93 protein-coding genes, 1 tRNA gene and 2 pseudogenes (1 of these 96 running past the window's edge) are annotated in these 115,343 nt (G+C 52.0%); 49 read left to right on the top strand and 47 right to left on the bottom strand.

Annotated elements, in window-relative coordinates:
* Positions 1 to 481, top strand: partial view of an S-formylglutathione hydrolase gene (fghA, locus tag IMQ48_RS20335; RefSeq protein ID WP_196210427.1) — the 3' portion only. 356 nt of this gene lie to the left of the window's left edge; the window shows 481 of its 837 coding nt (coding positions 357–837); its start codon lies off the left edge, out of view; its stop codon occupies positions 479 to 481.
* On the opposite strand, the gene IMQ48_RS20330 is transcribed toward fghA, so the two are convergent.
* The gene (locus tag IMQ48_RS20330) at positions 482 to 871 is read right to left on the bottom strand and encodes a helix-turn-helix transcriptional regulator (RefSeq protein ID WP_196210426.1); all 390 of its coding nucleotides are present in this window, start codon (positions 869 to 871) and stop codon (positions 482 to 484) included.
* Complete coding sequence (locus IMQ48_RS20325) at positions 849 to 2,231, bottom strand: L-serine ammonia-lyase (RefSeq protein WP_196210425.1); 1,383 nt, start codon at positions 2,229 to 2,231, stop codon at positions 849 to 851. The genes IMQ48_RS20330 and IMQ48_RS20325 overlap by 23 nt, the downstream gene beginning before the upstream one ends.
* A gap of 217 nt (positions 2,232 to 2,448) precedes the next feature.
* On the opposite strand from IMQ48_RS20325, the gene serB reads away from it, so the two are divergent.
* From serB to IMQ48_RS20310, 3 genes are all read left to right on the top strand, one after another.
* Positions 2,449 to 3,336, top strand: a complete 888-nt coding sequence (gene serB, locus IMQ48_RS20320; RefSeq protein ID WP_196210424.1) for a phosphoserine phosphatase SerB — start codon at positions 2,449 to 2,451, stop codon at positions 3,334 to 3,336.
* A gap of 31 nt (positions 3,337 to 3,367) precedes the next feature.
* Positions 3,368 to 4,690 carry an MFS transporter gene (locus IMQ48_RS20315; protein WP_196210423.1) on the top strand — a complete coding sequence of 441 codons (1,323 nt, stop codon included), beginning with the start codon at positions 3,368 to 3,370 and terminating at the stop codon, positions 4,688 to 4,690.
* Between the two features lie 413 nt (positions 4,691 to 5,103).
* Positions 5,104 to 7,089: a ligand-gated channel protein gene (locus IMQ48_RS20310; protein ID WP_196210422.1), complete on the top strand. Its 1,986-nt coding sequence runs from the start codon at positions 5,104 to 5,106 to the stop codon at positions 7,087 to 7,089.
* Between the two features lie 67 nt (positions 7,090 to 7,156).
* Here IMQ48_RS20310 and lysP read toward each other — a convergent pair whose 3' ends face one another.
* Together lysP and yieE are read right to left on the bottom strand one after the other, a co-directional pair.
* Entirely contained in the window at positions 7,157 to 8,632 is a 1,476-nt protein-coding gene (gene lysP / locus IMQ48_RS20305) for a lysine-specific permease (RefSeq protein ID WP_196210421.1), read from the bottom strand.
* 163 nt (positions 8,633 to 8,795) lie between these two features.
* Positions 8,796 to 9,662: a DNA-binding transcriptional regulator YeiE gene (yieE, locus tag IMQ48_RS20300; protein ID WP_196210420.1), complete on the bottom strand. Its 867-nt coding sequence runs from the start codon at positions 9,660 to 9,662 to the stop codon at positions 8,796 to 8,798.
* 131 nt (positions 9,663 to 9,793) lie between these two features.
* Here yieE and IMQ48_RS20295 point away from each other — a divergent pair, with 131 nt between their 5' ends.
* On the top strand, positions 9,794 to 10,843 hold the full coding sequence (locus IMQ48_RS20295) for a YeiH family protein (RefSeq protein WP_196210419.1): 1,050 nt from the start codon (positions 9,794 to 9,796) through the stop codon (positions 10,841 to 10,843).
* Between the two features lie 142 nt (positions 10,844 to 10,985).
* Complete coding sequence (nfo, locus tag IMQ48_RS20290) at positions 10,986 to 11,843, top strand: deoxyribonuclease IV (protein WP_196210418.1); 858 nt, start codon at positions 10,986 to 10,988, stop codon at positions 11,841 to 11,843.
* Positions 11,844 to 11,875: 32 nt separating this feature from the next.
* Here the strand turns inward: nfo and hypT are convergent, their stop codons facing one another.
* A complete protein-coding gene (hypT, locus tag IMQ48_RS20285; RefSeq protein ID WP_196210417.1) occupies positions 11,876 to 12,787 on the bottom strand; it encodes a hypochlorite stress DNA-binding transcriptional regulator HypT in 912 nt (303 codons plus the stop codon).
* Between the two features lie 352 nt (positions 12,788 to 13,139).
* Between hypT and IMQ48_RS20280 the strand changes: the two genes are divergently transcribed.
* On the top strand, positions 13,140 to 13,859 hold the full coding sequence (locus IMQ48_RS20280) for an amino acid racemase (RefSeq protein WP_196210416.1): 720 nt from the start codon (positions 13,140 to 13,142) through the stop codon (positions 13,857 to 13,859).
* A gap of 77 nt (positions 13,860 to 13,936) precedes the next feature.
* Positions 13,937 to 15,235: an anaerobic C4-dicarboxylate transporter gene (locus tag IMQ48_RS20275; RefSeq protein ID WP_196210415.1), complete on the top strand. Its 1,299-nt coding sequence runs from the start codon at positions 13,937 to 13,939 to the stop codon at positions 15,233 to 15,235.
* Positions 15,236 to 15,309: 74 nt separating this feature from the next.
* On the opposite strand, the gene fruA is transcribed toward IMQ48_RS20275, so the two are convergent.
* From fruA to fruB, 3 genes are read right to left on the bottom strand one after another with little or no spacing between them, the layout of a single operon-like run.
* Positions 15,310 to 16,998: a PTS fructose transporter subunit IIBC gene (fruA, locus tag IMQ48_RS20270; RefSeq protein ID WP_196210414.1), complete on the bottom strand. Its 1,689-nt coding sequence runs from the start codon at positions 16,996 to 16,998 to the stop codon at positions 15,310 to 15,312.
* 16 nt (positions 16,999 to 17,014) lie between these two features.
* Positions 17,015 to 17,953 carry a 1-phosphofructokinase gene (gene fruK, locus IMQ48_RS20265; protein WP_196210413.1) on the bottom strand — a complete coding sequence of 313 codons (939 nt, stop codon included), beginning with the start codon at positions 17,951 to 17,953 and terminating at the stop codon, positions 17,015 to 17,017.
* Positions 17,953 to 19,083: a fused PTS fructose transporter subunit IIA/HPr protein gene (gene fruB / locus IMQ48_RS20260; RefSeq protein WP_196210412.1), complete on the bottom strand. Its 1,131-nt coding sequence runs from the start codon at positions 19,081 to 19,083 to the stop codon at positions 17,953 to 17,955. Before fruB ends, fruK begins: the two co-directional genes overlap by 1 nt.
* A gap of 368 nt (positions 19,084 to 19,451) precedes the next feature.
* Here fruB and setB point away from each other — a divergent pair, with 368 nt between their 5' ends.
* Entirely contained in the window at positions 19,452 to 20,633 is a 1,182-nt protein-coding gene (gene setB / locus IMQ48_RS20255; protein ID WP_117343457.1) for a sugar efflux transporter SetB, read from the top strand.
* Here the strand turns inward: setB and IMQ48_RS20250 are convergent.
* On the bottom strand, positions 20,630 to 20,884 hold the full coding sequence (locus IMQ48_RS20250; RefSeq protein ID WP_196210411.1) for a YkgJ family cysteine cluster protein: 255 nt from the start codon (positions 20,882 to 20,884) through the stop codon (positions 20,630 to 20,632). The genes setB and IMQ48_RS20250 overlap by 4 nt on opposite strands.
* Before the next feature lie 157 nt (positions 20,885 to 21,041).
* Here IMQ48_RS20250 and yeiP point away from each other — a divergent pair, with 157 nt between their 5' ends.
* On the top strand, positions 21,042 to 21,614 hold the full coding sequence (gene yeiP / locus IMQ48_RS20245) for an elongation factor P-like protein YeiP (protein ID WP_096756467.1): 573 nt from the start codon (positions 21,042 to 21,044) through the stop codon (positions 21,612 to 21,614).
* A 55-nt stretch (positions 21,615 to 21,669) separates the two neighbouring features.
* Here yeiP and torD read toward each other — a convergent pair whose 3' ends face one another.
* Genes torD through torC form a run of 3 tightly spaced genes read right to left on the bottom strand, consistent with a single transcriptional unit; the run spans position 21,670 to position 25,933 of the window.
* Positions 21,670 to 22,302, bottom strand: a complete 633-nt coding sequence (gene torD / locus IMQ48_RS20240; RefSeq protein WP_196210410.1) for a molecular chaperone TorD — start codon at positions 22,300 to 22,302, stop codon at positions 21,670 to 21,672.
* A complete protein-coding gene (torA, locus tag IMQ48_RS20235) occupies positions 22,292 to 24,790 on the bottom strand; it encodes a trimethylamine-N-oxide reductase TorA (protein ID WP_196210409.1) in 2,499 nt (832 codons plus the stop codon). Before torA ends, torD begins: the two co-directional genes overlap by 11 nt.
* Before the next feature lie 15 nt (positions 24,791 to 24,805).
* A complete protein-coding gene (gene torC / locus IMQ48_RS20230; protein WP_196210408.1) occupies positions 24,806 to 25,933 on the bottom strand; it encodes a pentaheme c-type cytochrome TorC in 1,128 nt (375 codons plus the stop codon).
* A gap of 166 nt (positions 25,934 to 26,099) precedes the next feature.
* Between torC and IMQ48_RS20225 the strand changes: the two genes are divergently transcribed.
* Entirely contained in the window at positions 26,100 to 27,572 is a 1,473-nt protein-coding gene (locus IMQ48_RS20225; RefSeq protein WP_196210407.1) for a PLP-dependent aminotransferase family protein, read from the top strand.
* Between the two features lie 46 nt (positions 27,573 to 27,618).
* Here IMQ48_RS20225 and uxuA read toward each other — a convergent pair whose 3' ends face one another.
* Positions 27,619 to 28,809, bottom strand: coding sequence for a mannonate dehydratase (uxuA, locus tag IMQ48_RS20220; RefSeq protein WP_196210406.1), 1,191 nt, complete (start codon positions 28,807 to 28,809; stop codon positions 27,619 to 27,621).
* Positions 28,810 to 29,011: 202 nt separating this feature from the next.
* On the opposite strand from uxuA, the gene IMQ48_RS20215 reads away from it, so the two are divergent.
* The 9 genes from IMQ48_RS20215 to yejF all read left to right on the top strand — a co-directional run bounded on the left by IMQ48_RS20215 (position 29,012) and on the right by yejF (position 40,687).
* Positions 29,012 to 30,478, top strand: coding sequence for a mannitol dehydrogenase family protein (locus IMQ48_RS20215; RefSeq protein WP_196210405.1), 1,467 nt, complete (start codon positions 29,012 to 29,014; stop codon positions 30,476 to 30,478).
* Between the two features lie 119 nt (positions 30,479 to 30,597).
* On the top strand, positions 30,598 to 31,584 hold the full coding sequence (locus tag IMQ48_RS20210) for a GTP-binding protein (protein WP_196210404.1): 987 nt from the start codon (positions 30,598 to 30,600) through the stop codon (positions 31,582 to 31,584).
* 33 nt (positions 31,585 to 31,617) lie between these two features.
* On the top strand, positions 31,618 to 32,331 hold the full coding sequence (locus IMQ48_RS20205) for a phosphatase PAP2 family protein (RefSeq protein ID WP_196210403.1): 714 nt from the start codon (positions 31,618 to 31,620) through the stop codon (positions 32,329 to 32,331).
* A 413-nt stretch (positions 32,332 to 32,744) separates the two neighbouring features.
* Positions 32,745 to 33,314: a bifunctional murein DD-endopeptidase/murein LD-carboxypeptidase gene (gene mepS / locus IMQ48_RS20200; RefSeq protein ID WP_096756458.1), complete on the top strand. Its 570-nt coding sequence runs from the start codon at positions 32,745 to 32,747 to the stop codon at positions 33,312 to 33,314.
* A gap of 182 nt (positions 33,315 to 33,496) precedes the next feature.
* Positions 33,497 to 35,059: a cyclic di-GMP phosphodiesterase gene (locus IMQ48_RS20195; protein ID WP_196210402.1), complete on the top strand. Its 1,563-nt coding sequence runs from the start codon at positions 33,497 to 33,499 to the stop codon at positions 35,057 to 35,059.
* Positions 35,060 to 35,161: 102 nt separating this feature from the next.
* Entirely contained in the window at positions 35,162 to 36,976 is a 1,815-nt protein-coding gene (locus IMQ48_RS20190; RefSeq protein ID WP_196210401.1) for an extracellular solute-binding protein, read from the top strand.
* A complete protein-coding gene (locus IMQ48_RS20185) occupies positions 36,977 to 38,071 on the top strand; it encodes a microcin C ABC transporter permease YejB (protein ID WP_196210400.1) in 1,095 nt (364 codons plus the stop codon).
* The gene (locus tag IMQ48_RS20180) at positions 38,071 to 39,096 is read left to right on the top strand and encodes an ABC transporter permease (protein ID WP_196210399.1); all 1,026 of its coding nucleotides are present in this window, start codon (positions 38,071 to 38,073) and stop codon (positions 39,094 to 39,096) included. Before IMQ48_RS20185 ends, IMQ48_RS20180 begins: the two co-directional genes overlap by 1 nt.
* Position 39,097: 1 nt before the next feature.
* Complete coding sequence (yejF, locus tag IMQ48_RS20175; protein WP_196210398.1) at positions 39,098 to 40,687, top strand: microcin C ABC transporter ATP-binding protein YejF; 1,590 nt, start codon at positions 39,098 to 39,100, stop codon at positions 40,685 to 40,687.
* Between the two features lie 3 nt (positions 40,688 to 40,690).
* Here yejF and IMQ48_RS20170 read toward each other — a convergent pair whose 3' ends face one another.
* The 3 genes from IMQ48_RS20170 to rsuA all read right to left on the bottom strand — a co-directional run bounded on the left by IMQ48_RS20170 (position 40,691) and on the right by rsuA (position 43,282).
* On the bottom strand, positions 40,691 to 41,035 hold the full coding sequence (locus tag IMQ48_RS20170) for a YejG family protein (RefSeq protein ID WP_029139605.1): 345 nt from the start codon (positions 41,033 to 41,035) through the stop codon (positions 40,691 to 40,693).
* Positions 41,036 to 41,368: 333 nt separating this feature from the next.
* Positions 41,369 to 42,559 (bottom strand): Bcr/CflA family multidrug efflux MFS transporter, encoded by a 1,191-nt coding sequence (locus tag IMQ48_RS20165; protein WP_196210397.1) that lies wholly within the window; start codon positions 42,557 to 42,559, stop codon positions 41,369 to 41,371.
* A 15-nt stretch (positions 42,560 to 42,574) separates the two neighbouring features.
* Positions 42,575 to 43,282, bottom strand: a complete 708-nt coding sequence (gene rsuA, locus IMQ48_RS20160) for a 16S rRNA pseudouridine(516) synthase RsuA (protein WP_135321260.1) — start codon at positions 43,280 to 43,282, stop codon at positions 42,575 to 42,577.
* Positions 43,283 to 43,434: 152 nt separating this feature from the next.
* On the opposite strand from rsuA, the gene IMQ48_RS20155 reads away from it, so the two are divergent.
* Positions 43,435 to 45,195 carry a DEAD/DEAH box helicase gene (locus IMQ48_RS20155; RefSeq protein WP_196210396.1) on the top strand — a complete coding sequence of 587 codons (1,761 nt, stop codon included), beginning with the start codon at positions 43,435 to 43,437 and terminating at the stop codon, positions 45,193 to 45,195.
* Between the two features lie 124 nt (positions 45,196 to 45,319).
* Entirely contained in the window at positions 45,320 to 45,604 is a 285-nt protein-coding gene (gene rplY / locus IMQ48_RS20150) for a 50S ribosomal protein L25 (RefSeq protein WP_045445132.1), read from the top strand.
* Between the two features lie 123 nt (positions 45,605 to 45,727).
* On the opposite strand, the gene yejK is transcribed toward rplY, so the two are convergent.
* Positions 45,728 to 46,735 (bottom strand): nucleoid-associated protein YejK, encoded by a 1,008-nt coding sequence (gene yejK / locus IMQ48_RS20145; protein WP_005129293.1) that lies wholly within the window; start codon positions 46,733 to 46,735, stop codon positions 45,728 to 45,730.
* 134 nt (positions 46,736 to 46,869) lie between these two features.
* On the opposite strand from yejK, the gene IMQ48_RS20140 reads away from it, so the two are divergent.
* The 3 genes from IMQ48_RS20140 to IMQ48_RS20130 all read left to right on the top strand — a co-directional run bounded on the left by IMQ48_RS20140 (position 46,870) and on the right by IMQ48_RS20130 (position 49,039).
* Entirely contained in the window at positions 46,870 to 47,097 is a 228-nt protein-coding gene (locus tag IMQ48_RS20140) for a YejL family protein (protein WP_096756447.1), read from the top strand.
* A gap of 31 nt (positions 47,098 to 47,128) precedes the next feature.
* Positions 47,129 to 48,889 (top strand): LPS biosynthesis-modulating metalloenzyme YejM, encoded by a 1,761-nt coding sequence (gene yejM / locus IMQ48_RS20135; protein WP_196210395.1) that lies wholly within the window; start codon positions 47,129 to 47,131, stop codon positions 48,887 to 48,889.
* Positions 48,890 to 48,962: 73 nt separating this feature from the next.
* Positions 48,963 to 49,039: transfer RNA gene (locus IMQ48_RS20130), tRNA-Pro, on the top strand.
* A gap of 136 nt (positions 49,040 to 49,175) precedes the next feature.
* Here IMQ48_RS20130 and IMQ48_RS20125 read toward each other — a convergent pair.
* The gene (locus tag IMQ48_RS20125) at positions 49,176 to 50,519 is read right to left on the bottom strand and encodes an APC family permease (RefSeq protein ID WP_196210394.1); all 1,344 of its coding nucleotides are present in this window, start codon (positions 50,517 to 50,519) and stop codon (positions 49,176 to 49,178) included.
* Entirely contained in the window at positions 50,516 to 51,418 is a 903-nt protein-coding gene (locus tag IMQ48_RS20120) for an acetamidase/formamidase family protein (RefSeq protein WP_196210393.1), read from the bottom strand. The genes IMQ48_RS20125 and IMQ48_RS20120 overlap by 4 nt, the downstream gene beginning before the upstream one ends.
* A gap of 366 nt (positions 51,419 to 51,784) precedes the next feature.
* On the opposite strand from IMQ48_RS20120, the gene IMQ48_RS20115 reads away from it, so the two are divergent.
* The 4 genes from IMQ48_RS20115 to narP all read left to right on the top strand — a co-directional run bounded on the left by IMQ48_RS20115 (position 51,785) and on the right by narP (position 56,862).
* On the top strand, positions 51,785 to 52,690 hold the full coding sequence (locus tag IMQ48_RS20115) for an acetamidase/formamidase family protein (RefSeq protein ID WP_230326492.1): 906 nt from the start codon (positions 51,785 to 51,787) through the stop codon (positions 52,688 to 52,690).
* Between the two features lie 377 nt (positions 52,691 to 53,067).
* The gene (locus IMQ48_RS20110) at positions 53,068 to 53,358 is read left to right on the top strand and encodes a Bor family protein (protein WP_196210392.1); all 291 of its coding nucleotides are present in this window, start codon (positions 53,068 to 53,070) and stop codon (positions 53,356 to 53,358) included.
* A gap of 321 nt (positions 53,359 to 53,679) precedes the next feature.
* On the top strand, positions 53,680 to 55,944 hold the full coding sequence (locus IMQ48_RS20105; protein ID WP_196210391.1) for a nitric-oxide reductase large subunit: 2,265 nt from the start codon (positions 53,680 to 53,682) through the stop codon (positions 55,942 to 55,944).
* Positions 55,945 to 56,214: 270 nt separating this feature from the next.
* A complete protein-coding gene (gene narP, locus IMQ48_RS20100) occupies positions 56,215 to 56,862 on the top strand; it encodes a nitrate/nitrite response regulator protein NarP (RefSeq protein ID WP_196210390.1) in 648 nt (215 codons plus the stop codon).
* 101 nt (positions 56,863 to 56,963) lie between these two features.
* Here the strand turns inward: narP and IMQ48_RS20095 are convergent, their stop codons facing one another.
* The 15 genes from IMQ48_RS20095 to napF form a co-directional block, all read right to left on the bottom strand.
* Positions 56,964 to 58,013, bottom strand: coding sequence for a cytochrome c-type biogenesis protein CcmH (locus IMQ48_RS20095; protein ID WP_196210389.1), 1,050 nt, complete (start codon positions 58,011 to 58,013; stop codon positions 56,964 to 56,966).
* Positions 58,010 to 58,567: a thiol:disulfide interchange protein DsbE gene (gene dsbE / locus IMQ48_RS20090; protein ID WP_096756440.1), complete on the bottom strand. Its 558-nt coding sequence runs from the start codon at positions 58,565 to 58,567 to the stop codon at positions 58,010 to 58,012. The genes IMQ48_RS20095 and dsbE overlap by 4 nt, the downstream gene beginning before the upstream one ends.
* Positions 58,564 to 60,519 (bottom strand): heme lyase CcmF/NrfE family subunit, encoded by a 1,956-nt coding sequence (locus IMQ48_RS20085; protein ID WP_196210388.1) that lies wholly within the window; start codon positions 60,517 to 60,519, stop codon positions 58,564 to 58,566. The genes dsbE and IMQ48_RS20085 overlap by 4 nt, the downstream gene beginning before the upstream one ends.
* Complete coding sequence (gene ccmE / locus IMQ48_RS20080; protein WP_135321249.1) at positions 60,516 to 60,995, bottom strand: cytochrome c maturation protein CcmE; 480 nt, start codon at positions 60,993 to 60,995, stop codon at positions 60,516 to 60,518. Before ccmE ends, IMQ48_RS20085 begins: the two co-directional genes overlap by 4 nt.
* On the bottom strand, positions 60,992 to 61,204 hold the full coding sequence (gene ccmD / locus IMQ48_RS20075) for a heme exporter protein CcmD (protein WP_096756437.1): 213 nt from the start codon (positions 61,202 to 61,204) through the stop codon (positions 60,992 to 60,994). The genes ccmE and ccmD overlap by 4 nt, the downstream gene beginning before the upstream one ends.
* Positions 61,201 to 61,938, bottom strand: a complete 738-nt coding sequence (locus tag IMQ48_RS20070; RefSeq protein ID WP_196210387.1) for a heme ABC transporter permease — start codon at positions 61,936 to 61,938, stop codon at positions 61,201 to 61,203. Before IMQ48_RS20070 ends, ccmD begins: the two co-directional genes overlap by 4 nt.
* A 76-nt stretch (positions 61,939 to 62,014) precedes the next feature.
* On the bottom strand, positions 62,015 to 62,674 hold the full coding sequence (gene ccmB, locus IMQ48_RS20065; protein ID WP_196210386.1) for a heme exporter protein CcmB: 660 nt from the start codon (positions 62,672 to 62,674) through the stop codon (positions 62,015 to 62,017).
* Positions 62,671 to 63,297, bottom strand: a complete 627-nt coding sequence (ccmA, locus tag IMQ48_RS20060; RefSeq protein WP_370551871.1) for a cytochrome c biogenesis heme-transporting ATPase CcmA — start codon at positions 63,295 to 63,297, stop codon at positions 62,671 to 62,673. Before ccmA ends, ccmB begins: the two co-directional genes overlap by 4 nt.
* Positions 63,298 to 63,310: 13 nt before the next feature.
* Positions 63,311 to 63,913 (bottom strand): cytochrome c-type protein NapC, encoded by a 603-nt coding sequence (gene napC, locus IMQ48_RS20055; RefSeq protein ID WP_096756434.1) that lies wholly within the window; start codon positions 63,911 to 63,913, stop codon positions 63,311 to 63,313.
* A 9-nt stretch (positions 63,914 to 63,922) separates the two neighbouring features.
* Positions 63,923 to 64,372, bottom strand: coding sequence for a nitrate reductase cytochrome c-type subunit (gene napB, locus IMQ48_RS20050; protein WP_196210384.1), 450 nt, complete (start codon positions 64,370 to 64,372; stop codon positions 63,923 to 63,925).
* Positions 64,369 to 65,232: a quinol dehydrogenase ferredoxin subunit NapH gene (gene napH / locus IMQ48_RS20045; RefSeq protein WP_196210383.1), complete on the bottom strand. Its 864-nt coding sequence runs from the start codon at positions 65,230 to 65,232 to the stop codon at positions 64,369 to 64,371. Before napH ends, napB begins: the two co-directional genes overlap by 4 nt.
* Entirely contained in the window at positions 65,219 to 65,914 is a 696-nt protein-coding gene (gene napG, locus IMQ48_RS20040) for a ferredoxin-type protein NapG (RefSeq protein WP_196210382.1), read from the bottom strand. Before napG ends, napH begins: the two co-directional genes overlap by 14 nt.
* 6 nt (positions 65,915 to 65,920) lie before the next feature.
* Complete coding sequence (gene napA, locus IMQ48_RS20035; RefSeq protein WP_196210381.1) at positions 65,921 to 68,407, bottom strand: nitrate reductase catalytic subunit NapA; 2,487 nt, start codon at positions 68,405 to 68,407, stop codon at positions 65,921 to 65,923.
* On the bottom strand, positions 68,404 to 68,667 hold the full coding sequence (gene napD / locus IMQ48_RS20030; protein WP_096756429.1) for a chaperone NapD: 264 nt from the start codon (positions 68,665 to 68,667) through the stop codon (positions 68,404 to 68,406). The genes napA and napD overlap by 4 nt, the downstream gene beginning before the upstream one ends.
* Positions 68,657 to 69,148: a ferredoxin-type protein NapF gene (gene napF, locus IMQ48_RS20025; RefSeq protein ID WP_196210380.1), complete on the bottom strand. Its 492-nt coding sequence runs from the start codon at positions 69,146 to 69,148 to the stop codon at positions 68,657 to 68,659. The genes napD and napF overlap by 11 nt, the downstream gene beginning before the upstream one ends.
* A gap of 415 nt (positions 69,149 to 69,563) precedes the next feature.
* Between napF and eco the strand changes: the two genes are divergently transcribed.
* Positions 69,564 to 70,061, top strand: coding sequence for a serine protease inhibitor ecotin (eco, locus tag IMQ48_RS20020; protein WP_096759370.1), 498 nt, complete (start codon positions 69,564 to 69,566; stop codon positions 70,059 to 70,061).
* A 102-nt stretch (positions 70,062 to 70,163) separates the two neighbouring features.
* Here eco and mqo read toward each other — a convergent pair whose 3' ends face one another.
* On the bottom strand, positions 70,164 to 71,825 hold the full coding sequence (mqo, locus tag IMQ48_RS20015) for a malate dehydrogenase (quinone) (protein WP_196210379.1): 1,662 nt from the start codon (positions 71,823 to 71,825) through the stop codon (positions 70,164 to 70,166).
* A gap of 278 nt (positions 71,826 to 72,103) precedes the next feature.
* Here mqo and IMQ48_RS20010 point away from each other — a divergent pair, with 278 nt between their 5' ends.
* Positions 72,104 to 73,351 (top strand): SulP family inorganic anion transporter, encoded by a 1,248-nt coding sequence (locus IMQ48_RS20010; protein ID WP_196210378.1) that lies wholly within the window; start codon positions 72,104 to 72,106, stop codon positions 73,349 to 73,351.
* Here IMQ48_RS20010 and mgtE read toward each other — a convergent pair.
* The 6 genes from mgtE to IMQ48_RS19980 form a co-directional block, all read right to left on the bottom strand.
* Complete coding sequence (gene mgtE / locus IMQ48_RS20005) at positions 73,314 to 74,750, bottom strand: magnesium transporter (protein WP_196210377.1); 1,437 nt, start codon at positions 74,748 to 74,750, stop codon at positions 73,314 to 73,316. The genes IMQ48_RS20010 and mgtE overlap by 38 nt on opposite strands.
* A 151-nt stretch (positions 74,751 to 74,901) precedes the next feature.
* Entirely contained in the window at positions 74,902 to 76,545 is a 1,644-nt protein-coding gene (locus tag IMQ48_RS20000; RefSeq protein ID WP_196210376.1) for a multidrug ABC transporter permease/ATP-binding protein, read from the bottom strand.
* 75 nt (positions 76,546 to 76,620) lie between these two features.
* A complete protein-coding gene (gene alkB, locus IMQ48_RS19995) occupies positions 76,621 to 77,271 on the bottom strand; it encodes a DNA oxidative demethylase AlkB (protein ID WP_196210375.1) in 651 nt (216 codons plus the stop codon).
* Positions 77,271 to 78,335: a bifunctional DNA-binding transcriptional regulator/O6-methylguanine-DNA methyltransferase Ada gene (gene ada / locus IMQ48_RS19990; protein WP_196210374.1), complete on the bottom strand. Its 1,065-nt coding sequence runs from the start codon at positions 78,333 to 78,335 to the stop codon at positions 77,271 to 77,273. Before ada ends, alkB begins: the two co-directional genes overlap by 1 nt.
* A 79-nt stretch (positions 78,336 to 78,414) precedes the next feature.
* Positions 78,415 to 79,470, bottom strand: a complete 1,056-nt coding sequence (gene apbE, locus IMQ48_RS19985) for an FAD:protein FMN transferase ApbE (RefSeq protein ID WP_196210373.1) — start codon at positions 79,468 to 79,470, stop codon at positions 78,415 to 78,417.
* 115 nt (positions 79,471 to 79,585) lie between these two features.
* Positions 79,586 to 80,683 (bottom strand): porin OmpC, encoded by a 1,098-nt coding sequence (locus IMQ48_RS19980; RefSeq protein WP_196210372.1) that lies wholly within the window; start codon positions 80,681 to 80,683, stop codon positions 79,586 to 79,588.
* A 741-nt stretch (positions 80,684 to 81,424) separates the two neighbouring features.
* Between IMQ48_RS19980 and rcsD the strand changes: the two genes are divergently transcribed.
* Together rcsD and rcsB are read left to right on the top strand one after the other, a co-directional pair.
* Positions 81,425 to 84,094, top strand: coding sequence for a phosphotransferase RcsD (rcsD, locus tag IMQ48_RS19975; RefSeq protein WP_196210371.1), 2,670 nt, complete (start codon positions 81,425 to 81,427; stop codon positions 84,092 to 84,094).
* Positions 84,095 to 84,110: 16 nt separating this feature from the next.
* Complete coding sequence (gene rcsB / locus IMQ48_RS19970; protein ID WP_045445418.1) at positions 84,111 to 84,761, top strand: response regulator transcription factor RcsB; 651 nt, start codon at positions 84,111 to 84,113, stop codon at positions 84,759 to 84,761.
* Positions 84,762 to 84,874: 113 nt separating this feature from the next.
* On the opposite strand, the gene rcsC is transcribed toward rcsB, so the two are convergent.
* Positions 84,875 to 87,721, bottom strand: coding sequence for a two-component system sensor histidine kinase RcsC (gene rcsC, locus IMQ48_RS19965; RefSeq protein WP_196210370.1), 2,847 nt, complete (start codon positions 87,719 to 87,721; stop codon positions 84,875 to 84,877).
* Between the two features lie 167 nt (positions 87,722 to 87,888).
* Here rcsC and atoS point away from each other — a divergent pair, with 167 nt between their 5' ends.
* The 6 genes from atoS to IMQ48_RS19935 all read left to right on the top strand — a co-directional run bounded on the left by atoS (position 87,889) and on the right by IMQ48_RS19935 (position 95,154).
* Positions 87,889 to 89,727 (top strand): two-component system sensor histidine kinase AtoS, encoded by a 1,839-nt coding sequence (gene atoS, locus IMQ48_RS19960; RefSeq protein ID WP_196210369.1) that lies wholly within the window; start codon positions 87,889 to 87,891, stop codon positions 89,725 to 89,727.
* Entirely contained in the window at positions 89,724 to 91,109 is a 1,386-nt protein-coding gene (gene atoC, locus IMQ48_RS19955; protein WP_196210368.1) for an acetoacetate metabolism transcriptional regulator AtoC, read from the top strand. The genes atoS and atoC overlap by 4 nt, the downstream gene beginning before the upstream one ends.
* Before the next feature lie 198 nt (positions 91,110 to 91,307).
* Positions 91,308 to 91,967, top strand: a complete 660-nt coding sequence (gene atoD, locus IMQ48_RS19950) for an acetate CoA-transferase subunit alpha (RefSeq protein WP_196210367.1) — start codon at positions 91,308 to 91,310, stop codon at positions 91,965 to 91,967.
* A 2-nt stretch (positions 91,968 to 91,969) separates the two neighbouring features.
* Positions 91,970 to 92,620 carry a 3-oxoacid CoA-transferase subunit B gene (locus IMQ48_RS19945; protein WP_196210366.1) on the top strand — a complete coding sequence of 217 codons (651 nt, stop codon included), beginning with the start codon at positions 91,970 to 91,972 and terminating at the stop codon, positions 92,618 to 92,620.
* A complete protein-coding gene (locus tag IMQ48_RS19940; RefSeq protein ID WP_196210365.1) occupies positions 92,617 to 93,939 on the top strand; it encodes a TIGR00366 family protein in 1,323 nt (440 codons plus the stop codon). Before IMQ48_RS19945 ends, IMQ48_RS19940 begins: the two co-directional genes overlap by 4 nt.
* Before the next feature lie 30 nt (positions 93,940 to 93,969).
* Complete coding sequence (locus IMQ48_RS19935; protein WP_196210364.1) at positions 93,970 to 95,154, top strand: acetyl-CoA C-acetyltransferase; 1,185 nt, start codon at positions 93,970 to 93,972, stop codon at positions 95,152 to 95,154.
* Positions 95,155 to 95,197: 43 nt separating this feature from the next.
* Here IMQ48_RS19935 and gyrA read toward each other — a convergent pair whose 3' ends face one another.
* Positions 95,198 to 97,834 carry a DNA topoisomerase (ATP-hydrolyzing) subunit A gene (gyrA, locus tag IMQ48_RS19930; RefSeq protein ID WP_196210363.1) on the bottom strand — a complete coding sequence of 879 codons (2,637 nt, stop codon included), beginning with the start codon at positions 97,832 to 97,834 and terminating at the stop codon, positions 95,198 to 95,200.
* 158 nt (positions 97,835 to 97,992) lie between these two features.
* Here gyrA and ubiG point away from each other — a divergent pair, with 158 nt between their 5' ends.
* From ubiG to yfaE, 4 genes are all read left to right on the top strand, one after another.
* Positions 97,993 to 98,721 (top strand): bifunctional 2-polyprenyl-6-hydroxyphenol methylase/3-demethylubiquinol 3-O-methyltransferase UbiG, encoded by a 729-nt coding sequence (gene ubiG, locus IMQ48_RS19925; protein WP_196210362.1) that lies wholly within the window; start codon positions 97,993 to 97,995, stop codon positions 98,719 to 98,721.
* A 369-nt stretch (positions 98,722 to 99,090) separates the two neighbouring features.
* Complete coding sequence (nrdA, locus tag IMQ48_RS19920; RefSeq protein WP_196210361.1) at positions 99,091 to 101,376, top strand: class 1a ribonucleoside-diphosphate reductase subunit alpha; 2,286 nt, start codon at positions 99,091 to 99,093, stop codon at positions 101,374 to 101,376.
* A 112-nt stretch (positions 101,377 to 101,488) separates the two neighbouring features.
* Positions 101,489 to 102,619 (top strand): class Ia ribonucleoside-diphosphate reductase subunit beta, encoded by a 1,131-nt coding sequence (gene nrdB / locus IMQ48_RS19915; RefSeq protein WP_135911700.1) that lies wholly within the window; start codon positions 101,489 to 101,491, stop codon positions 102,617 to 102,619.
* Positions 102,619 to 102,873: a ferredoxin-like diferric-tyrosyl radical cofactor maintenance protein YfaE gene (yfaE, locus tag IMQ48_RS19910; RefSeq protein ID WP_135321220.1), complete on the top strand. Its 255-nt coding sequence runs from the start codon at positions 102,619 to 102,621 to the stop codon at positions 102,871 to 102,873. The genes nrdB and yfaE overlap by 1 nt, the downstream gene beginning before the upstream one ends.
* 3 nt (positions 102,874 to 102,876) lie before the next feature.
* Here the strand turns inward: yfaE and IMQ48_RS19905 are convergent, their stop codons facing one another.
* Complete coding sequence (locus tag IMQ48_RS19905) at positions 102,877 to 104,067, bottom strand: MFS transporter (protein ID WP_196210360.1); 1,191 nt, start codon at positions 104,065 to 104,067, stop codon at positions 102,877 to 102,879.
* A 217-nt stretch (positions 104,068 to 104,284) separates the two neighbouring features.
* Here IMQ48_RS19905 and IMQ48_RS19900 point away from each other — a divergent pair, with 217 nt between their 5' ends.
* Entirely contained in the window at positions 104,285 to 105,163 is an 879-nt protein-coding gene (locus IMQ48_RS19900; protein ID WP_196210359.1) for a LysR family transcriptional regulator, read from the top strand.
* Positions 105,164 to 105,224: 61 nt separating this feature from the next.
* Here IMQ48_RS19900 and glpQ read toward each other — a convergent pair whose 3' ends face one another.
* Both glpQ and glpT read right to left on the bottom strand, forming a co-directional pair.
* Complete coding sequence (glpQ, locus tag IMQ48_RS19895; RefSeq protein WP_196210358.1) at positions 105,225 to 106,292, bottom strand: glycerophosphodiester phosphodiesterase; 1,068 nt, start codon at positions 106,290 to 106,292, stop codon at positions 105,225 to 105,227.
* A gap of 3 nt (positions 106,293 to 106,295) precedes the next feature.
* Positions 106,296 to 107,654 carry a glycerol-3-phosphate transporter gene (glpT, locus tag IMQ48_RS19890; RefSeq protein ID WP_181217928.1) on the bottom strand — a complete coding sequence of 453 codons (1,359 nt, stop codon included), beginning with the start codon at positions 107,652 to 107,654 and terminating at the stop codon, positions 106,296 to 106,298.
* Positions 107,655 to 107,926: 272 nt separating this feature from the next.
* On the opposite strand from glpT, the gene glpA reads away from it, so the two are divergent.
* From glpA to glpC, 3 genes are read left to right on the top strand one after another with little or no spacing between them, the layout of a single operon-like run.
* Positions 107,927 to 109,555: an anaerobic glycerol-3-phosphate dehydrogenase subunit A gene (glpA, locus tag IMQ48_RS19885; RefSeq protein WP_196210357.1), complete on the top strand. Its 1,629-nt coding sequence runs from the start codon at positions 107,927 to 107,929 to the stop codon at positions 109,553 to 109,555.
* Entirely contained in the window at positions 109,545 to 110,804 is a 1,260-nt protein-coding gene (glpB, locus tag IMQ48_RS19880) for a glycerol-3-phosphate dehydrogenase subunit GlpB (protein ID WP_196210356.1), read from the top strand. Before glpA ends, glpB begins: the two co-directional genes overlap by 11 nt.
* On the top strand, positions 110,801 to 111,991 hold the full coding sequence (gene glpC / locus IMQ48_RS19875) for an anaerobic glycerol-3-phosphate dehydrogenase subunit GlpC (RefSeq protein ID WP_096756399.1): 1,191 nt from the start codon (positions 110,801 to 110,803) through the stop codon (positions 111,989 to 111,991). Before glpB ends, glpC begins: the two co-directional genes overlap by 4 nt.
* Positions 111,992 to 112,274: 283 nt before the next feature.
* On the opposite strand, the gene IMQ48_RS19870 is transcribed toward glpC, so the two are convergent.
* Positions 112,275 to 112,481 carry an AlpA family transcriptional regulator gene (locus IMQ48_RS19870; protein WP_196210355.1) on the bottom strand — a complete coding sequence of 69 codons (207 nt, stop codon included), beginning with the start codon at positions 112,479 to 112,481 and terminating at the stop codon, positions 112,275 to 112,277.
* 168 nt (positions 112,482 to 112,649) lie between these two features.
* Here IMQ48_RS19870 and murP point away from each other — a divergent pair.
* Both murP and pbp4b read left to right on the top strand, forming a co-directional pair.
* A pseudogene (murP, locus tag IMQ48_RS19865) lies at positions 112,650 to 113,732 on the top strand (PTS N-acetylmuramic acid transporter subunit IIBC); the annotation flags it as partial.
* Between the two features lie 10 nt (positions 113,733 to 113,742).
* A pseudogene (gene pbp4b, locus IMQ48_RS19860) lies at positions 113,743 to 115,040 on the top strand (penicillin binding protein PBP4B).
* The last annotated feature ends 303 nt before the right edge of the window (positions 115,041 to 115,343 follow it).

Here is a 115,343-nt window from a genome sequence, read left to right as displayed (position 1 = left end):
TTATTTGCGGGATGAGCTGCCGCAGCTTATTCAAGCGCAGTTTAACGTCAGCGAGCGCTGCGCTATCAGTGGGCACTCCATGGGCGGTCACGGCGCACTGATTATGGCGCTGAAAAATCCCGGCAGATACACCAGCATTTCCGCCTTTGCACCGATCGTTAACCCCTGTCGCGTGCCGTGGGGCGTGAAGGCGTTTAGCGCCTATCTGGGCGAGGATAAATCGACCTGGGCCGAATGGGATAGCTGCGAGTTAATGTTAGCCAGTAAACCGGAAGAGGCAATTCCAACGCTTATCGATCAAGGAGATAGCGATCAGTTCCTTGCCGATCAGCTCCAGCCCGCCGTACTGGCAGAGACTGCCCGACAGACCGCGTGGCCGATGACGCTACGTATCCAGCCAGGCTTTGATCACAGCTATTACTTTATTGCGTCATTCATTGAAGATCATCTGCGCTTCCACGCTCAATATTTGCTGAAATAATCACCAATACACTGTATTTTCCATCGCCGCGCTGTAGCCCATCTCTTCGGACTGCGGCGCGGACGCTTTACGATTTAAATCCGCAGCCTGTTGCCGTACCTGTAATCGGCCCGCGCTCTCACCCCCTTCATGGCCCTCGTGAAAATTCCGCATTTCGGATTCAAATAAAATGGCATCCAGATGGTGCAGTTTGTTCAGCGCACGCAGCAGTGAGATAAGCGTGTCAAGATTCAGTCCCCCACCTTTCTCAATGCGTTTAATGGTAGCGATCCCTATCTGCGCACTGTCGGCAAGCTGCTGCTGCGTCTGCGCCAGAGAAATCCGCGTTTCCTTAATACGGGAACATAATGACAGCATGATTTCATCGTTATTCATGGTGTGATATTTCATGCATCCCTCCCCTTTTTCTCGGCTGAATTTTTCCCAGGCAACCATGATATGTTTCGCGATATTTAGCACTCATGTCTTTACCCGTTTCATACATGGCAGCAATCACCTCATCCAGAGAAACGCACGGCTCACTGACGCGGCTCATCGCCATCGTCGCTGCGTTAATCGCTTTTACTGATGAAATCGCATTACGTTCGACACAAGGAATTTGTACCTGCCCACCAACGGGATCACAGGTGAGCCCCAGATGATGTTCCATAGCGATTTCTGCTGCGCTCAATACCTGGGCCACGGAGGCTCCCATCAGCTCAGCCAGTCCCGCCGCAGCCATAGAGCACGCCACACCAATTTCTCCCTGACATCCGACCTCTGATCCCAAAATTGACGCATTCTGTTTGAACAACAGCGCGACGGCCCCCGCAGTGAGAAAAAAACGGGTAACCGATGCGCTATCCAGTTCACAGACAAACTTATCGTACCAACTGAGTACCGCCGGGATAATGCCGCTCGCGCCATTGGTCGGCGCGGTAACAACCATCCCTCCCGCCGCATTTTCTTCGCTGACGGCAATAGCAAATGCATTCACCCAATTCAGGTTAGTAAGAAAATCGTTCGCGGAAGGTTTCATCGCCAGTAATTTATGCAACGCGCAGGCCCTGCGTGGAACCTGATACGGCCCCGGCAATAAACCTTCAGTATGCAAACCACGATGGACGGCCTGCTTCATAACAGCCCATATCTGCGTAAGATATTCCTGCAATGCAGCCTGAGAATGTACGCGTAGCTCATTTTTCATCATCAACGCAGCAATAGATAACCCGTTGCGTTGACATCGTTCCAGCAACTGCGCTGCATTATGAAAGGCAAAAGGAAACGCCGCATCGTCTTCAGGAGCTACAGGGGCGGTCTCACCGAGTTTATGAACCTGTCCTGCGCCGGTTGAAAACCATGTTTCCTCATACAGCGTAAAATAATCATCTCTGGCGCGAAATGTCATCGCATAGGGATGCCCGGTATGCGGCTGCGAGTTAGACCGAACAGTGACAGTCACCGTAACAGAGGGGGACAGAACCAGAGTGCCATCCTTTTCCGCACGCTTAATAGCGTCCATCTGCAAGCGTAAATCTACATTATCGGGCTGATTACCCAGCAACCCCAGATAAAGCGCAATATCAACGTTATGGCACTTGCGACTTAATGATAATGCGCCATATAACTCAACCTCAATTTTTCGTGTCAGCGGCAAGGTTTCTTGCTGCTTTAGCTGTGAAATGAAATTAAATGCTGCACGCATAGGTCCGACCGTTCTTGAACTGGAGGGACCTATGACAATTTTGAAAATATCGACACAACTTTCCATTTTTATATCCATCCCTGTTAGTAATCATAGAATATACATCTGACAACATCAGACCGTGATTCACATATCAAAAACGATACTTTTTAGATACATTGATTATTCAGTACAAAAAACAATACTTTTTTATCGTTCCTTTAACATTCACATCTGTGATAAAGCAGGATTCAATTGCCATCAACCTCAATTACAATAATCCACAGTTAACAGGAGTGACATTATGGCAATTATTTATTTCATCACCCAAAAAGAACCTGAAAAACTTCAGGCGTGGCTACACAATTCTTTTATCAGTGCAAAGTCGAATCAGTATCATTGCTCGCTTGAGTTGTTATACATAAAATCAATCAATAAAACATATTTAAAACTTTCAATTCCTGATGAAATATTCACCCATGATATATATACAAAACTGAGAACGACATCATTCACCCAGCAGTTTGATTTTTTCATCAAACCCCAAATCATCCCGACGAACGGAATTATCGCCTTTGATATGGATTCAACGTTTATTGAAGAAGAGGGTGTCGATGAAATAGCCAGAACATTGGGTATCTCAGAACGTATTACGGAACTGACTCAGCAAGCGATGGAAGGAAAACTGGATTTCAATAGCAGTTTTACGCGGCGTATCGGAATGCTAAAGGGAACACATACAGATGTGCTTAATGCGGTATGCGATCAAATGACCGCCTCTCCAGGTATTACAACCATTTTGCCAATCCTGAAACAGAAAGGTTTTAAAACAGCAATTATTTCAGGTGGTCTGGATATATTCACCCACCGCTTACAGAAAAAATATCAGTTAGACTATGTCTTTTCCAACACTGTTGAGATAAAGGATAGTGTCCTGACAGATAATATTACCATTCCGATTATGAATGCAGAAAATAAAAAAGTAACTCTACATAAACTTGCCGAAACACTGCAGACACCACAGCACAATATTATCGCCTGTGGTGATGGAGCCAACGATATCCCCATGCTCATGCATGCAGGCACAGGTATTGCGTGGAAAGCAAAACCAGCGGTCAGAGATTTAATTCCAAACCAGATTAACTTTCACGGATTCGAGTCGATTTTATTTTATATCGAAAATGAATTATAACCCCACGGGCACTGTCTGAAAGGAAACTTACATGAGCTTGAAATCGTTTATTTTCAGCCAGGCTGATAAGCCGGTTGTAAAAGAAAAAAAAGAGATTGACCATACCTACAAAAAATTCCGTATAGAGATTATCACCTCCGTTTTTATTTCTTATGCCGTCTTTTATTTAACGCGTAAGAATTTTTCTGCCGCTATGCCAGCAATGCTGTCAGACACCTCCCTGACAGCGGAAGATTTTGCCATCATGTCTTCCCTTTTTTATATCCTGTATGGTTCAATGAAGTTTGTTGGCGGTATGCTGGTTGATAAAATAAATCCTAAGGCCATGACAGGCCCTGTGCTCATTGGCGTTGGTATCGTCAATATTCTTTTTGGGTTTTCTGACAGTGTTGCCGCGTTTTATGTGTTGTACAGCCTTAATGCCATTCTCCAGGGCACCAGTTTTCCGCCGATGGCGAAGATCATGGCCTCCTGGTTTTCCAAAAATGAACGCGGACGTTGGTGGGCTGTCGTGGAAGCAGCACACAATATCGGCGGCAGTCTTGCTCCACTGTTAACCAGCTTTGCAATTGTCTGGAGCGGTAGTTGGAAAATGGGTTTCTATGTTCCGGGAGTCATTTCCCTGATCATGGGGGTTATCGCACTCTTTACCATTAAGGACCGCCCTGGCACGCTAGGTTTACCCAACGTCGGCGAGTGGCGCAAGGACCCGACTGAACTTGCACAGGTTAAAGCCAGCCCGGTTAACCTCACGTTTTGGCAGATATTCGTTAAATATATTCTGATCAATCCGCTGGTGTGGGTTATTATCGTGGGCGATATGTCCGTCTATATTGCCCGCACCATCCTCAATGACTGGCCGCAAATTTACTACTCGCAGGTGCATGGCTGGAGTCTTATTAAAGCAAACTCTATTATCTCCTGGTTTGAAGCCGGCGGGCTTGCCGGTGGACTCCTGGCTGGTTATTTATCCGACTTTATGTTCAAAAGCAATCGTTGGATGACGGGCTTAATTTTTGCCTTAATGCTGTGCGTGTGTATCACCTTAATCCCGCTGGTTCAGGATACCTCATATACCATTACGGCTATACTCTTCACGATTATGGGATTTGCCCTGTACGGGCCACATATGCTTTTTGCCGTCGGCTGTCTGGACGTCACTCACAAAGATGCGGCAGGTTCGATAACCGGCTTCCGGGGATTATTTAGCTATGTTGGTGCCGCAATGGCAGGCGTACCAGTGATATTAGTGAAGAACAGCTGGGAATGGTCTGGTGTCTATCTCTATGCCGTAATCGCGATTTTATTAACCACCCTCTCGCTGGCTTTACTCGCTAAATTCCATCGGCTTTAAGTCATTACATAGCAGCGGCACGGATACCGCCGCTGTTACGCATTTACCGTTCAAAAGCGATAATCCACGACTATATAGTCAACCTTGAGGGCGTAAGCCCTCTTTGTTTCTCCATCATTCCTTCACTTTTTCTCCATTTTTATTTCTCCGCTATCTCATTGATCAGAAAAGTTTTTCCCTGAACAAAATATCAAACACAAATGATTTCTATTATCATTTGTGTTTACAAATATTCATACTTTTGTACAATCCCCTCGCTTCTTTACTAAAAGAGTCCTTAAAAGACAAATACATACAAATGTCATGGCCTTTCACATGACGCGCAGTTCAGTACCCTAACTAGTTCTAGTTACAGCTAATACGCCTGCAACTAGAAGTATGACGGGTAAATTCATTTAAATGGAATGATACAAATGACTATACCTCACGTTAAGGCCGTTGCTGCCGCAGTATGCGTCGCCAGCCTCCCATCACTCGTCTATGCCGCTGGCCAGGATACCGTGGTGGTCACCGCCACCGGATTCGAGCAAAAGATTCAGGATGCCCCTGCCTCTATTTCTGTGATCACCAAACAGCAAATTGAGGATAAAGCTTACCGTGACGTTACCGATGCACTCAAAGATGTGCCTGGCGTCGTCGTCACAGGTGGCGGTAGCAGCAGTGATATCAGCATCCGCGGCATGGCTTCACAGTACACGCTCTTCCTGGTCAACGGTAAGCGGATCAGCACACGAGGCACACGCCCTAATAGCGATAACTCGGGCATTGAACAAGGCTGGTTACCGCCGCTGGAGTCCATTGAACGTATCGAAGTGATCCGTGGCCCCATGTCATCGCTGTACGGCTCCGATGCGATGGGCGGGGTGATTAACGTGATCACCAAGAAAGTATCGAATACCAAAGGCTGGAGTGGCTCCCTACATGGTGACGCTACCTTCCAGGAAGACCGTGACTCAGGCGATATTTATCAGACTAACGCCTATGCGTCCGGGCCGCTGATTGACGGATTACTTGGCGCAAAAGTCACCGGGTTATTCTCTCACCGTGCCGAAGATGAAATCGTCAATGGTTATAACGAACAGCGCATGCGTAACGGGGGATTAACCCTGAACTTTACGCCGGATGATAAAAACGATATTGACTTCGATTACGCGCGAGAGCTGCAGGATCGCGACAGTACGCCGGGTAAATCCATGGCCGAGGAAAACTGCCGTAACGGAAGCTGTAAACCCAACAGCAAAAGCGAAAACAAGTATGTGCACACGACCTATTCATTAACCCATAGCGGTTACTACGACGACTTCAACACCACCAGCTATGTTCAGCAGGAAGAGACCGATAACCCGGGTCGTCAGATGAAGTCCTATAACACTATTTTTAACAATCAGAACCAGATTTTCCTCGGGGCGCATACCCTGACGGCTGGCGGACAGTACCGTTATGAAAAACTACGTGATAATGGTAATCAGCTGGAAGCGGCTGACGGTCTGAACAAGCTGACCCGCTGGAGCTGGGCGCTGTTTGCTGAAGATGAATGGGCCGTAACCGATACCTTCACGCTGACCGGCGGCCTGCGTATGGATAAAGATGAAAACTACGGTGATAACTGGACTCCACGCGGCTACGGCGTATGGCATCTCAGCGATCAATGGACTCTGAAAGGCGGCGTGTCTGCAGGCTACCGCGCGCCGGATCTGCGCCAGTCTTCGGCAAGCTGGGGACAGGTGACCGGCGGTGGTCGCCTGAGAGGCATCATTGTGGGCAACCCGGATCTGAAACCGGAAAAGAGCCTGAGCGAAGAAATCGGTCTGCTGTGGGATAACGGCAACGACCTCAACGCGGGTGTGACGCTGTTCAACACCGACTTCAAAGATAAGATCACTGAAGTTCGCCGCTGTAACAGCAGTGCCGATCCGGCCTGCACCATCGGTGGCACCAGCTATGACTTCGTCAGCGATCGCGTTAACGTCGATGAAGCCAATATGCGCGGCGTAGAATCCACCTTCGGCTGGAAAATCACCTCCGATCTCAACTGGACGGCAAACTACACCTACACCGAATCTGAACAGAAAAGCGGTCAGTTCTCCGGTCAGCCGTTAAACAAAATGCCGAAGCATATGTTTAACACCACGCTGGACTGGCAGGCCACGCAGGATCTCGGCTTCTGGAGCCGCCTGAACCTGCGCGGGAAAACCTCTGAGTACCTGAGCCGGACCTCGATGGCTCAAGGGACACCGTCCTATACTCAGGTCGATGTTGGCGTGCGTTACTACGTGAGCAAGGATGTGCTCGCCACCGCTGGCGTGTACAACGTTCTGGATAAGCAAATCGATTACGAGACCTATGACACCATACTCGATGGTCGTCGTTACACGGTTGGCCTGACCTATAACTTCTAAGTTTGGCGCAATAAAAAACCCCGGCATTTACCCTGCCGGGGTTTTTTGTTATTTCCTGCCAAAATGCTTAAGACGATTTCTTCACGCGATCCGGGAATTGCATTTCGCTGTAACGCACGAAACGCGTCCCTCTGGTCAGCTTATAGCCGAACCAGATAATCAGGAACAGCGGTATACCAATATAGGTCGCCATCACGCCGCCCCAGTCAATGGTGTCTTTCAGGAACGCTTCGTAGTTTTGCCCCAGGGTGATGATCAGACACAGCACAAAGGCAAAGATCGGTCCCAGCGGGAAGAAGCCTGAGCGATACGGCAGATCGTTTATATCACGCCCCTGCATCATATAACCGCGACGGAAACGATAGTGGCTGATGGCAATCCCCAGCCAGGCGATAAAGCCCGTCATCCCGGAGGTGTTCAGCAACCACAGGTACACGGTCTGGTTGCCAAACATAGAGGTCAGGAAGCACAGACCCGCGACCACCGTGGTTGCATACAGCGCGTTACGCGGAACGCCGCCACGAGACAATTTAGCGAAAATACGCGGCGCTTTGCCATCGCATGCCAAGGTGTAGAGCATACGCGTTGAGGCATACATACCGGAGTTACCCGCCGACAGCACCGCCGTCAGGATCACGGCGTTCATTACCGCAGCCGCAGAAAGCAGGCCCGCGTGCTGGAAGACCAGCGTAAACGGACTGACGCTGATGTCTTTCACATCGTTGCGCAGCAGGCTTGGATCGGTATACGGAATAATCAGGCTGATAATCAGGATCGCGAACACATAGAACAGCAGGATTCGCCAGAACACCTGACGCACCGCGCGCGGAATGTTCTTCTCGGGATCTTCAGATTCACCCGCCGCAATACCGATAAGCTCAGTCCCCTGGAAGGAGAAGCCGACGATCATCGCCACACCAATCATGGCCGCAAAGCCCCCGGCAAAAGGTGCATCTCCCGTGGTCCAGTTGCTCCAGCCCACTGGCTGAGCGCCTTTGAAGATGCCGAAAATCATCAACACGCCAACTGCGATGAAGATAATGACGGTGGTGACTTTGATCAGCGAGAACCAGTACTCTGCTTCACCAAAACCGCGAACAGAGATGTAGTTCAGCAGGAAGATGACGCACAGGAACAGAGCACTCCAGATCCAGCCTGGCGTATCCGGGAACCACCAGCTCATCACCAACTGCGCAGCGACCAGGTCAACGGCAATGGTGACCGCCCAGTTGTACCAGTAGTTCCAGCCCAGCGCGAAGCCAAAGCCTTCTTCTACATAGTTCTGACCGTAGGTGGAGAACGAACCGGAAACCGGCATATACGCAGCCAGTTCACCGAGACTGGTCATCAGGAAGTAAACCATCAGGCCAATCAGAATATAGGAAAACAGCGCGCCGCCTGGACCCGCCGCAGAAATGGTTGCACCAGATGCAACGAAAAGACCCGTACCGATGGAGCCACCAATGGCAATCATCGTCAGGTGGCGCGCCTTCAGTTCACGACGTAGCGTGGGCGCTTCTGTGGTTTTAGTTTCGGAAACCATGGGAAAATGCTATCCATCCAAAAAATGAGGCGCGATTGTAGCAGACGAAACGGCATTCTTCCGGTACAAATGCGCTGTTATAAGAGACCTTCATGACCGGCCGCGGATTATAAGTAAAGCAGAAAATAGCCGGCATGTTGCCTGACAAAACATCGCTACCTTACTACTGGTCGCTGTAGCGCAAAAAGCGCAGCAGCGCATTGGAGAGGTGTTTTTGACGGTGATGGACGCGCCATAGGGTGCGAACTAAACGCGGTAACGGTACAGGCACTTCGCTCAGCGTTCCAGCCTGTAGCTGCTCCTCTATCACCCGACGTGACAGACAGCTAATCCCTAAGCCATGGCGTACAGCATGTTTAATGGCCTCGGAGTTGCCCAACTCCATGGCCATCTGAAATCGCGGCAAATGAGACAACAGCAGATAATCCACCAGCTCACGCGTACCGGACCCGCGCTCGCGCAGGATCCACGGTGATGCCGCCAGTTGCTCCAGCGTAACGGGGCCTTTTACTAACGGCGAAGTCGGTGCGGCAAACACGACCAGCTCATCCTCCAGCCAAGGCTCAGAGATGATTTCCGTACTGTGGCACGGCCCTTCTATCAGCCCAATGTCGACCCGGAAATCCAGTACGGCATTAATCACGTCCAGGCTATTACCCACACTCAGTTCCAGCGGCAGATCGGGAAAATCCTGCCGATAGCGGGCAATTAAGGCAGGTAAAATGTAATTGCCAATGGTGCTACTGGCATAGACGCGAATCGCCCCATTGTCTTCACGAAAAAGCTGTTCAATTTCAGCCGTTTGCTCAAGCAGCGCCAACGCACGAGGATACAGCAAACGCCCGTGCTCATTGACCACCAAACGTTTGCCCACACGGTCGAACAGTTGCACGCCAAGCTGCCCTTCCAAATCGGTCAGCGCCGCACTCACCGCTGATTGCGACAATGACAACATGACAGAAGCCTGGGTCGTCGAGCCACTTTTCAGTACTTCAGCAAACACTTCAAGTTGTCGCAGGGTGATATGCATGGTCGTTTTCCTCCGGATGGCCCGTGTTTACCACTTATTCAGATTAATTATAAATATATAATCAATTTTATTTTTAAACCACTTCACCTTACTATTTTCTCCAAGAAATCATTCCATTTACAGGAGGGGTTATGACTGAACTCGCCCTACAGAATCATCGACGTACAGTGTGGCATTTTATTCCGGGGCTTGCCCTGAGTGCAGTAATTACCGGAGCCGCGTTATGGGGTGGTTCCATCCCCGCCGTCGCGGGTGCCGGGTTCAGCGCCCTGACCTTAGCCATTTTACTGGGGATGGTTCTCGGCAACACTGTCTATCCGCATATCTGGAAAAGCTGTGACGGCGGCGTACTTTTTGCCAAACAACATTTGTTGCGCCTGGGGATCATCCTCTACGGCTTTCGCCTCACCTTCGCGCAAATTGCTGATGTTGGCGTCAGTGGGATTGTGATCGATGCGTTGACGCTGACCAGCACCTTTATGCTTGCCTGCTTCCTCGGCCAGAAAGTGTTTGGCCTGGACAAACACACCAGTTGGCTGATTGGCGCCGGGAGCAGCATTTGTGGTGCTGCGGCGGTTCTGGCGACCGAGCCGGTAGTGAAAGCAGAGGCCAGTAAAGTGACGGTCGCTGTCGCCACCGTGGTTATCTTCGGTACCATTGCCATCTTCCTGTACCCGGCGATGTATCCGTGGCTTTCGCACTGGTTTAGCCCTGAAACTTACGGGATTTACATTGGGTCAACCATGCATGAAGTTGCGCAGGTTGTCGCTGCCGGACATGCCATTAACCCGGATGCAGAAAATGCAGCCGTTATTGCTAAGATGCTGCGCGTTATGATGCTGGCTCCGTTCCTCATCCTGCTGGCGGCACGAGTGAAACAACTTTCTCCGGCTAACGGTGGCGAAAAGAGCAAAATCACCATTCCGTGGTTTGCCATCCTGTTCATTGTGGTGGCGATTTTTAACTCGTTCCACCTGCTGCCGCAGTCTGTGGTGAACATGCTGGTCACCCTGGATACCGTGCTGCTGGCAATGGCGATGGCCGCACTTGGGCTGACCACTCACGTCAGCGCCCTGAAAAAGGCCGGTGCCAAACCCTTACTGATGGCGCTGGTGCTGTTTGCCTGGCTGATTGTCGGTGGTGGTGCAATCAACGTTTTGATTCACAGCGTGATGGCATAATCAAACACGACTAACCCCTGTTGACCCGCTATACTCTCCCCTTTTGAGTGTGGCGGGTTTTCCCGTCATATTTCAAGTTGCAGGCGCTGCTCAAAACGTATTGCGTTTTGTCCTGCAACTCGAACTATTTGGGGAATCAATTATGAAATATATTGGAGCGCACGTAAGCGCCGCTGGCGGTCTGGCTAACGCCGCTATTCGCGCTGCAGAAATCGAAGCGACCGCATTCGCCTTGTTCACCAAAAATCAACGTCAGTGGCGCGCCGCACCGCTAACTACCGAAATCATTGATGATTTCAAGTCAGCCTGCGAGAAGTATCACTTTACCTCTGCGCAAATTCTTCCTCACGACAGCTATCTGATTAACCTCGGCCACCCAGTCAGCGACGCGCTGGAAAAATCACGCGATGCCTTTATTGATGAAATGCAGCGTTGCGAGCTGCTGGGGTTATCCCTGCTTAACTTTCATCCGGGCAGCCATTTAATGCAGATCCCGGAAGACGAATGCCTGTCGCGCATTGCCGAGTCCATCAACATTGCCCTCGCGCAGACCCAGGGCGTAACCGCCGTTATTGAAAACACCGCCGGTCAGGGCAGCAATCTTGGCTTTAAGTTTGAGCATCTGGCCGCCATTATCGATGGTGTAGAAGATAAATCCCGCGTGGGCGTCTGCATTGATACCTGTCACGCCTTCGCCGCCGGATACGATCTGCGAAGCGCCGCCGAGTGTGAAAAGACCTTTGCCGAATTTGAACGTATTGTCGGCTTTAACTATTTACGAGGGATGCACCTGAACGATGCCAAAAGCACGTTTGGTAGCCGCGTTGACCGCCATCACAGCTTAGGTGAAGGCAATATCGGTCACGACGCCTTCCGCTGGATTATGCAGGATGACCGTTTTGACGGCATTCCGCTGGTGCTGGAAACCATCAATCCGGATATCTGGGCGGAAGAAATAGCCTGGCTGAAAGCGCAGCAAACAGAAAAAGCGGTGGCATAATCACGCCTGCGCGCCGGAGATACCGGCGCGCGTCAAGCGAGTGAAATCAGGTCTTCTGGCATACGATTATATAAAATCCGCCAAAAATGCTCAGCAGTTTTATTCAGTCGGGTATCCATTCGGTAAATATAGGCTTGAATTGGCACCATCAACGCCGGCGTAGCCAAACAAACCAGGCGCTTAGCGCGCAGTTCATTAACGATTGACCATGCGGGCAACCACGCAATACCGTGCCCATCAAGCGCCATATTTTTCAGTAATTCACTCATCGAAGACATAAATAACGTACGTGCCGCAATACCACCGACGTCCGCCAGATGCCGATTTACCAGTCGTCCCATATAAGAGGCACTGGTGTAGTTAAGCAACGGCACTTGTGGCTGGTAGATATCGAATAAAGGATTCCCCTGCGCATCTGCAGCACAAACAGGATATAGCTCAGACTCAAACACTTTCAGACCACAGAAAGGCGACTGCATCAAGTCTTCGTCACGAAATGAGATAATAAAATCACTTTTCCCTTCTCGCAGCGTATTAACCGCCTGCACAACATCAATCGCTTCAACATGATAAACAAATTCTTCGCCGTAGGCTGCCATCGCATGCACTAATCTGGGTAACATGGTGAGTGACAGAGAATGTGCTGCGGCTATTTTTATATTAGGAACACCAAGCAGGTTATGACCGCTTAATTCATCCAGATTGCATTCAAGCTGTTGTAGCAGGCTTCGGGTTTGTGAATGGAACAGTTTCCCTTCTTCCGTCAACTGTAGCGGCGACGTTGTACGATCGAATAACATAACGCCCACAGCTGACTCTAGCGCCTTGATCCGCCGACTAAATGCAGGTTGGGATATATTGCGCTCCTCGGCGGCCTGGGAAAAATGTCGGCAGGCTTCCAGCGTCAGGAAATCATATAACCATTTTGTCTCAATATTTTTCATTTCTGTCACGCCGATGGTTAAAAACGTTGATTACCATAAAACATCATGCCTGAAATTTTATGCTAATAGCATTGACTCTTAGCAATTAACGATTCATTTTTTGCATGATACCTTCGTTTTTGACATTAACGTTTTGATCTTTTCTTCACGGCGTTGCTGTTCATTTCTCACCAGATACGACACATGCCGCTGTTAGCTGATTTTCCGTGTATACAAAAACAACCGCACCTATGCACGTTTTGCATCAGCACAAACATTATTGCATTTCTCTTCAGTGTTATCAGCTGTTAAAAAGTAACGCAAGAAATAACACTCTCGCAGATATTAATAACAGTCAATCGAGGTAAAAGTCGTGAAAGGTTTAATTGGCGTACTTGGCGGTATGGGGCCTGCTGCAACCGTTGATCTCTTTAATAAGTTTGTCACATTTACAACCGCACAGCGCGATCAGGAACATATCCCATTAATTATTTCATCTATTCCTGATATTCCTGATCGAACTGACGCGTTAATGCATCATGGTAATTCCCCGCTCCCGGCAATGCGCGATTATATGCATAAACTTGAAGATGCAGGCGCCGAGTGTATTGTGATCCCCTGTAATACCGCCCACTTTTGGTTTAATGAATTAAAAGAGTGCTGTCACACAGAGCTGCTCAGCATCGTTGAAACCACAATAAATGAGGTCAAGAACTGCAAAAAAAACCGTATCGGACTACTGGCAACTAATGCCACGCTCTACATGGGTCTTTATCAAAAAGGTATTGAGTCGCTTGGCTTATCCTGTATTAGCCCTGATCCCGAGGGGCAGGAAAAAGTCATGCAAAGTATTTATTGCTTAAAAGCAGGTGACATTAAACGTGCTCAAACACTGATGAATGAACAGGCTGAAAACCTCTTCTCACGTGGCGCCGAAGTCATTGTTCTGGGTTGCACCGAAGTCCCCGTCATTCTTGCTGATGCAGTCAAACAGTTTCCTGAAAAATATATTGATTCAACGGGTTCATTAGTTCGCGCTGGAATTAAATGGTATGAAAAAAGAGTAGGCAAAGATCATCTCCTGGCACAATAAAAATCAAGTTCTAATTTAATAGTCACATTAAATAAACACTCACCTTTAATGACAATAATTGTCTGGCGGAGGCCACCATGATTTGGCTGGAAATTATCGTAGTATTGGGCGCAATATTCTTTGGTATCCGTCTCGGCGGAATTGGCATCGGCTTATGCGGTGGTCTGGGATTGGCCATTCTAACACTGGGGTTTGGTCTCCCCATCGGCTCCCCACCCGTGGACGTCATTCTTATTATTATGACGGTTGTCGTGGCCGCATCTGCACTACAAGCTGCAGGGGGTATGGATTATCTGGTACGCATTGCCGGGAATTTTATGCGGCGTAACCCTAAGTATATCAATATCATCGCGCCGATAATCACCTGGTCGATGACCATTATGGCGGGAACTGGATTTATTGTTTTTTCTACCCTACCGGTCATTGCTGAAGTCGCCAAAGAGTCCGGTATCCGCCCCTCTCGCACACTCGCAGGTTCCGTTGTGGCATCCCAGGTAGCAATATCCGGTTCACCAATCAGTGCAGCTATGGCCGCTATGCTTACTATCATGGAAGGAAACGGTGTTAGCTTTGTTCAGGTCATGGCGGTATGTCTGCCAGCCTCATTCGTTGCCGCCATGGTTGCCGCATTTATCGCTTCACGCCAGGGGTGTGAGCTTCAGGATGATGAAGTGTATCTGGAACGTCTGCAAAAAGGTCTGGTCCGTAAATATGAGGGACAGAACAATACGACGCCCGGTGCCGTGCTCTCAGTCGCTCTGTTTATGCTGGCAACAGTGGTGATAGTGCTTCTTGCCGCCTGTCCCCAACTCCGCCCCGGATTCGATATCGGTAGCCCAATGAATACGCGGGATATCATAATTATCTGCATGCTATCTGCCGCCTGTCTGATGGTGGTGTTTTGCAAAACTTCCACAGATTCAATTGTGCTGACATCCACTTTTCGTGCGGGTATGAGTTCGCTGGCGGTGATCCTCGGGATTGTGACGTTAGGCACAACCTTCATTGATGCGCACCTGGCGGAAATTAAAGATATCGCGGGTGATATTTTGCGGGCCTATCCTATGCTGCTGGCTCTGGTGCTGTTCGGTACCTGCGCACTCCTCTATTCACAGGGGGCAACCACGCCGCTGATTATCCCACTTGCCGTAGCCCTCGGCATGCCGACATGGGCAATTCTGGCCTCCTATGTGGCAGTAACCGGTGTATTTGTCCTGCCGACTTATCCCACTTCGCTGGCGGCAATGGAGTTCGATACCACGGGGACAACGCGCGTCGGCAAGTATGTCTTAAATCATCCATTTATGTTGCCCGGATTAGGCGGCATCATTGCTGGCGTTGCCTTTGGCTTTATCATTGCACCAATGATTGCCTGAGAAGCTTAATAAGCAATGGAAATGTGCAGATCAAAAAAGGGCAGAGAAATCTCTGCCCTTTTTACCGCGTTTAATTATGCCACTTTAGCAACCACATCCTCTTCTGGACGTTTCAGGAAGGCATAAGACAGACCCGCTACCAGCGTACCGGCAATAATAGCCAGCAGATATCCCACCACCGGTGTAATCGCGCCGGGGATCAGCAGTACGAACAAACCGCCATGTGGTGCCATCAGCTTAGCGCCCACCGCCATTGAGATTGCGCCGGTCAGCGCACCACCGACGATGCAGCATGGCAACACACGCATCGGATCGCGGGCAGCGAATGGGATAGCCCCTTCAGTGATGAAGCACAGGCCCAGCACCAGCGCAGCTTTACCGCCTTCCTGCTGTGCTTTGTCGAACTTACGACGCGCTACAAGCGTAGCCAGACCCAGCGCCAGCGGAGGCACCATACCCGCCGCCATGATAGCAGCCATCGGCGCATAGGTTTGCGTACTGAGCAGCCCCACACCGAAAGCATATGCCGCTTTGTTAACCGGCCCACCCATATCGGTACACATCATGCCGCCAAGAATCGCCCCCAGCAGTACCGCATTCGCGGTTCCCATGGTTTGCAACCAGTGGGTCAGACCTTCCAGAATGCCGGCCACCGGTTTACCAATCAGGTAGATCATCGCCAGGCCAACCACCAGGCTTGAGAGCAGCGGAATGATCAGGATCGGTTTCAGCGCTTCCATACTTTGTGGGAGCTTCAGCCTGGTGCTGATGAGTTTCGCCACATAACCGGCAAGGAAACCGGCGATAATCCCACCAATAAAGCCAGAACCGGTACTCACCGCCAGCATACCGCCGATAAGCCCCGGTGTCAGACCTGGACGGTCAGCGATGGAAAATGCAATGTAACCGGCCAGTACCGGCACCATCAGCGCAAAAGCTGAACCGCCGCCAATTTGCATCAACGCCGCAGCCAGTGTGCCCGGCTCTTCAAACGCCTTAATACCAAAGGCAAAAGACAGTGCAATACACAGACCACCGGCAACTACCATCGGCAGCATGTAAGATACGCCGGTCAGCAGGTGACGGTACGCGCCCACACTCTCTTTCTTACCTTCGGTTGCTCCGGACTGACCTTTTCCTGCAGGCTGGTACGGCGTCGCTTCGTCTACGGCTTTATCCAGTTCCTGCCTGGTTTTCTTCAGCGCCAGACCGGTGGAGGTGCGGTACATCGGTTTTCCAGCAAATTTCGCCAGATCAACTTCGATGTCAGCAGCTACAATCACCAGATCGGCCTGCGCGACCTCTTCCGGGGTAATGGCATTGCCCGCGCCTACTGAACCGCGGGTTTCAACCTTCACCCACCAGCCGCGTTTTTTAGCTTCAGTTTCAATGGCTTCAGCCGCCATAAACGTATGCGCCACGCCGGTCGGACAGGCCGTCACTGCCACCACGCGTTTTGGACCACTGCTTGCCACAGGCGCTGCCGCAACCGGTGCGCTGTAGGGTTTTGCATGACCTTTCGCTTCGCTAAGGAATAGCTCAGGATGGGCCACCGCACGGGAGATGTCCCCCAGCCAGACTTTTTTTCCATTCAGCGCACTGTCGTTAGGGAGGGTTTCACCCAGGACAATCGCCATCTCTGCATCATTCGGATTATCGATAATATCCAGATGCGCTTTTTGCGCCGCCGCTCCAAGCAGGGTTTTCGCCATGTAAGCACGAGCCTGGCCGAGATTAGCGTCAATAATCAGCAGCGTTTTCATTATGCCTCTCCTGCTGTCAGTTAAACGGTTTTAAGTCGACGCGCGCCATCATTGCGGCCAACTGAGGACGATCGGTAATACCCACATTGCTTTGGCTTACCGCCAGAGCGGCAACAGCAGTTGCCAGACGCAGTGTATGTTCGCTGGACTCGCGCATCAGCAGGCCATAAATCAGACCGCCAACCATCGAATCCCCTGCGCCTACGGTGCTGACCACCTCAACTGACGGTGGTTTTGCAATCCATTCGCCAGAAGCGTTTACCCACAGCGCGCCTTCCGCGCCGAGTGAAATCACCACATGAGCAATGCCTTGCTCACGCAGCGCATGTGCCGCTTCAATCACATCTTTCATTTCTGGCAGCTTACGGCCCGCCCAGATTTCCAGTTCACGACGGTTTGGTTTCACCAGCCACGGAGCTGCTTTCAGCCCTGCCACCAGGGCTTCACGACTACTATCAAAGATAATGCATGGACACTGACTGCGCAGGCGCGTCATCCAGTCGGTGAAGGCTTCCGGGCTCACGCCGGCCGGCAGGCTGCCGCTGACGCATACCATGTCGAACTGACCCAGCCAGCTCAGGGAATCATTCACAAAGCGTTCCCAGTCGGCTGGGGTGACATCAAAACCGGAGAAATTGAAGTCGGTGACTTCGCCGTCTTTTTCCGTTAGCTTGACGTTAATACGGGTACGCCCCTGCACCACCTGAAAACGGTTGGCGATACCCAGCTCGCTGAACAACTGCTGAAAACCATCCTGGTTGTCTTTACCCAGAAAACCACCTACCGTGACGTCGATACCCAGGTCCTTCAGCACCTTGGCAACGTTGATGCCTTTGCCCGCGGCATGCAGGCCGGTCGTTTTCACCAGGTTCACTTCACCGCGTTCTATTTCCGGGCAAAAGCCGACCAAATCGTAGGCCGGGTTCAGGGTGATGGTTGCCACACGTCTGCTCATTATGCTCCCTCCCCAAGACCGGCTGCGATAGCATCACCAATCGCTTTCAGCGCTTGTTCAGCATCTTCACCCTGTGCGGTAAAGCGCAGGTGGTGTCCTTTCTTCACGCCCAGCGCTACAACTTTCATCAGACTGCGTCCATTTGCCGGTTTCCCGGTTCCATCAAGATTTGTCACGGTAATTTCACTGTTAAATTGTTTAATGGTATTCACCAGCATGGTGCCCGGACGGGCGTGTAAACCATGCTCATTGCGCACGACAAACTCTGCGCTCAGTACATCATCAGTTAATGCTTCATCACTGGTCAGCAGCGCCAGTACGGTAGCAGCATCAGCTTTCAGCAAGCGGTCAGCTTTATTCTCGAGCAGCAAATCACTAAGGCGCTTGAGCACCGCCACGGGCTGATCGTCATTCATCGCGACGGTGACTAATAACGCTACCGATTCCCCCTGAACCTCAAACGCATTTGCCGCACGGCTGAGGGCAATAGCGCTACGCAGATTGCCTTGTGCACAATCATTCAGCCAAATCCCCTGGCCGAGATTCAGCGGTTGCTCATTGATAGCTCGGGCAACAAAGTTGGCATCAACCGCGCCAGCTTCTTTCAAACGCGCGGCGTTCAGCGCCTGCAGCGTGACCAGCGAACCGGCGACCACGTCCAGCGACAGCGTGTCGTTGTCGAGCTTCAGCTGTTCGCTCTGCTTTTCACCCATCAGCAACGCGCGCAGTTCTTCTGCGGTCGTGGCTGATTTCAGCTGTTCAGCCACCGAATCATCGCTGAGTACGTGTGTCAGCTGACGCAGCAACCCCAGGTGTTCGTCGGAGCTAGCGGCAATACCAATAGCCACATACGCAACCTGGTCTTCACCCCAGGTAATACCTTGTGGAAACTGGAACACCTGCACCCCGGTTTTCAACACCTGGTCACGGGTGTCCGTGGTACCGTGAGGAATGGCAATACCGTTGCCGAGGAAGGTTGACGTTTGCTGCTCGCGCGCCAGCATGCCGTTGACGTAGCCTTCCGCAACGTTGCCTGCCTGCACTAACGCAGCCGCAACCAGGCGAATGGCCTCTTCTTTGTTTCCGGCCTGTTCGCCCGGGTGAATATCCTGAACAGATAACTGGAACATGGTTCTCCTCTCCTGCTGAATTGAAACGATTCAGCTAACATGAGAAAAAAGGCGCCACCCGACTCCATCAGTTAAGGCAAGATGACGCTGAAACGTTTCAAGAAGTTTTGCTCTTTCTGCTTCAGCACGCAAGCAAAGTTATCAACTTGCTTGCTGAATTTAGATGTGCCGCACATTTTTTCTGCTATGCGTCCAAAAATGCTGACGGCAAAACGACGTTAGCTTCACAGCTTCAGCATCATCAGCAGACGATTTTCGTGGACTGAAATACTATTTTGATTTTTCATGCCGATTTTGATTTCACGCTCTGTTTATTTTCTGACGGGCGGCGTAAACTCCGCGTCTCTTCACATCACTGATATTGAAACATGCATAACACCCCGGTAGCCGCCTCCCCTAAGTCGTTTGATTTAACGTCTTCGGCGTTCCTGCTTGTCGCTTTTCTTACGGGTATTGCCGGCGCATTGCAGACCCCTACGCTCAGCCTTTTTCTGACTGATGAAGTTCATGCCCGTCCGGGAATGGTCGGTTTCTTTTTTACCGGCAGCGCCGTCATCGGCATTCTGGTAAGCCAGTTTTTAGCTGGCCGTTCCGATAAGAAAGGCGATCGCAAAAATCTGATCGTTTTTTGCTGCGTTCTGGGGATGCTGGCCTGTGTGCTGTTTGCCTGGAACCGTAACTATTTTATTTTGCTGTTTGTCGGCGTCTTCCTCAGTAGCTTTGGATCAACCGCTAACCCGCAAATGTTTGCCCTCGCCCGCGAGCATGCTGACCGCACGGGCCGCGAAGCTGTTATGTTCAGCTCCATTTTACGTGCTCAGGTTTCGCTGGCGTGGGTTATTGGTCCGCCGTTAGCTTACGCGCTGGCCATGGGTTTCAGCTTTACGGTGATGTACCTGAGCGCCGCCGTCGCGTTTATCGTCTGCGGCGTCATGGTTTGGTTGTTCTTACCGTCAATGAACAAAAATGCATCTCTCGCCACGGGTGCGGTGGAGGCCCCGCGTCGTAACCGGCGCGATACGCTGCTGCTGTTTGCTATCTGTACATTAATGTGGGGCACCAACAGCCTGTATATCATTAATATGCCATTGTTTATCATCAACGAACTGCATCTGCCGGAAAAACTCGCAGGCATTATGATGGGCACCGCAGCCGGGTTGGAAATACCGACGATGCTCATCGCCGGATACTTTGCTAAACGTCTGGGCAAACGTCTGTTGATGCGGATCGCCGTGGTCGCCGGATTCTTCTTTTATGCCGGGATGCTGCTGGCACATTCACCGGTTATTCTGCTCAGCTTACAGCTGCTGAACGCCATTTACATCGGTATTCTCGGCGGTATTGGCATGCTCTATTTCCAGGACTTGATGCCAGGACAGGCGGGTTCTGCAACCACCCTTTACACCAACACCATCCGTGTGGGCTGGATTATTGCCGGATCGCTTGCCGGTATCGCCGCTGAAATCTGGAACTACCATGCGGTGTTCTGGTTTGCGCTGGTGATGATTATCGCCACGGTCTTTTGCCTGGCGCGGATCAAAGACGTTTAAGGTGCAGTGAGCGCTTCAAGCTCAATCAGATACATCATGCCCTGGCGCGTTGTCTGGCCACACATTTCTGCGCTGGGCTGTAAGCCTGCACACACTTTTGGACGCAGTGCGGAACCAAAAATTTTACAGCGCAGGGATTCATCAAGCTGCACACATGGTGTATTGGCGGGCTTGCCCTCAGGCATGCCGGGGATAGGACTGGAAATAGAAGGTGCAGTGCAACATGCACCACAATCCGGACGGCATTCCATACAGTATTCTCTTTAAGGTAAACCCGCGGATTGTGTAGGTAGCGAACAGTACCACCTTTTTTGCACCCGCAAAAGCATGAATTCCGCTTGCCTGAATGACCCGGCGCGAGTAGTTTGACGCGATATTTTAGACACTCCTCACTACAGGATTTTTTCGATGCCAAGAGCGAACGAAATTAAAAAAGGTATGGTACTTAACTACAACGGCAAGCTGCTGATTGTAAAAGATATTGATATTCAATCACCGAGCGCACGTGGTGCAGCCACGCTGTACAAAATGCGTTTTTCTGATGTCCGTACAGGCCTCAAGGTCGAAGAGCGCTTCAAAGGCGACGATATCGTGGATACCGTCACCCTGAGCCGTCGTGGCGTTGATTTCTCCTACGTTGATGGCAACGAATACGTCTTTATGGATAAAGAAGACTATACCCCGTATACCTTCACCAAAGACCAGATCGAAGAAGAGCTGCTGTTCATTCCGGAAGGCGGAATGCCGGACATGCAGGTGCTGACCTGGGATGGCCAACTGCTGGCGCTTGAACTGCCGCAGACCGTAGACCTTGAGATCGTTGAAACCTCACCTGGCATTAAAGGTGCGTCAGCCAGTGCACGTAACAAGCCAGCCACTCTGACCACCGGCCTGGTGATCCTGGTTCCTGAGTATCTGAGTGCCGGTGAAAAAATCCGCATTCATATCGAAGAACGCCGTTATATGGGGCGTGCAGACTAACGTTTCTGCTGAGAGACAGACTAAAAGGGACAGCATGTGCTGTCCCTTTGTTATTTCAGCGCTGACTGCTGAGGTAGAAATCATCCATCAATAATGATTCCAGGTACTGCTCATCCTCACGCATAAAACTCACTATCACGTTGACTGCCTGAGGGTAAAATCCCCCTTCGTCACGATGTAAACAGCTCTCCCGTAATAGCGGTGCCCAACACATAATGTGATGATGCAAAAAGTAATATTGCGCAGCGACCTTCTCCTCTTTATCCACCATCCTCGCCATTAATGCCAACTGAACCGCGATATGATCGGAGGGTTCATTTTCCCGCGCAGCCAGCCCCTGCTCAACCAACAGCACATTCATTTGCCGCCGTTCTTCAGGTGCCGTCGTATGCGGATAATGCCCAGCATAGGGAGAAACCCCGCCCGGAGGTGCCAGCAAAAACAGCGAAGCAAAATCAGCCGCCAGCTCCAGTTGTCGGTATTCACGCCGCAGCACCCTCGCCAGACTACGCTCTAATTTTTTGACATCAGCAGCCAGCCCAGGGATCCCCGCCAGTGAGGTAATCCAATCCCGGCTCTCCCCGTTCTCAAGAAGGGCTAATTGCTTCTCGTCCAACTCACGAAACAGCAGTTGCGAAAACCACTGATACACCGCTGCTCGCTGCTGATGAATGTGATTATGCGGCACTGACCCCCTCCTCTTTGACTGTCTCAGGTCCACCGAATGCCGTCACCTGCGGGGCCTTTTGCTGGTAGCGTTCAACGTCTACCAGCACGGTATGTGCGGAAGGGCCTTGCGCCAGCTGCGATGTACCAATATCCGCACTCAGGACATTCGGATCGCCATAGGTACATAGCGTCCCGGCTTTCCCGCCTTCCTGCGGGGAATACCAAGCCCCTTCATGAATTCGGATCACGCCCGCAGGGAAATCGGCGCTAATTACCACGCCTGCCAGCACCTGACCACGGGCGTTGAACACGCGGGCGATATCTCCGGCCTTTAAACCGCGTGCGGTTGCATCTTGCTCGCTGATATAAAGCGGTTCTCTGCCAGCCACCGCGTAGGTATTACGAAACGCATCGCTTGAGCACAGTTGTGAGTGCAGACGTTTATCCGGGTGACAGGATTGCAGATGCAGTGGATATTTATCTGTCTTGCCCTGATGACTGCGTTCAAACGGCTCCATCCACACCGGGTGTCCTGGACAATCTTCATACTGAAAACCGGCGATGGTTTTACTGTAGATTTCAATGAGCCCCGACGGAGTCCCTAACGGGTTAAGATCGGGCTGGTCGCGAAACTCGCCGTGGCGCACCCACGGCTGCCCCGCCGGATATTCAATATATCCGTCCCCTTTCCAGAAGGTATCAAAGTCCGGTAAGGTGACGTCGAGCGACGCGCCCATCTTCACGCCTTCGTCATAAAGCGCTTGTATCCACTGCATTTCATCACGGTTTTCACGATATACCGCTTCTTTATCAAAACGTTTACACAGACCGGCAAACACGTCGAAGTCGTGACGTGCTTCATATTGCGGTTTGACTACCTGATGCAGCGCCATCAGCCCTTTATTCGAATGGGTACCAAACTGCTCAATATCGTTACGCTCAAAACGCGTAGTGACGGGCAGCACAATATCGGCAAAACGACAGGATGCGGTCCATTGGTGATCCAACACCACCACCGTCTCCAGCTTCTTCCATGCCTCAATCATGCGGTTGCGATCCTGCTGAGCGTGGAACGGGTTGGCCGCGCTGTAGATTGCCATTTTGATATCAGGCCAGGTTAGCGTTTCACCATTGAAGGCAATTTTCTTACCCGGTTCAAGCAAGCAGTCGACGATGCGTGAGGTGGGAATATGCGCCGATACACCGCGAAAATCTGCTTTATACTTCGCCTCAGGTGGATTGTTAATGCTCCCGAGCCCCGATAACACAGGACCGGCCGACGTCACCGTACCGCCGCCATTGTAGTGCCAGCCAAATCCTACGCCGCCGCCCGGTAAACCAATTTGCCCAACCATGCTGGCCAGCACCACCAGCATCCAGGGGTACTGCTCACCATGGTGCATACGCTGTACGCACCAGCCGCCCATAAACTGCGTGCGGCCTTTCACCAGCAGGCGGGCGAAGTCACGGATCTGTTCTGCGCTCAGGCCACATATTTGGGCTGCCCACTCGGCATTTTTCGGCTGCTTGTCTGTCTCCCCTGTCAGGTACGGCAAAAACTGCTCGAAGCCGACGGTGTAGTCGTTAATAAACGCCGTGTCGTACAGTTTTTCTTCATACAGAGTATGTGCTAGCGCCAACAGCAAGGCGACATCGGTTTGTGGTCGTAGCGGCAGTTGTTCAGCACCAAGAAAGTTCTGCGATTTACTGCGCACCGGATCAACGCTAATGACGCGCATTTTGCCCTGTGCGACTGCCTCTTTAATCTGCTGCCAGTAGCCAAACGCTTCATGATCGGGCACCAGAAATTCGATCTGCAAATTCTTAATCGGATCGCAGCCCCACAGTACAATGGTATTGGTATTCTCAATCACTAGCGGGAGCGAGGTTTGCTGCTCATAGACTTCCAGCGAGCCAATCACATGCGGCAAGATAACCTGTGCAGCGGCAGCCGAGTAGTCGCCTACAGTGGTGACATAGCTCCCGTGCAGGCCGAGTCCCCTGTCCATTGCGCCGCCCGCTTTATGGTATTTGCCCACCATTTGCCAGTCGGCCAGCCCGGTAAATACGCCGGAAGAGCCGTAGGTTTTTTGCACCCGCTCCAGTTCTTCATAAAACAGATCCAACGCCTGATCCCAACTGACCCGTACAAAACGGTTATCTCCTCGCTGGCTGCGGTCTGATTTTTCACGTTTACGTAGCCAGTCCAGTCGAACCATCGGGTAGCGGACCCGCGAAGGGTTATAGACCACTTCGCGCACCGCATTGAGCATATCACACGGGTATTTGTCGTGTTTAAAGGGGCGGGTTTCGGTCCACTCGCCGTTAACCACTTTGGCTTCAAAGGCGCCAAAATGCGACCCGGACTGGATCCACTGCTCAGGGTTTTCTCCTGCCGCCCATACTTTTGATATCAGCGGATTGGGTGCCAGCACACTGGCAGCACCTACCGCCATCATACCGGTCAGGAAACGGCGGCGAGACGGATTAAAGTCATGAATATCCATACATTATCCTCTTTATTATTTGGAGTCAGATACATCGCTGGCGTGCGTCTGGAGATATTTCAACAACGTGCGTTCTTCCACAGGATTAAGTCGGTAATAGGCCGACATCGCTTTTAGTCCAGCAATCCAGCCATTGGCGGTATAACGGGTAGTAGGCGGTGTGCTGTGGCAGGCACTACAAGTGGATTGCAGCATCTGATCCGAGTATTCCCACACCGGTGCAATACTCGTGATAAACCCCTGACTGGAAGACCATGCGGTCAGGCTCACCTGCTGCCACTCCTGGTGAGAATCGGGATCAACCTGGGTTTGCAGGATTTTTACATTTGCCATTAAGGAGTCATCGAGAACGGCAGAGAAAACGCGTTTACCCATAAATTGAGTGATCACCCGCCCACGGCCTTTGCTTTCACGCCAGCCCGTCACTTCCAGCTGGACATTGCTGCCCTCTTTTTTCAGCACCCTGACCTCGGTTGCCGGAAACAGCAGCGCTTTACCGACGGGGCTCCCAGCCGTCGCCGTCAGAGCTTTCTCGTTTAACGAAAACAGCGTGGTCGCCTCAGATGGCGTCTCTCCCTGATGTTGTAGTTGCTTAAACCGGTCGCGATAGCCGCTGCTCATATCAGGCTTGTGATGGGCAATACCTTTGTGGCAGTCAATACAGTTACTGTCCTTCGCCGCCGCCGCGGTCATTTGTGCCGCCGCATTCGTAGATTGCTTACCGTGATCCATCGCCTCATAGCTGTGGCAGGATTTACAGGCTGCTGAATTATTGGCGCTCATTCGCGCCCACTCCCGTTGGGCAAGTTCTGCCCGCTTTGCAGTAAACTTTTCGGGAGTATCGATCGACGGTGAAATGAACGTATGGTAGAGGTCGTTTAAGGCTTCCGTTTTGCGGATAAGCGTCGGGACGATACCCGGTGGAATATGGCAATCCTTGCACTCGGCGCGCACACCGGAGGCATTGCGAAAATGTATGCTGGTCTTATATTCCTCCCCCGCTGTACGCATCGAATGGCACGACAAACAAAACTCGGTGCTGCTGGTGTAATGCACACCTTGCCACGTTCCCCAAATGGCAAAAGCCATTGCAACGGCGCCACCGAATGCGCACCACAGTGCGCTCTTTCTTATCCACGACATACTTGCCTCCATTATTTTAATAGCGACACGCTAAGGGATATTAAAAAAGGAGAATAGAGACAGCAGCAGCAGAGTATAGGAACAGCGTTCACTCTATGAGGCGAGTCAAAATAGTTAAAAACAGAAGCTCGTAATATGTCGCTATCGTTTTAATAAGGAATTTCTCATGCTGAAACTGTTTCTCAACAGAGAAAGCCGTACCCCACTGCAATTGCAGATCTTTCAATTTTATTTCCAGGCTATTCAGCAGGGTGATTTGCTGTGTGGGGACAAACTTCCCTCTATTCGCGAGCAGTCGCAGGTGTTGAATGTGGCTAAAATCACGGTCGTGATGGCATATGAAAAGCTGATGGCGGCAGGGTTTATCAAGAGCCGACAGGGTATCGGCTATGAAGTCATATTCACCACGCCGGTACGCATGCCCCCGGCACACTTACCCGAAGCGCTGGGTTCTCCTCCGGTAAAACCTGAGCCTGCCGGTGTTTCCACCGATGTCTATGGCGAGATGGGACGAGATTTTTATTGTCGGATGGGCGTCCCCGATCCCAACGCCTTCCCCTGGTCAAGTTGGCGAAAGTGGAATAACGCCCCCAGCGTATTTAAAGAACAATTATTTACCCGATATCATTCACCAAATGGATTATTTTCATTGCGTGAGCAAATGGTCAGATACCTTAATTTATCCCGTGGGATTAATACCCGAGCTGAGAACATCATCATTACCAACGGAATTCAGGAAGGGTTATCGCTGCTCAGCCAGATATTTATTATTCATCATGCGGCATGTCAGGAAAAAAAATGTCATGTTGTGACCGAAGCCCCTTGTTATTCTGGCGCGTGGCATCTTTTTAATTATTATGGTGCCGACATTACCCCAATCGCTGTGGATAACCAGGGCCTGTGTACGGATAAATTACCCGAATATGCAACTCAGCTTTGTTACGTGACACCCGCACATCAATATCCAATGGGAAGTGTGCTTTCACTGGATCGGCGTCTGTCATTGCTGACGTGGGCGCAGCGTGTCGGGGCTTACATTATCGAAGATGATTATGATGCCGTTTTTACTTATGGCGAGAATCCCCTTCCCGCGCTGAAAGCCATGGATTATCACGACCGGGTTATCTATATGGGGACATTCTCAAAAACACTGGGGCCGGGGGCGCGTCTTGGCTATCTCATTTGCCCGGATGAACTGCTCCCGGCAGTGCAGAATATGAAAGCGTTAAACAACAACGGCAGTCAGTGGTTATTGCAGCAGTTTCTCGCTGAATTAATGCAGAATCAGATCTTTTATACCCACCTCGGCAAACTGGCCTGCAGTTACGCGGCGCGTCTCGTACTTTTGCGGGACGGCCTTTCCGCGTTGTTCCCCGACGGCAAAATCGACGGTGCAACGGCAGGCCTGCACCTGTCTTTACGCATTGATCGCGCGCCTGATGTCATCGCCACGCTGCAACAGCGCTGTCTACAGGCTGGTGTTCGCTTTGATACGCTACAGGATATTGAGAACGGTTCAGAAGAAATCTGGCGTAAGGAGAACAGCGACGCGGTGATGTTTTTCGGTTTTGGCGGGTTACAGTTACCGCAGATCAATAGAGTGCTGAGAGTGCTGGAGCAGGCGTTAATTCAGCCCTGATGGCTGAACAGGGATCGAGCCGCTCGCCCAATCCCTGTTTACGCCATTACAGCAAATCGCGGAACTGCGTTTGTTTCAGCGCCAGCTCAACACCACGAACTTCAGCCAGCCCTTTCAAACGACCAATTGCGGAGTAACCCGGGTTGGTTTTCTTGTGCAGATCGTCAAGCATCTGATGCCCATGATCCGGACGCATCGGGATAGGACGCAGATCGCCCGCCCTCTTACGACGCTGTTCTTCACGCAGGATCGCCGCCACCACCGAGACCATGTCCACATCGCCCTGCAGGTGGGCGCCTTCATGGAAGGTTTTCGGGTTATCTTCACGGCACGTTGAACGTAAATGCGTAAAATGAATACGATCGCCAAAGGTTTCAATCATTTTCACCAGATCGTTATCCGCACGCACGCCGTATGAACCGGTACACATAGTGAAGCCGTTATAAATGCTGTCTACCGTTTCTTTCAGCCACTGCATATCTTCAATAGTGGAAACGATACGCGGCAAGCCGAGGATCGGGCGCGGTGGATCGTCAGGATGCACAGCCAGACGTACGCCGACTTCTTCAGCTACCGGCACAATCGCGTGCAGGAATACGGCCATATTGTTACGCAGATCATCTTTACTGATACCGTCATATTCCGCCAGGCGCGCACGAAACTTGTCCAGCGTATAACCTTCTTCTGCACCCGGCAGACCGGCGATAATATTACGGGTCAGCTTCTCTACGTCGGCTTCGCTCATAGCATTGAAATAGTCCAGCGCCTGACGCTGTTCTTCTGCAGTGTAATCCGCCTTCGCGCCGGGGCGCTGCAGGATGTGCAGCTCGAAGGCCGCAAAGGCAATTTGATCAAAACGCAGCGCCTTAGAGCCGTCCGGGAGCTGATATTCGAGGTCAGTGCGCGTCCAGTCGAGGATCGGCATGAAGTTATAGCACACGGTATCAATACCGCAGGTCGCCAGATTGCGCAGACTTTGCTGATAATTGGCGATCCACGTTTGATACTGTCCGGACTGGGTTTTGATGTCTTCGTGAACAGGAATACTTTCCACCACCGACCAGGTCAGCCCCTTTTCAGCCAGAATAGCCTGGCGTTTTTGAATCTCATCAACAGGCCACACTTCACCGTTGGGAATGTGGTGCAAGGCGGTCACAACACCGGTTGCGCCAGCCTGACGCACATCATCAAGCGATACCGGATCGTTCGGTCCGTACCAACGCCAGGTTTGTTCCATTGCTTCACCTCACAAGTTGTTATACCAAATTAGATTGCCTTCATGGCGACTACCATACAGGCATCCGCTGGACGATCAACAAAACGCCGATGATTGATTGATCAAGCTCACATTCCCCGGATAAATGAGGCACACCAATTTAACTTGTTGTCATATAACTTTATACTGCCATTGTTAATTAATGGTTAATCAGGTGTATTTAATGAAGACTATTGCCTCGGCTTCACTCCCAAAAAACGTACAGATACCGCAGTACGATCGCCAAAAGTTAAAATCTCGAATCGTGCATTTTGGTTTCGGTGCTTTTCACCGCGCGCATCAAGCATTATTAACCGATCGGGTGCTCAATATGCAGGGAGGAGACTGGGGGATTTGTGAGATCAGTCTGTTCAGCGGCGATCGGCTAATGCGCCAGCTTCGCGAGCAGGATCACCTGTATACCGTGTTAGAAAAAGGCGCTGACGGTAATCAACCGGTTGTGGTCGGTGCCGTTAATGAGTGCCTGAACGCCACGCTGGATTCGCTGGCAGCCATTATTGAAAAATTCTGTGAACCGCAAGTGGCGATTGTGTCGTTAACCATCACGGAAAAAGGCTACTGCATTGATCCGTCCACAGGGTCACTTGATCTCACCAATCCGCGCATCGTTCATGATTTGCAATCACCAGATGAACCACACTCAGCACCGGGCATTATTGTCGAAGCCCTGCATCGCCGACGTGAACGCGGGTTGCCGCCGTTTACCGTACTCTCGTGTGATAACATTCCTGACAACGGTCATGTGGTGAAAAACGCGATTCTGGGCATGGCACAAAAACGTTCGCCCGAGCTGGCGGAGTGGATACAAGAGCAGGTCAGTTTTCCGGGCACCATGGTCGACAGAATTGTCCCTGCCGCGACTGAAGAGTCACTGGAAGAAATAGCTCAAGAGCTGGGCGTAAGCGACCCTTGTAGCATCAGCTGCGAGCCGTTTATCCAGTGGGTAATTGAAGACAATTTTGTCGCCGGTCGCCCACAGTGGGAAACCGCGGGTGTCCAGATGGTCGATGACGTGCTGCCGTGGGAACAGATGAAACTGCGAATGCTGAACGGCAGTCACTCGTTTCTGGCCTACCTTGGCTATCTGGCCGGGTTTCAACACATCAGCGATTGCATGCAGGACAGCGCCTTTCGTGAGGCGGCTTACCGCCTGATGATGGCGGAGCAAGCCCCCACGCTGTGTATCACTGACGTCGATGTAAACCAGTATGCCGAAAGCCTGTTGGAACGTTTTGCCAATCCCGCGCTGAAGCATAAGACCTGGCAGATCGCGATGGACGGCAGCCAAAAATTACCTCAGCGCATGCTGGAAGGGATCCGCGTGCATTTATCGCAGCAAACGGCCTGGCCTCTGCTGGCGCTCGGCATTGCGGGATGGATGCGCTACGTGAGCGGCGTCGATGACGCAGGCGCAGCCATTGATGTACGCGATCCGATGAGTGATAAGATCCGCGCGCTTGTCGCGCACAGTACGCAATCAGAGCGCGTTACCGCACTGCTTTCCCTGCGCGAGATTTTTGCCCCCGACCTGGTGCAGAATCCGCAATTCGTCGAGGCCATCGAGCAGGCCTGGCAGAATATTGCGCAATTCGGCGCGCATCAGGCCGTCATACAGATGTTAAAAAATTAACAATTTCTGCCATTAAACAGGACGAAGCGTACCTTCGTCCTCTCTGCCCTTCTCTTTTTGTCCTTTTTTCGCCAGGATTGATAAACGCTATAAAGGCATTTTATGATTCTGGAGCAAACGTGACCAAAACCAACCTCATCACCGGTTTTCTCGGCAGTGGCAAAACCACCTCTATTCTTCATTTGCTCGCCAACAAAGACCCTGCAGAAAAGTGGGCCGTGCTGGTCAATGAGTTCGGTGAAGTGGGTATTGACGGCGCCCTACTGGCAGACAGCGGCGCATTGCTAAAGGAGATCCCTGGTGGCTGTATGTGTTGTGTTAACGGTTTGCCAATGCAGGTGGGCCTTAACACGCTACTACGCCAGGGCAAACCGGATCGGTTACTGATCGAACCTACCGGTCTCGGACATCCCAAACAGATTCTGGATTTGCTCACCGCGCCGGTGTACGAACCGTGGATCGATCTGCGCGCCACGCTCTGTATTCTTGACCCTCGTCTACTGCTGGATGAAAAAAGCGTAGCCAATGAGAATTTCCGCGATCAGCTGGCCGCCGCCGACGTTATCGTCGCCAATAAAGTCGATCGTGCCACAACAGAAAGTGAACATGCCCTGCAGACCTGGTGGCAACACTACGGCGGTAACCGCCAGTTGGTTCATGCCGATCACGGACACATTGACGGGCAGTTACTGGATTTACCGCGGATAAATGTGGCAGCGCTGCCCGCAAGTGCGGAACACGCCCATCAGCATGCTGACAAAAAAGGGCTGGCGGCACTAAGTCTACCGACGCAGCAGCGTTGGCGTCGCAGCCTGAACAGCGGTCAGGGGCATCAGGCCTGCGGCTGGATTTTCGATGCGGACACCGTGTTCGATACCATCGGCCTGCTGGAATGGTCGCGTCTCGCGCCGGTTGGTCGCGTAAAAGGCATCATGCGGATTAAAGAGGGATTAGTGCGTATCAATCGTCAGGGCGATGACTGGCACATAGAAACCCAAAATGTCGCGCCACCGGACAGCCGTATTGAACTTATCTCAGACACCGAGACTGACTGGAACGCGTTACAGGGTGCATTGTTGAAGCTTCGTTTAGACGCTAACGCGTAAGGTTGCCTGCGATTTTGGCAATGGTGAACGACAATGAAAACCCGATACCCTTTTATTCTCCTGCTTAATATCGCAGGTCTGGCGCTGTTTCTGTCATGGTATATTCCAGCCGGACATGGTTTCTGGTATTCAATTGATTTTGGCGTTTTCCATTTCTTCAACCAGAAACTGGTGGAGAGCCCGCTGTTCCTGTGGGTCGTGGCGATAACTAACAACCGGGCGTTCGACGGTTGTTCGCTGCTGGCGATGGGTGCCCTGATGCTGAGCTTTTGGCGCAAAGAAACCCCACAAGGTCGCCGTCGTATCATTGCGATTGGCCTGGTTATGCTGCTCACGGCAGTGGTATTAAATCAGCTAGGCCAGGCGCTTATTCCAGTTAAACGCGCCAGCCCGACGTTGATGCTGGATAATATTCATCGTGTCAGCGAGCTGCTGCATATTCCGACCAAAGATGCGTCAAAAGACAGCTTCCCGGGCGATCACGGCATGATGTTGCTTATTTTTTCCGCATTTATGCTGCGTTATTTCGGAAAAGTCGCAGGATTAATCGGCCTTATTATCGCTGTGGTTTTTGCCTTCCCGCGCGTAATGATTGGCGCTCACTGGCTTACCGATATCGTGGTGGGTTCAATGACCGTGGTATTGATTGGCCTGCCCTGGTGGCTAATGACGCCATTAAGCGACCGACTGGTCACTCTGTTTACGAATTATCTCCCTGGTAAAAACAAACATTTTTTAAACAAATAACGCAGAGTAATTAACATCATCAGGAATACTTCTGGTTCCCTGATGATGTTTGTCGGTGAGCTATCATTAAAACTGTCATTCCCCTGTCATCTTATTCATGTTTAAAATGAATGAATTGCATGTTTTTCAGCCTTTTTGTTCTTAATTTAGCCAATGCCGTTTATTCACTTTCTGTATCAATTTTTCTTATAAGAAATCACATAAAATCACTCGCAATGACTGTAGCGATCGGGTAACCTCGAACTCGTTTTGCCTCGCGGGATAATTATTCTCTTTACGAATAAATTTGTGCGTTCTGCCACAGATTTGACCATAAAGAATTGTCTCATCGTGCGTGGGTAATTAGTCTCGTCACGTTTGGCATTTTTTATAACGATATTTATCGTTAAGGACTTCAAGGGAAAACAAACAACATGGTCAAATCTCAACCGATTTTGAGATATATCTTGCGGGGCATACCCGCGATAGCAGTTGCGGTTCTGCTTTCTGCATGTAGCACAACGAACACCGCCAAGAATATGCATTCTGAGACGCATGCTGTGGGCAATGGAGATAACTCTTCACTGCAAGCCTCTCAGGATGAATTTGAAAGTATGGTACGTAATATCGATGTTAAATCTCGAATTATGGATCAATACGCTGACTGGAAAGGCGTGCGTTACCGCCTTGGCGGCAGCACCAAGAAAGGAATTGATTGTTCAAGCTTTGTACAGCGTACATTTCGTGAACAGTTTGGTTTAGAGCTTCCTCGCTCAACCTACGAACAACAGGAAACGGGTAAATCCGTTTCGCGCACCAATCTGCGCACCGGCGATCTGGTTCTGTTCCGTGCGGGCTCTACGGGCCGTCACGTCGGTATTTATATCGGTAACAACCAGTTTGTACATGCCTCGACCAGCAGCGGCGTTGTCATTTCCAGCATGAACGAGCCTTACTGGAAAAAGCGTTACAACGAAGCCCGTCGGGTCCTGAGCCGCAGTTAATTCGTTTGGCAGCTATCCCTTGGCTATCCTGATGAGACTTATCAAAAGCACTGCTTAGGCGGTGCTTTTTGCTTTGTGCCTGTATGACAGAAAAATCTCACTATACGAGTCAATCCAGGCTATAGTCTTACAAATTAAGCGGTTTAATAATAAGCGGTTACTTCAGGTAAACATAAAAAACCATGTTCAAACGTGCCTCTTCTTCTGGTCGGAAAATCCTGATCACCTGTATTTTGACGGGGCTCATTGTCGCTGTACTCGTCAGTACCCTGCAATTTTTCGTCTCCTGGCACAAACAAGAAGTGAAGTACGACACGTTACTTTCCGATATCCAGAGTTACATCAAAAGTTACTTCTCAGAACTTAAAACCACGACAGATGAACTTCAACCTCTGGTCACAGACAGTTGCCAGCAGGTTGCCACAAAACTGACGTCCAGCGCGGCCTTTAGCCTGAATGTGCGGGCTTTTTTACTGGTAAGAGACAACATCGCATTCTGCTCTTCCGCAACCGGCCCCATGAACACCCCTATTCAGGTACTGATACCGTCAATTAATATCCACCGCGATATTGATGTAGCCCTACTTCCTGGTACGCCTATGGTGCCTGATAAGCCGGCGATAATGATTTGGTATCGTCATCCAGGACTTGCTAACAGCGGTATATTTACCTCACTGAATATCAATCTGGCGCCTTATCTACTCTATACCGCCCGGCAGGATGATTTTGACGGTATTGCTATCATCTTTGGCAAAACGGCCATTTCGACATTCTCAGCTCACCTGATGCCCGTATCTGACCTTCCGGATGCCTCCTCTGCACGACAGGCAACGATAGAAGGTCTGCCGGTAACCATTCGACTGTACGCAGAAGACTGGACTTATACTGATATCGGGTATGCCATCATGCTGGGATGTATGGCCGGAATTATTGCTGCCCTACTGCTCTGGTACTACATCTACAACATCCGTTTGCGACCCGGGAAAGATATTCAGACCGCCATCAAGCGCAATCAGTTTTATGTGGTCTACCAACCGGTCGTGGAGACGCAAACGCTAGAGGTAAAAGGTGTAGAGGTCTTATTACGCTGGCGTCATCCGACAACGGGCGAGATCCCGCCAGATGCCTTTATTCACTATGCTGAATCACAGCAAATGATTGTGCCACTGACGCAGCATCTCTTTAAGCTGGTGGCCCGTGATGCCCCTACCCTGCTGAAGGTACTACCCGAAAGCGCAAAGTTGGGGATCAACATCGCCCCCTCGCATCTGCATGGTGAGAGCTTCAAAGCAGATATTCAGGATCTGAGCACCGCGTTACCCGCAAACTATTTTCAGGTAGTGCTGGAAATCACCGAACGAGATATGCTCGATCAGCGTGAGGCAACCAAATTATTTGAATGGCTACATTCTGCCGGATTCGAAATTGCCATTGATGATTTTGGTACTGGCCATAGCGCACTTATCTATCTGGAGCGCTTTACCGTCGATTACCTGAAAATCGATCGCGGGTTTATCAATGCCATTGGTACAGAGACGCTAACGTCACCGGTACTGGATGCCGTGTTGACACTCTCCAGACGCCTTAATATGCTGACAGTTGCTGAAGGGGTCGAAACGCTGGAGCAGGCCCGATGGCTACGCGATCGCGGGGTGCATTTTTTCCAGGGATACTGGATCAGTCGCCCGTTAAAGCTTGCTGATTTTGTACGCTGGATGGCGAAGCCAGATATGCCAAAGTGGTGATCGCACTGTACGATGCGTCTATCCGTTATACTCGCAGGCCCCCTTTGAGGACTCGGACATGATGTCCGTCGGCTAGTGACAAGAAAAGGAAACCACTTGTATATGATCGCTCGCGTAATGCTGCTGTTTTTCGCCGTTATCGGTTTTAGCGCTCAGGCTCAGTCCATCAAAGAAAGCTATGCATTTTCCGTTCTGGGCGAACCCAAGTACGCATTCAATTTTACGCACTTCGATTATGTGAATCCCGCAGCCCCGAAAGGGGGGCAGATCACGCTCTCATCCATCGGCACCTTCGACAATTTCAACCGCTATTCAATGCGTGGCAACCCCGGAGCACGCACCGAATCGCTTTACGATGCGCTGTTTACCACCTCCGACGATGAACCAGGCAGCTACTACCCGCTCATCGCCGACAGAGCACGCTACGCTGACGATTATTCATGGGTCGAAATCGCCATTAACCCGCGGGCACGTTTTCACGATGGGTCGCCGATCACCGCCCGCGACGTTGCCTTTACCTTCCACAAATTTATGACCGAAGGCGTGCCGCAGTTCCGTCTGGTATACAAAGGGACCACCGTTAAAGCGATCGCCCCGCTAACCGTACGTATTGAGTTAGCCAAACCGGGCAAAGAAGACATGCTTAGCCTGTTTTCATTACCGGTGATGCCAGAGAAATACTGGAAGGATCACAAACTCAGCGATCCGCTATCCTCTCCTCCACTCGCCAGCGGACCATACCGCATCACCCAGTGGAAGATGGGACAATATATCGTCTACTCGCGGGTCAAAGATTACTGGGCCGCTAACCTGCCGGTTAATCGTGGACGCTGGAACTTTGATACCATCCGCTACGACTATTACCTTGATGACAACGTGGCCTTTGAAGCATTTAAGGCCGGAGCATTTGACCTGCGTCTTGAGAACGATGCCAAAAACTGGGCAACGCGCTATACCGGCAAGAACTTCGCAAAACATTACATCGTCAAAGCCGAACAAAAAAATGAATCGGCGCAGGATACTCGCTGGCTCGCGTTTAACATCCAGCGTCCGGTATTCACTGATCGGCGTGTACGTGAGGCGATCACGTTGGCCTTTGATTTTGAATGGATGAATAAGGCGTTGTTTTATAATGCCTGGAGCCGGACGAGCAGCTATTTCCAGAATACCGAGTATGCCGCCAAAAATTACCCCGACGCGGATGAACTGGTGTTACTCGCACCGATGAAAAAAGAGTTGCCTCCCGAGGTCTTCAGCCAAATCTATCAACCGCCGAAGTCAAATGGCGACGGTTACGATCGTGAAAACCTGCTGAAGGCCAGTGCGCTACTGGACAAGGCGGGATGGATATTGAAGGGGCAGCAGCGGGTCAACAGCATCAGTGGCAAACCGCTGACCTTTGAACTGTTACTTCCGGCGGGCAGTAACAGCCAGTGGGTATTGCCCTTCCAGCACAATTTGCAGCGACTGGGTATTACGATGAACATCCGCCAGGTCGATAACTCGCAAATCACTAACCGCCTGCGCAGTCGTGATTATGACATGATGCCAAGGCTGTATCGCGCGATGCCATGGCCAAGCTCGGATCTGCAAATTCTATGGGCTTCAGAGTACATTGATTCCAGCTATAACGCCCCCGGTGTGCAAAACCCGGTCATTGATAAACTGATTAGCCAGATCGTTACGGCACAAGGCAATAAAGCAAAACTTATCCCGCTGGGACGGGCGCTGGACAGGGTATTGACCTGGAATTATTACATGTTGCCGATGTGGTTTATGGCCGAAGATCGGCTGGCATGGTGGGATAAATTTTCGCAGCCTGCCGTTCGCCCGATTTATACCATCGGCGTAGACAACTGGTGGTATGACGTCAACAAAGCGGCCAAACTTCCCGCTGCCAAACGACAGGGAGAATAAATGGGCGCATATCTGATTCGACGACTGCTGCTGGTGATCCCGACGCTGTGGGCCATCATTACCATCAACTTTTTTATCGTACAGATTGCCCCAGGCGGCCCGGTCGAGCAGGCCGTCGCCGCCATTGAGTTCGGACAAAGCGGCGCGCTGCCGGGTGCAGGCAGTGAAGGCGTTCGAGCCAGCCATGCACAGACCGGCGTCGGGAATATCAGCGACAGTAATTATCGCGGTGGCCGCGGCCTGGATCCAGAAGTGATTGCTGAAATCACCCGCCGTTACGGATTCGATAAGCCGATTCACGAACGCTATTTCAAGATGCTCTGGGACTATATCCGCTTCGACTTTGGCGACAGCCTGTTTCGCAGTGCCTCGGTCCTCACGTTAATCAAAGACAGCCTGCCCGTCTCCGTCACGCTGGGATTATGGAGCACGCTCATCATCTATCTGGTGTCGATCCCACTCGGCATCCGTAAAGCGGTGTACAACGGCAGCCGCTTTGACGTGTGGAGCAGCGCATTTATTATCATCGGCTATGCCATCCCCGCCTTCCTGTTTGCCATTTTATTAATCGTCTTCTTTGCCGGAGGCAGTTATTACGACCTGTTCCCACTACGCGGTCTGGTTTCCGCCAATTTTGACGCCCTGCCCTGGTATCAGAAAATCACCGATTATCTATGGCATATTACCCTGCCAGTGCTGGCAACGGTGGTTGGCGGGTTTGCCGCGCTGACGATGCTAACCAAAAACTCCTTTCTGGATGAAGTTCGCAAACAATATGTCGTTACTGCGCGAGCCAAAGGCGTTAGCGAGAAAAATATTCTGCGCAAACACGTCTTTCGCAACGCCATGCTGCTGGTGATAGCCGGTTTCCCGGCCACCTTCATCAGTATGTTTTTCACCGGCTCACTGCTGATTGAAGTGATGTTCTCACTGAACGGGCTGGGATTGCTGGGCTATGAATCAACCGTGTCACGCGACTATCCGGTGATGTTTGGCACGCTTTATATCTTCACGCTGATCGGTCTGCTGCTCAATATCCTCAGTGATATTAGCTATACGCTGGTCGATCCGCGTATTGATTTCGAGGGACGCTAATGTCGCGCTTAAGCCCCGTCAATCAGGCCCGCTGGGCGCGTTTTCGCCATAATCGCCGAGGTTACTGGTCGCTGTGGATTTTTCTGCTGCTGTTCGGCTTAAGCCTGTGTTCTGAGCTGATTGCCAATGATAAACCGCTGCTGGTGCGCTATGACGGCAGTTGGTACTTTCCACTGGTCAAAAACTACAGTGAAAGCGACTTCGGCGGCCCGTTAGCCACCAAAGCAGATTATCAGGATCCATGGCTGCAACAGCGTCTGGAGAGCCAGGGGTGGATCCTGTGGGCGCCAGTGCGCTTTGGTGCGACCAGCATTAACTTTGCGACCAACACGCCCTTCCCTTCCCCGCCGTCCGCACAAAACTGGCTGGGCACCGATGCCAATGGTGGCGACGTGCTGGCGCGCATCCTCTACGGGACCCGCATTTCCATCCTGTTTGGTTTGATGTTAACCCTATGCTCAAGCGTCATGGGTGTGCTGGCCGGTGCGCTGCAGGGCTATTACGGCGGAAAGGTGGACCTGTGGGGGCAACGTTTCATTGAAGTCTGGTCCGGGATGCCGACGCTATTTTTAATAATCCTGCTCTCCAGCGTCGTCCAACCCAACTTCTGGTGGCTATTGGCAATTACGGTCGTGTTTGGCTGGATGAGCCTGGTTGGCGTAGTGCGAGCGGAGTTTTTACGCACGCGAAACTTTGATTATATCCGTGCCGCACAGGCACTCGGTGTGAGCGACCGTAGCATTATCCTGCGCCACATGCTGCCAAATGCGATGGTCGCCACCCTGACCTTCTTGCCGTTTATTTTATGTAGTTCAATTACCACGCTTACCTCACTGGATTTTCTGGGGTTCGGCTTACCTCTCGGCTCCCCGTCTCTGGGAGAACTGCTATTGCAGGGTAAAAACAACTTACAGGCACCATGGCTTGGGATCACCGCCTTCGTGTCGGTAGCCCTGTTGTTATCACTGCTGATCTTTATTGGTGAAGCGGTACGAGACGCGTTTGACCCCAACAAGGCGGTATAAAATGACGCAACCTCTGTTAGCCATTGACAATTTATCGGTCGGTTTTCGTCAGCAGGGAACCGTGCGCACTGTAGTAAATTCGATTTCTTTGCACGTCGACGCCGGGCAAACACTGGCGCTGGTGGGCGAGTCCGGCTCAGGTAAAAGTGTCACCGCACTCTCGATTTTACGTTTGCTCCCCACGCCTCCTGCGGTCTATCTTGCCGGTGATATCCGCTTTCACGGTGAATCATTACTCCACGCCAGCGAGCAAACGCTACGCGGCGTGCGGGGCAACAAAATAGCCATGATTTTCCAGGAACCGATGGTGTCGCTAAACCCGCTGCACAACCTGGAAAAACAGCTCTATGAGGTACTGTCGCTGCACCGGGGGATGCGTCGGGAAGCCGCGCGGGCGGAGATCCTGACCTGTCTGGATCGCGTCGGGATCCGTCATGCAGCCAAACGCCTGGCGGATTACCCACACCAACTTTCCGGCGGTGAGCGTCAGCGCGTGATGATCGCCATGGCACTGCTCACTCGACCTGAACTGCTGATTGCCGACGAACCCACCACTGCACTGGACGTTTCCGTGCAGGCGCAGATCCTGCAGCTGCTGCGTGAACTTCAGCGCGAGCTGAATATGGGCCTGTTGTTCATCACCCATAATCTCAGTATCGTGAAAAAGTTAGCTGACACCGTTGCGGTGATGCAAAACGGTCAGTGCGTTGAGCAAAATCTCGCCGGGCTATTGCTTTCAGCCCCCGCCCATCCCTACACGCAGAAATTACTCAACAGTGAGCCTACCGGCGATCCGGTGCCTTTGCCCACCGGACAAACGCCCTTGCTGGAAGTGGAACAGCTTCATGTCGCTTTTCCTATCCGTAAAGGGCTGCTTAAGCGCGTGGTGGACCATAACGTGGTGGTCAACAACGTCAGCTTTACGTTAAAACCGGGAGAAACGCTGGGGCTGGTCGGCGAATCAGGATCGGGAAAAAGTACCACCGGTCTGGCACTGCTGAGGCTCATCGCCTCAAAAGGCCGCATTATGTTCGACGGTCAGGCACTGCATAGCTTAAATCGTCGCCAGCTGCTGCCAATACGCCACCGCATTCAGGTTGTCTTTCAGGACCCTAACTCATCTCTAAACCCACGACTGAGCGTGTTACAGATTATTGAAGAGGGATTACGCGTTCACCAGCCGGTGCTATCTGCCGAACAACGCGAAGAACAGGTCAAAGCGGTAATGACCGAAGTCGGTCTGGATAGCGACACGCGGCATCGCTACCCGGCGGAGTTTTCCGGTGGTCAGCGTCAACGAATTGCGATTGCCAGAGCACTGATTTTAAAACCGTCGCTGATCATTCTGGATGAACCAACGTCGTCACTCGACAGAACCGTCCAGGCGCAAATCCTGACGTTGCTTAAGTCATTACAACAAAAACATCGCCTGGCCTATATTTTCATCAGCCACGATTTGCATGTTGTGCGCGCGTTATGCCATCAGGTTATTGTGCTACGGCAAGGAGAGGTCGTGGAACAGGGGCAATGCGAGCACGTATTTAACGCGCCACAACAGGCCTATACGCGTCAGCTGCTCGCGCTAAGCTGACGCTCAAAATGGGTTATTGTTTGAAAAAGGTTCTGCGATGGCTACGCCGAAATTTTTCAGTCTGCAGGTCGCCGCAAATTCATCCTGACGATTGACAAACAGACATGGCTCCCCTTCGCATTCCAGCACGGAACACGGGACTTCAATGTCGCTCAACGCCTGACTGAGTTTATGCATCACCGACCACGCACTATCACCGTCCGGACTTAGCAATTTGAGGGCCACCAGGCTGTTCTCATTGCTCTGACCGTTTTGCGGAATCGGTTCAACTTTTGAACCTGCGAAACCCACCGACCAACGATAGCACTGCGGCAGGCGATGAACGATTGAGAGTTGTAATGTCATCACTTTCTTTCCCTGGAAGTACAATTACTTCACAATTATTTTACATCAATATTAACACATCATTGACAATACGTCTTTAGACAGTTCGTAAACGTTTACACCCTGTCCTAATGCCGCATTCCGAACCCAGTATTTAAATTTATTCAACGGTTCTGGCAGTTTTCCGGGCTATATGTACGCGTTTCTGCGATCTAACTCAACCTTTTTAACTACAATGATGTGACTTTTTACATAAATTGATTTTACATAAAATAAACATAACCAGGGAAATAGATGGATTTGTGGTTGATGTACATCAACTCTGGAGGCCAAATGGCATCCAGGTTGTGTATTAGATCACCGTTTTTTGGCACGACTGGCATAGAGATAGAAAAGAATTGAACAGGATGCACAAAAGGCAATCGTCCAGATCATCGGCCAGGCCGAGCTAAAGGTTGCCAGAGACAGTAATGCGCCAACAATGGCGCCAATACCAAAACGGAAGGTTCCTGCCAGTGATGACGCCGTGCCGGCCATATGCGGGAACTCATCGAGGATCACTGCCATCGCGTTAGATGACACCATCGATACGCATCCAACAAACGCCGCAACGCCGACAACCAGCGCCCAGAAACCCAACCCAAACAGCGCGCTAAATACCATCCAGCCCGCCATTGCAAACTGGATCCACAGCCCGGTGCGGAACATATTCAATGCCCCAACTCGCCGAACAAAGCGGCTGTTGATAATGGTCATCACAAACAGGAAGACAATGTTCAGCGCAAAGTAATAGCCAAAATTCTGCGGTGAAACATGGTTGATCTCTATGTAGACAAAGGGACCGGCGCTGAGGAACGAGAACATCCCAGCAAAGCTAAATCCGCTGGCCAGCATATAGCTCAACACGCGCTTATGGCGAAATAGTGAGGTGAAATTGCCCATTGTAGTACGCAACCGGAACGGCTGGCGTCGCTCTACGGGCAACGTCTCTTTGATCAGAGTGAAAATCATCACCGAGGCCAGAATCGCCGCCACGGCCAGGATCCAAAAGATATAGTGCCAGCTAAACCATACCAGCACCCAGCCCCCGATAATCGGCGCCAGCAGCGGCGCAATCGTCGTGACCAGCATGACGAAGGACATCATGCGTGAAAACTCTTCCTTCGGATAAATATCGCGCATCAGGGCGTTGATCACCACACTTGCAGCCGCAGCTGCCAGGCCATGGAAGAAACGCATCGTAATCAATTGATCGATAGTTTGCGCCAGCGCACAGGCGACTGCCGCCGCCGCAAACACCAGCGTTCCCCCCAGAATCACCGGCTTACGCCCGATGCTATCAGCCATGGGGCCATAGATTAGCTGCCCCACCGCAAACCCCAGAATATAGGTACTGAGGGTCATTTGCGCACTGCCCGCAGGTACGCCAAACTGAGCAGAGATCACCGGCAGCGCCGGAAGATACATATCAATCGACAACGGCATTAACATGGCCAACAAGCCAAGGATAAAAACAATGGCAATTGAAGAGTTCTGCCGGGTGGTCACATTTAGCTCCTGAAATTAACGAGGGGTTAAGTTAACGCTGGCAATTTCTTCTTCGGTCAAGGGACGGTACTCACCGGGCGCAAGATCGTCATCCAGCTTGATGGCGCCGATTCGCTCACGGTGCAGTTCCACAACATGGTTGCCGACGGCAGCAAACATACGCTTAACCTGATGATAGCGACCTTCGCTGATGGTCAAACGCACCTGCGTTGGCGTAATCACTTCTAATACCGCCGGTTTTGTCAGGTCTTTCTCGTTATGCAACTGCACGCCACGCGTAAACTGTTCAGCGGTATCTTCCGCTACCGGCGATTCCAGCGTCACCAGATAGGTTTTCTCACAATGGTGGCGCGGCGAGGTGATGCGGTGTGACCACTGACCATCATCGGTCATCAATACCAGCCCGGTGGTGTCGATATCCAGACGCCCTGCCGCATGCAGTTTGTGTGCGACAGGCTCATCAAGGAAATAGAGCACCGTCGGATGATCCGGATCTTCCGTGGAGCACACATAGCCCTGAGGCTTGTTGAGCATAAAATAGCGTGGGCCATTTTGCTGAGCCAGTGAATTACCGTCGTATTCGACATCATGTTCTGGCAGCAGTTTAAAAGCGCTATTTCTGACGATTTCGCCATCGACGGTAACGCGGTTACCACGGATTTCACGCCCGGCAATAGCGCGGCTGACGCCGAGTTGCTGAGCGATAAATTTATCAAGTCGCATGAGTGTGATTTTGCCTGTAACAATACGGAAATCGAGCGTTATGCCCGAAAAGTGGAGCCGTTTTCCGCTCAGTATAGCGGGCTAACAACTTCCCTCAAGGGAAAAAGATTCGTGGCATACTATTCATTGTTATTGTTTACCCTAGTGAGACCATGACTTTTACACTTCGCCCTTACCAAAAAGAAGCCGTGGATGCCACGCTTAACCATTTTCGCTACCACCGCACGCCCGCAGTCATCGTCCTGCCAACCGGGGCAGGTAAAAGTCTGGTGATTGCCGAACTGGCACGCGTGGCACGCGGACGTGTATTAGTGCTGGCGCATGTGAAGGAGCTGGTCGCGCAGAACCACGCCAAATATTGTGTGCTGGGACTGGAGGCCGATATTTTTGCCGCCGGCCTGAAGCGTAAAGAGAGCCACGGCAAAGTGGTTTTTGGTAGCGTACAGTCGGTAGCGCGTAATCTGGAGGCCTTTCAGGGGGAGTTTTCCCTGCTGATCGTCGACGAATGCCACCGCATTGGTGACGACGAAGAGAGCCAGTATCAGCAGATCCTCACTCACCTGACCCACGTCAATCCCCACCTACGCCTGCTCGGACTGACCGCCACGCCTTTTCGCCTCGGAAAAGGCTGGATTTACCATTTTCATTATCACGGCATGGTGCGCGGCGATGAAAAAGCGCTGTTTCGCGACTGCATTTATGAGCTGCCGCTGCGCTACATGATTAAACACGGCTACTTGACGCCGCCGGAGCGCCTCGACATGCCGGTCGTCCAGTATGACTTCAGCCGTCTGCAAGCACAGAGTAATGGGTTGTTCAGCGAAGCTGACCTTAACCATGAACTGAAAAAACAGCAGCGGATAACACCGCATATCATCAGCCAGATTGTCGAATTTGCCCAGACGCGTAAAGGCGTCATGATATTTGCCGCCACTGTGGAGCACGCGAAAGAGATTGTTGGCCTGCTGCCCATAGACGATGCTGCGCTTATCACCGGCGACACACCTGGCGCTGAGCGAGATGTGTTGATTGAGGATTTCAAAGCCCAACGCTTTCGCTATCTGGTCAACATATCCGTACTGACTACCGGGTTTGATGCCCCGCATGTCGATCTCATTGCAATCCTTCGCCCTACCGAGTCCGTTAGCCTGTACCAACAAATTGTCGGGCGTGGGCTACGCCTGGCGCCGGGAAAAACAGATTGTCTGATCCTCGACTATGCGGGCAATCCTCACGATCTTTACGCCCCGGAAGTCGGTGCCCCGAAAGGGAAAAGCGACAACGTTCCGGTGCAGGTATTCTGCCCCGCCTGCGGGTTTGCTAACACCTTCTGGGGTAAGACCACAGCCGATGGCACGCTGATCGAACACTTTGGCCGTCGCTGTCAGGGTTGGTTTGAAGATGATGACGGTCACCGTGAACAATGTGACTTCCGCTTTCGTTTTAAAAACTGCCCACAGTGCAATGCTGAAAATGACATTGCCGCTCGCCGCTGTCGGGCGTGCGATACCGTGCTGGTCGATCCGGACGATATGCTGAAGGCGGCGCTTAGGCTCAAGGATGCACTGGTACTGCGATGCAGCGGCATGGCACTGCATCATGGTCAGGATGACAAAGGTGAATGGCTGAAAATTACCTATTATGACGAGGACGGCGCCGACGTCAGCGAACGATTTCGTTTGCACACCCCCGCTCAGCGCACCGCCTTTGAGCAGTTGTTTATCAGACCTCACACCCGAACACCCGGTATCCCTTTACGCTGGATAACCGCCGCCGACATCCTGGCTCAGCAGGCGCTGTTACGCCATCCCGATTTTGTGGTTGCGCGAATGAAAGGTCAGTACTGGCAGGTGCGTGAAAAGGTCTTTGATTATGAAGGCCGCTTCCGACGGGCACATGAATTGCGCGGTTAATTGTACTTTTGATTGATGTACCTGTCATTTGAGGATAGAATCTCGCCCGCTTTTGCATACGCAAAGCAGATCACTTACCTGTTGCTGGGTCGCCTGTAGCAGGAATTATTAAAGAGAGATTTAAATGTTTACTATTAACGCTGAAGTACGTAAAGAGCAGGGTAAGGGTGCGAGCCGCCGCCTGCGTACCGCTAACAAGTTCCCGGCAATCATCTACGGTGGCGCAGAAGCCCCGATTGCTATCGAACTGGATCACGATTCAATCATGAACATGCAAGCTAAAGCTGAATTTTACAGCGAAGTTCTGACCATCGTTGTTGACGGTAAAGAAGTTAAAGTTAAAGCTCAGGCTGTACAGCGTCACCCGTTCAAGCCGAAACTGGCTCACATCGACTTCGTTCGCGCGTAATCGCCAACAAGTTGAAGAAAAACCCCGCCTCGGCGGGGTTTTTTTATGCCATTTTTAACCGATGACAACGTATGACATGTAGGCCGGATAAGGCATTTACGCCGCCATCCGGCATCATCCATGTTATTTCCCGCCAGAAGTACGACGCTGCAGCTGATCGCGCAGGTTAGGCGGCGTACCTTTAATGGTTAAGGTGTCCGTCGCCGGATCCCAGAAAATGCGTTCGCCCAGCAGCATAGCGTCGAAATTGATCGTTAACCCACCGCCGCTACCGGCAAACTTGGTTAACTGACGCAGCGTGCTGCGATCTGCCGGGAAGCTCTCTTCCAGCTCATAGCCTTTGTCTGCGGTAAATTCACTGAAGCTAACTTCGCTGACGCCGGAAAGTTCTTTTGACAGGGACTCCAGTTCAATCTCTTCCCCGGCCTGGAGCTGCTCATTACAGTAGCTGTATACCTGCTGACGCACATTCTGGCGTTCAGCTTTGTCCAGTTGGGCTTCGGCGGTGAAGTCATCAACCGCCTGCAGCAGGCCACGGTTTTGCGCTTTAGCATTCAGCCCTTCGCTGGCGCCGAGGAAATCCATAAAGAAATCGGCGACTTTGCGCCCTACCCGCCCTTTCAGGAACGTCAGATATCGCGTGGACTCCGGGTTGGTTTCCCACTCGGTTAAATCAATACGCGCCACGATGTCAGCATGATTGATATCCAGATAATGCGTTGGGTTGATATCCAGGTTTTCATTCACGCGCATACTGCTTAAGTTGTTCAGCACCGCAACCAGCAGGTACTCTACCGCCAGGTAACGGTAATGGCAGAACAGCACAATCCCACCATCAGCAAACGGATATTTCGCCAGTTCGTCGCGCAGACGCCCGGTTGCGGCACGACTGAACGCCAGAAAATCCTCTTCGCCCTGACGCTGCAAACGCAACGTTTGCGCCAGTTCGCTCTCTTCGCTAAACAGGCCATAGGCTTTATTTTTGGCGCTATAAACCCGATGCAACTCAGCCATCATCTCGACAACGGTCGCCGTCGGCTCCAGTAATGAATCGCGCAAGACCAGCTCAAGGTTCTGCTCATCACGCTTGATAAGCTGGTGCAGGGCAATCTGGTTGATATCCAGACTCATGATAAACTCTCCTTTAAGACCGGGCGGTATTCAACCACCTGCCGGGCAGTGACGCAATAGAAGATAAAAAAGCAGAAAAAAAACTGTCGCTACGGTAATATGTTGCCCTTTCATGAACAGACAGATTTCGATTTATGCCACAAATTTCCCGCTATAGTGACGAACACGTTGAACAATTGCTGAATGAAATGCTCAACGTACTGGAAAAACATAAGGCACCGACCGATCTTTCCCTGATGGTCCTGGGAAACATGGTCACTAACCTTATCAATACAAGCGTCGCACCGGCCCAGCGCCAGGCGATTGCGAATTCATTTGCCCGCGCATTGCAGTCTTCGATAAACGACGACCAAGCGCACTAAGAGCCTGCTCCGGGGAAACGAACAACAGTTTATGGTAACTCATCGTCAACGCTACCGTGAGAAAGTCTCCCAGATGGTTAGCTGGGGGCACTGGTTCGCCTTGTTCAACATTCTGTTGGCCATGGTGCTCGGCAGCCGTTACCTGTTTGTCGCCGACTGGCCGACAACGCTTGCAGGTCGTGTCTATTCTTATCTGAGCGTTGTTGGGCATTTTAGTTTCCTGGTGTTTGCCGCTTATCTGCTGATCCTGTTTCCCCTGACGTTTATCGTCATGTCCCAGAGGCTGATGCGATTCCTGTCAGCCATCCTGGCGACAGCGGGCATGACGCTGCTGTTGATCGACAGCGAAGTGTTCACCCGTTTCCACCTGCATCTTAATCCCATTGTCTGGGAACTGGTCATTAACCCCGATCAGAACGAAACGGCGCGTGACTGGCAACTGATGTTCATCAGCGTGCCAATTATTCTGCTAATAGAAATGTTGTTTGCGACCTGGAGCTGGCAAAAGCTGCGCAGCCTGACACGTCGCCGTCATTTTGCCAAACCTTTAGCCGCTTTCTTTTTCGTTTCATTCATCGCATCGCATGTGGTGTACATCTGGGCGGACGCCAATTTCTATCGACCGATCACCATGCAGCGCGCAAACCTGCCGCTGTCTTACCCGATGACAGCGCGTAAGTTTCTGGAAAAACACGGCCTTCTGGACGCACAGGAGTATCAGCGCCGCCTGATCGAACAGGGTAACCCGGAAGCGGTCTCCGTGCAGTATCCGCTTAGCGATTTACGCTATCGTGACATGGGTACCGGCCAGAACGTCCTGCTGATCACCGTAGACGGGCTGAACTACTCACGCTTCGAAAAACAGATGCCAGCCCTGGCGGAATTTGCCGGGCAGAATATTTCTTTCACGCGCCATATGAGTTCCGGAAATACCTCCGATAACGGTATTTTTGGATTGTTCTATGGCGTGTCGCCAAGCTATATGGACGGTATTCTGGCAAGCAGAACGCCTGCCGCGCTGATCTCTGCCCTGAATCAACAAGGTTATCAGCTGGGGTTATTCTCCTCTGATGGCTTTACCAGCCCGCTATATCGTCAGGCGCTGCTGTCAGACTTCTCCATGCCAAGCGTGCAGACACAATCTGACGAACAAACAGCGAACCAATGGATCAACTGGCTGGGCCGATACGCGCAGGAAGATAACCGCTGGTTCTCATGGGTCTCGTTCAACGGAACCAACATTGATGACAGCAACCAGAAGAACTTTGCTAAACGCTACGCCAGCGCCGCTCAGGATGTAGATGCGAACATTAACCGCGTCCTGGGTGCCCTGCGCGACTCGGGTAAGCTGAACAATACGGTAGTTATCATTACCGCTGGTCGGGGTATCCCGTTGTCGCAGGATGAGAATCGCTTTGACTGGTCGCGCGGCCATCTCCAGGTGCCGCTGGTTATTCATTGGCCGGGCACGCCCGCTCAGCGCATTAATAGCCTGACCGATCATACCGATCTGATGACCACGCTGATGCAGCGTCTGCTGCACGTCAGCACGCCAGCAAACGAATATTCACAGGGTCAGGATCTGTTTAATGCCACACGCCGCCATTATTGGGTTACGGCAGCCGATGGCAGTACAATGGCGGTTACCACCCCAGAGATGACACTGGTGCTCAGCAACAACGGTAATTATCAGACCTATGATTTGCACGGCGAGAAGATTAAAGACCAGAAACCACAGTTAAGCCTGCTGCTACAGGTCCTGACGGATGAGAAACGATTTATTGCTAACTGATTAATTATAAATCAGTTAGTAAACCATCCTCTTGCAATCGTGGTGGAAAGCAGTAGTATTAGCGCCATAGTGTCGGCACGTAGCGCAGCCTGGTAGCGCACCGTCATGGGGTGTCGGGGGTCGGAGGTTCAAATCCTCTCGTGCCGACCAAAATTCCCCAAAAAAACCAACCTTCTACGGTTGGTTTTTTATGTCTGGTTTTTGTACGGAGAATGACCGGGGAGAAAGGGTTGCCGATCGTAACCCCAGGGATGTGCTACCGCATAATTCTGCGGTAGCCAATCGTTTAGTTCAATGATACGGGTGTCGGCACCATTTTATAGAATCGAGTTTTCACCATCCCAACAATGATCCCCAGAGCAAGCCAGGTAAAACCAATTTCCATGGTGGCTTTATCAAAATTGATCCAGACATAGGCCAAGATCCCGGTTCCAATCAACGGAAAAATCAGGTTAGAAAAGATATTTCCCAAACCGCTACGCTGTTTCTCCTTAATGAAGAACATCCAGAACACGCTGATATTGAGGATGATAAAGGAGGTCATGGCACCGAAATTGATCAGTTTGGCTAAAAAATCAATCGATAAAGAGATTCCGAGAATCATCGATAAGATGCCGATAGCAATGGTGCTTATCCACGGCGTCCGGTATGTCGGGTGGATGCGGGAGAATATTTTTGGCAAAAAGTTATCTCGGGCCATGCCATAGACAATACGGGAAGCTGCAGCCTGTGCTGCCAGAGTATTGGCAACCCCAACCGCCAGGATATTGACGATCAACAGGAAGATTTTAAGCGGTGTTCCTCCGGCCAGATAAGCGGCATCAAAGAAGGCTGTGTCAGGATTCATTTTAGTGAAGTCAGGCTGGATCAGCGTGGCGACGTAGCATTGCAGAATAAAGAACGCGCCCACCACCAGCAACGCCACAATAATGGCTCGGCCAATATCACGCGTAGGGTTTTTCGCCTCTTCGGCGAGGGTGCTGATCCCATCAAATCCAAGGAAAGATAGTGCCGCAATAGTGACTGCGGTACCTATGAATTGCGGATCAATCACATTCGGCCGATACAATGGGACCAGATTAAATTCCCCCGTACCCCCACCATTGAGTACATAGTGGATACCGACCACCAGGAACACGATCAACGCTAATATGGAGATACTAAAGATAAAAATATCAGCTTTTGCTGTATTCTCAATACCACGAATATTGACCCAACAGTTTGTCAGAATAAATAACGCGATCCATGCCCACCCCGGAACAAAAGGGATCAGATCGGTACACCATGAGGCAGTCATTGCATACAACAGGGCGGGGGCAAAGAGGTAGTCCATCATTATGAGCCATCCAGCGAGAAAGCCAATATGCGGATTGGTCGCTTTATTCACATAAGCATAAACACTGCCAGCGATAGGATAACGCTGAGACATTTTTCGGTAGCTTAAGGCGGTGAAAATCATACAGGCAATCCCGACAATGTAGACCAACGGCGCCATACCATGGCTCTCTTTCGAGACAAAGCCAAAAATCGACATTGGGGCGATAACAACCATAAACACCAGCCCATAAATCACCAAATCTTTATAACTTAACGCCACTTTTAACGTCGGTTCTGTAGTTGTGTGACTCATTTTTCCTCCCGAACAATCAGCGGCTTACCAGCCAATTTAGGTGTACCAATCCGAACAATAAGGTCGACGGCGCATGGCTTACAGGCCTGGCAAATTTCAGTATCGCTCTGCAAACTCATATAGAGATAAGCATCAGTTAAATCCCAGCCATAAGCGGCGCAAATCAATTCCTGCAGTTGCTCTGCCGCATACTTTAAGGCTTCCGGATACTGCGCCGCACTGGCGATGGCATACCATTTGTCTGCCGTTTCCAGTACAGGCCACTGGAGGACTGGACCTCTCAATAGTGTCAGACGGACGTCCACTTCTCCGGCAACCTCCAGCCCTGTCCCACAAATTTCGCCATCTCCCATTACAGCGTGTAAATCACCAAGCGCAAACAAAGCCCCTTCGACCTGCACAGGCAGATAGAGAACCGCGCCTTTACGGATCTGCTTGCAGTCCATATTGCCGCCATGGCTTCCCGGGAAACCACAGGCCACCGCACCAGCAGCAGGCGCAACTCCGATCACCCCAACCATCGGGTCAATCGGAAAACGGATATCATTAAACAGGGCGTGGTTATCATAAATTACGACTGGTTTGGTGCGGATTTGCTGGGTTTCACTTAACGGCCCACAACCCGGTAAGGTCGTGACGACGCCCTGCGATGCCGTGCGGATATCAAGGATCTCAACCATCAGTACATCACCCGGTTTAGCATCTACAACATATACAGGCCCGCTGGCCGGGTTAGCGGAATCGTAGTTAAAATTCGTGGTCAAATCATCAGGCTGACAAATACGCCCGGAAAAGCAATCCTGTGTTTTAAACACCAGTGTTTCACCACTCTCTGCGATCGCCACCGGCACATTTTCCGCCGAAAATGCGTAGGTGTAGTCAGTTATTACCTTGCTCATACACTCCCTCTGTTGTGTTAACACCGTTAGCGGCCAGTTATTATTTTCTGCCTTCTTAAAACGGTGATGGTTTGCTGATATAAACCAAAGCAAAATTTACGCCAAAAATGATTTCTTTAAATATCCTAACAAACCAGCAGATGCTAAACACATAAATGGCAATGTGACGCACCGGAATAGTGCAATGCCTCTTTTTCGTGCAATGCTATGCACAGAATAAGTTCATTATCTGGTGTTATTGTGATTCCAGAATATTGCGGACAGGGAGTCATTGCTTTTTCCTTGCCGGATCGATACATAATAAGTGTCCTCTTTCATGACGGCGGTGAAAGAGAAAAAAGTAAAAGCAAACAGACAGGTAAATACATGGTGCAAATTGATAATAAACAGGTGATTTATGCGATGTCTCGCGACAATCAGCCTGTTGCCACAGTAAAAAGTGGCACAGACGTCGTGTTCAATACATGCGACTGTTTTTCCGACCAGATTGTGGTGAAAGAAACGGAATTTACTCAGCTTGACTGGCAACGCATTAATCCGGCAACTGGCCCTGTGTTTATTGAAGGTGCAGAACCCGGCGATGTTCTCAAAGTTAATATTAAGCGCATTACTCTGACGCGTGATTGGGCGGTTATGGTAACCGCGCCAGGACTGGGAGTTATTGGGGATGAATTGACTACCCCTCAGGTCTCTATTATCCCAATCGCTAATGATCACGCTCACCTACCCGGTGGGGTGAGTGTGAAATTGCAACCCATGATTGGCGTAATTGGTGTCGCCCCTGGCGGTGAGGCTATCTCTTGCGGTACCCCGGGTAACCACGGCGGCAATATGGACTGTAAAGAAATTGTCGCTGGAGCTACGCTCTGGCTACCGGTTAATGTCCCTGGCGCACTATTTGCGCTTGGCGATCTACATGCAGCGATGGGCGATGGCGAGGTCTCCGTCTGTGGACTGGAGATCACAGGCGAAGTTACTGTTGAACTGAGTATTATAAAAGGCAGACGTTTGCCGTTACCGATGCTTGAAAATGACGATACACTGTTTACTCTGGCATCGGCACTCACACTGGATGAAGCGGCCAATATGGCGACCCGTAATATGGCACACTTTATTGCCGATAACAGCACGTTGCCGCTGGATGATGCAATCAATGTGCTTAGTATTGCTGGCGATCTGCAGGTTTGCCAGGTTGTCGATCCCTTGAAAACCTGTCGCTTTGCGCTGCCAAAAACTATTGCTCGTCAGTTAGCGTTGAGTATTGCAGACTGACCATTTTAGGGCTTAGGGCCCCTATAAATCAGTACCAATAAGCCAGCACTATATTCTGGTAAGTTCTGGTGAGGTGGTTAAGAACGGTACTCAGTACCGTTCGCCTTAATTACTCTGCTTATCTCTCTTCTGCCTTATTGCATTTCTAATATCAATTTCGTTTACTGTTCTCACCCATTAATGTTGATATTTAATTAATGTTGTCAAATGGTAAATCATAAAGGCAGTGACGACACAAACATATCATTAACTATTCACTTTGATAAACCATGATTAAACGTTCAGCATTTCATAGCGGAGGAAATCGCTGGTCGGATATGTGAGAAATAAAATAAATAAGAACATGGCATTTCTATCCAAATCTCACGATGGTAAAAATGAAAAAGTTAATGATGGCATTAGTTGCGACTGTAGCGTTAGCAGGCTGCGCGCAGCAAACCTTTAAAATAAATAACGGCATTGCCGAAAAGCCTACCCAAGAGGTCAAACAAAGCTTTTTTGTTAATGGCATAGGCCAGTCGCAAATTATTGATGCAGCGCTTGTTTGCGGTAGTGCTGACAAAGTTATCCGTACCGAAGTACAGGAATCGGGAATGGATGTCTTCTTACGCATTATCACTATCGGTATCTACACACCTCGTGAGGCAAGAGTGTATTGCGCTAAATAATGCGATGAGCAGGTATTCGATGGATACCTGCTAAGCAGAAATGTACTCATCATTATTTAACATGTTGAAAAATAATGACGTAATAACTGAATAATTTTCGTGTCGTTAAGAAACACAGTGAGCACTATCTGTTGATAGTGACGCCTATGCACTCGCCCCGCCAGCTTACTTATAAATCAAAATCAGCGCATAACCCTCTTTATACACACAAAGTTGTATTTAAAATACATGTTTATATGTGTAAAGATATGTCAGGGGAAAGTACCTTCCCCCTCCTGCGTCGCGATGGCTCAGGCTTTGTACAATAAAAAAGGTTAGGTTATGCATTACTCAAAGCGTTTATGGCTAACGCTTCTCGTTATCTGCCTGGCGTCCTTTGGCGTGCTACTGTGGCTGGGCGGCGAGATTTATCAGCAGGCTCCACCTATTCCGGCGCAAGTTATCACGACGGATGGCGAGCAGGTTTTCACTGGGGAACAAATTCAGGATGGGCAGGAAGCCTGGTTTAAATCTGGCGGTCAACAGCTGGGTTCCGTCTGGGGCCACGGCAGCTACGTTGCGCCTGACTGGTCTGCAGACTGGCTACATCGCGAAGCGCTTGCCTTACGCGACATCATCGCCGAGAAAAAATATCAGCAACCGTTCGATGCGCTAACGCAAGAACAACAGTTGGTTGCGGGCGGCCTGATGAAGCAGGAGATGCGCCATAATAGCTATGACGCTCTGCGTAATGTCATCATTATTACACCGGAGCGCGCCAAAGCTATTCGCGAGGTTGCCGCACATTATGACGGGCTGTTCAGCGACGCGCCGGATTTCCACGCGCTGCGCGTTGACTATGCGATGAAGGAAAATACGCTTTCCTCTTCTCTGGACCGTCAAGATCTTGGCGCCTTCTTCTTCTGGAGCGCCTGGGCTGCCACCACCGAACGCCCGGGTGATACCATCACTTACACCAGCAACTGGCCGCATGAAGCGCTGGTGGGTAATACGCCAAGCGCCAGCTTAGGTATCTGGTCTATTGCCAGCGTTATTTTGCTGCTGGGCGGCATCGGTGCCCTGGTTTGGTACCATTTCCGTAACGAAGAAGACGAAACAATTGCCTCCCCGGCCAGCGATCCGCTGTTCCGGTTGACACTGACGCCATCAATGCGTGCAACCACAAAATACTTTTATGTGGTGATCGCCCTGTTTATGGTACAAATTTTCCTCGGTTCAATGACCGCGCACTACAGCGTAGAAGGTCAGGATTTCTTCGGCATCCCGCTATCGCAAATCTTACCGTACACCGTACTGCGTAGCTGGCACACCCAGTTGTCGGTCCTGTGGATTGCCACCGCGTGGCTGGCAACCGGTCTGTATATCGCCCCGTTGATTTCAGGCCAGGAGCCCGCATTCCAGCGTCTGGGCGTGAACATTCTGTTTGTTGCGCTGCTGATTCTGGTGGTTGGTTCGCTGGGCTTCGGCTGGTTGGGCGCAATGGGCTATCTGGATGCCAAACAGAACTTCTATATTGGTGCTCAGGGTCTCGAGTTCACCAACATGGGACGCATGTGGCAGTGGCTGTTGTTTATCGGTCTGATGATTTGGCTGGTGCTGGTGGGGCGTGCATTATGGCCTGCCCTCACTCGTCCGTCAGAAAACCGTGGCCTGATCATGCTGATGTTCCTGGCAGCCATTTGTATCGGCCTGTTCTACTCTACATCCCTGATTTGGGGCTTTAAGACGCATTACGCCATTATTGAATACTGGCGCTGGTGGCTGGTACACCTGTGGGTAGAAGGTTTCTTTGAAGTCTTCGCCACCGCCGTAATTGCGCTTATCTTCTGTCGTCTGGGACTTATCCGTAGCAGTGCGGCGAACAAAGCGACCCTGTTCTCGACCATTATCTTCCTGTTTGGTGGCATTCTGGGTACGCTGCACCACCTGTACTTCACCGGAGCACCAATCTCGGTCATTGCCTGGGGTTCTATCTTCTCTGCACTGGAAGTGGTTCCGCTGTCGCTGGTGGGGATTGAAGCGGCGCACAGTTACTCTCTGGCGCGTAAAGCACCGTGGGTACAGCGTTACCGTTGGATGATCTTCTTCTTCGTAGCAGTCGCATTCTGGAATATGGTCGGCGCTGGCCTGCTGGGCTTTGCCATTAACCCACCGATTTCACTCTACTATGTTCAGGGTCTGAACCTGACGGCGGCGCATGCTCATGCCGCGCTGTTTGGCGTGTACGGTATGCTCGGTATTGGTCTGATGCTGTTCTGCCTGCGCGGTCTGCTGCCGGACAACCATTGGGTTGATTCTCTGTTGAAATGGGCGTTCTGGTTGATGAACATCGGCTTAACGTGGATGGTCTTTGTCTCGCTGCTGCCAGTGGGGATTTATCAGTCATGGGCCAGCATTGATAAAGGGCTGTGGTACGCGCGCTCTCCGGAAGTGATCCACTCTCATATTGTTGAAACTCTGGTCTGGCTGCGTGTCCCGGGCGACATCATCTTCGGTATCGGTGGACTGCTGCTGGCGTTCTTTGCGCTGAAACTTCTCACCAAAGCCAACGCTAAATCGATGACGCTGGCAAACGAGAAAAACTAAGCGCCGTTTTTAAGATGACGCTCAGCAATTAAAAGACAACCGCAGCGCCAGTCGTTGCGGTTTTTTTATATTGTCTCGCAAACCGCCACCACCTTGATTCAAGTCATAAAGAGTATTCTTTGTAAAAATTCCAATGAGAGCTTTTTGAGTCAGGATATACTATTTGCACCTGTAAAAAGTAGGGTCACGTTGCCTTATCATCTGCGTGATAAATCAGGATTATCCCATGCCCCGAAATATAACGAAATTAAGAGTGCTCAGGAGAAAAAGATGCCTGAATTAACACCTTTTAAGGTGATGATCGTTGATGACCACCCACTCATGCGGCGAGGAATCAGTCAATTACTGCAGTTGGATAGCGCATTTGACGTGGTTGCCGAAGCTGGCGATGGCGCGAGTGCTATCGATCTGGCAAACCGGCTTGACCTGGATGTGATCCTGCTGGATCTCAATATGAAAGGTATGAGCGGGCTGGATACTCTGAATGCACTGCGTCGGGATGGCGTCACGGCACAAATTATCATTCTTACCGTGTCAGATTCCGCCAGCGATGTTTACGCCTTAATTGATGCTGGCGCTGACGGTTATTTGCTGAAAGACAGCGATCCGGAAGTGTTGCTTGACGCTATTCGCAGCGGTGCTAAAGGTGGTAAAGCATTTAGCGAACGCGTCAGCAACTACTTGCGTGAACGTGAACTGTTTGGCGCAGAAGAAGATCCGTTCAGCATGCTGACCGAGCGTGAACTGGATGTGTTACACGAGCTGGCACAGGGGCTGTCAAACAAACAGATCGCGTCAGTGCTGAATATCTCTGAACAAACAGTGAAAGTGCATATTCGAAATCTTCTGCGCAAGCTCAACGTACGTTCTCGCGTAGCAGCAACCATCCTGTTTTTGCAAACGCGCGGCATGCAATAACCAGATATTGCCCGATGGCGCTACGCTTATCGGGCCTACAAGTCGCGTGCATCGGTAGGCCGGATAAGACGCTTTGCGTCGCCATCCGGCATCTTCCACGCTTATTTCTCCTGCGGCGACAGCTGCTCCAGAGCTTGTTTAATGCTGCGCTCAATTACCGAGCGACGAGTGTCATTGGCAGGCAATAATTTCAGCATCATCTCCCACGCGGCCACCGCTTCGCCAAAACGCTGCTGCTCAAACGCATTAAACGCATACATACTCAGCACACGGACGTTGGCATGATCGCTCCTGACCAGTTGGCTTAACAATTCCCCTCCCCGACGGTTATCGTCCGGATCGGAGGAACGGGTCAGCGCTTCCGCATAGCCCAACGCGGCATCACTATTTTTCGGATCCAGCCGGTAAGCGTTGGCGTAGGCTTCAGTCGCCGTACTGGCATTGCCTAATACCATGCCAATGCGCCCGAGCATAATCCAGCCTTCAACGTTTCCGGCATCAGATTGCAGCCGCGTACGCAACCCCAGCGCCAGGCGCGTCATGTCCTCTTCATTCAGCGGATCGGCTTTCGGATCCAATGCGCGTTCCAGCAGCGCCGGAGCCTGAGCGGTGGCCTGCTGCCAAACTTTTACCTGCTTATAATTACCGGTGTAGTAATAGCTCACCGCACCCACCACAAGCGCCACCACCACGCCAGGTGCAAACAGCCACCATCCACCCCGTGTGCCATCCGGTGTGGTATCGTCAGGAAATTCTTCCTGCTTCAGGCGAACGCGACGACGAGAGCGGGCGAAAATAATCCAGCCTCCCAGACCAATCGCCACCAGCGGCATCACCCATAGCAGTACAGTCAGCGGTGTCAGCGGCGGATCGTAGGTTACGAAGTTGCCATAACGCGCCACCATGTAATCGACGATCTCTTTCTGGCTTTTCCCTTCCTGCATCAGCTCATACACTTTCTGACGCAGGTCGGTGGCAATCATTGAGTTAGAATCAGCGATGCTGTTGTTCTGACATTTAGGACAACGCAGCTGCTCGGTAAGCTGGCGGAACTGCTGTTCCTGCGCTTCGTCCTTGAACTGCATCACATCGATAGTGGCTAACGCCGAACCGGAGACTATCAGCATCAGCACGCCCAATAAAAATCTCATTGCGCAGCCTCCTTACTGTACTTATCCCACAACGGTTTGAGCTCGCTCTCCCACACCCTGGCGTTTAAATCACCGGCATGGCGGTAACGAATAATGCCTTTACCGTCGATCAGGAATGTTTCCGGCGCGCCGTATACCCCCAGATCCAGACCCAGCATTCCGTCGCCGTCAAACAGGCTCAGCGCATACGGATTACCCAGCTCTTTCAGCCAGACAATAGCTTTCTGGCGATCGTCTTTGTAGTTCAGACCCACAACCCGAATACCCTGCGCGGAAAGCTGGTTCAGATACTGATGTTCAGCGCGACAGGTCGGACACCAGGTCGCCCAGACGTTAAGCAGTACCGGCTTGCCCTGCGTAAGCACATCGGCCTGATAATGCTGACCCGGGTTCTCCAGCGACTCCAGACGGAATGTCGGTACCGGTTTACCGATCAGCGCCGACTCCAGATTTGTAGGATCGTCGCCCTGCGCGTTACGTGCCAGCTGCCACAGCAACGCTGCGGCAATCACGAGAAAAATAATAAACGGAATTAACAGTGCGTTGCGCTTCATACAGCCTCCGGCGCTTTTTCTTGCCCGGCAGTGCGGGGACGCGTGCGCTGGCGATAGCGCGGATCAAACAGGCAGAACAATCCGCCCAGCGCCATCAGTAACCCTCCGGCCCAAATCCAGCGAATAAACGGTTTGTAATACAGACGCACGGCCCATGCGCCGTTGTCCAGCTCCTCGCCCAGCGCCGCGTACAGGTCTCGGGTAAACCCGCCGTCAATGGCCGCTTCGGTCATCATCGAGCTGGTGCTGTTATAAAAGCGTTTTTCCGCATGCAGCGTCGCTTCCGGTTTGCCATCACGCGTGACGCCAATAATCGCAACACCACCACGATAGTTAGGTCCGGTGATATCTTTCACTTCACGGAAGGTGAACTGGTAATCATGAATGCCGACGCTGTCGCCCGCCTTCATGCGTACATCGCGCTCAACACTGTAGTTCTGGCTAAACGCAATACCGACAATAGTGACGGCCAGCCCCACGTGACCCGATACCATGCCCCAGTAACTCGGCGTCAGCTTCGTGCCGCGCGAAATACGCAGGAACGCCTCAGACATGGCCAGCACAAAAATCCAGCAAGCCATTGCCATACCGACGACGGTCATCGCGGCAATGCGATCCTCAAATAACCACGGCAGCAGCACAGACAGTACCAGCGTGGTGACAAAAGCAATAATCAGCAACGTTTTCAGTTTACGCGGTCGGTCGCGTCCCCAGCGCACCAGCGGCCCAATCCCCAGCAGCAGAGCGAACGGTGCCATCAACCAGGTGAACATGGTATTGAAGAACGGCTCACCAATCGAAATACTGCCCAGCCCGAGCTGTTTATGCACCAGCGGCAGCAACGTGCCCAGCAGGACCACCAGCATGGCGGCAATCAGCAGAACGTTATTCCCCAGCAGCAGCGATTCACGCGACCACAGCGCGTTATTGACCCGTGAGCGAACCTTATGCCCACGTACCGCAAACAGCAGCAGTGAACCGCCAATCACCAGCACCATAAAGGCCAGGATAAACATCCCTCGCGACGGGTCGGAGGCGAAGGCATGCACCGACACCAGCACGCCCGAGCGCACGAGGAACGTCCCTAACAAGCACAAGGAAAAGGCGCAAATTGACAGCAGTAGCGTCCAGGCCTTAAAGCTGGCGCGTTGCTCCGTAACGGCCAGGGAGTGCATCAGCGCAGTCCCCACCAGCCACGGCATAAACGAGGCGTTCTCAACTGGATCCCAGAACCACCAACCGCCCCAGCCCAACTCGTAGTAAGCCCAGGCCGAACCGAGCACAATACCCAGCGTCAGGAACACCCACGCCGCCAGCGTCCACGGGCGTGAAAAACGGGCAAAGGTGCTGTCCAGACGCCCGCTCATCAGCGCCGCAATGGCAAAAGCAAAGGCAACGGAGAAACCGACATAGCCCATATACAGCAGCGGCGGGTGGAAAATAAGCCCCGGATCCTGCAACAGCGGGTTCAGGTCGCGCCCTTCTATCGGAAAGTCCGGCAGCGTGCGGGCAAACGGGTTGGAGGTAAACAGAATAAACAGCAGGAAGCCGACGCTGACCATCCCCATCACCGCCAGCACGCGGGCGACGATATCCAGCGGCATACGCTGACTAAACAGCGCCACGGCAAACGTCCAGCCGCTCATCAACAGCACCCACAGCAGCAGCGAGCCTTCATGCGCGCCCCATGTGGCCGCCACACGATACCAGACCGGAAGCTGGGTATTGGAGTTACTGGCGACGTAGGTCACGGTAAAGTCATTGACCACAAAGGCGTTAATCAACACCAAAAACGCGCCCATCACACAGATAAACAACAACCAGGCGAAGGGACGCGCAGAGGCCATCATCCGTACATCGCCACGCGCTACGCCCCACAGCGGATAGACCGAGAGCAGCAATGCGACGCCGAGCGCCAGGCACAGCAGCCCGTTGCCAATTTCAGGCATCATGACGCTTTATCCTTATAAACACTTTCCGGGCGACGATGGTTTTCCTGCATCGCTTTTTCGACTTCTGGCGGGGTGTAGTTCTCATCATGTTTGGCGAGGACTTCTTTTGCCTGGACATGATTCCCCTCATCCAGTTCACCCTGAACAACGACGCCCTGCCCTTCACGGAACAGATCCGGCAGGATGCCTTCATACGTCACATCCACCACACCCTCGGCATCGTAGATGCTGAAATTCACCTTCAGCGATTGCGGGTCGCGCTTCACGCTGCCCGGCATGACCATACCGCCCACGCGCAGGCGTTGGCCGACCTCTGGCATCTGCTGGGTTTCACGTTTGCCGTAGAGGATTTCGCCCGGCGTATAGAACAAGTCGATATTGGAACGCAGCGCGTAAAGCACCAGCGTGATGGTCAATGCCAGGCCCGCCAGTACCGCACAGGCTATCCATAGCCGATTTTTACGTCGAATATTCACGCCGCCTCCCGTTGTACTTGCGCCGCACGCATGCGGGCTTCTCTTGCCCGCTGCTGCGCCACACCGCGTAAAATCGCGCGGTGCTGTAGCGCGGAATGCAGTACCAGCACCGTCAGCGGAATAACGCTCATCGCCACCGCCAACCAGACATACAAGGCGTAACCGCCCATCGCGAAAAAATCACTCCAGGATGCAAATGCAGGGGTCATTGGCGGCCTCTTTTTAAGATCAGTTCGCTCACCCACGGGCGGCGTTTTTCCATCAACAAAATCAGGTTACGCATACGCATCAGCGTCAGCGTGACAAACAGTAACAGGTAACCGACGATCGCCAGGCGCAGCGGCGCACGCATCGCCGGGTCGATACTTTGCTGCATACGAGTCGACCCCTGGTGCAGCGTATTCCACCACTCTACCGAGTAGTGAATGATCGGTAAGTTAACCACGCCAATCAGCACCAGAATCCCCGCGGCACGCCCCGCCACACGGCGGTCATCAAATGCGTGCCACAGCGCAATCGCGCCAACGTAAAGAAACAGCAGCACAAGTTCAGAGGTGAGTCTGGCATCCCACACCCACCAGGTTCCCCACATCGGTTTACCCCACGCGGAACCGGTCACCAGGGCAATAAAGGTAAACACCGCACCAATGGGGGCCATCGCCGCCAGCGCCAGATTGGCCATTTTCATCTGCCAGACCAGGCCGATAAACGCGGCAACCGCCATCGAGGCGTAAATGCCCATCGACCAGATTGCCGCCGGGACGTGCAAGTAGATGATGCGATAACTCTGCCCCTGCTGATAATCCGCGGGTGCAAAGCCAAATCCCCAGATCCAGCCCGTCACCAGTACCACCGCGCTGGCAATCGCCAGCCACGGGACAAACCAGCCACAGATCTGATAGAGCCGGGGAGGCATCGCCAATTGATGAAGTGTTTTCCACATAGTTCAGTCACCAGACTCCATAAATTAATATCCGTTTTGCCGGAGCGCCTTGCCCGGCCTGCACATCTAATCTGCGCTACTGCACGCTTATCCGTAACGCTGCGGCTGTTGCAAACGGACTTAACGTCGCGCTCCCAACCAACAGTGCACCCAGAATCGCCATGTAGCCTTCAACGGGTAAGTGCATTGAGGCAGCATCCATCGCAGCGGTGGCAAAAATCAGTAATGGAATCGTGAGCGGTAGCACCAGTACGCTTAACAATACGCCACCACGCTTTAATCCCACCGTTAATCCCACGCCCGGTGCCCCGAGAAAACCCAGTGTCGGCGTACCGAGCAGCAGAGTCAGCGCCATAATTTGCCAACTGTACATATCCATACCCAGCAGCAACGCCACCAGCGGCGAGAGGATCAGCAGCGGCAGGCCAGTCACTACCCAATGCGCCATCACCTTCGCCAGCACCACAGCCGGTAACGGTAGCGGCAGCAGCATCAGCTGTTCGAGGCTACCGTCCTGCAGGTCATCCCGGAATAAGCGTTCCAGCGCCAGCAACGACGCCAGCAATGCCGCCACCCAGATAATCCCTGGTGCAATGCGTGCCAGCAGTTGTGGCTCCGGGCCAATGCTCAGCGGGAATAACGTAATCACAATCAGGAAGAACCATAATGGATTGGCGATCTCCGCACTATGACGAAACGCAACCCGCAGTTCTAAACGGAAAATTCGCCACATCATTGCGCTGTCCTCTCGCGGGTCAGCGCGATGCGCCGCACTTTATTGGTTTCTACATTGAGAGGCTGGTGAGTCGTCAGAATAACAATGCCGCCCTGCTCCGTATGCTGTGCCATACGTTGGGTGAGGCGCTCAACGCCATTAACATCAATCGCGGTGAACGGTTCATCGAGGATCCACAGTCGGGCGCGGGTTAGCCACAGGCGAGCCAACGCAACACGACGCTGCTGCCCGGCGGAGAGCTGATTGACAGGAATATCTTCATATCCGGCAAGACCTGCCTGTGCCAGCGCGTCCAGACACTGGGCGATATCGCCATCATGATGGAAAAAGCGCAGATTCTCCAACGCCGAAAGCCGGGTTTTTATCCCCGGCTGATGTCCGATCCACAGCAGTTCCTGATGGAAATTGTCCCGCACCTGATGCAGCGGTTGCCCTTGCCAGAGAACGTCTCCGGCATCAGGCCGAGCCAGCCCGGTAAGTAACCGCAGCAGGGTGGTTTTCCCCGCGCCATTACTTCCGGTAATTTGCACCCATTCTCCTGCGTTAACGCGAAATGACAGATCGCTAAACAGTATTCTGTCATCTCGCTCACAGAGCAGTTCTCTGGCTTCAAGCATCCTGATTATTTACATCCTGTTAAAAGCCCGGTTTGACTTCGCGCATATCAGGCAGTTTGTGTGCAATCCCTTTATGACAGTCAATACACGTTTGCCCTTCTTTTACGGCCTGGTCGTGCATTTTAGCCGCCACGCCTTTCTGGGCAGTTAAATCCATAAACTCGAAGTTGTGGCAGTTACGACACTCTTGCGAATTATTATCTTTCATACGCCGCCATTCATTTTGCGCCATCGTCAGACGATGGTCTTCAAATTTTTGCGGTGTATCTATCAACCCCAGTGCTTTCGCGTACAGCTCTTTGCTGGCCTTGATCTTACGGATCATTTTCGGGCCCCACTCGTGTGGGACGTGGCAATCAGGGCACGTTGCTCGCACACCACTACGGTTGTTGTAGTGTACGGTTTCCATGTATTCCTGGTATACCGTGTTGCGCATTTCGTGACAGCTAATGCAGAACTCTTCTGTATTGGCCTTTTCCATACCGGTATTAAAGCCGCCCCAGAAAATAATGCCGCCCACAAAGCCGATTAACAACAGCGTGCCGAGCGCCAGACGGCTGGGGCGACGCCACCATTGCCAGACGCGCTTAATCCAGCCTGGTTTACGGTTAGAATTTTCCATAATGACCTCTTATTTCCCGTAACCTTTCGATGGAGTAAAGGTGTTTTCGACAATCGGTGCGGTGTTGGCCTGCGGGACATGACACTGCAGGCAGAAATAGCGACGCGGCGCAACTTCCGCCAGTACTTTGCCATCGCTATCCATAAAGTGCGTCGGGCTAATGCGCGGCGCACCGGTGGTGCGATAGCTTTCGACGCCGTGGCATTGCAGGCAGCGGTTGGTGTTGGTCGTTACCTGGTAACCGTCAACGCTGTGCGGAACCATCGGCGGCTGATTCACATAGTTCAGCGGCATACGCTCCTGCTCTTTCGGCATGCGAATCGCCCCTTCCTGCGTACCCGAAACTTCTGGTGACTGGCTCAGATCCACTCCGTTTGCAGCCCACACTGCCCCACTCACTAACAGGGCCAGCGCGGCCGTCATTTGACTCAGCGCTTTAATCAGGTCATGGCTTTTCATGATTTCGCTCCCGAACTCCATCGTGTTGTTATTGTAAAAACATCCTCAGAACAGACATCCACACAGCGACCGCAACCCATGCAATCGCGACTGGTTACCTGCACCGGGCTTTGCTCATCCAGCACCGGGGCACGTAGCACATGCGGTTCCGGGCAAACATGAAAACAATCCATACAGCGGTTACATCTCTCGCGTTCTTTCGCCGAAACGGTTAATACCCCTTTGCTTCCCAGCACGCTATACAGCGCGCCTAATGGGCAAAGGTGCCCGCACCAGCCATGCTCAACAACCAGTAAATCAAATAAAAACAGCGCAATAATCAGCAGGATACCGCTACCGAATCCCATCACCAGGCTACGTCCCAGCAAAGAGACCGGGTTTATCCATTCCCACAGCAGCGTACCGGTCAGCGCGGATCCTACCAGGATAACGACCAGCAGGACGTACCGTATATGGCGCGGAATAGTCGCAGACTGATTCAGGTCAAACCTTCGGCGTAACACACTTGCCAAATCGGTGACAGGGTTAATTGGGCAGACCCAGCTGCAAAACAGCCGCTTACCGGCCAGGGCATACAGCCCCGTAATAAGTGCAGCACCGATTAACGCCACGGTCGCGGGCAGATGTCCGCTGGCGAGGCTTTGCAACGTAATCAGCGGATCGGTGAATGGGATGGTATCCAGCAACAGGCTACTGCTGTAATTGCCATGCAGGATCCACACCCCGAGCCACGGACCGCTAAGAAACATCGCCAGTACCAAAAACTGGGTCAGACGACGCAGCACCAGCCAACGGTGACTGCGCCACCAGCCTTTTTTCTCCCGCGCTTCACGCCCGGCATCACGTTTACGATTTGCCATTGTTCCCCTCCAGCCAACCGAAGCGGTAATGGTGTCCCAACTCCCCTTTCGCCAGCGACAGCGGCAGCACTTTTATTGCCGGCTGTTCCAGCACGCAGACCTTTTCGCATTTACCGCATCCGGTACAGGCATCGCTGTGTACGGTCGGAATAAACCGCGCGTGCTTGCCGGTGCGCATATTGCGATCCAGTTCCAGGGTGATGGCCTCGTCTATCTTCGGACATTCGCGATAACAGACATCGCAGCGCAGCCCTTGATAGTTGAGGCAGTTTTCGTGATCCAGCAGTACCGCCAGCCCCATGCGTGAATCGTCAATGGATTCGATCTCCCTGTCCAACGCGCCGCTTGGACAGACTTTGGCGCACGGGATGTCTTCACACATTTCACAGGGAATATCGCGCGCGACAAAATACGGCGTACCGGCTGCCAGCCCGGAGGCCAGCGTCGCCAGTTTAAGCGTGTCATACGGGCAAGCCTGAACGCACTGTCCACAGCGCACGCAGGCACTGGCAAAGGCGTCCTCACTCAATGCCCCTGGCGGGCGCAACCGCACGCCGGTTGCACGTGCAGTTTGCTGTTGCAACCCCAGCACCACGCCAACGGCTGCCAGCCCGCCCGCTGCGCGAACCATATCGCGCAGAAAGCGGCGGCGGCCATTTTGGGGTTTTGCTGACCGGGACATAACGCGTTACACCTTCGCCAGTTTCACAGCGCACTTCTTGAAATCCGTCTCTTTAGAGAGCGGATCCGTCGCATCCAGCGTCAGGTTGTTCACCAGCTGTGCGGCGTCGAAGAACGGCATGTACACCAGCCCCTGCGGTGGACGGTTACGACCGCGGGTTTCAACAATCGAAATCACTTCGCCACGACGGGAAACAACTTTCACCTTGTCGCCACGACGCAGATCGCGGGCTTTCGCATCCAGCGGATGAATAAACAACACAGCTTCCGGGAAGGCGCGGTGCAGTTCAGGCACGCGGCGCGTCATGCTACCGGTGTGCCAGTGCTCCAGCACGCGACCGGTGGAGAGCCACAGGTCATACTCGTTATCCGGCGCTTCTGCTGCGGGTTCAAACGGCAGCGCGAAGATGACCGCTTTGCCATCCGGCTTGCCGTAGAACTTGTAGTTTTCGCCCGCTTTCACGTAAGGGTCGTTACCTTCGCTGTAGCGCCACTGGGTCTCTTTGCCCTCGACAACCGGCCAGCGTAAACCGCGCGCTTTGTGGTAATCGTCAAATGGCGCCAGATCGTGACCATGACCGCGACCAAACCAGGCATACTCTTCGAACAGCCCTTTTTGCAGATAAAAGCCCAGTTCGCGGGATTCATCGTTCAGTTGATCTTCTGCCAGTTCAGATACCGGGAATTTCGTGACTGCAGAGGTAGCGAACAGGACGTCGTACAGCGTTTTACCGCGCAGCTCCGGTTTCTGTGCCAACAGTGCTTCCGGCCAGACCTCTTCGGTTTTGAAGCGACGGGAGAACTGCACCAATTGCCACAGATCCGATTTCGATTCACCCGGCGCTTTAATTTGCTGGCGCCAGAACTGAGTACGGCGTTCAGCGTTACCGTAAGCGCCTTCTTTCTCTACCCACATCGCTGTTGGCAGGATCAGATCGGCCGCCAGGGCGCTGACCGTCGGGTACGGATCGGACACGATGATAAAGTTACGCGGATCGCGCCAGCCCGGCATACGCTCTTCGTTGATGTTAGGTCCGGCCTGCATGTTGTTGGTACACATCGCCCAATAGACATTTAACTTGCCGTCTTTCAGCGCACGGTCCTGCGCCACGGCGTGCAGACCGACTTTTGCCGGAATGGTTCCCGCCGGAATATTCCAGTGCTTCTCACAGATATCGCGGTGTTTCTCGTTGGTTACTACCATGTCCGCAGGCAGACGGTGAGAGAACGTCCCCACTTCACGGGCGGTACCACAGGCGGAAGGCTGCCCGGTCAGCGAGAACGGCCCGCAGCCAGGCTGAGAGATTTTACCGGTCAGCAGGTGCAGGTTATAGACCAGGTTATTGGCCCATACGCCGCGAGTATGCTGGTTAAAGCCCATCGTCCAGTAGGAGATGACTTTCTTCTTCGGATCGGCATACAGCTGCGCCAGCTGTTCCAACTGATCTTTCGGCACGCCGGTCATTTCTGCAGTTTTATCCAGCGTATATTCCGCAACAAACGCCTTGTACTCTTCAAAGCTGATCGGCTCAGACGCATCGGAACCCGGGTTTTTCGCGGCTTTTTCCAGCGGATGCGTTGGACGTAAGCCGTAGCCAATATCCGTTACACCTTTGCGCAGGTTAACGTGCTTGCTAAAGAAATCCTGGTTTATCGCATTGTTTTGAATGATATAGTTAGCGATATAGTTGAGGATCACCAGGTCGCTTTGCGGCGTAAACACCATGCCGTTATCTGCCAGCTCAAAGCTACGATGCTGGAAAGTAGACAGCACTGCGACGTTGACATTGGGATCGGACAGACGACGGTTAGTGATGCGCGACCACAGAATCGGGTGCATCTCCGCCATATTCGCGCCCCACAGCACGAAAGCATCCGCATGCTCAATATCGTCATAGCAGCCCATCGGCTCATCCATCCCAAAGGTACGCATAAAGCCCACCACCGCTGACGCCATGCAGTGACGCGCGTTCGGGTCGATATTGTTGGTACGGAAACCGGCTTTGAACAGCTTCGCGGCGGCGTAGCCTTCCCAGATGGTCCATTGACCGGAACCAAACATGCCGATGGCATCAGGTCCTTTCTCTTTCAGCGACGTTTTGAATTTTTCTTCCATCACATCAAAGGCCTGATCCCAGCTAATCGGGGTGAACTCGCCTTCTTTGTGATATTTGCCGTCCTTCATGCGCAGCATCGGCTGCGTTAAACGGTCTTTTCCGTACATGATTTTGGGCAGGAAATACCCTTTAATACAGTTAAGTCCACGGTTAACCGGCGCTTCCGGGTCACCCTGGCATGCCACAACGCGGCCTTGCTGGGTGCCAACCAATACGCCACAGCCGGTACCGCAAAAACGGCACGGGGCTTTGTCCCATTTGATCGCTTCTTGCTGACCGACTACCGCGCGGGCAACGCCCGGCACGCTTAACCCGGCAGCCGCCGCAGCGGCCGCAACGGCGTTAGCTTTCATAAAGCTACGACGACTGAGTTTCATGGTGTTTCCTCACCTTGCTCATCCTGCTGGTGATAAACCAGCGACACCGCCAGTACGCCCGCAACGTTGCGCACTGACTCAATTGTTTTCATTAGTGTTTCACTGTGTTCTGCTTCTACCACCACAATCAGTTGACCGCTTTCCACATCGCTGAGTGCAACCTCACAACCCGGAAATGTACGTAACTGCGTAGCGATATCGTTGATGTGCTGACTTTTGGCCTGAACGACCAGGCTGCAAACCTGCCAGTTAGTGTCCATGGTGGTACTCCGCATTAATGGCTGATACCGGACAGGTAGCGACGCACGCACCACATCCGCTACAGGCTTGATTGTCGAGCTGTGGCTGATATATACCGGACAGCGTGGGGCGAAAGGTAATGGCCATGGGTTCACAGCTATCCTGACAGCGATGACACTCTACAGATTGATTGGCGAGACAGTTTTCACCGATCGTAACATTCAGATCCCAGGCCCTGGTGTGGCGCGGAAGAAAGAGTGATTCGGGGCAGGCCTCTGCGCAGGCATAACAAAAGCTGCACTCGCCGTGTTTGAAATTTACGCTAGGAAAGCCGCCCTGGCCTCGCTGCAGGATGCCGGTTTCACACGCCTGGACGCAGGTGTCACAACGCAGGCAATGCGCCAAAAAGTGAGATTCTTCCATGCTCCACGGCGGACGAATACCCGTACTGGCGTTACGCCAGCTACCTGTCAACATGCCTCGACGGGATAAATCAACCATGACATTGTCCTTGCATAAATGACGCTCTCCCTGAGCGGGTTGAACGACAATAAGTAACCGCACTATTTATGAGTAGTTATTTTTAACAGTAAGATATTTCAGGATGTGTTAGAGGTGCATACCCCAATCGGGGTAAATGCTGTTGCCGGATCAAAAGAGTGTAGGGTTGGTATAAAAAAACGCGCTTTTACTCACATTTCAATGAGTTATATAAGAAGTTATATAGCGATTGCAAACCCAAGAGAATAATATTAAAAATAGGATAAATCTTAGAACATATCTCTATTTAACAATTAAACATTCAATTAATACACTTTAAATATAAGTAAATTTAGATTAATAGCGCATGTGAATATGCTAATCTGCGGCAAACACGTTCAGAAGACAGAAGAAAGGAAACACTGTGAACAATAAGATGAAGACAATCGTCCCTGCCATCCTGCTAGCCACGTTTGCCAGCACCTCTGCGTGGGCAGCAACCAGTGATACTCCCGCTCAGCCGCTGGAAAAAGTCGCCCCGTATCCGAAAGCAGACAAAGGGATGAAACGCCAGGTTATCCAGCTTACTCCTGAGAAAGATGAATCTACTCTAAAGGTAGAACTGCTGATCGGCCAAACGCTGGACGTTGACTGTAACCAACATCGCCTGGGCGGAGAACTGGACAGCAAAACGCTGGAAGGTTGGGGTTACGACTACTACGTATTCGACAAAGTTACCTCTCCGGTTTCAACCATGATGGCCTGCCCGGACGGCAAGAAAGAGAAGAAGTTTATTACCGCTCATTTGGGTGACGACGGTATGTTGCGTTATAACAGCAAATTACCGATTGTGGTCTACACCCCGGAAAACGTAGAAGTAAAATACCGTATCTGGAAAGCAGAAGAGAAGATTCAGGACGCAGTCGCGCGATAAATGAGAATGTGCCGGATGGCGGCGTACCGCCTTATCCGGCTACATATGCTTACGCGTTGTTGGCCGGATAAGCGCAGCGCCATCCGGCATGCAGCCATGCGATTACAGTGCGATATCCGCAACCGCTTTCTGCTCTGGCTGCGGTTGAGCCTGAGGTTTTAACTGCGGTTGAGGCGTTTCGTCAGCCACCTGCGGTTTATCGTATTTCAGACCCAGAACGCCACTGGTGTACTGCAGCTCTTGTTCCGTGGCCTCGACGTTACCGTTCAGCCTGGTGCCGTAAGACGGAATAATCGTTTTCAGTTTCGCCTGCCATTGCGGGCTGGCGACTTTATCTTTAAACACTTTTTCCATCAGATGCAGCATGATCGGTGCCGCCGTTGACGCGCCCGGTGATGCCCCCAACAGTGCGGCAATCGTGCCGTCTTTGTCGCTCACCACTTCGGTCCCCAGACGCAGAACGCCGCCCTTGTCTTCATCACTTTTGATGATCTGCACACGCTGGCCCGCCTGCCACAAACGCCAGTCTTCTTTCTTCGCCTGCGGGTAGTATTCCTGCAGCGCCGCAAAACGCTCGTCGTCGCTGAGCATGACCTGGCTGACCAGATATTTCACCAGATCGAAATTATCCAGACCCACATTCATCATCGGCATAACGTTTGAAGTGGTGGTAGAACTCAGCAGATCCCACAATGAACCGTTCTTCAGGAACTTGGTGGAGAAGGTCGCAAACGGCCCAAACAGCACCACGCGTTTGCCATCCAGAATACGGGTGTCAATGTGCGGCACGGACATCGGCGGTGCGCCGACAGAAGCCTGACCGTATACTTTCGCCAGGTGACGATTCACCACATCCGGGTTTTCCGCCACCAGGAACTGTCCGCCAACCGGGAATCCGCCGTAGCCTTTCGCTTCCGGGATGTCGGTTTCCTGCAACAGCTTCAGCGCAGCGCCACCGGCGCCAATAAAGACAAACTTCGCCTTGATGTCGCGTTCCGCAGCGTTGTTTTTCAGATCGGCAACCGTGACGGTCCAGCTGTTATCAGCGTTACGCTTAAAACCCCGTACTTCGGTACTGAGTTGCAGCGCAAAGTTAGGTTTTTTCTGTAACGAGGCGATCAGCTGGCGCGTAATTTCGCCGTAGTTGACGTCAGTCCCAATCTCGGTACGCGTTGCCGCCACTTTCTGGTTTGGATCGCGTCCTTCCATCACCAGCGGTGCCCACTCTTTGATCTGGGCGTGATCTTCGGAGTAGCGCATGCCACGGAACAGCGAACTTTGCTGCAGGGCTTTATAACGTGCGCGCAGGAAGTTAACGTTCTCATCCCCCCAGACAAAGCTCATGTGGGGAACGGTAGTGATAAATGAGCGTGGGTCATGCATCACGTCGTTGTTGACCTGATAGGCCCAAAACTGGCGGGAAATCTGGAAGGCTTCGTTAATTTCAACGGCCTTTTCAATGCTGACGGTACCGTCGGCTTTTTTCGGCGTGTAGTTCAGTTCCATCAACGCGGAGTGGCCCGTACCGGCATTGTTCCAGCCGTTTGAACTCTCCTCGGCCACACCATCCAGTCGCTCAACCATGGTCATTGACCATTGTGGTTCCAGTTCTTGTAAATAGGTTCCCAATGTAGCGCTCATGATGCCGCCGCCAATCAACAGTACATCCGTTTCCTGCTCTTCCACCGCTTTCGCTTGTGCCGTCATAGAGACAACATTCAGCCCCAGGGCCATGGTGAAGAGCATGGCTGTCACTTTTTTCATAATGTTAATGCCTTACTTTTAGTATCGCTTTTTGCTTTTCATGCAGGTGAAAATCGAACGGCCCAACGGTAACACTTAAGTAAAAAATAATAAAATATTGTTTATATTTTATGTTTAAATTTTAAAAATGTTATTAATAGGTTGATTCTTTATACGGTTATTGACAATCATTTCTGGAAACCTGCCCGTCAGGCGGGTACTATGCTGCGCTTTGCTATTCACCGCACGGATGCTTGCCGGTCTGCTGTTATCAGGCCATTTCTGACCTGAGAGTAACTATGTCTGCGACTCATTCATCCCCTGCCGCCGTGGCAGAACATTCCATCGGCGTTGTGCTGCGTCAACCCCGCCTGCTGATGCGCGAAACGCTGGCTGGCGTGGTTACGGCGCTGGCGCTTATCCCGGAAGTGATCTCCTTTTCTGTCATCGCCGGCGTAGATCCTAAAGTCAGCCTGATGGCCTCGGTTGTCCTGTGTCTGGCGATGTCCTTTTTAGGCGGACGTCCGGCCATGGTTACCGCCGCAGCCGGATCGGTTGCGCTGGTCATTGGCCCGATGGTGCATCAGCACGGCGTGCAGTACATCCTGCCCGCGGTGTTGCTGGCCGGGGTTATCCAAATTCTGTTTGGTGTATTGGGGATGGCGCGTCTGATGCGTTTTATCCCTGGGGCTGTGATGACCGGCTTTGTTAACGCGCTGGGCATTTTGATCTTCTTTGCTCAGGTTCCGCACTTCTGGAGTAAAAGCCCGTTGATTTGGGGGCTGTTTGTTCTGACGCTGCTTATCGTGCTGTGGGTACCGCGGTTTATTAAAAGCATTCCCGCGCCGCTGATTGCCATCGTGCTGCTGACGGTCTTCACCGTGACCAGCGGGCAGTTGTTGCCTACCGTCGGTGACGAAGGCTCAATGAGCGGTGGATTACCCAGATTCACACATCTGTTAGTGCCTCTCAACCTGCACACATTGGCGATTATCTGGCCCTGCGCGCTGAGTATTGCCTTTGTCGGCTTGATGGAGTCGCTGCTTACCGCCCGACTGGTTGACGATCTGACGGTCACGCCCTCGAATAAAAATCGTGAAAGTACGGGGCTGGGGATAGCCAATATTCTGGCCGGGTTTTATGGCGGTATCGCCGGATGCGCGATGATTGGTCAAACGATTGTTAACGTTGAGATGGGTAAAGGACGCAGCCGCGTCTCTACGTTCGCCGCCGGGCTGGTCTTGCTGCTGTTGGTCACTGCGTTAAGCGACATGATGGCAAAAATCCCCATGTCGGTGCTGGCTGGTATTATGGTCATTGTGGCGGTGAAAACGTTCAGTTGGCACAGTATTCAGCCAGCGACACTGGCGAAAATGCCGATCAGCGAAACGCTGGTGATGCTGATTACCGTTGCCGCAACGGTGTCGACCGGCAACCTGGCAATTGGCGTGGTTGCCGGGGTGTTGACGATGCTGATCCTGCCGCGCATCGTCAGAGGCAAACGCCCGACTACACCAAAAACAGCGTCGCCAAACCGAGAAAAATAAAGAACCCGCCGGTGTCGGTAATGGCAGTGATCATCACGCTTGAGCCGATCGCCGGGTCGCGCCCCAGCTTGACCATGGTCATTGGAATGATCACCCCCATCAGCGCTGCCATTAACAGATTAAGCATCATTGCCAGGGTCATCACGCCGCCGAGCGCCATGTCATCGTACAACCACCAGGTGATGCCGCCCATAATCCCGCCCCAGACCAGCCCGTTAATCACCGCCACGCCCATTTCACGCAGGATCAGGAACGTCAGGTTTCCTGGCTGAATGTTTTGCAGCGCCAGCGCGCGGACAATCATGGTGATGGTCTGATTACCGGTGTTGCCGCCGATCCCCGCCACGATGGGCATGAGCGAGGCCAGCGCCACCAGCTGTGAAATCGTGTGTTCAAAACCGTCAATGACGCGTGATGCGATAAACGCGGTACAGAGATTGACGGCCAGCCAGGCCCAACGGGTTTTTACTGCTTTGGTGACCGGGGCAAAGACATCTTCTCCGGCGCTTAAACCCCCCATCCGACGCAGATCGGTGTCCGTTTCTTCATACACCACATCGACGATCTCATCGATGGTTAATCGCCCCATCAGCTTACCTGTTGGGTCCACCACCGCCGCACTGACCAGGTTGTCGCGTTCAAAGGTACGCGCGGCATGCTCGGCGATATCTTCCGGAGCAAAGGTGAGCGGATCGTCTTCCATCACCTCACTGACTTTGCGCTGCACATCATTGAGCAGAATACAGGTTAAGGTCAGCTCGCCCACCAGTACTTTATTACGATCGGTGACGAAGAGTTTATCGGTGTTCTCCGGCATTTTACCCAGCCGTCGCAGGTAGCGCTGTACCACCTCCAGCGTCACGTCCGGGCGCACGGTAATGACTTCGAACTCCATGATCGCACCGACGCGATTTTTCTCGTAGTGCATCACCTGGCGCACGCGCGCACGCTCTTCCGCCGGCAACGTCGCCAGCAGTCGACCGGTCAGGTTACGCGGTAAATGCTGCACCACGTAAATCTGCTCGTCGATGTCGAGGTATTGCAGCGCGTCGAGCAACTCCCGGTCCGACATTTCATCGATCAGATCGTCCCAGACGTTTTCGGACGCTTCCAGCAGCACATAACCACGCTTGTCGCTTTGAATTAGCCGCCACAGCGCGTGACGCTCTTCGGAGGGTAATGCTTCGAGGGTATCGGCCAGATCGGGTGGCGGCAAATGCTCCACCAGTGCCCCTACCTCAGCAATATCGTCGGCCAGAGTACCGACGTCATATTGCTCAGCCAGGGTAAGCTTGCCCAACAGCGTTGAAATAATGGCTTTATCAGTGGTCAGCAGCCAGATCAGGCGGGCACGTTCTTCATCACGTAGCCTGGCGCTATTTTTGTTTATTACGGACATCAATCATAAATCCATGATATGAAATATCATTAATCATGATGCCGAATTATGTAAATAACAATAAACGAAGCCGCCGGATGAATAAAAAACCGGCGGCAAACGGAGTTAAAGGCCCGATAAGCGTAGCGCCATCGGGTAACGACTCACCGATTCAGGCAGTACGTGCGACGGCATCACGCGAGGCAGCGTCGCGATCGTCACCCAGCAGCTCAGTCAGCTGACCATTGCGCATCTCAAGCAAGCGATCGGCATGAATAAAGTAGTGATCATCGTGACTAATGGCAAAAATGGTTTTGCCCATCTCTTGCATCAACGGCAACAGCACCTGGTAGAATTCTCGACGGAAGTGCGGGTCCTGATCGGCGGCCCATTCATCCAGCAGAATAATGTCGCGTTCCTCGGCTAACGCCAGCAGCAGCGCCACACGTTTTTTCTGCCCTTTCGACAGCTTAAGATTCAGAATGCGCCCGTCGTTCAGCTCCAGCTTGTGCGCCATCTGCAGATGTTCCAGCCACTTATCGACCAGCGCCGGATTGGCCGATTGACCTTCCGGCCCCAGCAGTTTGTCAAACAGCCAGACATCGGTAAACACGGCGGAGAACAGCTTGCGGTAGTCTTCAGGTTTGTCGACCGCCACCGCCTTGCCGTCGAGCAGGATCTCGCCAGACTGCGGCTGGTATAATCCGGTCAGTAACATGGCCAGCGTAGATTTCCCGCTTCCATTGCCGCCAATCAGGAAGATCAGCTCGCCACGGTGAATGGTCAGATTGACCGGCCCAACGGAGAAGGCATTGTCCTGATAGTGGAAAACCACGTTACGTAGCTCGAGCGTTTTCCAGTTTGGGAATGCGGTAGGACGTGGAAACTCCGCCCTGAACGGCGCCAGCGCAAATTTATTCAGTTTATTAAACGCCACCTGGGCGGTGAGCAGCGTGGGCAGCGCGCCAACGGCAGACAGTAGCGGCGTACGCAGGAACAGCAGCGTCAGCGAATAGGTTGCCGCGACGTTAGTATCCGCCCAGCCGAGGCTGTTAGCCATCCAGAACACCAGGCCAATGGCACCCAACATCATAATGTTCGACCAGTTGACTGCGCTCAGATGGAAGGTATCGGCACGAATAATATGGTGGCGGTACTCTTTGGCATCCGGGACGTACAGTTGATTAAAAATATGCTCAGCGCGTTCACGGTTAAGGGTCAGCTCTTTGCGCCCTTCCAGCACCGTCTGGTAATCGTTGTACAGCTTGTCTTCGGTTTCGCGCAGGGTAGCCATGTGTTTATACACCCGCGCCACCAGCACGAATCCACCCCAGATGGTGATTGCCATCCAGATTGCCGTCACCAGCAACATTTTGGTCGACAGCATCGCCAGATATGCCGCAGACCCGACGGTCAATATGATCCCTTGTACCAGCTCCGGCAGGCGGACAAAGGCGATGGTGATATTGCGGATATCGCTGGTTAAGCCAGCCAGCAACGCGGCGCTACCGAGCTGTTCGATGCGCTCGACGTGAGTATCCAGAATACGTTTGATAAATTCGCTACGCAGACGGTAGACAAAGTGGTGTCCCAGCGTGGTCAACGCCAGCTGTGAACCAAGGGTCACGATCATCAGCAACAGCAGCAGGCCGAGAAATTCCGGCAGCACCATCAGCGTGGTGTCGACCGTTTCAATCAGGCGCTGGTTGATAAACGCAATCAGCCCAATCCCCAACGCAGCACTGACAAGGCTGAGCGCCATGACGCTGATAAATGGCCAGCGATACTGCCGCCAGACAAGAAGTAAAAGTTCCATGTGTTCAACCCGGACAAGTAATAACAGCCCGCAGTTTAAACATCTCTTCGCCGACAGCAATAATAATTCTTATTTTTATTCTTCTTTACTGGCCCGGCGAAAAGTCAGATTGTAGCGACAGTCCGTCGTCAACGGATGGTACCCTGTCTTAAGCGGCTGTATACCATGATAAAACAGCCGCGATTTTCCGCCCCACACCACCACATCACCGTGCTCCAGTAGCAGACGTTTTAGCGGATCGCTGCGCTTCAGGCCACCAAACTGAAAGATTGCTGGCAGGCCCAGCGAAACAGAAACAATAGGGGCTTGCAGGTCGGGTTCGTCTTTATCCTGATGCAATGACAACTTGGCCCCAGGCGTATAGCGGTTGATCAAACAGGCATCCGGTCGGAAATCGGGGTAGCCCGCGGCGGTTGCTGCCTGCTGACACAAATCGGCAAAGACCTCCGGTAAAGACGGCCAGGCACTACCGGTCAACGGATCGACCGGAGAATAGAGGTAGCCATGCTGATCGGTGGTCCACCCCAATTGGCCGCAGTTGGTCATCGCCACCGACATCGTATACCCGCCGGGGGTCACCATTTGGCGAAACGGCGACGTTCTGACAACGACCGCCATTGCCTGTAATAAAGCAGGTGCGGCATCAAACGCAAAACGGCGCAAAATGACCGCACCGGAAGCCAGCGGTTCCTGCCAGGGTTTTGCCTGTGCAAAGAGATCAAGCATTATCTGTCCTCGCCAGTGGTTTCACGTTGCAGCAATTGCGCCTTGCGTGCGACGCCCCAGCGATAACCTGAAAGCGCACCATCGCTGCGGATCACCCGATGACACGGGATCACAATCGCCAGCTTATTTGCCCCGCAGGCACTCGCCACAGCACGAACCGCTTTCGGTTTGCCCACGGCATTGGCCAATTGCTGATAGCTAACCGTTTCACCACAGGGAATATCGCGCAGCGCCTGCCACACCTGCTGCTGAAACGCCGTTCCCCGAATATCCAGCGGCAGCGACAGCGGGGTATTGCGCGTGTTAATAGCCGCGATCACCTCATGCACATGCTGCTGAAAATCGGAGGCCGCAGGCATGTCTTGTGCGGCGGGGAACAGTTCGTGCAGCTCAGATATCAACGTGGCATCGTCATCACCGAGTAAGATTGCGCAGATACCACGCTCACTTTCCGCCACCAGACAACGGCCCAGTACGCAGTCCGCCACGGTATAGCGAATCGCGAGCTTATCGCCGCCTTGACGAAACTGCTTCGCCGTCATACCCAGCGCTTCATCCGCTTTACGGTAGTAGCTGCTGCTGTTGGGGAAGCCAGCATTCAAGTAAGCTTGGGTCACCGGCTCGCCTTTCGCCAGCGCGTCACGCAGACGCCTGGTGCGCCAGGACTGCTGCCACGCTTTCGGGGTCATGCCCGTTGTGGCTTTAAACAGACGATGTAGATGAAACGGGCTCATCGCCACCTGCTGAGCTAAAGCCTCCAGCGTGAGCGGCGACTCCTGCTCTAACAGCTGGCACGCCAGGCTAATCTTCTCCAGCCTCTGCTGCTGGGCGTTGGCTTTATCCGGCTGACAGCGTTTGCAGGGACGAAACCCTGCCGCCAGCGCCTGCCCGGCATCGGCAAAGAAACGGACATTTTTACGCAGCGCATGTTTAGCCCGACAGGACGGTCGACAAAAGATACCGGTGGTCTGTACGGCAAAAACAAACTGACCGTCAGCGTCTGCATCACGCTGCAACACAGACTGCCAGCGGTCATCATCCGTTACGCGTTTAGCTTGATTCATAATGGACTCCTTTGTTAAGCATAGTGCTTAGCCTCAGTGTGTCCGCATTGCAGTGCGTAAAAACCCGCAATCTTGCTTTTTAATTTTTTTCACTCACCAGAAAGCTTTCGAACTGCGGCGACATCCAGGTTTTAAACCCCTCGCCTTCTTTGACAATCATATAGACCGCCAGCCCTTCACGACGCACCACTTCTTTAGCTTTGTCGGTGCCAAGCACCATCAGTCCGGTATCCCAGCCATCTGCTTCCAGCGCCGTTGGCGCAATCACCGTCACCGAGACCAGATTATGCTCAATTGGCCGACCGGTTTGCGGATCGATAACATGCGACAGACGCTTTCCGTCCAGTTCGTAATAATTGCGATAACTGCCGGACGTGCTGATGCCATGACCGTTAATATCGACAACCGCCTGCACTGCGTTTTCCCGATCGGTGGGCTTCTGGATCGCCACACGCCACGGGCGTCCCTCGGCGTTCATCCCCCGGCTGTTCAGCGCCCCACCAACGGACACCAGATAGCGGGCGATCCCCTCCTGCTCCATCAGTCGGGCCAGATGATCGGCAGCATAACCTTCACCCACAGTAGAGAGATCCACATACAGATCAGGTAAATCTTTCTGCAGATAGTTCTGCCGCGTGTCATTGATTACGCTCAGGTGCTGCAGCCCGGTTTGTGCTTTTGCGGCGTCAATTTGTTCCTGCGAGGGGATATGCAGCGGCTGCTGGTCCGGCCCAAATCCCCACAGGTTAACCAACGGGCCGACGGTGATGTCCATCGCGCCATCGGTTTTCGCGCCAATACGCAGCGCCGAGGTGATGATATCCGCCATGGCATCGTTGACCGGCCAGGGCGACAGGCTTTTTGACAAGTTAAAACGCATCAGCGCAGAATCGTTTTTATAGGTTGAGAGCAGCTGATCGTCTGCATCAAGCTGTGTCTGGATCTTGTCCCGCAGTTCTTCGGTGCGTTTAGCATCAACGTTCACCACGCTAACCCGCCAGAAGGTGCCCATCGTTTTGCCTTCCAGTACGGTGGCCGCAGGCGGTGTGGTCTGAACCGGCTTTGGTGCGTTATCGCAGCCGACAAAAAAGATCGTTACAGCCAACAGGGCTGCACGGTAAAAATGCATATCCATACGTGATTATCCTCATGCGAACGGACGCAAGAGTACACCAAAAAGGTTGCCTGTACGCCGGAATAACGGCATTAAAAAAGGCCCCGCAGGGCCTTTTAATAACAATAAACGCAGATTAGAACTGGTAAACCAGACCCAGCGCTACGATATCATCGGTAGAGATACCCGCATCACGGGTGAAGTTGTTGTCATCCAGCAGGTTGATTTTGTAATCAACATAGGTAGACATGTTTTTGTTGAAGTAGTAAGTCGCGCCAACATCAACATATTTCAGGATGTCCTGGTCGCCATAACCACGACCCAGGTCTTTACCTTTGGACTGCAGGTAAGCCACGGACGGACGCAGACCGAAGTCGAACTGGTACTGTGCAACAGCTTCGAAGTTCTGCGCTTTGTTAGCCCAGCCTAAATCACCTGCACGCGTTGCGTTGTAGGTCTGGGTGTACTGTGCAGCCAGGTACACGTTGTTCGCGTCGTATTTCAGACCACCGGTGTAGGTTTCAGCACGGTCACCATCACCAATGTAGTTAATGGTGTTGTTCTGGTCGGTTGTACGTTTGGAGCTGGTGACTGCGGTACCCAGCGCGAAGCCTTCGCCGATATCATACGTGATCGACCCGCCAACACCGTCGCCGTTCTGTTTCAGTGCATCACGGCCGTTATTGGTCATGCCTTCGCCACTTACGCTACCGTTTTTGCCCTGGTACTGAATGGCAAAGTTCAGACCATCAACCAGACCGAAGAAGTCGGTGTTACGGTAAGTTGCATAACCATTACCACGCTGCTGCATGAAGTTGTCAGCACCGTAGGTGTCGCCGCCGAATTCCGGCAGAACGTCGGTCCAGGACGTTACGTCGTAAACTACGCCGTAGTTACGACCGTAGTCGAATGAACCTGCATCAGCGAATTTCAGACCCGCAAACGCCACACGGGTCCAGGCGTTATTTTCGCTTTCAGCTGCGTTGCCCTGAATCTGGTATTCCCATTGGCCGTAACCGGTCAGTTGGTCGTTTACCTGAGTTTCACCCTTGAAGCCGAGACGCATGTAAGTCTTGTCACCATCATCACCTTTGTTGTCGGAGAAATAGTGCAGACCGTCGACTTTGCCGTACAGGTCTAATTTGTTGCCGTCTTTGTTATAAATTTCAGCCGCATTCGCGGTACCTGCTACCAGCAGAGCCGGTACCAGGAGGGACAGTACTTTGACTTTCATGTTATTAACCCTCTGTTATATGCCTTTATTGCTTTTTTTATGCCACTGCATACTGATTACGTTCATTAACCAGTCGGCAACTTCATTCTCCGCAAAAACACAGAATAATCCAACACGAATATGATACTAAAACTTTTAAGGTGTTTCATTTATCATCATAGATGTTTCAAAATGTTAATATCAGGGAACTTTTTAAAAATCAAAAAACGAGCAAAATAAGCACGAATAGTCAAGAAACATACATATAACAATATAAATCAAACAATTACATTCAAAAAACTCATAGCACTGAATGACAAAACAAAATCTTCACTCGCAACTAAAATAGCGCTGCTATCATCATTAACTTTATTTATTACCGTCATTCATTCTTGAATGTCTGTTTACCCCTATTTCAACCGAATGCTCTGCGTTCGGTTTTTTTTTACCCTTCTTTACACAAAACCGACCGTTCTGTGCTACCGAAGAAAAACTATAACGACTATTAACTATTTTTCCGTGCATTAATCACTTCCAAACTATCCTAATAATTTCTTGTTATTTCATGCTAAATTCATACCCTCGACGTTTCTATTTGTACCCGATGCCTCTCGCTATACAGATTGACCGCGTGGTGACGATGGCACGATATGCGGTAAACAAATGCCGCGCGTCCGGTGCTGCGAGAGTATGGCAATTCATCCATTACCCTTTATACTGCCCCTTCATCTTAAGCATCGTTCTAACAGGTCTTAAACACGAATGAGTCAGTCAGACACAACGGCTTCTACCCGATTCTCCCTGCTCCCGGGAAGTATTACCCGTTTCTTCTTATTACTGATCGTTGTGCTGTTAGTGATGATGGGCGTAATGGTCCAGAGCGCAGTCAACACCTGGCTAAAGGACAAGAGCTATCAGATTGTCGATATTACTCATGCTATCCATAAGCGGGTAGATATCTGGCGATACGTCACGTGGCAAATTTATGACAATATTGCCGCCACCCCACAATCCGCCACCGCGGATGGGCTGCAAGAAACCCGCCTGAAACAAGATATCTACTATCTTGAGAAGCCACGCAGAAAAACCGAAGCGCTTATTTTTGGCTCGCACGACAGTTCAACGCTGGAAATGACCCAGCGTATCTCAACCTACCTGGATACGCTGTGGGGAGCCGAGAATGTCCCGTGGTCAATGTATTATCTCAATGGCCAGGACAATAGCCTGATCCTGATTTCGACGTTGCCTCTGAAAGATTTAACCTCCGGCTTTAAAGAGTCGACTATTGGAAATATTGTCGATTCGCGTCGTGCAGAAATGCTGCAGCAGGCCAATGCGCTGGATGAACGTGAGAGCTTCTCTTCACTGCGCCGCCTGGTCTGGCAAAACGGACATTACTTCACGCTGCGTACCACCTTTAATCAGCCGGGACACCTGGCTACCGTGGTGGCATTTGACCTGCCCATTAATGATTTGATCCCGCCAGGTATGCCGCTGGACAGCTTCCATCTGGAGCCGGATACCACCTCCACTATCGAACATAATAGCGAAAAAGAGTCGCCTGACAGCGTGAGTATCAGTTTCAATAACGCCAAAATTGAGATCTCATCGGCGCTAAATTCAACGGATATGCGACTGGTCTGGCAGGTCCCGTTCGGCTCATTACTGCTCGACACCTTGCAAAATATCCTGCTGCCGCTGTTGCTGAACATCGCATTGCTCGCACTGGCGCTGTTTGGCTATACCACCTTTCGCCACCTCCCTGCCCGCTCGACCGACGTGGCGCCAAACCTTGCAGCCAATAATGAATTACGCGTTTTGCGAGCAATTAATGAAGAGATTGTTTCACTGCTGCCACTGGGCTTGTTAGTGCATGACCAGGAAGCCAACCGTACGGTCATCAGCAACAAAATTGCCGACCACCTGCTGCCGCATTTGAATTTGCAAAACATTACCAGCATGGCGGAACAGCATCAGGGAGTGATCCAGGCCACCGTCAATAATGAGCTGTATGAAATCAGACTGTTTCGCAGCCAGATCTCACCGCGCACGCAGATCTTTATTATTCGCGACCAGGACAAAGAAGTACTGGTGAATAAAAAACTGAAACAAGCCCAGCGCTTGTATGAGAAAAACCAGCAGGCCCGCGCCGCCTTTATGCAAAATATCGGCAATGCCCTGAAAGATCCGGCCAGAATACTGGCCGTTAACGCCGCTGCGCTCAATACGCCTGACAGCCAAAAACTGGCAAATCAGGCTGATGTGCTGGTGCGGATGGTCGATGAAATTCAGTTGGCTAATATTCTGGAAAGCGACAGCTGGAAAAGCGAATCCACACTGTTTTCTGTTCAAGCGTTAATTGATGAAGTAGTGCCTGACCTTCTGCCGGTCATTAAACGCAAAGGGCTGCAACTGCTGATTAAAAATCACCTCAGCGCCAACGATGAACGCCGTGGCGACCGCGACGCCCTGCGCCGTATTCTGCTGCTACTGATTCAATACGCAGTAACCACTACGCAAATTGGCAAGATTACCCTCGAAGTTGACCAGGATGAATCAGAGGCAGAGCGCCTGACCTTCCGTATACTGGATACCGGCGAAGGCGTAACGTTGAATGAAATTGATAATCTGCACTTCCCGTTCATCAATGAAACTCAGGGCGATCGCTATGGCAAAGCCAACCCGCTGACATTTTGGCTGTGCGATCGACTGGCCCGTAAACTGGGCGGACATCTGAACATCAAAGCGCGTGAAGAACTTGGAACGCGTTATATCGTCCATGTTAAAATGCCGCTGCATGACCAACATGCAGACGTTGAAGAACGCTTGTTGGATGACGTCTGTGTGATGGTTGATGTCACCTCCAGTGACGTACGTAGCATTGTGTTACGTCAGTTAGAAAACTGGGGAGCCACCTGCATCACGCCCGATGAAAGGTTAACGAGTCAAGAATATGATCTCTTTTTAACTGATAATCCGTCTAATCTTACTGCCTCGGGCTTGCTTTTAAGCGATGATGAGTCTGGCGTACGCAAAATTGGCCCTGGTCAGCTGCGCGTCAACTTTAATATGAGTAATGCTATGCAGGAAGCTGTCCTCGAGCTAATAGAAGAGCAGCTGGCGCAGGAAGAGATCCAGGAACTCCCCCTCGGCGGAGATGAAAACGCCGAACTTCATGCCAGTGGTTACTATGCACTCTTTGTAGACACAGTACCGGATGATGTTAAGAGGTTGTATACTGAGGCAGCAACCAGCGATTTCGCTGCGTTAGCCCAAACCGCCCATCGCCTGAAAGGCGTGTTTGCCATGCTTAATCTGGTACCCGGCAAGCAGTTATGTGAAGCGCTGGAACATCTTATTCAAGAAAAAGATGCTCCAGGTATAGAAAAGTACATCAGCGACATTGACGCTTACGTCAAGAGCTTGCTGTAGCAAGGTAGCCCAATACATGAACACTATGAACGTAATTATTGCCGATGACCATCCGATTGTACTGTTCGGTATTCGTAAATCACTTGAGCAAATCGAATGGGTGAACGTAGTCGGCGAATTTGAAGACTCCACAGCACTGATCAACAATTTGCCTAAATTAGACGCTCATGTGTTGATAACCGATCTCTCTATGCCGGGAGATAAATACGGCGACGGGATTACGTTAATTAAATACATCAAACGTCATTTCCCGAGCTTGTCGATCATCGTTCTGACCATGAACAACAACCCGGCGATTCTCAGTGCGGTTCTGGATCTCGACATTGAAGGGATCGTACTGAAGCAAGGCGCACCAACGGATCTGCCGAAAGCACTGGCCGCGTTGCAAAAGGGCAAGAAATTTACCCCGGAAAGCGTCTCTCGCTTACTGGAGAAAATCAGCGCCAGCGGTTATGGCGACAAACGTCTGTCACCGAAAGAGAGCGAAGTTCTGCGTCTGTTCGCGGAAGGTTTCCTGGTCACTGAAATCGCCAAAAAGCTCAACCGCAGTATTAAAACCATCAGTAGCCAGAAAAAGTCCGCGATGATGAAACTGGGCGTAGAAAACGATATCGCCCTGCTGAATTATCTCTCGTCCGTGACGCTAAGCCCGTCCGACAAAGACTGATTCCTTTTAGCGTCAACACGCCTGATGGTACTGCGTTTATCAGGCCTACGAACAATACAGCATTGAGTATGTTCCGTAGGCCTGATAAGACAAACGCCGCCATCCGGCATTTTTTATCCCCGTGTTTTTCTCACTCTTTCCGCATAAACCGTCAGCGTTTGCTTCAGCACATCTAACGTCACCGGCTTGGATAAGCAACTATCCATACCTGACTCCAGACAACGCTGCTTCTCTTCTGCCAGCGCGTTCGCCGTTACACCGATAACCGGCAGCGTAAGTCCCAGCTGGCGAATGCGCTGCGTCAGGCGATAACCGTCCATATTCGGCATGTTGACGTCGCTCAACACAATGTCGATATGATTTTTACTCAGCACATTGAGCGCATCCACACCGTCATTGGCAGTTTTACACTGATATCCCAGCGATCCCAGTTGATCGGCTAACAATCGGCGGTTGATCGGATGATCGTCAACCACCAGAATCATCATGTCATCATGAGTACTGCCAATCTTATCCGGTGCAGGCAGCGCGCTGGAGAGGTTTTCACCATCCAGTTCAACGCTGCAAATATGCGCCAGCAGCGCAGGTAACTCGTGCGGTGACGCCACGCTGTGCACCCACTCTCCTGGTGACCTTTCCAGCGGAATACCAATATGTCGGCGACAGAAAATCACTGCGGCACGTCCCTGCCATGCCTGTTCCTGTACATCATCGGCAATCAGCACATCGTCAGCATCGGGTTGCTGGCCTTCATAACGTAGCACCGTCATACCGTTACGCATCAAGCTGGCTTCGATAAAGTGATACAGCGAAGCGTTACGTACCGCCAGCCAACAGCGGGTATCGGCCAGCCCTTCCACACTTTTTGTCAGCGGATACTGCGCACCATACAGTGGAATGCGCAGCGTAAACTGGCTGCCCATTCCCGGTTCGGAATCGACGGATATATCACCGTCCATCATACTGATCAGTTTTTCACAAATCGCCAGCCCCAGCCCGGTTCCCTGGAAATTACGCTGCACTCCGGTTCCGACCTGAAAGAAAGGATCGAACAGGCGCACGACTTCTTTGGCCGGAATCCCTACGCCGGTATCGCGCACGCGGATGCTGAGATAGTCACCGTGACGCTGCACATGCAGCACAATGCAGCCGGTATCAGTGAATTTAATCGCATTACTCAACAGGTTAGAAATCACCTGCTGCAGGCGCATGGGATCGCCATTCAACGCCACCGGCACATCCGGCTCGATAAAACAGTACAATCCCAGCTGCTTGCGCACCACCAACGGCAGGTAGTTGGCCGTAATGTGATTCATCACCTCGCGTGGTGAAAACTCACGCGGCTCAATTTTCAGCTGTTCAGATTCGATTTTTGAGAAGTCGAGAATATCGCTAATAATTTTCAGCAGCAGGCTGGAGGAGTTGTTCATCGCCGTAACCAGCCGATCGACACCGCTCGGTAATTCTTTGGTTTGCAGCAGATCCAGGTTGCCAATAATACCGTACAGCGGTGTACGCAGCTCATGGCTAACCGTGGCGAGGAACATTGATTTCGACTGGCTTGCCTGTTCCGCCGCCTGCGCCATCTCCTGCAGCGACTCTTCCATTTTGACACGCGCGCTCACATCAACCAGCACGCAAATCGCCACGTTTTCATTGCGATAGCGTGAATGCACAAAGCTGATTTGCAGATTGGTATTGTTGCTGGTGAGCACATCAACAAAGTTAACCTGCTGTCCGCAGATAATCTGTGTTAATCGCTGCCTGTCCTCATGGGTCAACATGTTCAGATAGGTATGCGCCAGCTCGTTACTCAGGATGTTAATACCGTCGATAGTACGCAGAATACAAATGCCTACTGGCGCAGAAGCGACAATTTTACGGTTAAACTGCTCATGCTCTTCCAGACGCTGGGCATCGCTTTCTGCAGGGATAAAAATACGTCGCTCATACATTCGCGTCAGCATAAACAACGCCGCGCCCACCAGCACATTCAGCAGAATAGCATTGAGGATCAACATGCGAATACGTTCCAGCACCAGATCGACCGGCACGGAATACACAATACTGAGCGATGATGGCGGCAGATTTTTCTTCAGCACCAGCTCGCGAAAACCTGGCGTGTAACCAAACCAGGAACGCTCCTGCATCCAGCGCGGTTCAGCTGTAATCGTTCCCTCGGGGCCGGTCAGTGAAATCAGCGCGTGGCCATTTTCATCAAGAATGGTCACACCCATTGGCAAATTACCCGGCGTGAAGAAGTTTTCCATCCGAATAGGCTGTTCAACACCGAGCAGCGCCTGCAGGCGATTAGCCAGATACACCGGTGTTAACGCATAAAAATAGCCCACCCCCGGACGCGGCCCCTGGCTTATCCAGAACAGGTTATTGCCGTTTTCGTCCTGCGGGGCATTACGATATTTCATGATGCGTTCATGCAGCGCTTTCAGCGCCTCATCGCGTTCAACCGGCATGTCACGCAGACCAAAGTTCGCCATGCACAGGTTATCGCTGCCAATCAGGAACACACGGTTTAAATCATAAGCAGCGGAGAAATTGTCACGCCAGTAGCGCATAAACCACGCCAGTGATTCCAGCGAACCACGCCAGGCGTTACCCATCACAGCACAGTCGGAATCAGCAAACAGCGGCTCAAAATTGGGCACCACGGTTTTATCATCCCGCGCCCGCAGCGACATCACGCCGTTTTCCGCCGTTAAGCGATTCTCCGCTATATATTTCAACTCTTTGATCACATCAGACGTACGCTGAATGTAGCGCTGGGCCTGATCGGAGCTAAGCGTAAACTCCTGGCGGATCTCAGATTCTCGCTGATGCAGCGCATTCACAATGTAGAACACACTCGCAAACGCAATCAGGAACCAGATCAACAGCGCCAGCGCTCTGAACAGGTAGCGTGAAATTTTTAGGGTTGCATGAACAGAAGCAAGGTATTTCAAAGGGGCGAAGCTCCGCCTCAGGGTATGAATAAGTGTGGTTAAGGTAGCGGTAAATGCCCGGCGTCGCAATGCCCTCTCTTTACGGGAATATGATACACCGCTGAGAAAACATTGTCCTAACCCCTGATAATCGCCGTTGGCCTCAAACACTCTGCACGGATGTCAGAATGCCCGACCTGAAATGGCTGACGCGTCGTTTAACCCCACGACGTTTACGCAACCAAATGATCATGATGGCTATTCTAATGGTGATTGTGCCGACGATATCCATTGGTTATATCGTAGAAACCGAAGGACGTTCAGCAGTCTTGTCTGAAAAAGAGAAAAAACTGTCGGCTGTCGTGCACTTGCTTAATGATGCCCTGGGCGATCGCTTTAGCCACTACGCTACTCTGCCTCGCGAGGCACGTATTCGCGCACTTAATGCCGAGCTAAGCCCTCTCACTGAGCGTATTACGCGCGCATTTCCGGGCGTAGGCGCGGGTTATTACAACAAAGCGCTGGATGCCATTATCACCTATGCGCCCTCTGCTTTTTATCAAAGTAATGTTGGCATCACAATCGACGTCGATCACCCCGGACGTGAAGTGATGAGCAGTAATACTCCCGTCGTTTATTCCGGACGACAGGTACGTGGTGACATACTCAACTCCATGATCCCGATAGAGCGACAGGGTGAAATTATGGGTTATATCTGGGCCAACGAACTGACAGAGGATATTCGCCAGCAGGCCTGGAAAATGGACGTCAGGATCATTGCGGTGCTGGTCGCGGGATTAATCAGCAGCCTGTTACTTATCATTCTCTTTTCACGCCGACTCAGCGCCAATATAGACATCATCACTGACGGACTCTCAACACTGGCGCAAAAAACGCCCGCCCAACTGCCCGACCTACCGGGTGAACTGGGGCAAATCAGCCGTAGCGTCAATGCACTGGCACAAACGCTACGGGAAACCAAAACGCTAAACGACCTGATTATTGAAAACGCAGCTGATGGCGTCATTGCTATCGACAGACAGGGCGACGTCACCACGATGAACCCGGCGGCGGAACAGATAACGGGGTATAAGCTGCATGAACTGGTTGGGCAATCCTATGCGAAACTGTTTGCCGATACCCAGTTCTATAGCCCGGTACTGGATACCCTCGAATATGGTACCGAGCATGTCGCCCAGGAGGTAAGTTTTCCGGGACGTGGCCGCACCATTGAGATAAGCGTCACCACCAGTCGGATCCATAACGCCCATGGCGAGCTGATTGGTGCGCTGGTTATCTTCTCCGATTTAACCGCTCGTAAAGAGACCCAGCGTCGACTGGCACAAACGGAAAGGCTCGCCACCCTCGGTGAACTGATGGCCGGCGTCGCCCATGAAGTGAGAAATCCACTGACAGCAATTCGCGGTTATGTACAAATCATTCGTCAGCAAACGTCGCTGCCAGAGCATCAGGAATACTTATCCGTAGTGCTGAATGAAATTGATTCAATCAATAAAGTTATCCAACAACTGTTGGATTTTTCACGCCCACGGCAAAGCCAGTGGCAGCAAGTTCAGCTCAATGCGTTAATTGAAGAGACGCTAATCCTGGTGCAAACCTCCGGTATTCAGGCGCGTATCGCCTTTACCACCGAATTAGATGCCAACCTGCCAGCAATCGTCGCCGATCGCGAACTCCTCAAGCAGGTGATCCTTAATATTTTAATCAATGCGGTGCAGGCAATTGGTGCGCGGGGCGAAATTCGCATCCGCACCTGGCAGTACACGGTATCGCAGCAGGCGGTGATGATTGAGGATAATGGCAGCGGTATTGACACTGCCATACAGAAGAAAATATTTGACCCATTCTTTACCACAAAGGCGTCAGGCACAGGTCTGGGGCTGGCGCTAAGCCAGCGCATTATCAACGCGCATCAGGGCGATATTCACGTCACCAGCATGCCGGGCTGCGGCGCAACCTTCACGCTTATTTTACCGCTCAACCCGCAGAGAACCCCGTCAGAATGAAAACGACCTACCGTATTCTCATCGTTGATGATGAAGAAAATGTTCGCCGCATGCTTGCCACCGCATTTTCTCTGCAAGGGCATGAAACCCACTGCGCCAGCGACGGTAAGGCTGCACTGCTCCTGTTTGCTGAGACGCAGCCCGACGTGGTGCTGATGGACATCCGCATGCCGGTGATGGACGGCATCGAAGCACTGAAAGTCATGCGCACTCAGCAACCGCGGATCCCTGTCATTCTAATGACCGCCTACGCTGAAGTCGAAACGGCGGTAGAAGCATTGCGCTGCGGTGCGTTTGATTATGTGATAAAACCCTTCGATCTTGATGAGCTTAACCTGGTGATCCAGCGCGCGTTGCAGCTACAGGCGATGAAGCAGGAGATCCGTAACCTGCATAAAGCGCTAAGCACCAGTTGGCAGTGGGGGCATATCCTGACCAACAGCCCACTGATGATGGATATCTGTAAAGATACAGCGAAAATCGCCCTCTCCCACGCCAATGTACTGATTAGCGGCGAAAGTGGCACCGGAAAAGAGCTAATTGCCCGCGCCATTCATTACAACAGTCGTCGTGCCAATGGCCCATTTATCAAAATCAACTGTGCTGCTCTGCCAGAATCGTTGCTGGAAAGCGAACTGTTCGGTCATGAGAAAGGGGCTTTTACCGGGGCACAAACGCTGCGTCAGGGCTTATTCGAGCGCGCCCATCAGGGGACACTCTTACTCGATGAAATTGGCGAAATGCCGCTGGGTCTACAAGCGAAGTTGCTACGTATTCTACAAGAGAGAGAATTTGAGCGTATCGGCGGGCATCAAACCATTCGCGTTGATATTCGTATTATTGCCGCCACCAACCGATGCCTGCAAACAATGGTGAAGGAAGGCTCCTTCCGCGAAGATCTGTTTTATCGACTGAACGTCATTCATCTGACGTTGCCGCCGTTACGCGAACGCCGTGAAGACATCGCCCTGCTGGCCAACCATTTTTTACAGAAATTCAGTTCCGAAAACCAGCGCGATATTATCGAAATTGACCCAACGGCGATGTCTATACTCGCCACCTGGCCGTGGCCGGGTAATATTCGCGAACTGTCTAATGTCATTGAGCGTGCGGTGGTCATGAGTACCGGTGCGGTAATTTTTGCCGACGACCTCCCCGCCCAGTTCCGCCGCCCGCTCAGCGTGACGACTGAGGTAAAGCCTACATTCTCCGGGGAGCGAAATCTGAAAGAAGAGATGAAGCGCGAGGAAAAAAGAATCATCGTGGAGGTTCTCGAACAGCAGGACGGAAACCGTACCCGCACGGCGTTGATGCTGGGGATCAGCCGACGCGCGTTGATGTATAAATTACAAGAGTACGGCATTGACCCTTCGGGTTCCTGATACGCAAATTTGCTATGCAGAATTTTGCACAGTGCGCAAAACTCTGCATAGTCCTCTCTCGACCCTCACATAAAACATTTCAAAATAAATAATTAAATTCAATACGTTAAAGTTTAAACCCTCCATTTAGACATCCTGGCATTCCGCTTGCAATTCCCTGAACGTACCCAAAATGGAGTATGCAAAAAGGGAAACATAATGAAAACAAAACTGATTACCTTACAAGACGCTGCAGGCCTCTTTCGTGACGGCATGACCATCATGGTCGGTGGTTTTATGGGGGTTGGTACCCCACCCCGTTTGGTTGAAGCTTTACTAGAGTCTGGCGTCAGAGACCTGACACTTATCGCCAACGATACCGCATTTGTCGATACCGGCATCGGGCCGCTGATCGTCAATGGTCGGGTGAGCAAAGTGATCGCCTCACACATTGGCACCAACCCTGAAACAGGCCGGCGCATGATTGCCGGTGAGATGGACGTACAACTGGTACCGCAAGGCACACTCATTGAGCAAATCCGCTGCGGCGGCGCCGGGCTTGGCGGCTTTCTGACACCTACCGGTGTCGGCACCATCGTTGAAGACGGCAAGCAGACCATGATGCTTGATGGTAAAACCTGGCTGCTTGAACGCCCATTGCGTGCGGATCTGGCGCTTATTCGCGCGCACCGCGCAGATATGCTTGGCAACCTCACCTATCAACTCAGCGCCCGTAACTTTAACCCGCTGATTGCCCTCGCCGCTGACATCACGCTGGTGGAGCCGGATGAAATGGTCGAAACAGGTGAACTTCTCCCTGACCAGATTGTTACCCCCGGCGCCGTTATCGACCATATCGTCATTCCACAGGAGAGCTAATCATGGATGCTAAACAACGTATTGCGCGCCGTGTGGCGCAAGAGCTTCGCGACGGCGACGTGGTGAACTTAGGCATCGGCCTACCGACGATGGTTGCCAACTACCTGCCCGCAGATATTCATATCACCCTGCAGTCCGAGAATGGTTTCCTTGGGTTGGGGCCCGTCACCACTGCCCATCCCGATCTGGTGAACGCTGGCGGACAGCCATGCGGTATTTTGCCGGGTGCCGCCATGTTTGATAGCGCCATGTCGTTCGCATTAATTCGCGGCGGTCATGTGGATGCTTGTGTCCTCGGTGGGCTACAGGTCGATGAACAGGCCAACCTCGCCAACTGGGTAGTTCCCGGCAAGATGGTGCCCGGCATGGGTGGCGCGATGGATCTGGTCACCGGCGCACGTAAAGTGATTATCGCCATGGAGCATTGCGCAAAAGATGGCGCGGCAAAAATTCTCCGCCACTGCACCATGCCGCTGACGGCCCAGCATGCGGTACATATGCTGGTCACCGAACTTGCCGTTTTCCGCTTTATCGACGGCAAGATGTGGCTGACGGAAATTGCTGAAGGATGCGATATCGCCACCCTACGTGGAAAAACCGAAGCACAATTCGATGTTGCTGCCGATCTGGTTATCCAGCGGGGTGACGCATGATTGGTCGTATCGCTCGCTTTATGACGCGCGTGGTCAGCCGCTGGCTACCCGACCCGCTGATTTTTGCCATGCTGCTAACGTTGCTGACTTTCGGTATCGCACTATGGCTAACGCCGCAAACGCCGGTCAGCATGGTGCGATTCTGGGGTGACGGTTTCTGGAACCTGCTGGCATTTGGTATGCAAATGGCGCTGATCATCGTGACGGGTCATGCGTTAGCCAGTTCCGGGCCGGTGAAAAGCCTGCTGCGTACGGCGGCATCCGCCGCCAAAACTCCCGCTCAGGGCGTAATGCTGGTCACTTTTTTTGGTTCGGTAGCCTGTGTTATTAACTGGGGATTTGGTCTGGTGGTCGGGGCGATGTTCGCCCGCGAAGTCGCTCGTCGGGTACCGGGTTCCGATTATCCGTTGCTGATTGCCTGCGCCTACATCGGCTTTCTGACCTGGGGCGGCGGCTTCTCCGGCTCAATGCCTTTGCTGGCAGCAACGCCCGGCAACCCGGTTGAGCACGTAGCAGGACTAATTCCTGTCGCGGATACCCTCTTCACCGGCTTCAATATCTTCATCACCGTGGCGCTGATTGTCGTCATGCCGTTCATCACTCGCATGATGACGCCAAAACCTTCAGATGTGGTGAGCATCGATCCGAAACTGTTGCTGGAAGAAGTGGATTTTCAGAAGAAACTGCCGCCAGACGCGCCGCCATCGGAAAAACTGGAAGAGAGCCGCATTCTGGCGCTGATCATCGGTGCATTAGGCATTGCCTATCTGGGCATCTACTTTGCCGAGAAAGGTTTCAACATCACCATTAATACCGTCAACCTGATGTTTATGATTGCCGGTTTGCTGCTGCACAAAACGCCGATGGCCTATATGCGCGCCGTCAGCGCTGCCGCACGTAGCACCGCCGGGATTCTGGTGCAATTCCCCTTCTACGCCGGTATTCAGTTGATGATGGAGCACTCCGGTCTCGGTGGGCTCATTACCGAGTTTTTCATTAACGTTGCCAACAAAGATACCTTCCCACTGATGACCTTCTTCAGCTCAGCACTGATTAACTTTGCCGTGCCGTCGGGCGGCGGGCACTGGGTTATTCAGGGTCCGTTCGTCATGCCTGCTGCGCAGGCTCTCGGTGCTGATCTTGGCAAATCAGTCATGGCCATCGCCTACGGCGAGCAGTGGATGAACATGGCGCAACCGTTTTGGGCGTTACCAGCACTGGCCATCGCCGGGTTGGGGGTTCGCGACATTATGGGCTACTGCATCACCGCCTTGATCTTCTCCGGCGTCATTTTTGTCATTGGATTGACCTTGTTCTGACGGCAATCACTTACATGAAGGAACAGAAAAATGAAAAATTGTGTCATCGTCAGCGCGGCACGCACCGCAATCGGTAGCTTCAATGGCGCACTGGCCACCACCGGTGCCGTCGAGCTTGGAGCAACCATCATTAGAGCCGCACTTGAGCGCGCCCACCTTGACCCGCAACAGGTCGACGAGGTGATCATGGGTAACGTGCTGCAGGCAGGTCTCGGGCAGAATCCGGCACGCCAGGCGCTGTTAAAAAGCGGCCTCTCAGATACTGTTTGTGGCTTTACCATTAATAAAGTCTGCGGCTCTGGCCTTAAAAGCGTGGCACTTGCTGCGCAGGCGATTCAGGCTGGGCAGGCTCAGGCAATTGTCGCCGGCGGCATGGAAAACATGAGCCAGGCACCGTACTTGTTGGACGCCAAAGCCCGCTGGGGGTATCGCCTTGGAGACGGACAGTTGTCCGATGTCATCCTGCGCGATGGTCTGATCTGTGCCGAGCACGGCTACCATATGGGGATCACTGCTGAAAATGTCGCCCGCGAATACGGTATTAGCCGCGAGATGCAGGATGAACTGGCACTGATGTCGCAGCATAAAGCGGTATCAGCAATTGAATCGGGCGCATTTCAGGCGGAAATCGTCCCTGTGAGCGTAGTATCGCGGAAAAAAACAATTGTCTTTGATCGTGATGAATTCCCTAAAGCTGACACCAGCGCAGAAGGTCTGGCTGCATTGCGTCCCGCTTTCGACAAAACAGGAAGCGTCACCGCCGGTAATGCTTCGGGGATCAACGACGGTGCTGCAGCACTGGTTATCATGGAAGAATCAGCGGCGATGGCCGCCGGACTGAAACCACTGGCACGTATCAAGGCCTATGCCAGCAGTGGCGTTGCACCCGCGATGATGGGCATGGGGCCGGTTCCGGCGACGCAAAAAGCGCTGCGACTGAGCGGGCTTCAATTGTCTGATATCGACCTGATTGAGGCCAATGAGGCGTTTGCCGCACAGTTTCTGGCAGTGGGGAAAACACTGGGCTTTGATACGCAAAAGGTGAATGTCAACGGTGGAGCAATTGCGCTTGGGCACCCTATCGGCGCCAGCGGGGCGCGTATTCTGGTCACGCTACTACACGCCCTACAGGCGCGGGATAAAACCCTCGGACTGGCTACACTGTGCATCGGCGGCGGTCAGGGGATTGCAATGATTGTAGAAAGGATGAACTAAAAAAAAGGGCCGGATTTCTCCGGCCCTTCTCATTACGACTTAATTACTCTTCTGCGTCATCCGCCGCATCGTCATCGCTTTCTGCTTCAGGCGCGATATCATCGTCCCCTTCCGCAACACTTCCGTCGATGGAATCCAGTTCTTCGTCATCAACCGGTTCAGCTACACGTTGCAGACCCACCACGTTTTCATCTTCCGCCGTGCGGATGAGGATCACGCCCTGGGTGTTACGCCCAACCACGCTGATTTCCGACACGCGAGTACGCACCAACGTACCAGCATCGGTGATCATCATGATCTGGTCGCTATCGGTCACCTGCACCGCGCCAACAACGGAACCGTTGCGTTCGGTGACTTTGATGGAGATAACGCCCTGCGTCGCACGCGACTTGGTCGGATACTCTTCCGCTGCAGTACGCTTACCATAACCGTTTTGCGTCACGGTCAGGATAGCGCCTTCGCCACGTGGAATAATCAGAGAAACGACTTTGTCTTCGCCCGCCAGTTTGATACCACGTACGCCGGTCGCAGTACGACCCATCGCACGAACGGCGTCTTCTTTGAAGCGCACCACTTTACCCGCGGCAGAGAACAGCATCGCTTCGTCAGACCCGGAGGTCAGATCCACGCCAATCAGCTCGTCGCCTTCATTCAGGTTAACCGCAATAATACCGGCTGAACGTGGACGGCTGAACTCGGTCAGCGCCGTTTTCTTCACGGTACCGCTAGCGGTTGCCATAAAGACGTTCACGCCCTCTTCGTACTCGCGTACCGGCAGAATCGCGGTGATACGTTCGTTGGCTTCCAGCGGCAGCAGGTTGACGATTGGACGTCCACGCGCACCACGGCTCGCTTCCGGCAGCTGATAGACCTTCATCCAGTACAGACGACCACGGCTGGAGAAGCAGAGGATGGTGTCGTGAGTGTTGGCCACCAGCAGGCGGTCGATGAAGTCTTCTTCTTTGATACGTGCTGCTGATTTACCCTTACCGCCACGACGCTGTGCTTCGTAATCGGTTAACGGCTGATATTTAACGTAACCCTGGTGAGACAGGGTCACGACAACATCTTCCTGGGTAATCAGATCTTCGATATTGATGTCAGCGCTGTTAGCGGTGATTTCGGTGCGACGTTCATCACCGAACTGCTCACGAACCAGCTCCATCTCTTCACGGATCACTTCCATCAGACGATCGGCGCTGCCCAGAATGTGCAGCAGTTCAGCGATCTGCTCCAGCAGCTCTTTGTATTCGTCGAGCAGTTTTTCATGCTCAAGGCCGGTCAGTTTCTGCAAACGCAGATCCAGAATCGCCTGTGCCTGCTGTTCAGTCAGGTAGTACTGACCGTCACGCACGCCAAACTCAGCTTCCAGCCATTCAGGACGCGCAGCGTCATCACCGGCACGTTCCAGCATCGCAGAAACGTTACCCAGTTCCCACGAACGCGCAACCAGTCCGGCTTTTGCTTCAGCCGGGGTCGGCGCACGACGGATCAGTTCAATGATCGGGTCGATGTTGGCCAGTGCAATCGCCAGCGCTTCAAGAATGTGGGCACGGTCGCGGGCTTTACGCAGTTCAAAGATAGTACGGCGGGTAACCACTTCACGACGGTGACGCACAAACGCAGCGATAATGTCTTTCAGGTTCATGATCTTCGGCTGACCATGGTGCAGCGCAACCATGTTAATACCGAAGGAGACCTGCAGCTGGGTCTGGGAGTAAAGGTTGTTGAGAACCACTTCCCCGACCGCGTCACGTTTCACTTCAATCACGATGCGCATACCGTCTTTATCAGACTCGTCACGCAGCGCGCTGATGCCTTCCACGCGTTTGTCTTTTACCAGCTCGGCAATTTTCTCGATCAGGCGCGCTTTGTTCACCTGATACGGAATTTCGTGCACGATAATGGTTTCACGACCGGTTTTCGCGTCAGCTTCGACTTCCGCGCGGGCGCGAATGTACACTTTGCCGCGACCAGTACGGTAGGCTTCTTCAATACCGCGACGACCGTTGATGATCGCGGCGGTCGGGAAGTCCGGGCCTGGGATGTGTTCCATCAGCCCTTCAATGCTGATGTCTTCATCATCAATGTAGGCCAGACAGCCGTTAATCACTTCCGTCAGGTTATGCGGCGGAATGTTGGTCGCCATACCTACCGCGATACCGGACGAACCGTTCACCAGCAGGTTAGGAATTTTGGTCGGCATGACGTCCGGAATGCGTTCGGTGCCGTCGTAGTTATCGACGAAATCAACCGTTTCTTTTTCCAGGTCAGCCATCAGCTCGTGGGCGATTTTCGACATACGGATTTCCGTATAACGCATCGCTGCGGCGGAGTCGCCATCGACAGAACCAAAGTTACCCTGACCATCCACCAGCATGTAACGCAAGGAGAATGGCTGCGCCATACGAACAATGGTGTCGTAAACGGCGGTATCACCATGAGGGTGGTATTTACCGATTACGTCACCAACGACACGGGCAGATTTTTTATAGGCTTTATTCCAGTCGTTGCCCAATACGTTCATGGCGTAAAGTACGCGACGGTGAACCGGCTTCAGGCCATCTCGGACGTCCGGCAGCGCACGGCCAACAATGACCGACATCGCATAATCCAGATAGGAGCTCTTCAGCTCTTCCTCAATGTTGACCGGTGTAATTTCTCTCGCAAGGTCGCTCATCTAACCGCTATCCCTCTACTGTATCCCGGATTCAAAGGTCGCAAATTATAACACATCCGTGCAGATTCAGGTAAATGGATTCCCCCAGAGAGAGGCTTTATTCATCCCGTCAGGCTGATATACTCATTTGCATTGCTAATTAAGGAGTAGAAGCCCCAATGAATGCCGAAAAACCTCCGGTAACTCACAACGTTGACCATGAAGAAATTGCCAAATTTGAAGCAGTCGCGTCGCGCTGGTGGGATCTTGAGGGTGAATTTAAGCCTCTGCACCGCATTAACCCGCTGCGTCTGGGCTATATCACCGAACGGTCAGGCGGTCTGTTTGGTAAAAAAGTGCTCGACGTCGGTTGCGGCGGCGGTATTCTGGCTGAGAGCATGGCACGCGAAGGCGCGACGGTCACTGGCCTGGATATGGGCTTTGAACCGCTTCAGGTGGCAAAACTTCATGCGCTGGAAAGCGGAATTCAGGTGGAATACGTGCAAGAAACCGTGGAACAACACGCCGAAAAACATGCACACCAGTACGACGTAGTGACCTGCATGGAGATGCTGGAACACGTGCCTGATCCGCAGTCGGTGGTCAGAGCCTGCGCCCAACTGGTGAAGCCTGGCGGCGAGGTATTTTTCTCCACGCTCAACCGCAACGGCAAGTCATGGCTGATGGCGGTGGTTGGCGCGGAGTACATTCTGCGCATGGTACCGAAGGGCACGCATGATGTGAAAAAATTCATTAAACCGGCGGAGTTGTTACAGTGGGTTGATCAGACGGTGTTAAAAGAGCGCCACATGACCGGCCTGCACTACAACCCGATCACCAACACCTTTAAGCTGGGTCCAGGCGTGGACGTGAACTATATGGTGCACACCACCGCGAAAGCCGAGTAACTTACCTGTACGCCTGATGACGTTTTCGCTTATCAGGCGTACAAACTCTGTGCCAGATCATATAACGTAATCGCTCTTCGATGAAGAAATCAGCACTCGATCAAATTTTCTATTTTTTTTCTCAATTATTGACATCCTCGCCAGGCCTTATAAGACGCGCACTTAGCGATTATTACCCTTTTGCAACCTCAATTTAACGCCAAAATCAACTCTTGTACTGAAAAGAATCCCTACTAGAATACTCACCATATAGCGTCTATCTTATCAAACAACCCCTACATATAGTATTTATCCACAGACTTAGTCACAACATGGCACTGTGGATAATATGGGGGATATTTTTTCTTTCACAGACAGGTAAAAAACCACATGAATCAGAGTCTGCTGGTGACAAAGCGTGATGGTAGTACAGAGCGCATCAATCTCGACAAAATCCACCGAGTTCTGGATTGGGCGGCAGAAGGACTGAATAACGTATCGATTTCTCAGGTCGAGTTGCGCTCCCACATTCAGTTTTATGACGGTATTAAGACCTCTGATATCCACGAAACGATTATCAAAGCGGCCGCCGACCTCATCTCCCGCGAGGCACCGGATTATCAATATCTGGCTGCTCGCCTGGCGATTTTCCACTTGCGCAAAAAAGCCTACGGCGAGTTCGAGCCACCAGCGCTGTTCGACCATGTTGTAAAAATGGTTGAGATGGGCAAATACGACAATCATCTGCTGGAAGACTACACGGAAGAAGAGTTCAAGCAGATGGACTCGTTCATCGTGCACGACCGCGATATGACCTTCTCCTATGCTGCCGTGAAGCAGTTAGAAGGCAAATATCTGGTACAAAACCGCGTCACCGGTGAGATTTACGAAAGCGCCCAGTTCCTCTACATTCTGGTGGCTGCTTGCCTGTTCTCGAACTACCCGCGTGCAACTCGTCTGGAATACGTTAAGCGTTTCTACGACGCCGTTTCGACGTTCAAAATTTCGCTGCCAACGCCGATTATGTCTGGCGTGCGTACCCCAACCCGTCAGTTCAGCTCCTGCGTCCTGATCGAGTGCGGCGACAGCCTGGATTCCATCAACGCCACCTCCAGCGCCATCGTGAAATACGTTTCCCAGCGCGCCGGTATCGGCATTAACGCCGGTCGCATTCGTGCGCTGGGTAGCCCGATTCGTGGCGGTGAAGCGTTCCATACCGGCTGTATCCCGTTCTACAAGCACTTCCAGACTGCGGTGAAATCCTGTTCTCAGGGCGGCGTGCGCGGCGGTGCGGCCACACTGTTCTACCCGATGTGGCATCTGGAAGTCGAAAGCCTGCTGGTACTGAAAAACAACCGTGGTGTCGAGGGTAACCGCGTTCGTCACATGGACTACGGCGTGCAGATCAACAAGCTGATGTACACCCGCCTGCTGAAAGGCGGCGACATCACCCTGTTCAGCCCGTCCGACGTTCCAGGCCTGTACGACGCGTTCTTCGCCGATCAAGACGAATTCGAGCGTCTGTATACCCAATACGAAAACGATGACAGCATTCGTAAACAGCGCGTAAAAGCCGTTGAGCTGTTCTCGCTGATGATGCAGGAACGCGCCTCTACCGGTCGTATCTACATCCAGAACGTTGACCACTGCAACACCCACAGCCCGTTTGATCCGGCTATCGCACCGGTGCGTCAGTCCAACCTGTGTCTGGAAATCGCGCTGCCGACCAAACCGCTGACCGACGTTAACGACGAAAACGGTGAAATTGCCCTGTGTACGCTGTCTGCCTTTAACCTCGGGGCTATCAACAGCCTCGACGAACTGGAAGAGCTGGCCGTGCTGGCGGTACGTGCACTGGATGCGCTGCTGGATTACCAGGATTACCCAATCCCGGCCGCCAAACGTGGCGCTATGGGTCGCCGTACGCTGGGTATTGGCGTGATCAACTACGCTTACTGGCTGGCGAAAAACGGTAAACGTTACTCTGATGGCAGCGCCAATAACCTGACCCACAAAACCTTTGAAGCCATTCAGTACTACCTGCTGAAAGCCTCGAATGAGCTGGCTAAAGAGCAAGGCGCGTGCCCGTGGTTTAACGAAACCACCTATGCCAAAGGTATTCTGCCAATCGATACCTACAAGAAAGATCTGGATGCCATCGTCAACGAACCGCTGCACCACGACTGGGAAGCATTACGTGAATCGATCAAGACTCACGGTCTGCGTAACTCCACGCTCTCTGCCCTGATGCCGTCTGAGACCTCTTCGCAGATCTCCAACGCCACCAACGGCATTGAGCCGCCGCGCGGTCACGTGAGTATCAAAGCATCGAAAGATGGCATCCTGCGTCAGGTAGTGCCGGATTACGTACACCTGAAAAATGCCTATGAACTGCTGTGGGAAATGCCCAATAACGACGGCTACCTGCAACTGGTTGGCGTAATGCAGAAGTTTATCGATCAGTCGATTTCAGCCAATACCAATTACGATCCGTCCCGTTTCCCGTCAGGGAAAGTGCCGATGCAGCAGTTGCTGAAAGACCTGCTCACCGCCTACAAATTCGGTGTCAAAACGCTGTATTATCAGAACACCCGTGACGGTGCTGAAGATACTCAGGATGATATGGTGCCGTCCATCCAGGACGATGGCTGCGAAAGCGGCGCATGTAAGATCTGATGAATAATGCCGGGTGGCGCTATGCTTACCCGGCCTACGATTGCACGGTTTGTAGGCCGGGTAAGGTGCTTGCACCGCCATCCGGCGCTCATCCCACAAAGGATTCACATCAATGGCATACACCACTTTTTCACAGACGAAAAATGACCAGCTTCTGGAACCGATGTTTTTCGGCCAGCCGGTGAACGTCGCGCGCTATGATCAGCAAAAATATGACATTTTCGAAAAACTGATCGAAAAGCAACTCTCTTTCTTCTGGCGTCCGGAAGAGGTCGATGTTTCTCGCGACCGCATTGACTTTCAGGCACTACCAGAACATGAAAAACACATTTTTATCAGCAACCTGAAGTATCAGACCCTGCTGGACTCCATCCAGGGACGCAGCCCAAACGTGGCGCTGTTACCGCTGATCTCGATCCCTGAGCTGGAAACCTGGGTAGAAACGTGGGCCTTCTCCGAAACCATTCACTCCCGCTCTTACACTCATATCATTCGTAACATCGTTAACGATCCGGCTGTGGTGTTTGACGATATCGTCACCAATGAGCAGATCCAAAAACGCGCAGAAGGCATTTCCAGTTACTACGATGAGTTAATCGAGATGACCAGCTACTGGCATCTGCTGGGTGAAGGTTCGCACACGGTCAATGGCAAGACGGTTGTCGTGAGCCTGCGCGAGCTGAAGAAGAAACTGTATCTGTGCCTGATGAGCGTTAACGCGCTGGAAGCGATCCGCTTCTACGTCAGCTTCGCCTGCTCTTTCGCTTTTGCCGAGCGCGAACTGATGGAAGGCAACGCGAAAATCATTCGCCTGATCGCCCGTGACGAAGCCCTGCACCTGACCGGTACCCAGCATATGCTGAACCTGTTGCGCAGCGGCGTAGACGATCCGGAAATGGCAGAGATTGCTGAGGAGTGTAAACAGGATTGCTACGACCTGTTTGTACAGGCCGCTGTGCAGGAAAAAGAGTGGGCAGATTACCTGTTCCGCGACGGTTCGATGATTGGCCTGAACAAAGACATTCTGTGCCAGTACGTCGAGTACATCACCAATATTCGTATGCAGGCCGTAGGGCTTGACCTGCCCTTCCAGACGCGTTCAAACCCTATCCCGTGGATCAACACCTGGCTGGTGTCCGATAACGTACAGGTTGCACCGCAGGAAGTGGAAGTCAGCTCTTATCTGGTCGGGCAAATTGACGCCGAAGTCGATACCGACGATCTGAGTAATTTCCAGCTCTGATGGGTCGCGTGACTCTGCGCATCTCTGGCACGCAACTGCTGTGCCAGGATGAACATCCTTCCCTATTGGCCGCACTCGAATCGCACAATGTTGAGGTCGAGTATCAATGTCGTGAAGGCTACTGCGGCTCCTGTCGCACCCGCCTGGTAGCGGGTCAGGTTGACTGGATTGCAGAGCCTTTGGCCTTTATTCAGCCGGGTGAGATATTGCCCTGCTGCTGCCGGGCAAAGGGTGATATTGAGATTGAGATGTAACGCCTAGTGGACTTCATGCGCGGAGACCAGTACCACGTCTCCGCGTTTTTTCATCTGCATGATGTACAGCGCCCCCGCCAGTACTACCAGCACGGCACCGACCAGATAAATCGCCCGATACCCCACGCCCTCGACCATCATCCCCATGATAAACGCCCCAATCGCCATTCCCGCATCCATCGCATTGAAAAACAAAGAATTAGCAATGCCAATTTTATGCGGTTCAACCGAGCTAATAATTTGCGTCTGGAACACTGGCGTTACCGAGCCGTAACCAATGCCAATTAATCCTCCGGCAATAATCATCATCATGCTACCGTGCGTATAACCCAGCGCCACCAGCCCTACGGTAAAGGCGACCAGACATGGGTAAACCACGTATTTTGGCCCTTTTTTATCACAAACATTGCCGGTAAATGTTCGGCAGACCATCAGGCAGACGGCGTAACAAAGCAGGAAGTTACTGGCGGCAGCCATCAAATCCAGTTCACGCGCATACAGCGCCAGGAAGGCAGATACCCCGGCGTAGGAAAAGGTCATGAAGAAGGTCACCATGGCAAAAGGCAAGGCGGCACGGTCAAACATGGCGGCAAATCCCAGCTTAGGCTGCGAGCCATCGGCATGACGAATCACCGGCGGCACGGCAACAATCAATGACAGCACAATGCCCACCGCCGCTACCGCCGTACAAAGCCAGAACGCGGAAGTAAAGGCCTCCCAGCGCGCCATGTTCAGCCCAACCCACGGTCCAATGACCATCGCCAGGCCCATGGCTAAAGAGAAAAAGCTGATGCCCTCCCCACGTCGGGAGGCCGGTATCAGCCGCGCGGAAATCGTCCCTTTTACCGTGGTAATAACGCCAAACGTCATACCATGAAGCACCCGAATAAACAGCAGTGATTCAATTGAATGGCAAACAGGATACAGCGCGGTGACCACCAAAAAGGCCAGAGAAGAGAGCACCAGAATCGTTTTATTCGAATATTTCCCCACCCATTGTCCGGCAAACGGACGCACGACAATGGCGGCCCCCAAAAAGAAAGTGACTAATAAACCCGCCTTGTCAGGGGTCGCATGCAGACGATCCGAAATATAAATCGGCAGCAGCGTCAACAGGACGTAAAAAACAAAAAAAATAATAAAGCTAACGATCGTGATGGCCCAAAAATCTTTCGTCCACAGTTTTTCTTTCATACTCGGTAACCTGCCCTGGCGGCGCACGCAGGCAACGCTCAGATCAACTGAACAACGGACAGGTGCGTCAAAATGTGATTAACACCCGTCATACTTCACGTTGCCTGTGTGGTAGCTACGCAAATTATTTTAGGCATTTAAGGTAGAAAACCAGTATAAACAGACTTACTTTATTAGAGAAATTAATCATTTTAATCACATTAATTAGAGATAACTAATGACACTAACCCAGATCCACGCCCTGCTGGCCGTGCTCGAATATGGTGGTTTTACCGAAGCCAGCAAGCGGCTATACACCACCCAGTCCGCCGTCAGTCAGGCTATCTCGGCGCTGGAAGAAGAGTTGGGGGTTGATATATTGATCCGCGAACGACGCAAAGATATTCAGCTCACCCCCGTAGGCGCCCGCCTGGTGCCGCATTTGCGGACCATCATTGGGCAAACGAATGCCGTGAAAGAGATCTCCGAACAAGAGAAACAAAACCCCGCCAGAACGTTGCACATCGGCTGTTTTCCCAGCGCCTGCGCCTGCATTTTGCCCGGCATCATCCGCTACTTCGAACAACATCATCCGAACATCAAAATCATTCCCTATGAGGAGAACAGCAGCGCCATTATTGATTCACTGCAGAGCAGGAACATTGATGCTGGTTTTGTTCACTTTCCGGTCAGTGGTATGTACTGCGTGCCGGTTTATCGGGACAAATTCACCGTCGTTGTCCCCGAGGCTCACCCGCTGGCGGCCAAAGCCACAATCTCAGTAGAAGAACTGGTGGGAGAACCGCTGATTATCAGTAAAGGGCGTTATGAATTAAGCATCATGGCGTTATTTAAAGAACAAGGTATTGAGCCGATCATTAAGTACGAGTTCAACCACCCGGATACGGCAATCAGTTTTATTCGCCAGGGGCTGGGGATCGCATTGTTACCGGAGCTCACATTGAAAGCGGTTGGTGGGCAAATACGTTCGGTGGCGCTGGAGCCAACGTTTTATCGGCAAATATCATTACTGGCAAAAGAGCCGCCGGTAGACGGCAGCCCTTTATATTTACTGCAGGCATGTATGGAAACACTGACCGCAGACGGTCTGATCTAACCGTTCGGGAATCCGCCGCTGAAAAGGCCTGCAATAGAATGCTATCGCAGGCCAGATAGCGTTACTGCTTATGCAGGAACATCACCGCTTTGTCGGGGAAGTCGGTGAACAACCCGTCAACGCCCGCCTTGTTATACAAGATGTCATACAGCTGATTCACATCCGTCGTATAGTCCGGCAGCTGATCGGCCCGCACGGTATACGGATGCACCGTCATCTTGTTCTGATGCGCGTCCTTCACCATCCCGGTCAACACGATGTTGCCTTTCTTCGACTTCTCATCGACCAGCATATGATAGTCCGGACCGATTCCGTCCGCGTACTCAGCAACCTGCTTCATCGCGCCTGGCTTGAACATCCAGTCGTAGTTGTAATTCACCCAACTACCGTCCGGCTTTTTCTCCTGGGTTTCATTCCAGTCGGTATAGGCAATCAGCTGCACCAGGTTGAGATCCATCCCCATTTTGGGTTCCAGCTCATTCTTGATGCGCTTAAGTTCCGCTACATCAAAACTTTGCAGATAGACTTTATCCTGTTTGTCGCTGTAGCCGTACTTTTTCAGCACTTCCAGCGTCTTCGCAGCAATGTCCTTCCCTTCCTGGTGATGGAACCACGGCGCTTTAATTTCCGGATAGATACCGATGTTCTTACCGGTGGAATGATTTAACCCCTGAACGAACTCGATCTCCTCTTCGAACGTATGCACGCGGAAATCAGATTTACCCATCGGGAAGCGCCCTGGGTACGTCTGCACCTGTTTGCCATTTTCGATATCGAAACCTTCGGTAAACTTCAGTGATTTGATCTCATCCAGCGTAAAATCAATGGCATAGTAGCGACCATCTTTACGCGCGCGATCCGGGAAACGCTCGGCGACATCAGTGACGCGATCCAGATAGTGGTCATGCAGAACGACCAGATGGTCGTCCTTGGTCATCACCAGATCCTGCTCCAGATAGTCCGCGCCCTGCGCATAGGCCATCGCTTTTGCCGGCAGCGTATGCTCCGGTAAATAGCCGCTGGCCCCACGGTGAGCAATCACAATCTTATCTGCGGCGATGGCTGCGCTGCTGACCACCATACCGGTCAGCATCAACGCGACGCTGAGACTTTTCAATGTGGTTTTCATCTATTATCCCCCGTTGCGCTTCAGTTCCATCTCTGCGTGATGGCGCTTTTCACCAAACATGACGACTACCAGCAGAATAACCGCCAGCACGCTGCCGCCAATCATCACCATAAAGCCGCCGTCCCAGCCGAAGAAGTCAACGGTGTAACCGACAATGGCGCTCGCCGCCACGGAGCCGCCTAGGTAACCAAACAACCCGGTAAAGCCTGCCGCCGTACCCGCCGCTTTTTTCGGTGCCAGTTCCAGCGCGTGCAGACCAATCAGCATGACCGGACCGTAGATCAGGAAGCCGATGATAATCATACATGCCATATCAACGTTCGGATTGCCCGCCGGGTTCATCCAGTAAACGATCGTTGCAATGGTCACCAGCGTCATAAAGAACACGCCGGTTGCGCCACGGTTGCCACGGAAGACTTTATCCGACATCCAGCCACACAGCAGGGTGCCCGGGATACCCGCATACTCATACAGGAAGTAGGCCCAGGAGGATTTATCCAGTGCGAAATGTTTCACTTCTTTCAGGTAGGTCGGCGACCAGTCGAGGATGCCGTAACGCAGTAAATAGACAAACACGTTAGCAATCGCGATGTACCACAGCAGTTTGTTGGGCAGCACGTACTGCATGAAGATCTGCTTCGCAGTCAGCTCTTCTTCGGCTTTTTCGCTGTAATCATCCGGATAGTCGTTCTTATACTCTTCAATTGGCGGCAAGCCACAGGATTGCGGGGTATCGCGCATCAGGGCAAAAGCAATCAGGGCGACAACAATCGCACCGAATGCCGGCATGTACAATGCCGCTTTCCAGTCGTTAAACCAGGCCATACCCAGCAGGAACAGCAGCGGAGGCAGACCGCCACCGACGTTATGCGCGCAGTTCCACACGGAAACAATACCGCCACGCTCTTTCTGCGACCACCAGTGCACCATGGTACGACCACACGGTGGCCACCCCATGCCCTGAAACCACCCGCAAAGGAACAGCAGCACAAACATCACCGCGATACTGGACGTCGCCCACGGCACAAAGCCCATGAACAACATCACCGCTGCAGCCAGAATCAGACCAGCAGGCAGGAAAACGCGCGGATTCGAGCGGTCCGAAATGGACCCCATGATGAATTTCGAAAAACCATAGGCAATGGAAATACCGGATAACGCAAAACCCAGATCGCCACGGGAGAAACCCTGCTCAACCAGATACGGCATCGCCAGGGCAAAGTTCTTACGTACCAGATAGTACGCGGCATAACCAAAAAATATCCCCAAGAAAATCTGCCAGCGCAATCGACGATAGGTGGGATCGATTTCCGCTGCAGGTAAACGCGTCGTATGTGACGCAGGTTTAAAAATGCTCAACATAATATGTAGCCTCCGTGGCCGTCTTTCATTCGAAGGAAACACTGTAGTACGTCATCACGACGCTACCGCCCCCAGTGTGGCCGCGATGTTAAGGAAAGACCCCGCACAATAATGTGAAACACAGCACATATTGTTACAGATTTATGACAAATGTTCATAAAGGCGCACGAAATCACGTTTCATTTTCGAATAATGAGCGATTATGCGCGAAATCAAACAATCCATGTTTTTTATGTGGCTAAATGATAAAAAACGAACTGTGAGGGAAAACAATGAAAACTCGCGACTCGCAAACAAGTGACGTGATTATCATTGGTGGAGGAGCAACAGGTGCCGGGATCGCACGCGACTGTGCCCTGCGCGGGTTGCGCGTCATTCTGGTGGAACGCCACGATATTGCCACCGGTGCGACAGGGCGTAACCACGGCCTGCTGCACAGCGGTGCACGCTATGCCGTCACCGACGCTGAATCTGCACGTGAATGTATTAGCGAAAACCAAATTTTGAAACGTATCGCCCGCCACTGCGTTGAGCCAACGGACGGTCTGTTTATCACACTGCCGGAAGATGAACTCTCCTTCCAGGCCACCTTTATACGCGCCTGTGAAGACGCGGGCATTCGCGCAGAAGCGATCGACCCTAAGCAGGCTCGTATTATCGAACCAGCGGTAAACCCGCAGTTGATTGGCGCAGTAAAAGTACCAGACGGTACCGTAGACCCCTTCCGTTTAACCGCCGCCAACATGCTGGATGCCAGAGAGCATGGCGCCGTCATCCTGACTGCCCATGAAGTAACCGGACTGATACGTGAAGGTGCAACCATCTGCGGCGTAAATGTGCGCAATCATCTCACGGGTGAGATGCAGTCCCTGCATGCACCGGTGGTGGTGAACGCCGCCGGGATCTGGGGCCAGCGAATTGCAGAATATGCCGATCTGAGCATCCGCATGTTCCCGGCAAAAGGCTCACTGCTGATCATGGATCATCGCATTAACCAGCATGTCATCAACCGCTGTCGTAAGCCGTCTGATGCCGATATTCTGGTGCCTGGCGACACCATCTCGCTGATCGGCACCACCTCACAGCATATCGATTACGACGATATCGACAGCAACCGCGTCACCGCTGAAGAGGTGGATATTCTGCTGCGCGAAGGGGAGAAACTGGCGCCGATTATGGCAAAAACGCGTATTTTGCGCGCTTACTCCGGCGTGCGCCCGCTGGTCGCCAGCGACGATGACCCAAGCGGTCGTAACGTCAGCCGCGGCATTGTTTTATTCGATCACGCTGAACGAGACGGTCTGGATGGATTTATCACCATCACCGGCGGCAAACTGATGACCTACCGCCTGATGGCGGAATGGGCCACCGATGCGGTTTGCCGTAAGCTGGGCAATACTCAACCTTGCACAACGGCAGACACCGCACTGCCAGGTTCGCAGGAATCTACCGAGCATACGCTTAAACGCGTGATCTCGTTGCCCGCCCCGCTACGCGGCTCGGCGGTCTACCGTCACGGCGATCGCACCCCAGCGTGGTTGAGCGAAGGTCGTCAACACCGCAGCCTGGTCTGTGAGTGCGAAGCAGTTACCGCAGGCGAAGTGCAATACGCCGTCGAGAATTTAACCGTCAACAGCCTGCTGGATTTGCGTCGCCGTACCCGTGTTGGAATGGGCACCTGTCAGGGCGAGCTGTGTGCCTGCCGCGCTGCAGGTTTGCTGCAACGTTTTAATGTTACCACCGCCGCGCAGTCCATCACCCAGCTCTCAGAGTTTCTCAACGAGCGCTGGAAAGGCGTGCAGCCTATCGCCTGGGGAGATGCGCTGCGCGAAAGCGAATTCACGCGCTGGGTGTATCAGGGGTTATGCGGTCTGGAAAAGGAGCACCAGGATGAAATTTGATACCGTCATTATCGGCGGCGGCCTTTCCGGGCTGCTGTGCGGTCTGCAACTGCAAAAAAGCGGGCTGCGCTGCACAATTGTCACTCGCGGCCAAAGCGCCCTGCACTTTTCCTCCGGCTCACTGGATTTGCTCAGTTGCTTACCAGATGGCCAACCAGTGACGGATATAGAAGCAGGCCTGAATGCGTTGCGTACTCAGGCGCCCGCGCATCCGTATAGCATCATTGGAACGCAGAACGTCCTGGCGCTGGCCCAGCAGGCGCAAACCCTGTTGAAAGAATCCGGAGCCCAGTTGCAGGGCGAGGTACATCAGATACATCAACGCGTGACACCGCTGGGCACCTTGCGCTCAACCTGGCTCAGCTCGCCGGAAGTTCCTGTCTGGCCGCTGTCTGCGCAACGTATCTGCGTAGTGGGCATCAGTGGGTTACTGGATTTTCAGGCGCACCTCGCCGCCGCCTCGCTGAGCCAGCGTAACCTCAGCGTCGACACCGCAGAAATCGAGCTGCCGGAACTGGATGTTCTGCGTGATAACCCCACCGAGTTTCGCGCGGTTAACATCGCCCGTCTGCTGGATAACGAAGATAAATGGTCATTGCTTTACGACGCACTGTTGCCGATAGCAAAAACCTGCGACATGATAATTATGCCAGCCTGCTTCGGCCTCGCCGATTCCCGACTCTGGCAGTGGCTCAACGAACGTCTGCCTTGTTCGCTGATGCTACTACCGACCTTACCGCCTTCCGTTCTGGGCATGCGCCTGCACAATCAATTACAGCGCCAGTTTGTGCGTCAGGGCGGCGTGTGGATGCCGGGCGACGAAGTGAAAAAAATCACCTGCAAGGATGGCGTGGTGAGTGAAGTGTGGACCCGCAATCATGCTGATATTCCACTGCGTCCACGCTTTGCCGTGCTCGCCAGCGGCAGTTTCTTCAGCAGCGGACTGGTGGCAACGCGCGAGGCCATCCACGAACCGATCCTTGGTGTGGATGTCCAGCAAACAGAGACCCGCGCGCAGTGGTATCAGCGCGACGTTTTCGACCCACAGCCGTGGCAACAATTTGGCGTGACCACCGACGCAGCGCTGCGTCCGTCTTTGGCGGGAAAAACAGTAGAGAATCTGTTTGCCATCGGATCGGTGCTTGGCGGTTTTGACCCTATAGCCCAGGGTTGCGGAGGCGGCGTGTGCGCAGTAAGCGCCTTACATGCCGCACATCATATTGCGAAACGTGCAGGAGGCCAGCAATGAGCGACACACGTTTTGAAAGTTGTATCAAATGCACGGTGTGCACCACCGCCTGCCCGGTCAGTCGCGTCAACCCGAGCTATCCTGGGCCGAAACAGGCCGGGCCAGACGGGGAACGTCTACGCCTGAAAGACGGCGCGTTATACGACGACGCGCTGAAATACTGCATCAACTGTAAGCGCTGCGAAGTGGCCTGTCCGTCAGATGTAAAAATTGGTGATATCATCCAGCGCGCGCGCGCCAAATATGACACCACGCGCCCCTCGCTGCGTAACTTTGTCTTAAGCCATACCGATTTGATGGGCAGCGTTTCCACACCGTTCGCGCCAATCGTCAATACCGCCACCTCGCTGAAGCCCGTGCGTCAGCTGCTGGATTACGCGTTGAAGATCGATCATCGTCGCACGCTGCCGAAGTACTCCTTTGGTACCTTCCGCCGCTGGTATCGCAGCGTTGCCGCGCAGCAGGCGCAGTATCAGGATCAGGTTGCCTTTTTTCACGGCTGCTTTGTGAACTATAACCATCCGCAGCTTGGCAAAGACCTGATTAAAGTGCTGAATGCGATGGGGACCGGTGTACAGTTGCTGAGTAAAGAGAAGTGCTGCGGTGTACCGCTGATCGCCAACGGTTTTACCGATAAAGCGCGTAAGCAGGCGGTCAGCAACGTGGCCTCGCTCAGAGAAGCCATTGACGGAAAAGGCATTCCAGTGTTAGCCACTTCATCAACATGCACCTTTGCGCTACGAGATGAATATCCCGAAGTGTTGGATGTCGACAACACGGGCCTGCGTGAACATATTGAGCTGGCCACCCGTTGGCTGTGGCGCAAACTGGACGGCGGGCAAACGCTGCCGCTAAAAACACTGCCGCTGAAGGTGGTCTATCACACCCCCTGCCATATGGAGAAAATGGGCTGGACGCTCTACACGCTGGAGCTGCTGCGTCAAATTCCAGGTCTGGAACTGACGGTGCTGGACTCGCAGTGCTGCGGTATCGCCGGGACCTACGGCTTTAAAAAGGAAAACTATCCCACTTCGCAATCCATTGGAGCCCCACTGTTCCGCCAAATTGAGGAAAGCGGGGCCGATATTGTCGTCACCGACTGCGAAACCTGCAAATGGCAGATTGAGATGTCCACCAGCAAGCGCTGTGAACACCCAATAACCCTGCTGGCTCAGGCGTTAGGATAACTAACCAAGCCTACATCCCAATTGTAGGCTGATAAGCGAAACGCCATCTGGCAAGATATCTGCCGGATGGCCGCGTAAAACGCCTTATCCGGCCTACAAGAATAGTTATAAATTACGAAAAATTTGTTTATTTTTATATTGTTAGACAATAAATTTTAATTCAATATTTTTGAATGGGTGTTCTAATGGGTGATGTTAGAGTAACCTCACACATGCATTCTGGTAACTGCATATTCATTCATTAGTCATTTGCAGAAAGAAGTTTAGCAAAAAAAAACCGCCATCAGACGGGTTTTTGTTTAGTTAATTCTTCTATCTGGCCCGTTTCAACATAACGTTGATACTCGTCTTCTCGCCAGCCAAGAAACGTACCCGTTGATGTTTTTTTAGGCAACGGAAACGCCCTTTTTTTGCAAAGTCGCCAGAGGGTAGAATATGATTTTCCCGTCAGGCGGCACATCTCACGAACGCCGATGAAGCGGGTTGGCATAAATTACCCCTTAAAAAATCATCCAGAATAGATTCAATACTACGACCGCCACCCCGTTCGAGTTGAGCGCGTAATTTAAGATTATCAGCAAGAAGATGCCTGATAGCGACATTAGAGGACGCATAAGCTAAAAAAATCTTCTGAAGAAATCGAGATGAAAAGCAAACAGCAAACTTCGCAACCATCTTTACTCCCCTCATACCTGGTTTTATTGCAGCGGGTTTAATGCTCGGTATCGCTACATTAATCGGAACGCTAACACATGTAGCACCGGATGCAAAAGGAGTATTGCCTGATACGTTAAATTTTCTTAAAATCTTCAGTAAAGGTTTATTCACTTTCCTGCCAATTCTTGTGGGATATAACGCACAAAAAGCATTTGGGGGAACGGGTGTTAATGGCGCAATTATCGCAGCATTATTTATCCTGGGTTATAACCCTGCTGCTACTGCCGGGTATTTTTCCGGGTTACAGGACTTTTTTGGCCATATAATTGATCCGCGAGGAAATATAATCGGTATTCTGTTAGCGTCTTATGCAGGTGCTAAAATTGAACGATTCTTTAGAAACTATATTCCTGATGAACTCGATATGATTTTAACGTCGATGCTGACGTTAATTGTGACCGCCATTGTGACGTTCATTGTAATCATGCCTGTTGGTGTCTGGTTATTCCAGGGAATGTCATGGCTGTTTATGCACTTAAACAGTAACCCACTCGGTTGCGCGGTACTGGCGGGTGTATTCCTGATCGCTGTAGTACTTGGTGTTCACCAGGGCTTTATTCCTGTTTATCTGGCTCTGATGGATATACAAGGGTTTAACAGCCTGTTTCCGATTCTTTCAATGGCGGGGGCCGGACAGGTTGGTGCTGCGCTGGCTCTGTACTGGAAAGCAGATAAAACCTCAAGTCTGCGGTCGCAGATTAAAGGGGCGATCATTCCTGGTTTGTTAGGTGTGGGCGAACCATTGATCTACGGTGTTACGTTACCCCGAATGAAGCCCTTCATTACGGCATGTATCGGTGGTGCTATTGGAGGCCTGTTTATTGGTACTATTGCATGGTTTGGTCTGCCTGTCGGTCTTAACAGCGCCTTTGGCCCGTCAGGGCTTGTGGCATTACCGCTCATGACGTCTAACAGTGGGATTCTTCCGGCGATTGCCGTTTATGGTGGCGGTGTTCTGATCTCCTACATCGCAGGGTTTATCATCACGGCATTGTTTGGCTGTAAAAACGTAGATCTGGATTGAGGGAATAATCATGAAACTTAATATTATTGTGACGGCCTTACTTGCTTTTTCAGTTTCAGCTTTTGCTATTGATTATCCGGTATTGACCAGCACAAGCCCGGAAAAAGTAGGTTTTGATATTAAAAAACTTAACAAGCTGGATAGCTGGATTCAGAATAAAATTGATGCCGGGTACTCCGGAATCAATATTCTAGTTATTAAAGATAATCATATTGTTCTTCAGAAAGCCTGGGGTTATGCGAAGAAATATGAAGGTTCAACCCCGTTAGCTGATCCCATCAAAGCAACAACAAATACTATGTATGATCTCGCTTCAAACACAAAAATGTATGCAACAAATTTTGCACTACAAAAACTCGTGTATGAAGGAAAAATTAGCGTAAATGATTTGGTTTCAAAATATATTCCGGGATTTAGCGATTTACCGTAGATAAAATTAAAGGTAAGGATACACTCCGTATCACTGATATTCTCCACCATGTAGCGGGGTTCCCTGCTGATCCACAATATCCAAACCAGAAAGTCGCGGGTGATTTATTTTCACAGGATAAAGACACCACACTGGAAATGATAAAGAAAACTCCGCTTGAGTATCAGCCGGGTACAAAGCATATCTACAGTGACGTTGATTATATGATTCTCGACTTCATAATCGAATCTGTAACGGCTACGCCACTGGACCGCTACGTTGAAAATAATATTTATAAACCACTTGGATTAAAGCACACAGTGTTTAATCCGCTTGTTAAAGGTTTTACTCAGCAACAAATTGCCGCAACGGAACTCAATGGCAATACTCGTGACGGTGTGATCAACTTTCCTAACATTCGTACCAGTACGATATGGGGCCAGGTGCATGATGAAAAAGCCTGGTACTCAATGGGCGGTGTATCAGGCCACGCTGGATTGTTCTCTGATACAAGCGATATGGCGGTGCTGATGCAAGTTATGCTTAACGGGGGCGGCTATGGCAACGTTAAGCTGTTCGATAAGGCAACCGTCAGGGAGTTTACTCGCAGTTCGTCAGAAGACGCTACGTTTGGCCTGGGATGGCGTGTAAACGGCAACGCATCGATGACGCCAACGTTTGGTGTATTAGCCAGTTCAGAAACATATGGTCATACAGGCTGGACCGGAACGCTGACCTCTAACGACCCGGTTAATCATATGGCTATTGTGATTTTAGGTAACAGGCCACATTCGCCAGTTGCTGATCCTAAAGTGAATCCAAACGTTTTTGTGAGTGGGTTATTACCTGCTGCTACATATGGCTGGATTGTTGATCAGATATATGGCGCATTGAAATAAAATTAAAGAAGGGACTCCCAAAAGGAGTCCCTTCTTTATACGATACACCCACTAATAATTAAAAATATGACACTGGTTAAACTAGTTATCCACATTAATGCTTCAATTTTAAACCCTATAGTTAATTTTGTAGGCAATTTTTTTAAAAAACGCTTTCAGGAGTTATTCTTTTGTTGTCGCATTCTGTAGATGAAATTATTTTCCAAAAAGGTAATATTACTCTGATGTAAGAGAGAAAAAATACAGATTGATTTAAGTAATCCTCTATAACTCTAAGTGGTATTTTATTTTTCAATATAAATA

This window comes from Citrobacter sp. Res13-Sevr-PEB04-36 (assembly GCF_015672735.1).
Taxonomy (GTDB): domain Bacteria; phylum Pseudomonadota; class Gammaproteobacteria; order Enterobacterales; family Enterobacteriaceae; genus Citrobacter.
Note: the sequence above shows the minus strand (reverse complement) of the source record. Positions and strands in the feature narration are given on the sequence as shown.

Bases quoted from the DNA above. Each gene is read 5' to 3' on its own strand.
- IMQ48_RS20330 (WP_196210426.1), bottom strand. From the start codon at position 871: ATGAAATATCACACCATGAATAACGATGAAATCATGCTGTCATTATGT.
- IMQ48_RS20325 (WP_196210425.1), bottom strand. From the start codon at position 2,231: ATGGAAAGTTGTGTCGATATTTTCAAAATTGTCATAGGTCCCTCCAGT.
- serB (WP_196210424.1), top strand. From the start codon at position 2,449: ATGGCAATTATTTATTTCATCACCCAAAAAGAACCTGAAAAACTTCAG.
- IMQ48_RS20315 (WP_196210423.1), top strand. From the start codon at position 3,368: ATGAGCTTGAAATCGTTTATTTTCAGCCAGGCTGATAAGCCGGTTGTA.
- IMQ48_RS20310 (WP_196210422.1), top strand. From the start codon at position 5,104: ATGACTATACCTCACGTTAAGGCCGTTGCTGCCGCAGTATGCGTCGCC.
- lysP (WP_196210421.1), bottom strand. From the start codon at position 8,632: ATGGTTTCCGAAACTAAAACCACAGAAGCGCCCACGCTACGTCGTGAA.
- yieE (WP_196210420.1), bottom strand. From the start codon at position 9,662: ATGCATATCACCCTGCGACAACTTGAAGTGTTTGCTGAAGTACTGAAA.
- IMQ48_RS20295 (WP_196210419.1), top strand. From the start codon at position 9,794: ATGACTGAACTCGCCCTACAGAATCATCGACGTACAGTGTGGCATTTT.
- nfo (WP_196210418.1), top strand. From the start codon at position 10,986: ATGAAATATATTGGAGCGCACGTAAGCGCCGCTGGCGGTCTGGCTAAC.
- hypT (WP_196210417.1), bottom strand. From the start codon at position 12,787: ATGAAAAATATTGAGACAAAATGGTTATATGATTTCCTGACGCTGGAA.
- IMQ48_RS20275 (WP_196210415.1), top strand. From the start codon at position 13,937: ATGATTTGGCTGGAAATTATCGTAGTATTGGGCGCAATATTCTTTGGT.
- fruA (WP_196210414.1), bottom strand. From the start codon at position 16,998: ATGAAAACGCTGCTGATTATTGACGCTAATCTCGGCCAGGCTCGTGCT.
- fruK (WP_196210413.1), bottom strand. From the start codon at position 17,953: ATGAGCAGACGTGTGGCAACCATCACCCTGAACCCGGCCTACGATTTG.
- fruB (WP_196210412.1), bottom strand. From the start codon at position 19,083: ATGTTCCAGTTATCTGTTCAGGATATTCACCCGGGCGAACAGGCCGGA.
- setB (WP_117343457.1), top strand. From the start codon at position 19,452: ATGCATAACACCCCGGTAGCCGCCTCCCCTAAGTCGTTTGATTTAACG.
- IMQ48_RS20250 (WP_196210411.1), bottom strand. From the start codon at position 20,884: ATGGAATGCCGTCCGGATTGTGGTGCATGTTGCACTGCACCTTCTATT.
- yeiP (WP_096756467.1), top strand. From the start codon at position 21,042: ATGCCAAGAGCGAACGAAATTAAAAAAGGTATGGTACTTAACTACAAC.
- torA (WP_196210409.1), bottom strand. From the start codon at position 24,790: ATGGATATTCATGACTTTAATCCGTCTCGCCGCCGTTTCCTGACCGGT.
- torC (WP_196210408.1), bottom strand. From the start codon at position 25,933: ATGTCGTGGATAAGAAAGAGCGCACTGTGGTGCGCATTCGGTGGCGCC.
- IMQ48_RS20225 (WP_196210407.1), top strand. From the start codon at position 26,100: ATGCTGAAACTGTTTCTCAACAGAGAAAGCCGTACCCCACTGCAATTG.
- uxuA (WP_196210406.1), bottom strand. From the start codon at position 28,809: ATGGAACAAACCTGGCGTTGGTACGGACCGAACGATCCGGTATCGCTT.
- IMQ48_RS20215 (WP_196210405.1), top strand. From the start codon at position 29,012: ATGAAGACTATTGCCTCGGCTTCACTCCCAAAAAACGTACAGATACCG.
- IMQ48_RS20205 (WP_196210403.1), top strand. From the start codon at position 31,618: ATGAAAACCCGATACCCTTTTATTCTCCTGCTTAATATCGCAGGTCTG.
- mepS (WP_096756458.1), top strand. From the start codon at position 32,745: ATGGTCAAATCTCAACCGATTTTGAGATATATCTTGCGGGGCATACCC.
- IMQ48_RS20195 (WP_196210402.1), top strand. From the start codon at position 33,497: ATGTTCAAACGTGCCTCTTCTTCTGGTCGGAAAATCCTGATCACCTGT.
- IMQ48_RS20190 (WP_196210401.1), top strand. From the start codon at position 35,162: ATGATCGCTCGCGTAATGCTGCTGTTTTTCGCCGTTATCGGTTTTAGC.
- IMQ48_RS20185 (WP_196210400.1), top strand. From the start codon at position 36,977: ATGGGCGCATATCTGATTCGACGACTGCTGCTGGTGATCCCGACGCTG.
- IMQ48_RS20180 (WP_196210399.1), top strand. From the start codon at position 38,071: ATGTCGCGCTTAAGCCCCGTCAATCAGGCCCGCTGGGCGCGTTTTCGC.
- yejF (WP_196210398.1), top strand. From the start codon at position 39,098: ATGACGCAACCTCTGTTAGCCATTGACAATTTATCGGTCGGTTTTCGT.
- rsuA (WP_135321260.1), bottom strand. From the start codon at position 43,282: ATGCGACTTGATAAATTTATCGCTCAGCAACTCGGCGTCAGCCGCGCT.
- IMQ48_RS20155 (WP_196210396.1), top strand. From the start codon at position 43,435: ATGACTTTTACACTTCGCCCTTACCAAAAAGAAGCCGTGGATGCCACG.
- rplY (WP_045445132.1), top strand. From the start codon at position 45,320: ATGTTTACTATTAACGCTGAAGTACGTAAAGAGCAGGGTAAGGGTGCG.
- yejK (WP_005129293.1), bottom strand. From the start codon at position 46,735: ATGAGTCTGGATATCAACCAGATTGCCCTGCACCAGCTTATCAAGCGT.
- IMQ48_RS20140 (WP_096756447.1), top strand. From the start codon at position 46,870: ATGCCACAAATTTCCCGCTATAGTGACGAACACGTTGAACAATTGCTG.
- yejM (WP_196210395.1), top strand. From the start codon at position 47,129: ATGGTAACTCATCGTCAACGCTACCGTGAGAAAGTCTCCCAGATGGTT.
- IMQ48_RS20125 (WP_196210394.1), bottom strand. From the start codon at position 50,519: ATGAGTCACACAACTACAGAACCGACGTTAAAAGTGGCGTTAAGTTAT.
- IMQ48_RS20120 (WP_196210393.1), bottom strand. From the start codon at position 51,418: ATGAGCAAGGTAATAACTGACTACACCTACGCATTTTCGGCGGAAAAT.
- IMQ48_RS20115 (WP_230326492.1), top strand. From the start codon at position 51,785: ATGGTGCAAATTGATAATAAACAGGTGATTTATGCGATGTCTCGCGAC.
- IMQ48_RS20110 (WP_196210392.1), top strand. From the start codon at position 53,068: ATGAAAAAGTTAATGATGGCATTAGTTGCGACTGTAGCGTTAGCAGGC.
- IMQ48_RS20105 (WP_196210391.1), top strand. From the start codon at position 53,680: ATGCATTACTCAAAGCGTTTATGGCTAACGCTTCTCGTTATCTGCCTG.
- narP (WP_196210390.1), top strand. From the start codon at position 56,215: ATGCCTGAATTAACACCTTTTAAGGTGATGATCGTTGATGACCACCCA.
- IMQ48_RS20095 (WP_196210389.1), bottom strand. From the start codon at position 58,013: ATGAGATTTTTATTGGGCGTGCTGATGCTGATAGTCTCCGGTTCGGCG.
- dsbE (WP_096756440.1), bottom strand. From the start codon at position 58,567: ATGAAGCGCAACGCACTGTTAATTCCGTTTATTATTTTTCTCGTGATT.
- IMQ48_RS20085 (WP_196210388.1), bottom strand. From the start codon at position 60,519: ATGATGCCTGAAATTGGCAACGGGCTGCTGTGCCTGGCGCTCGGCGTC.
- ccmD (WP_096756437.1), bottom strand. From the start codon at position 61,204: ATGACCCCTGCATTTGCATCCTGGAGTGATTTTTTCGCGATGGGCGGT.
- IMQ48_RS20070 (WP_196210387.1), bottom strand. From the start codon at position 61,938: ATGTGGAAAACACTTCATCAATTGGCGATGCCTCCCCGGCTCTATCAG.
- ccmB (WP_196210386.1), bottom strand. From the start codon at position 62,674: ATGATGTGGCGAATTTTCCGTTTAGAACTGCGGGTTGCGTTTCGTCAT.
- napC (WP_096756434.1), bottom strand. From the start codon at position 63,913: ATGGAAAATTCTAACCGTAAACCAGGCTGGATTAAGCGCGTCTGGCAA.
- napB (WP_196210384.1), bottom strand. From the start codon at position 64,372: ATGAAAAGCCATGACCTGATTAAAGCGCTGAGTCAAATGACGGCCGCG.
- napH (WP_196210383.1), bottom strand. From the start codon at position 65,232: ATGGCAAATCGTAAACGTGATGCCGGGCGTGAAGCGCGGGAGAAAAAA.
- napG (WP_196210382.1), bottom strand. From the start codon at position 65,914: ATGTCCCGGTCAGCAAAACCCCAAAATGGCCGCCGCCGCTTTCTGCGC.
- napA (WP_196210381.1), bottom strand. From the start codon at position 68,407: ATGAAACTCAGTCGTCGTAGCTTTATGAAAGCTAACGCCGTTGCGGCC.
- napD (WP_096756429.1), bottom strand. From the start codon at position 68,667: ATGGACACTAACTGGCAGGTTTGCAGCCTGGTCGTTCAGGCCAAAAGT.
- napF (WP_196210380.1), bottom strand. From the start codon at position 69,148: ATGGTTGATTTATCCCGTCGAGGCATGTTGACAGGTAGCTGGCGTAAC.
- eco (WP_096759370.1), top strand. From the start codon at position 69,564: ATGAAGACAATCGTCCCTGCCATCCTGCTAGCCACGTTTGCCAGCACC.
- mqo (WP_196210379.1), bottom strand. From the start codon at position 71,825: ATGAAAAAAGTGACAGCCATGCTCTTCACCATGGCCCTGGGGCTGAAT.
- IMQ48_RS20010 (WP_196210378.1), top strand. From the start codon at position 72,104: ATGTCTGCGACTCATTCATCCCCTGCCGCCGTGGCAGAACATTCCATC.
- mgtE (WP_196210377.1), bottom strand. From the start codon at position 74,750: ATGTCCGTAATAAACAAAAATAGCGCCAGGCTACGTGATGAAGAACGT.
- IMQ48_RS20000 (WP_196210376.1), bottom strand. From the start codon at position 76,545: ATGGAACTTTTACTTCTTGTCTGGCGGCAGTATCGCTGGCCATTTATC.
- alkB (WP_196210375.1), bottom strand. From the start codon at position 77,271: ATGCTTGATCTCTTTGCACAGGCAAAACCCTGGCAGGAACCGCTGGCT.
- ada (WP_196210374.1), bottom strand. From the start codon at position 78,335: ATGAATCAAGCTAAACGCGTAACGGATGATGACCGCTGGCAGTCTGTG.
- apbE (WP_196210373.1), bottom strand. From the start codon at position 79,470: ATGGATATGCATTTTTACCGTGCAGCCCTGTTGGCTGTAACGATCTTT.
- IMQ48_RS19980 (WP_196210372.1), bottom strand. From the start codon at position 80,683: ATGAAAGTCAAAGTACTGTCCCTCCTGGTACCGGCTCTGCTGGTAGCA.
- rcsD (WP_196210371.1), top strand. From the start codon at position 81,425: ATGAGTCAGTCAGACACAACGGCTTCTACCCGATTCTCCCTGCTCCCG.
- rcsB (WP_045445418.1), top strand. From the start codon at position 84,111: ATGAACACTATGAACGTAATTATTGCCGATGACCATCCGATTGTACTG.
- atoS (WP_196210369.1), top strand. From the start codon at position 87,889: ATGCCCGACCTGAAATGGCTGACGCGTCGTTTAACCCCACGACGTTTA.
- atoC (WP_196210368.1), top strand. From the start codon at position 89,724: ATGAAAACGACCTACCGTATTCTCATCGTTGATGATGAAGAAAATGTT.
- atoD (WP_196210367.1), top strand. From the start codon at position 91,308: ATGAAAACAAAACTGATTACCTTACAAGACGCTGCAGGCCTCTTTCGT.
- IMQ48_RS19945 (WP_196210366.1), top strand. From the start codon at position 91,970: ATGGATGCTAAACAACGTATTGCGCGCCGTGTGGCGCAAGAGCTTCGC.
- IMQ48_RS19940 (WP_196210365.1), top strand. From the start codon at position 92,617: ATGATTGGTCGTATCGCTCGCTTTATGACGCGCGTGGTCAGCCGCTGG.
- IMQ48_RS19935 (WP_196210364.1), top strand. From the start codon at position 93,970: ATGAAAAATTGTGTCATCGTCAGCGCGGCACGCACCGCAATCGGTAGC.
- gyrA (WP_196210363.1), bottom strand. From the start codon at position 97,834: ATGAGCGACCTTGCGAGAGAAATTACACCGGTCAACATTGAGGAAGAG.
- ubiG (WP_196210362.1), top strand. From the start codon at position 97,993: ATGAATGCCGAAAAACCTCCGGTAACTCACAACGTTGACCATGAAGAA.
- nrdA (WP_196210361.1), top strand. From the start codon at position 99,091: ATGAATCAGAGTCTGCTGGTGACAAAGCGTGATGGTAGTACAGAGCGC.
- nrdB (WP_135911700.1), top strand. From the start codon at position 101,489: ATGGCATACACCACTTTTTCACAGACGAAAAATGACCAGCTTCTGGAA.
- yfaE (WP_135321220.1), top strand. From the start codon at position 102,619: ATGGGTCGCGTGACTCTGCGCATCTCTGGCACGCAACTGCTGTGCCAG.
- IMQ48_RS19905 (WP_196210360.1), bottom strand. From the start codon at position 104,067: ATGAAAGAAAAACTGTGGACGAAAGATTTTTGGGCCATCACGATCGTT.
- IMQ48_RS19900 (WP_196210359.1), top strand. From the start codon at position 104,285: ATGACACTAACCCAGATCCACGCCCTGCTGGCCGTGCTCGAATATGGT.
- glpQ (WP_196210358.1), bottom strand. From the start codon at position 106,292: ATGAAAACCACATTGAAAAGTCTCAGCGTCGCGTTGATGCTGACCGGT.
- glpT (WP_181217928.1), bottom strand. From the start codon at position 107,654: ATGTTGAGCATTTTTAAACCTGCGTCACATACGACGCGTTTACCTGCA.
- glpA (WP_196210357.1), top strand. From the start codon at position 107,927: ATGAAAACTCGCGACTCGCAAACAAGTGACGTGATTATCATTGGTGGA.
- glpB (WP_196210356.1), top strand. From the start codon at position 109,545: ATGAAATTTGATACCGTCATTATCGGCGGCGGCCTTTCCGGGCTGCTG.
- glpC (WP_096756399.1), top strand. From the start codon at position 110,801: ATGAGCGACACACGTTTTGAAAGTTGTATCAAATGCACGGTGTGCACC.
- IMQ48_RS19870 (WP_196210355.1), bottom strand. From the start codon at position 112,481: ATGCCAACCCGCTTCATCGGCGTTCGTGAGATGTGCCGCCTGACGGGA.